The organism is Hahella sp. CCB-MM4, from assembly GCF_002260525.1.
GTDB lineage: Bacteria > Pseudomonadota > Gammaproteobacteria > Pseudomonadales > Oleiphilaceae > Hahella.
In genome coordinates this window covers 1-115343 of sequence record NZ_MRYI01000017.1, presented here as the reverse complement: position 1 = coordinate 115343, position 115343 = coordinate 1, and the positions used below count along the sequence as shown (strand labels likewise).

At 49.4% G+C, this 115343-nt stretch carries 97 protein-coding genes (1 of these 97 running past the window's edge); 52 read left to right on the top strand and 45 right to left on the bottom strand.

The genetic code is table 11. The features are described 5' to 3' along the window. From BTA51_RS23235 to BTA51_RS23200, 8 genes are all read right to left on the bottom strand, one after another. On the bottom strand, positions 1-1599 hold the 5' portion of the coding sequence (locus BTA51_RS23235; RefSeq protein WP_094711483.1) for an AMP-binding protein. The gene continues 21 nt to the left of window position 1, outside the view; only the first 1599 of its 1620 coding nucleotides appear in the window; the start codon lies at positions 1597-1599; its stop codon lies off the left edge, out of view. A gap of 50 nt (positions 1600-1649) precedes the next feature. Next, positions 1650-2300: a thermostable hemolysin gene (locus tag BTA51_RS23230; protein WP_094711482.1), complete on the bottom strand. Its 651-nt coding sequence runs from the start codon at positions 2298-2300 to the stop codon at positions 1650-1652. A 195-nt stretch (positions 2301-2495) separates the two neighbouring features. Next, a complete protein-coding gene (locus BTA51_RS23225) occupies positions 2496-3263 on the bottom strand; it encodes a transglutaminase-like cysteine peptidase (protein ID WP_094711481.1) in 768 nt (255 codons plus the stop codon). Positions 3264-3391: 128 nt separating this feature from the next. Further along, complete coding sequence (locus BTA51_RS23220) at positions 3392-5044, bottom strand: acyl CoA:acetate/3-ketoacid CoA transferase (RefSeq protein ID WP_094711480.1); 1653 nt, start codon at positions 5042-5044, stop codon at positions 3392-3394. Positions 5045-5054: 10 nt separating this feature from the next. Further along, positions 5055-6410: a TRAP transporter large permease subunit gene (locus tag BTA51_RS23215; protein ID WP_094711479.1), complete on the bottom strand. Its 1356-nt coding sequence runs from the start codon at positions 6408-6410 to the stop codon at positions 5055-5057. Then, complete coding sequence (locus BTA51_RS23210; RefSeq protein ID WP_094711478.1) at positions 6397-7041, bottom strand: TRAP transporter small permease subunit; 645 nt, start codon at positions 7039-7041, stop codon at positions 6397-6399. The genes BTA51_RS23215 and BTA51_RS23210 overlap by 14 nt, the downstream gene beginning before the upstream one ends. Positions 7042-7185: 144 nt before the next feature. Beyond that, positions 7186-8259 carry a TRAP transporter substrate-binding protein gene (locus tag BTA51_RS23205; RefSeq protein WP_094711477.1) on the bottom strand — a complete coding sequence of 358 codons (1074 nt, stop codon included), beginning with the start codon at positions 8257-8259 and terminating at the stop codon, positions 7186-7188. A 318-nt stretch (positions 8260-8577) separates the two neighbouring features. After that, the gene (locus tag BTA51_RS23200) at positions 8578-9963 is read right to left on the bottom strand and encodes a sigma-54-dependent Fis family transcriptional regulator (protein WP_094711476.1); all 1386 of its coding nucleotides are present in this window, start codon (positions 9961-9963) and stop codon (positions 8578-8580) included. A 149-nt stretch (positions 9964-10112) separates the two neighbouring features. On the opposite strand from BTA51_RS23200, the gene BTA51_RS23195 reads away from it, so the two are divergent. After that, entirely contained in the window at positions 10113-11009 is an 897-nt protein-coding gene (locus BTA51_RS23195; protein WP_246841144.1) for a DMT family transporter, read from the top strand. Positions 11010-11055: 46 nt separating this feature from the next. On the opposite strand, the gene BTA51_RS23190 is transcribed toward BTA51_RS23195, so the two are convergent. Next, positions 11056-11364 (bottom strand): Dabb family protein, encoded by a 309-nt coding sequence (locus BTA51_RS23190; protein WP_094711474.1) that lies wholly within the window; start codon positions 11362-11364, stop codon positions 11056-11058. Positions 11365-11518: 154 nt separating this feature from the next. Here BTA51_RS23190 and BTA51_RS23185 point away from each other — a divergent pair, with 154 nt between their 5' ends. Beyond that, entirely contained in the window at positions 11519-12826 is a 1308-nt protein-coding gene (locus BTA51_RS23185; RefSeq protein WP_094711473.1) for a cell wall metabolism sensor histidine kinase WalK, read from the top strand. 130 nt (positions 12827-12956) lie between these two features. Further along, complete coding sequence (locus BTA51_RS23180) at positions 12957-13619, top strand: O-methyltransferase (protein ID WP_094711472.1); 663 nt, start codon at positions 12957-12959, stop codon at positions 13617-13619. A gap of 138 nt (positions 13620-13757) precedes the next feature. Here the strand turns inward: BTA51_RS23180 and BTA51_RS23175 are convergent, their stop codons facing one another. The 4 genes from BTA51_RS23175 to BTA51_RS23160 all read right to left on the bottom strand — a co-directional run bounded on the left by BTA51_RS23175 (position 13758) and on the right by BTA51_RS23160 (position 17532). Then, the gene (locus tag BTA51_RS23175) at positions 13758-14171 is read right to left on the bottom strand and encodes a PilZ domain-containing protein (protein ID WP_094711471.1); all 414 of its coding nucleotides are present in this window, start codon (positions 14169-14171) and stop codon (positions 13758-13760) included. A 138-nt stretch (positions 14172-14309) separates the two neighbouring features. Then, complete coding sequence (locus BTA51_RS23170; protein WP_094711470.1) at positions 14310-15200, bottom strand: carbohydrate kinase family protein; 891 nt, start codon at positions 15198-15200, stop codon at positions 14310-14312. Between the two features lie 276 nt (positions 15201-15476). Further along, a complete protein-coding gene (dinB, locus tag BTA51_RS23165) occupies positions 15477-16571 on the bottom strand; it encodes a DNA polymerase IV (RefSeq protein ID WP_094711469.1) in 1095 nt (364 codons plus the stop codon). Further along, complete coding sequence (locus tag BTA51_RS23160) at positions 16543-17532, bottom strand: LysR family transcriptional regulator (RefSeq protein ID WP_094711468.1); 990 nt, start codon at positions 17530-17532, stop codon at positions 16543-16545. Before BTA51_RS23160 ends, dinB begins: the two co-directional genes overlap by 29 nt. Positions 17533-17678: 146 nt before the next feature. Between BTA51_RS23160 and BTA51_RS23155 the strand changes: the two genes are divergently transcribed. From BTA51_RS23155 to BTA51_RS23140, 4 genes are all read left to right on the top strand, one after another. Then, the gene (locus tag BTA51_RS23155; RefSeq protein ID WP_094711467.1) at positions 17679-19061 is read left to right on the top strand and encodes an MATE family efflux transporter; all 1383 of its coding nucleotides are present in this window, start codon (positions 17679-17681) and stop codon (positions 19059-19061) included. A gap of 219 nt (positions 19062-19280) precedes the next feature. Continuing rightward, entirely contained in the window at positions 19281-19793 is a 513-nt protein-coding gene (locus BTA51_RS23150) for a transposase (protein ID WP_094711466.1), read from the top strand. Positions 19794-19838: 45 nt separating this feature from the next. After that, positions 19839-20519 carry a response regulator transcription factor gene (locus BTA51_RS23145; RefSeq protein WP_094711465.1) on the top strand — a complete coding sequence of 227 codons (681 nt, stop codon included), beginning with the start codon at positions 19839-19841 and terminating at the stop codon, positions 20517-20519. Further along, positions 20519-22027: an ATP-binding protein gene (locus BTA51_RS23140; RefSeq protein WP_094711464.1), complete on the top strand. Its 1509-nt coding sequence runs from the start codon at positions 20519-20521 to the stop codon at positions 22025-22027. The genes BTA51_RS23145 and BTA51_RS23140 overlap by 1 nt, the downstream gene beginning before the upstream one ends. Here the strand turns inward: BTA51_RS23140 and BTA51_RS23135 are convergent. Both BTA51_RS23135 and BTA51_RS23130 read right to left on the bottom strand, forming a co-directional pair. After that, positions 21996-22568 (bottom strand): hypothetical protein, encoded by a 573-nt coding sequence (locus BTA51_RS23135; protein WP_094711463.1) that lies wholly within the window; start codon positions 22566-22568, stop codon positions 21996-21998. The genes BTA51_RS23140 and BTA51_RS23135 overlap by 32 nt on opposite strands. A 32-nt stretch (positions 22569-22600) precedes the next feature. After that, the gene (locus tag BTA51_RS23130; RefSeq protein WP_141215660.1) at positions 22601-23953 is read right to left on the bottom strand and encodes a YHYH protein; all 1353 of its coding nucleotides are present in this window, start codon (positions 23951-23953) and stop codon (positions 22601-22603) included. Between the two features lie 238 nt (positions 23954-24191). On the opposite strand from BTA51_RS23130, the gene BTA51_RS23125 reads away from it, so the two are divergent. From BTA51_RS23125 to BTA51_RS23095, 7 genes are all read left to right on the top strand, one after another. Further along, positions 24192-24710 carry a GNAT family N-acetyltransferase gene (locus BTA51_RS23125; protein WP_094711461.1) on the top strand — a complete coding sequence of 173 codons (519 nt, stop codon included), beginning with the start codon at positions 24192-24194 and terminating at the stop codon, positions 24708-24710. A gap of 322 nt (positions 24711-25032) precedes the next feature. Then, positions 25033-25485, top strand: coding sequence for a hypothetical protein (locus BTA51_RS23120; RefSeq protein ID WP_094711460.1), 453 nt, complete (start codon positions 25033-25035; stop codon positions 25483-25485). Further along, a complete protein-coding gene (locus tag BTA51_RS23115; protein ID WP_094711459.1) occupies positions 25482-25697 on the top strand; it encodes a hypothetical protein in 216 nt (71 codons plus the stop codon). The genes BTA51_RS23120 and BTA51_RS23115 overlap by 4 nt, the downstream gene beginning before the upstream one ends. A 370-nt stretch (positions 25698-26067) precedes the next feature. Beyond that, positions 26068-27735 (top strand): DUF6119 family protein, encoded by a 1668-nt coding sequence (locus tag BTA51_RS23110; RefSeq protein WP_141215659.1) that lies wholly within the window; start codon positions 26068-26070, stop codon positions 27733-27735. Between the two features lie 113 nt (positions 27736-27848). Continuing rightward, positions 27849-28199, top strand: coding sequence for a hypothetical protein (locus BTA51_RS23105; RefSeq protein ID WP_168188272.1), 351 nt, complete (start codon positions 27849-27851; stop codon positions 28197-28199). Between the two features lie 145 nt (positions 28200-28344). Then, the gene (locus BTA51_RS23100) at positions 28345-28824 is read left to right on the top strand and encodes a GreA/GreB family elongation factor (protein ID WP_094711456.1); all 480 of its coding nucleotides are present in this window, start codon (positions 28345-28347) and stop codon (positions 28822-28824) included. Between the two features lie 87 nt (positions 28825-28911). Beyond that, complete coding sequence (locus BTA51_RS23095) at positions 28912-29238, top strand: hypothetical protein (RefSeq protein ID WP_094711455.1); 327 nt, start codon at positions 28912-28914, stop codon at positions 29236-29238. Between the two features lie 49 nt (positions 29239-29287). On the opposite strand, the gene BTA51_RS23090 is transcribed toward BTA51_RS23095, so the two are convergent. The 3 genes from BTA51_RS23090 to BTA51_RS23080 all read right to left on the bottom strand — a co-directional run bounded on the left by BTA51_RS23090 (position 29288) and on the right by BTA51_RS23080 (position 31368). Continuing rightward, entirely contained in the window at positions 29288-29572 is a 285-nt protein-coding gene (locus BTA51_RS23090; protein ID WP_094711454.1) for a hypothetical protein, read from the bottom strand. Positions 29573-29687: 115 nt separating this feature from the next. Continuing rightward, on the bottom strand, positions 29688-30788 hold the full coding sequence (locus BTA51_RS23085) for a rhomboid family intramembrane serine protease (protein ID WP_094711522.1): 1101 nt from the start codon (positions 30786-30788) through the stop codon (positions 29688-29690). After that, positions 30772-31368, bottom strand: coding sequence for a hypothetical protein (locus tag BTA51_RS23080; protein WP_094711453.1), 597 nt, complete (start codon positions 31366-31368; stop codon positions 30772-30774). The genes BTA51_RS23085 and BTA51_RS23080 overlap by 17 nt, the downstream gene beginning before the upstream one ends. 410 nt (positions 31369-31778) lie before the next feature. Here BTA51_RS23080 and BTA51_RS23075 point away from each other — a divergent pair, with 410 nt between their 5' ends. Further along, positions 31779-31997, top strand: a complete 219-nt coding sequence (locus tag BTA51_RS23075; RefSeq protein WP_094711452.1) for a hypothetical protein — start codon at positions 31779-31781, stop codon at positions 31995-31997. A gap of 125 nt (positions 31998-32122) precedes the next feature. Here BTA51_RS23075 and BTA51_RS23070 read toward each other — a convergent pair whose 3' ends face one another. Then, on the bottom strand, positions 32123-32380 hold the full coding sequence (locus tag BTA51_RS23070; RefSeq protein WP_094711451.1) for a GrxA family glutaredoxin: 258 nt from the start codon (positions 32378-32380) through the stop codon (positions 32123-32125). A 148-nt stretch (positions 32381-32528) separates the two neighbouring features. Beyond that, positions 32529-33611, bottom strand: coding sequence for a cyclic nucleotide-binding domain-containing protein (locus tag BTA51_RS23065; protein WP_094711450.1), 1083 nt, complete (start codon positions 33609-33611; stop codon positions 32529-32531). A 253-nt stretch (positions 33612-33864) separates the two neighbouring features. Between BTA51_RS23065 and BTA51_RS23060 the strand changes: the two genes are divergently transcribed. The 4 genes from BTA51_RS23060 (at position 33865) to BTA51_RS23045 (ending at position 38951) form a co-directional block, all read left to right on the top strand. After that, positions 33865-34590 carry an ABC transporter substrate-binding protein gene (locus BTA51_RS23060; RefSeq protein WP_168188271.1) on the top strand — a complete coding sequence of 242 codons (726 nt, stop codon included), beginning with the start codon at positions 33865-33867 and terminating at the stop codon, positions 34588-34590. A gap of 127 nt (positions 34591-34717) precedes the next feature. Further along, a complete protein-coding gene (locus tag BTA51_RS23055; protein WP_094711448.1) occupies positions 34718-35872 on the top strand; it encodes an FIST signal transduction protein in 1155 nt (384 codons plus the stop codon). Further along, positions 35869-38373 (top strand): ATP-binding protein, encoded by a 2505-nt coding sequence (locus BTA51_RS23050; protein ID WP_094711447.1) that lies wholly within the window; start codon positions 35869-35871, stop codon positions 38371-38373. The genes BTA51_RS23055 and BTA51_RS23050 overlap by 4 nt, the downstream gene beginning before the upstream one ends. Before the next feature lie 74 nt (positions 38374-38447). Further along, positions 38448-38951: a hypothetical protein gene (locus BTA51_RS23045; RefSeq protein ID WP_094711446.1), complete on the top strand. Its 504-nt coding sequence runs from the start codon at positions 38448-38450 to the stop codon at positions 38949-38951. Between the two features lie 149 nt (positions 38952-39100). Here BTA51_RS23045 and BTA51_RS23040 read toward each other — a convergent pair whose 3' ends face one another. Continuing rightward, on the bottom strand, positions 39101-39982 hold the full coding sequence (locus tag BTA51_RS23040) for a hypothetical protein (protein ID WP_094711445.1): 882 nt from the start codon (positions 39980-39982) through the stop codon (positions 39101-39103). A gap of 290 nt (positions 39983-40272) precedes the next feature. On the opposite strand from BTA51_RS23040, the gene BTA51_RS23035 reads away from it, so the two are divergent. Continuing rightward, the gene (locus tag BTA51_RS23035) at positions 40273-41049 is read left to right on the top strand and encodes a transporter substrate-binding domain-containing protein (protein WP_168188270.1); all 777 of its coding nucleotides are present in this window, start codon (positions 40273-40275) and stop codon (positions 41047-41049) included. On the opposite strand, the gene malT is transcribed toward BTA51_RS23035, so the two are convergent. Beyond that, positions 41038-43800, bottom strand: coding sequence for an HTH-type transcriptional regulator MalT (gene malT / locus BTA51_RS23030; RefSeq protein ID WP_094711443.1), 2763 nt, complete (start codon positions 43798-43800; stop codon positions 41038-41040). The two genes, BTA51_RS23035 and malT, sit on opposite strands and share 12 nt — an antisense overlap. 228 nt (positions 43801-44028) lie before the next feature. Then, positions 44029-45282, bottom strand: coding sequence for an ABC transporter substrate-binding protein (locus tag BTA51_RS23025; protein ID WP_094711442.1), 1254 nt, complete (start codon positions 45280-45282; stop codon positions 44029-44031). A 459-nt stretch (positions 45283-45741) separates the two neighbouring features. On the opposite strand from BTA51_RS23025, the gene BTA51_RS23020 reads away from it, so the two are divergent. After that, positions 45742-46518: a YecA family protein gene (locus BTA51_RS23020; RefSeq protein WP_094711521.1), complete on the top strand. Its 777-nt coding sequence runs from the start codon at positions 45742-45744 to the stop codon at positions 46516-46518. 90 nt (positions 46519-46608) lie between these two features. After that, on the top strand, positions 46609-47256 hold the full coding sequence (locus BTA51_RS23015) for a glutathione S-transferase family protein (protein WP_094711441.1): 648 nt from the start codon (positions 46609-46611) through the stop codon (positions 47254-47256). A gap of 138 nt (positions 47257-47394) precedes the next feature. Here the strand turns inward: BTA51_RS23015 and BTA51_RS23010 are convergent, their stop codons facing one another. After that, on the bottom strand, positions 47395-48087 hold the full coding sequence (locus BTA51_RS23010) for a sensor histidine kinase KdpD (protein WP_094711440.1): 693 nt from the start codon (positions 48085-48087) through the stop codon (positions 47395-47397). Between the two features lie 102 nt (positions 48088-48189). Continuing rightward, positions 48190-49821, bottom strand: coding sequence for a tetratricopeptide repeat-containing response regulator (locus tag BTA51_RS23005; RefSeq protein ID WP_094711439.1), 1632 nt, complete (start codon positions 49819-49821; stop codon positions 48190-48192). Between the two features lie 539 nt (positions 49822-50360). Between BTA51_RS23005 and tagH the strand changes: the two genes are divergently transcribed. The 8 genes from tagH to BTA51_RS30275 all read left to right on the top strand — a co-directional run bounded on the left by tagH (position 50361) and on the right by BTA51_RS30275 (position 60575). Further along, complete coding sequence (gene tagH / locus BTA51_RS22995) at positions 50361-52295, top strand: type VI secretion system-associated FHA domain protein TagH (protein ID WP_094711437.1); 1935 nt, start codon at positions 50361-50363, stop codon at positions 52293-52295. Positions 52296-52545: 250 nt separating this feature from the next. Then, positions 52546-53022, top strand: coding sequence for a type VI secretion system lipoprotein TssJ (gene tssJ, locus BTA51_RS22990; protein WP_094711436.1), 477 nt, complete (start codon positions 52546-52548; stop codon positions 53020-53022). A gap of 14 nt (positions 53023-53036) precedes the next feature. Then, positions 53037-54371, top strand: coding sequence for a type VI secretion system baseplate subunit TssK (gene tssK / locus BTA51_RS22985; RefSeq protein WP_094711435.1), 1335 nt, complete (start codon positions 53037-53039; stop codon positions 54369-54371). 4 nt (positions 54372-54375) lie between these two features. Further along, positions 54376-55251: a type IVB secretion system protein IcmH/DotU gene (icmH, locus tag BTA51_RS22980; RefSeq protein WP_094711434.1), complete on the top strand. Its 876-nt coding sequence runs from the start codon at positions 54376-54378 to the stop codon at positions 55249-55251. Positions 55252-55353: 102 nt separating this feature from the next. Beyond that, a complete protein-coding gene (gene tssM, locus BTA51_RS22975; RefSeq protein WP_094711433.1) occupies positions 55354-58809 on the top strand; it encodes a type VI secretion system membrane subunit TssM in 3456 nt (1151 codons plus the stop codon). A gap of 69 nt (positions 58810-58878) precedes the next feature. Then, a complete protein-coding gene (gene tagF / locus BTA51_RS22970) occupies positions 58879-59574 on the top strand; it encodes a type VI secretion system-associated protein TagF (RefSeq protein WP_094711432.1) in 696 nt (231 codons plus the stop codon). A 76-nt stretch (positions 59575-59650) separates the two neighbouring features. After that, entirely contained in the window at positions 59651-60325 is a 675-nt protein-coding gene (locus BTA51_RS22965; protein ID WP_246841143.1) for a PP2C family serine/threonine-protein phosphatase, read from the top strand. 1 nt (position 60326) lies between these two features. Beyond that, complete coding sequence (locus tag BTA51_RS30275; protein ID WP_168188269.1) at positions 60327-60575, top strand: hypothetical protein; 249 nt, start codon at positions 60327-60329, stop codon at positions 60573-60575. A gap of 356 nt (positions 60576-60931) precedes the next feature. Here the strand turns inward: BTA51_RS30275 and BTA51_RS22955 are convergent, their stop codons facing one another. Continuing rightward, complete coding sequence (locus tag BTA51_RS22955; protein ID WP_020408560.1) at positions 60932-61420, bottom strand: type VI secretion system tube protein Hcp; 489 nt, start codon at positions 61418-61420, stop codon at positions 60932-60934. 1000 nt (positions 61421-62420) lie between these two features. Between BTA51_RS22955 and BTA51_RS22950 the strand changes: the two genes are divergently transcribed. From BTA51_RS22950 to BTA51_RS22905, 10 genes are all read left to right on the top strand, one after another. Then, positions 62421-63704, top strand: coding sequence for a lipopolysaccharide assembly protein LapB (locus BTA51_RS22950; protein ID WP_141215657.1), 1284 nt, complete (start codon positions 62421-62423; stop codon positions 63702-63704). Between the two features lie 137 nt (positions 63705-63841). Then, complete coding sequence (locus BTA51_RS22945) at positions 63842-65671, top strand: protein kinase (RefSeq protein WP_094711428.1); 1830 nt, start codon at positions 63842-63844, stop codon at positions 65669-65671. Positions 65672-65913: 242 nt separating this feature from the next. Beyond that, positions 65914-66690, top strand: a complete 777-nt coding sequence (locus tag BTA51_RS22940; RefSeq protein WP_168188268.1) for a polysaccharide deacetylase family protein — start codon at positions 65914-65916, stop codon at positions 66688-66690. Positions 66691-66813: 123 nt separating this feature from the next. Continuing rightward, positions 66814-67764, top strand: a complete 951-nt coding sequence (locus BTA51_RS22935; RefSeq protein WP_094711426.1) for a hypothetical protein — start codon at positions 66814-66816, stop codon at positions 67762-67764. Positions 67765-67874: 110 nt separating this feature from the next. Next, positions 67875-68447, top strand: coding sequence for a YqgE/AlgH family protein (locus BTA51_RS22930; protein ID WP_094711425.1), 573 nt, complete (start codon positions 67875-67877; stop codon positions 68445-68447). Positions 68448-68793: 346 nt separating this feature from the next. Continuing rightward, complete coding sequence (locus tag BTA51_RS22925; RefSeq protein WP_094711424.1) at positions 68794-70842, top strand: type VI secretion system Vgr family protein; 2049 nt, start codon at positions 68794-68796, stop codon at positions 70840-70842. A 45-nt stretch (positions 70843-70887) separates the two neighbouring features. After that, entirely contained in the window at positions 70888-71763 is an 876-nt protein-coding gene (locus BTA51_RS22920; RefSeq protein ID WP_094711423.1) for an AHH domain-containing protein, read from the top strand. A 17-nt stretch (positions 71764-71780) separates the two neighbouring features. Then, positions 71781-72371 (top strand): Imm43 family immunity protein, encoded by a 591-nt coding sequence (locus BTA51_RS22915; protein ID WP_094711422.1) that lies wholly within the window; start codon positions 71781-71783, stop codon positions 72369-72371. Positions 72372-72557: 186 nt separating this feature from the next. Further along, on the top strand, positions 72558-73340 hold the full coding sequence (locus BTA51_RS22910; RefSeq protein ID WP_094711421.1) for an Imm49 family immunity protein: 783 nt from the start codon (positions 72558-72560) through the stop codon (positions 73338-73340). An 11-nt stretch (positions 73341-73351) separates the two neighbouring features. Continuing rightward, complete coding sequence (locus BTA51_RS22905; RefSeq protein WP_141215655.1) at positions 73352-74488, top strand: hypothetical protein; 1137 nt, start codon at positions 73352-73354, stop codon at positions 74486-74488. Positions 74489-74580: 92 nt separating this feature from the next. Here the strand turns inward: BTA51_RS22905 and BTA51_RS22900 are convergent, their stop codons facing one another. Further along, entirely contained in the window at positions 74581-76218 is a 1638-nt protein-coding gene (locus BTA51_RS22900; protein WP_094711419.1) for an autotransporter domain-containing protein, read from the bottom strand. A gap of 394 nt (positions 76219-76612) precedes the next feature. On the opposite strand from BTA51_RS22900, the gene BTA51_RS22895 reads away from it, so the two are divergent. The 3 genes from BTA51_RS22895 (at position 76613) to BTA51_RS22885 (ending at position 79106) form a co-directional block, all read left to right on the top strand. After that, positions 76613-77602, top strand: coding sequence for a glycosyltransferase (locus BTA51_RS22895; RefSeq protein ID WP_210404904.1), 990 nt, complete (start codon positions 76613-76615; stop codon positions 77600-77602). 101 nt (positions 77603-77703) lie between these two features. Beyond that, positions 77704-78255 carry a DUF4136 domain-containing protein gene (locus BTA51_RS22890; protein WP_094711417.1) on the top strand — a complete coding sequence of 184 codons (552 nt, stop codon included), beginning with the start codon at positions 77704-77706 and terminating at the stop codon, positions 78253-78255. A gap of 110 nt (positions 78256-78365) precedes the next feature. Beyond that, a complete protein-coding gene (locus BTA51_RS22885) occupies positions 78366-79106 on the top strand; it encodes an ABC transporter substrate-binding protein (protein ID WP_094711416.1) in 741 nt (246 codons plus the stop codon). 83 nt (positions 79107-79189) lie between these two features. On the opposite strand, the gene BTA51_RS22880 is transcribed toward BTA51_RS22885, so the two are convergent. After that, complete coding sequence (locus tag BTA51_RS22880; RefSeq protein ID WP_094711415.1) at positions 79190-80545, bottom strand: DASS family sodium-coupled anion symporter; 1356 nt, start codon at positions 80543-80545, stop codon at positions 79190-79192. A 263-nt stretch (positions 80546-80808) separates the two neighbouring features. Here BTA51_RS22880 and BTA51_RS22875 point away from each other — a divergent pair, with 263 nt between their 5' ends. Then, on the top strand, positions 80809-81393 hold the full coding sequence (locus BTA51_RS22875) for a phosphonate degradation HD-domain oxygenase (RefSeq protein WP_094711414.1): 585 nt from the start codon (positions 80809-80811) through the stop codon (positions 81391-81393). A 19-nt stretch (positions 81394-81412) separates the two neighbouring features. After that, entirely contained in the window at positions 81413-81751 is a 339-nt protein-coding gene (locus BTA51_RS22870) for a multidrug efflux SMR transporter (RefSeq protein ID WP_094711413.1), read from the top strand. A gap of 120 nt (positions 81752-81871) precedes the next feature. Here the strand turns inward: BTA51_RS22870 and BTA51_RS22865 are convergent, their stop codons facing one another. The 12 genes from BTA51_RS22865 to BTA51_RS22810 form a co-directional block, all read right to left on the bottom strand. Next, on the bottom strand, positions 81872-82525 hold the full coding sequence (locus tag BTA51_RS22865) for an HAD family phosphatase (protein WP_094711412.1): 654 nt from the start codon (positions 82523-82525) through the stop codon (positions 81872-81874). A 106-nt stretch (positions 82526-82631) separates the two neighbouring features. After that, positions 82632-83555 carry a DMT family transporter gene (locus BTA51_RS22860; RefSeq protein ID WP_094711411.1) on the bottom strand — a complete coding sequence of 308 codons (924 nt, stop codon included), beginning with the start codon at positions 83553-83555 and terminating at the stop codon, positions 82632-82634. Continuing rightward, a complete protein-coding gene (phnX, locus tag BTA51_RS22855; protein ID WP_094711410.1) occupies positions 83552-84436 on the bottom strand; it encodes a phosphonoacetaldehyde hydrolase in 885 nt (294 codons plus the stop codon). Before phnX ends, BTA51_RS22860 begins: the two co-directional genes overlap by 4 nt. Further along, entirely contained in the window at positions 84433-85563 is a 1131-nt protein-coding gene (locus BTA51_RS22850) for a 2-aminoethylphosphonate--pyruvate transaminase (protein ID WP_094711409.1), read from the bottom strand. Before BTA51_RS22850 ends, phnX begins: the two co-directional genes overlap by 4 nt. Beyond that, positions 85560-87302: a putative 2-aminoethylphosphonate ABC transporter permease subunit gene (locus BTA51_RS22845; RefSeq protein ID WP_094711408.1), complete on the bottom strand. Its 1743-nt coding sequence runs from the start codon at positions 87300-87302 to the stop codon at positions 85560-85562. Before BTA51_RS22845 ends, BTA51_RS22850 begins: the two co-directional genes overlap by 4 nt. Further along, on the bottom strand, positions 87299-88378 hold the full coding sequence (locus BTA51_RS22840) for a putative 2-aminoethylphosphonate ABC transporter ATP-binding protein (protein WP_094711407.1): 1080 nt from the start codon (positions 88376-88378) through the stop codon (positions 87299-87301). The genes BTA51_RS22845 and BTA51_RS22840 overlap by 4 nt, the downstream gene beginning before the upstream one ends. A 127-nt stretch (positions 88379-88505) precedes the next feature. Further along, positions 88506-89534, bottom strand: a complete 1029-nt coding sequence (locus BTA51_RS22835) for a putative 2-aminoethylphosphonate ABC transporter substrate-binding protein (RefSeq protein WP_094711406.1) — start codon at positions 89532-89534, stop codon at positions 88506-88508. A gap of 170 nt (positions 89535-89704) precedes the next feature. After that, a complete protein-coding gene (phnR, locus tag BTA51_RS22830; protein ID WP_094711405.1) occupies positions 89705-90439 on the bottom strand; it encodes a phosphonate utilization transcriptional regulator PhnR in 735 nt (244 codons plus the stop codon). Between the two features lie 210 nt (positions 90440-90649). Continuing rightward, positions 90650-91987 (bottom strand): HEAT repeat domain-containing protein, encoded by a 1338-nt coding sequence (locus tag BTA51_RS22825; protein ID WP_094711404.1) that lies wholly within the window; start codon positions 91985-91987, stop codon positions 90650-90652. A gap of 3 nt (positions 91988-91990) precedes the next feature. After that, the gene (locus BTA51_RS22820; RefSeq protein ID WP_094711403.1) at positions 91991-93043 is read right to left on the bottom strand and encodes a DUF2169 domain-containing protein; all 1053 of its coding nucleotides are present in this window, start codon (positions 93041-93043) and stop codon (positions 91991-91993) included. A gap of 23 nt (positions 93044-93066) precedes the next feature. Continuing rightward, positions 93067-93528, bottom strand: a complete 462-nt coding sequence (locus tag BTA51_RS22815; RefSeq protein ID WP_094711402.1) for a DUF4150 domain-containing protein — start codon at positions 93526-93528, stop codon at positions 93067-93069. Between the two features lie 14 nt (positions 93529-93542). Next, positions 93543-94025 carry a DUF6484 domain-containing protein gene (locus tag BTA51_RS22810; RefSeq protein WP_094711401.1) on the bottom strand — a complete coding sequence of 161 codons (483 nt, stop codon included), beginning with the start codon at positions 94023-94025 and terminating at the stop codon, positions 93543-93545. 293 nt (positions 94026-94318) lie between these two features. Here BTA51_RS22810 and BTA51_RS22805 point away from each other — a divergent pair, with 293 nt between their 5' ends. Together BTA51_RS22805 and BTA51_RS22800 are read left to right on the top strand one after the other, a co-directional pair. Next, positions 94319-95266 carry a sterol desaturase family protein gene (locus tag BTA51_RS22805; protein ID WP_210404903.1) on the top strand — a complete coding sequence of 316 codons (948 nt, stop codon included), beginning with the start codon at positions 94319-94321 and terminating at the stop codon, positions 95264-95266. Between the two features lie 24 nt (positions 95267-95290). Beyond that, positions 95291-95776, top strand: coding sequence for a GFA family protein (locus BTA51_RS22800; RefSeq protein WP_094711400.1), 486 nt, complete (start codon positions 95291-95293; stop codon positions 95774-95776). Between the two features lie 72 nt (positions 95777-95848). Here the strand turns inward: BTA51_RS22800 and BTA51_RS22795 are convergent, their stop codons facing one another. From BTA51_RS22795 to BTA51_RS22780, 4 genes are all read right to left on the bottom strand, one after another. After that, positions 95849-96499 carry a YitT family protein gene (locus BTA51_RS22795; RefSeq protein WP_094711399.1) on the bottom strand — a complete coding sequence of 217 codons (651 nt, stop codon included), beginning with the start codon at positions 96497-96499 and terminating at the stop codon, positions 95849-95851. Between the two features lie 151 nt (positions 96500-96650). Continuing rightward, on the bottom strand, positions 96651-98129 hold the full coding sequence (locus tag BTA51_RS22790) for a 3-oxoacyl-ACP reductase (protein ID WP_094711398.1): 1479 nt from the start codon (positions 98127-98129) through the stop codon (positions 96651-96653). Positions 98130-98268: 139 nt separating this feature from the next. Continuing rightward, positions 98269-99018, bottom strand: a complete 750-nt coding sequence (locus BTA51_RS22785) for a M48 family metallopeptidase (protein WP_094711397.1) — start codon at positions 99016-99018, stop codon at positions 98269-98271. A gap of 139 nt (positions 99019-99157) precedes the next feature. Continuing rightward, positions 99158-99766 carry a YigZ family protein gene (locus BTA51_RS22780; RefSeq protein WP_094711396.1) on the bottom strand — a complete coding sequence of 203 codons (609 nt, stop codon included), beginning with the start codon at positions 99764-99766 and terminating at the stop codon, positions 99158-99160. A gap of 307 nt (positions 99767-100073) precedes the next feature. Here BTA51_RS22780 and BTA51_RS22775 point away from each other — a divergent pair, with 307 nt between their 5' ends. From BTA51_RS22775 to BTA51_RS22755, 5 genes are all read left to right on the top strand, one after another. Next, positions 100074-100400, top strand: a complete 327-nt coding sequence (locus tag BTA51_RS22775; RefSeq protein ID WP_094711395.1) for a YkgJ family cysteine cluster protein — start codon at positions 100074-100076, stop codon at positions 100398-100400. A 132-nt stretch (positions 100401-100532) separates the two neighbouring features. Next, on the top strand, positions 100533-101189 hold the full coding sequence (locus tag BTA51_RS22770; protein WP_094711394.1) for a hypothetical protein: 657 nt from the start codon (positions 100533-100535) through the stop codon (positions 101187-101189). Between the two features lie 248 nt (positions 101190-101437). Further along, entirely contained in the window at positions 101438-104308 is a 2871-nt protein-coding gene (gene rapA, locus BTA51_RS22765) for an RNA polymerase-associated protein RapA (protein ID WP_094711393.1), read from the top strand. Positions 104309-104543: 235 nt separating this feature from the next. Continuing rightward, on the top strand, positions 104544-114077 hold the full coding sequence (locus tag BTA51_RS22760) for a tandem-95 repeat protein (RefSeq protein ID WP_094711392.1): 9534 nt from the start codon (positions 104544-104546) through the stop codon (positions 114075-114077). A gap of 9 nt (positions 114078-114086) precedes the next feature. Next, positions 114087-114461 carry a hypothetical protein gene (locus BTA51_RS22755; RefSeq protein ID WP_094711391.1) on the top strand — a complete coding sequence of 125 codons (375 nt, stop codon included), beginning with the start codon at positions 114087-114089 and terminating at the stop codon, positions 114459-114461. Between the two features lie 410 nt (positions 114462-114871). Here BTA51_RS22755 and BTA51_RS22750 read toward each other — a convergent pair whose 3' ends face one another. After that, positions 114872-115081: a hypothetical protein gene (locus tag BTA51_RS22750; RefSeq protein ID WP_094711390.1), complete on the bottom strand. Its 210-nt coding sequence runs from the start codon at positions 115079-115081 to the stop codon at positions 114872-114874. Positions 115082-115343: the final 262 nt, after the last annotated feature.

Here is a 115343-nt window from a genome sequence, read left to right as displayed (position 1 = left end):
GTATTTATCTGATTGAATCGCTTTAAACAGTTGATCAAGGGTGTCCTGATAGGCATTGGCGATCACCGTCCGCTTCAGTCGGCCGTTTTCTGTCAGCTGACCGTTGTGCGGAGTAAAAGGAATCTGGTTGATGGACCATTGAACTATCCGGGCATAGTCCGGTAAATCCTGGTTTATCCGTTCCATCAGCTCATTGATCTGAGTGAAACTGACCTCAGGGGCTGGCGTGATCAGCGCAGCCAGTCCCGGTTCTCCCTCTCCAAACACAGCTGCCTGAAGAATCTGGGGGACGCCGGTCAACTCGCTTTCTATCCATTCAGGATTAATGTTGCGTCCGTAGGCGTTGATAATGAGGTTCTTTTTACGCCCCAGCACATAGAGATACCCGTCTTCATCGAAACGACCAAAGTCACCGGTGTGAACAATCTGAGTTACGGTATTCGGCTCTGATGAGGAGCTTTCAATCACCTCTTTTGCAGAGCATTCAATTACCTCTTTTGTAGAACATTTAATAGCCTGATGAGGCAAAACCGTATCATTCAGGTAGCCGCTGTAGGCATTACCGGATACCAGGATTTCACCGTCGTCAGCCAATGTTACGGAAACATGGGGCAGGGGTTTACCGACACTTCCGGGGCGGTGGTGCCGGGAAGTATTGACTGCCACCACGGAGGCGCATTCCGACAATCCATAGCCTTCGAAAACCGGTAAACCGATACTTTGCGCTTGCTCCAGCATTTCCCGAGATACTTTGCCGCCACCGACGGCAATGAATTGAAAATGATCCGGTCGCCAGTTAAGGCGCATACAGGACAATACCAACAGCTTTAACAGCTCGGGAGTCAGAATTAATGTTGCGGGTTGCCAGTGTTGCAACTGACCGACCCAGGTGGCCGCGTCCAGTCTGCTGGAGCCTTGAAAACCAAGTTCATGCAATGAAGGTATGACACAACGTTGTCCCTTCATCAGTGTGCAGTAAACGCCAGCGACGTTCTCCAGTAAGGTGGCCAATGGCAGGGTGCACAGATGGGTGAAAGCATCGGAGATCTGAATCGCGCCAGTGAGTGCCTTGCTGACCGCATCGAGCGTCTGTGAAGACAGGCAAACTCCCTTGGGCTGACCGGTCGAGCCGGAGGTGTAGGTGATTTTGGCAACGTCAGCCATTCTGGAGCCAGGTTGTGGTGGGGTATTGGCGAGCGCTCTCAGGAAGACGTCTCCGCCCAGAAATACCGTGCTTTGCTGATCATTTGAAACGAATTCTGCAGGCGCCCGATCCGTTATCGGCGACGCCATAAATGCCAGATGGTCTACCGCTGCATCCCGGAGTATGTGTTCTACCTGTTGCTGACTGAAGAAGGTTGGGATCGGAATCAGGGTGACGCCTGCATGAAGCGCGGCCAGATCCACGCAGATCCATTCAGGATGGTTATCGCCTGCCAGAGCCAGGATGGAAACGTTTTGGTCTCTGAACTGCCGGGACAGATACTCAATCCGGGACCACAAATCCCGGTAAGTGATGGAGATTTCATGATTCTCCAGGGCGATAGCCTGTGGCTGCTGCTCTGCCCAGGTGGCGATGCTGGTAAGTATCTCTGTCATGTCCTTTATCTACTGCTGCCTGAGTGACTGGTATAGTCTTATCGTTGTCGTTACTGGCCTAGAAATAGCGGTGTAGGTTGAGCATCAACCAGCTTGGCCAGCATGGCGTTGCTTCTGAGTTTGGCCATGCCCGTGCCCAGATGGGCGGCCACCACTTTGGGAGATTTTTTGTAATAGCTGCCCCAGTTGCCGGCTTCTTCACCCAAGGCATCCGGGCGTGCTTCGCCCAGTTCATACAAGGGAATCTGAAATTTCTCGAAGGTATGGAGCAAACTGGGAATGGCGGTAAATACCACCCATTGAAGATGCTGTTGGATGAAATACTGCCCCAGAATCAGGATAAAGCGACGTAAAGCCCCGTGAGACTGTGAAGCAAGGTTACCCACTTCAACAATCTGGCCGCGAGTGGTTGGCAGATTGCATTTATGTGCGATGACCTGTTCCACGGGCTGGGAGAAATACTGCTCCAGGAATAACTGGCGATGCTGTGCCAGTTCAAACCCGATGGCAGACTGTATTTCCCCTTCAAATACGCTGACCATTAACCGGGAACAGAAATGAGAAATTCTGGCGCCGTAATCTTCATCATAGCGCTGACGGATAAATGCTTCGGTGTAGTGCCTTAACGGGTGGCGGCAAAGGGTATAGATTTGCTCGCCTTTCTCCTGTGGAAGCAGGTTTATTAAGCTGGTTGCAGGCATCTTTCATGATCTCCGTATTCGCTCATAAGGGGGTTATTCGGTTTATCTTCAAACGTTTATGAGCAGTGATGGAGCCAAGTTAACCTGTCAACCTTAAGGAACCCTTAAGAGAAACATTTCTTAACCTTAAGGATGAAATAATGTGAAGTGCTTCACGAAATCTGGGGGATTGAGGGAGGAAGGTGATCAGGAGGGTCAGAATAACAACTGATCGCTCAGCTTTTCCTGAAGCAGCAGCCAGTGCCTGATTTCTGAAGGAGAGCCTACATTTGAAGAACGGTTATGACTGGACCAGACATGTTCTTCATTGAAGCTGTAAATGGCGTTAAGGTCCGGGCGTTCGCGGATGGTGTCATCCAGGTTATCCAGGGTTACCGGCCGGGATTCTCTGGAATCGTAGTAGTCCAAAACCATGTGTGCGGTGGGCAGGCGATAACTTTTTACGTAGCTGATGCCCAATTGCTGGCTGGAGACTCCCATGGCCCGAAGCGTAAAGTATTTGGCAATGGCGAGGTCTTCACAGTCCCCTTTACCGTTGGAGATCACTTCCAGGGGAGTTGCCCAGTAGTCTTCCACTTGCCACATTTCTTCATCGGAAATATAAGCCAGGGCATTAAAGTAATCATTCACTGCCTTGAGTTTGGTCACCATCGGACGTAACCGGTTCTGTTCCACCAGCTTCAGCCACTCCCGAACCCGCAGGGCGGATTCCTGTGGCAGTCTTTTCAGAAGACGGGCAATGCTATGGGAGTTGCGCTCATTGAAGGGAATATCGCTGGAAAACTTAACGGTCGTTTGATGTAGGCTTAGTGGGTGTCCAGGAACTTTTTCAAGGCTGTGTGCGTGCATGGAGCACCAGAGTGGAAAGCTGGCGACCAATGCTTTAAGCGGCGATCGGGAGGCGTTCACAAATCCCTTGAATGCACCACCCAGGCCGTTTATACGGTGACAGGAGCGTAACATAATTCGGACACTGAACCTGAGCAGAACCCTGGCTGATTAAAATCTGACAGATTAGTTTTTATCTTCATTAAGGCTGCCCGTCAAGTACAGCCGGTGAGGAAGTTGCAGGCTAACCGGCAACAAAGTCTTCAGTTGACGGCTTCTCTCACCTCGGAGGCCAATAAAGACGGGTCCTTTCCCCAGACAGGCGAGGATGAAACAGGGGACTTAAGAGACAACCCCATTAAGCCGGGTTTGAGGCATTGAATCGGCGTCACACTGAGTTGCGGGGATATCTGGGGCTTGAACCCCATGAAAGGAAGAATGTCCCGATCAATTCTGACCCCTGGGGCAACTTCGATCAGCTCAACACCGGAAGTGGTCAGCTGGAATACACAACGCTCAGTAATGTATTTCACTTTCTGTCCTCTTTGCAGCGCATACTGACCGCTAAAGGTCAGGTGCTCCACGCGGTTCACCAGTTTGGAATTTCGATTATCCCCACTAACCCGCACCTCGCCCTCCATTATTTCCGGCTGGGGATTTCCCGCACAAAAGGTTCCCAGGAAGTACACCTCCTTGGCATTCTGACTGATATTGATAAAGCCACCTGCACCGGCCATGCGATTACCGAAACGACTGACGTTGACGTTACCCTGGGCGTCCATCTGTGCCATGCCGAGAAAAGCCTGATCCAATCCACCGCCGTCATAGAAATCGAACTGGGCTGGCTGATCGATGATGGCCTCAGCGTTGCTGACGGCTCCGAAACTTAAACCGCCGGCGGGCCTGCCGCCGATTCCCCCTGGCTCAATGGTGAGGGTGACCTGACTAAGAACCGACTCCTGGCAGGCCACATTGGCCACTTCCTCGGGCATGCCGATTCCGAGGTTGACGATGGCATCTTGCCGCAACTCCATGGCAGCCCGGCGGCCGATCAATGTTCTCAGGTTCAACTCCTCTCCCGTCTTTGTTTCTCCGGAAATGACCGGAGAGGCAAGGACCTCACCGCTGTAAGCCGGGTTATAGCTCTCCGCAAACGTCTGCTGGTGATGTTCCGGCGGTGCCAGCACCACATGATCCACCAGGATACCGGGGATGGTGACTTGGCCGGGATGCAGCCGGTGACGGTCAGTCAGTCGTTCCACCTGGACAATTACCTTGCCGCCGCAGTTGTGTACCGCCTGGGCGATGGCCAGGCTTTCCAGAGGCAATGCCTCCCGCTCGCCGGTAATATTGCCTCTGGTATCGGCGGTGGTTCCCCGTAGCAGGGCGATGTGAATGGGGAAGGTTTTGTAAAACAGGTATTCCTGTCCCTGGATATGCATGAGTTCTACCAGGTCATCCCGGGTGACCTGATTGATCTTTCCGCCTTCATAACGGGGATCGACAAAAGTATGCAGGCCCACCTGGGTCAAGAGTCCCGGCTTGCCGGCGGCAATGTCTCTGAACAGATGGCTGATGACCCCCTGGGGGAGGTTGTAAGCTTCAATTTTATTGTCACAGGCGAGCGCGCCGAGCTTGGGAACCAGTCCCCAATGGCCGCCGATGACCCGCCTGACCATACCGTCATGGCCGAAGTGATTAAGTCCACGGTGCTTACCGTCACCCTGACCGGCAGCATAGACCAGGGTCAAATGCCCCGGGGCTTGCTCATGCAGGTAGCGCTGCTCTATTGCAACAGCAAGCTCTTCGGCAAATCCGATGCCGACAAATCCCGCTGTGGCAATGGTGGCTCCATTCGGAATCAGTGCTGCTGCCTGGGCGGCACTGATCACTTTATGAAAGTGTTTGGCTGACATGCTTCTCTCCTTAGTTGCCGTAGGCCTGTGCAGGCAGCCAGGTCACTATGGCGGGCCAGACAAACACGATCATGATGGCCACAAGCTGCAGCAGGATAAACGGAGCCACTCCGCGATACAGGGTGCCGACTTTGATTTGTGGTGGAGCCACCCCTTTGCAATAGAACAGGGCAAAGCCGACGGGTGGTGTCAGGAAGGAGGTTTGCAGGCACACCGCAAACAACACGGTGAACCACACCAGATTAAACCCGAGGGATTCCACCACGGGAGCCACCAACGGCAGAATAATCAGCGTGATTTCAATCCAGTCCAGGAAGAATCCCAACAGGAATGTGCAGAACAGAATGCTGATAATGATGCCGGTAGGTCCGAAAGGCAGGCCGGTAAGAGCGGATTCGATCAGTTCGTCCCCGCCAAGTCCCCGCAGAACCAGGGAAAATGCCGTTGCTCCGATCAAGATGGCAAATATAAAGCCGGTGGTCTGGCTGGTCTGGATACAGACGGTTTTGAACACGGCCAGACTCAGCTTTTTGTTATACCAGGCCAGCATGGTGGCTCCGAAAGCGCCTACGCCGGAAGCTTCGGTCGGTGTGGCCAGGCCAAGAAAAATGGAGCCCAGAACTGCCAGGATCAACAGTGCTGGAGGAATGATGGCTTTCAGTGCGTCTATCACCACTCCCCAATCCAGGGACTCAGTAGAATCGCCCACGGGGGCCAGATCCGGATTGAATTTGGCCCGGATCACGATATAAAGGATAAACGCGCTGCCCAGCAATACACCGGGGAACACTGCTCCCAGGAAAAGATCGCCCACTGACAGGGCCAGTTGGTCCGCCATCATCACCAGCATGATACTGGGAGGAATCAGGATCCCTAGTGTACCCACGGCACAGACAGTGCCGACCGCAAGTTCGGACTGGTACTGTTTTTTCAGCATGACAGGCAGGGCAAGCAAGGTAAGCAGAGCCACGGAAGCGCCGATAATGCCGGTGGAGGCGGCCAGCAACAGCCCGATCAGAACAACGGCGATTGCAGTGCCGCCGTTAAGACGACCGAACAGCCGGGAGACGTTGTGCATCAGATTTTCGGCCATACCTGAGCGATCCAGCATTTGTCCCATAAAGACAAACATGGGCAGGGCCACCAGCACCCAGTTACTCATGATTGCCCAGATCCGGTCGACGGTCAGGGCAGTGTAGTTCCAGTCAATGCCGATAAATGTGTCCAGATAATTGTCGGCAAACAGGCTGATGCCGGTGAATATCACCGCGATGCCGCCTAACAGCCATGCAACAGGAAAGCCACTGAATATCAGCAGGATAAAGCTGGCAAACATGGCGATGGCGAGCCATTCATTTGCTTCCATGTTGACCTCCTGTGACTACGCTGGTTTCGTTGTTGATGTCGGCTCTGTAATGCTTTCGGTTGCCCTGCAGGAACAAGTAGCTGATGACTCTGCTCATGCGTGAGATCAGGGCGACGCCTACCAGTACCATGGCCAACGGCAACACCGATTTAATGATCCAGCGATAGGGCAGGCCACCCGGTGAGCCGGACTTTTCCCCGGTCTGCCATGCATCAATCACGAAGGGCAGGCCATACCAGATGAGCAACAGGGTAAAGGGAGTCAGCAGGCAGCCGATGCCGATAAATTCAATCCAGGCTTTCGCCTTCAGCGGGAATCGTTCGTGGAGAACGTCCACTCGCACGTGGCTGTCGTCCTTGATACAAAAAGACAGGGCTCCGAGGAAGCCGATGGAATAGAAATGCCATTGCAGTTCTTCAAACTCGACGCGTCCCTCGCCGAACAGATAACGCATGACGACATTGATCATGATAATGGCCATCAGGACAGGCCAAACCCAACTGATCCATTCTCCTGCTTTGCCAACGAAGGCATCCACTTTCATGGAAAACCAGGTATGCGGGAGCTGCGCGTCCTGGTGAGGGAGTACCTCAGACAGGGCGGAATCCACAAGAACCTTTTCAGCTTGCATGTTTGTGCAACCTTAAGAAATAAGTGAGTGAAAAAGGGGAGGGGCGGCGCCGCCAGTGGCACGTTCCCTCCCAGACAGAGCTCCGGGTAGAGTGGTCAACTACGCTTTAGACGTCCTTATGCAGACAGCTGACCAGCTTACGCATTAGAAGTCCCTTGGCAGGTAGCCGAACTGCTTCCAGCGTTTGTAGTCTTTGGAGAATGCAAGCTGATGTTCATAGACAGATTTAAAGTCACTGTCTTTGCTGGCTTCCGCTTCCAGTACTTTGATGCTGACTTTTTGCAGCTCGCGCAGTAAAGGTTCGGGCAGGCGCTTGGAGACGGCTCCTTCACTTTCCAGTTCGGCCATGGCGGCACCCTGGATGCCCTCGCTGCGGGCCAGATCGCGGGTGACACTGGCTTCGCAAGCCAGATTGATGACGGCTTTATCCATGGCGGAGGTTTTATCCCACTCGTCTTTGTTGACCACCAAGTGAAAAGCAGCGTGAGGCTGGTGCCAGCCGGGGAAATAGTTGTACTTGGCGACCTTGTTGAAGCCCAGCTTCTGGTCTACCGCCGGTAATGAAAATTCCGTGGCGTCGATGGCGCCTTTTTCCAGGGCCTGGAATATTTCACCGCCGGGTAATACGGTGACGGAGGCTCCCAGGTCCTGCATGACCTGCCCACCGATGCCGGCAAAGCGCATTTTCAGGCCTTTGACATCTTCCAGGCCGTTGATTTCTTTCTTGAACCAACCTGCGGTTTCGGGGCCGGTCATGCCGCAGAGTACCGGGTGAATGTTGATCTTGTGGTAGATATCTTCTGCGAGTTTCTGGCCGCCCGCTTCATACCACCAGCCGATATATTCCCAGGGCTCCATTCCGAATGGTACTGATGCAAACAGTACAGAAGAGGGAAACTTGCCCTGGTCATATCCGAGCCAGGTATAACCGGCTTCGATTTTTCCGCTTTTAACCGCATCGGTGATATTGAGGGTAGGGACCAGCTTGCTGGGCTCATAGTGCTTGATCACCACACGGCCGTCGGTGGCTTCTTTCAATGAGTCCATGATTCCGGGGATCGTATCGCCCAGTGCCGGGAGATTGCTGCCGAAGGCCGCCTGCATCTTCCAGCGGATTTTATCTTCTGCGCTCGCATTGAGAGTGGAACAAAGCAGGGTGCCTGCCAAAGTGAGGGAAAGAACCGCGTTGATTTTGTTGTATTTGCTATTAAGCGTCATGGGAACTCCGATTGTTTTTATTGCTGAGTTTTTGACGATTAGATAAATAGCAAGGGATGGGCCAGGATTTATTCTATTTAAAAATCAATAAGATAGGTTTTATGGGGGATTTTGGTGGATTGCGACTGTCCGGAAATCGAGACAGCGTGGTTTCGGCTATTTTCAACTGATATTCGAGGAGATTTATCGGAAGACGTTGTCTATCTCTTTGTTTTATCAGTAGAAAATAATCGTGTACGAAAAATAAGACAGTGTATGGATTTCCTGACAGCTCAATATCGGTCGAATCAGAAGGTGTTCTGGGGTGATAAGGCCCGGTCAGACCAGGCCGTGTCGCTGCAATTTTTCATAGAACGTTGCCCGCGATATTCCCAGTAACCTGGCCGCGTGGCTGCGGTTATTGCCGGACGATTTCAAAGCATTCATAAGAGCCTCCCGCTCAGCTTTTTCAAGCGTTTTGTGCAGAGGTTCGACAGGATGACTGGTGCGGGATAACTGACGATCGCTGACAGACTTGCGTAATTGCGGGAAGTCGGCCAAGGCCAGTTCGTTCTCATCAGCAAAAATAAAGGCCCTCTCCAAAGTGTTCTGTAATTCCCTGACGTTACCCGGCCAGGAGTAGCTGCGCAGCAGATTGATCACGGACTGGTCCAGGTGCCTGTGAGGCAATCCGGTTGCCTGGCTGAACTCTTCAAGCATATTTTCGGCAAGCAGGCTGATATCTTCCAACCGATCCCGCAGGGGAGGAACTTCGATAGGCAGGACATTGAGGCGATAGTAAAGATCCGCGCGAAAGTTGCCTTCATCCACCATGGATTTTAAGTCACGACTGGTGGCCGCAATGACCCTGACGTTGACCCGGGTGATATTGTTGGATCCCAGGGGTTCGAATTCCTGCTCCTGCAGCACCCGGAGCAACTTGCTCTGCAAGCCGATGGGGAGATCACCGACTTCGTCCAGGAACAGGGTTCCCTCGTTGGCCAGCTCAATTTTTCCGACCCTGCCTTTGCGGTCGGCCCCGGTATAAGCGCCGGGGGCAACGCCAAAAAACTCTGCCTCCAGCAAATTCTCCGGTATGGCGGCCATATTGACGCAGACAAAGGGGCGTTCTGATCTCACCGAAGCCTGATGAATGGCGTGTGCCAGCACCTCTTTACCGGTGCCGGTCTCGCCCAGCAATAACACTGTTGTGTCCAGTTCAGCCGCCTGGCGAGCTCGCTTCAGCAATTGTCTGGTGGCTTCACTGCGACCTTTGAAATCTGAAAAGCTGTACTTCGCCTGACGCATTTCGGCCAGCTGTCTTTCCGCGGTCGTCGGTTGGCCGCGCAGACGGGCAAACTTCTCTACGAAAGGTTTGAGGTAATCCAGTTCCTTGTAAAAGACAAAACCGATACCGCCCATCACCTGATCTTCATCGTCTCTGATCGGGATACGGGTGACCACCATCCAGGTTCCCCGAATCCGTAGCATGTCCAGTAGAATCGGCTGACCACTCTCCACCACCTGACGCATCATGCTGTTGGGGATGACTTCTTCCACTGACTTTCCTTCGACCAGAGTGTCATCCGGTAGTTCAAGCAGCTTGCGGTACTTCTGACTGATCCAGAGAATATTGGCATGACGGTCAACGATGATGCTGCCCTCGCAGAACCTGTCCACCACGTGCACCAGAGGGTCTTCCTTGAGGAACTGTGTTGTGATCATCTCGTGAAGATAGCCTTTTGTATTGAATTTCAAATTATTATTTGAGGCTCACCATATGATAATCCCGGTGTTCTGTATAGGTGTAAATCGCCCTTGAGATCACCCGTTATCCGTAACACAATACCGTATTTTGAATTGGGTGGACCGCTTTGACTCCTTCTCATCTCAACCTGGCATCACACCGTTTGCAGGGAACCTGGGCGGCCATCATAGGAGTGACTGTCCTGAGCTTTGACGCGCTGCTGGTAAGGTTGGCAGCGGCCAACGAGTGGGACGTCATGTTCTGGCGCGGATTCTTTATTTTCCTCACCATGGCCAGCCTGTCTGTCAGGTCCGGGCAGTGGCGTGCCATGCTGGTCAAGGAGACCGCGGGAGCAGCCTGGAGTGTTGCTCTTTTGTACGGGGTGTCTACCGGACTCTTTGTACTCTCGGTTTCCAATACCATGGTGGCCAACACGGTGGTGATCCTGTCCAGTTCGCCGTTTTTTGCCGCATTGTTTTCATGGCTGCTGATCGGTGAAGTTATCCGGCTGCGTACCTCGATGGCAATATTGGCCTGTATGTTCGGTGTGGCGGTGGTGTTTTCCAGCTCCATGGAAAGTGGTGGCTGGTTGGGGGATGGCCTGGCGCTGGTACTGGCGATATTGATGGGGCTGTCCCTGACGATTCTGCGCTCCAACCCGGGAATTCCCCGCATCCCTATCATCGCTGTCAGTGGGATGGTAGCAGCGTTACTGGCATTACCTTTCGCGCATCCATTGACGCTTGAGGCCGATAGTTATGGTTGGCTTGCTTTGATGGGGCTGCTGCAAATGCCGATGGCGTCATTGCTGATCATGGTTGCCACTCGTTATCTGCCGTCGCCCGAAGTGAGTTTGTTCCTGCTGATAGAGACTGTTCTGGCTCCGGTCTGGGTGTGGTGGGTTGTGGGCGAAATACCGCCTTCGCTGGCCCTTGTTGGGGGAGTGATCGTGATCGGGACAATTGCCGTCCATAGCATTCTCGCCTTGAAACAGGAACGGAGCAGAGTGGTGTCCCCGATCTGAATGTCGCCGCTACCGTAGAACTTTGTTTTGGGGCTGTCTGTGGGCCTTAGATTTCGTAGTCATAGACGAGCACATTGTCTTCTGCGTCCAGCAGCAGTTCACCAATAATCTCCTTGACCCTTTCGTGCTCCGGGTGGGGGAGATAGTTGTCACGGGCTTTCACGTCGGTAAATGCCATGACAAACCCAAAGTTGTAACCCCTCTCCAGATTCTCCGGGCTGTTGTTAGGCCCTCCGCTGTAAAAGAGCAACCCCTCAACGCTGTGACACAGAGCCGCAAGACTCTGATCCATCACAGTGATCTGTTCCCGGGTGGCATCAGGTTTCAATTTGAAAAGTACAACATGCTGGATCATAAATTCTCCTGAATTGTCTGTAGCAGGAGATTAACCGGCTCCGAGCCAAAATGTCGAATTTATGTCTATGCTTAGTTAACCGCATGGTCAATTTCTGTGTTGTAAATCAGCAACTCAGGGATCACCCGAAACCTGCAGGCGATCGGTAACCGTTTTGATACAACGATTCCTTAAACTTCAGGCCACATTTATCGATAAGCTGACACCGGTTGAGACGCTTGATACGGAGGAGAGGGCGCGGGCAAGGGTCGTGGTCGGTATCATCCTGTACGGCGCCGTCAGTGCTCTGATCATGGGCATCGTTAGAATCAGTTCCCTGGGGCTGGTTGCAAGCACGGTTCTGACATTTTCCCTGGTACCCATTCTGCTGGGGTTTCTCTTTATTCTCTGGACTTATCGGAATCTGGCCCTGACCAGTGATCTTTTAGTGGGCCTGTTGGCTCTCATTCTGCTTTGTATTGCCATTACTGACGGTGGTGTCTCTTCAAGAGTGCTGGTCTGGATGCCGGCAGTGCCCTTGTTGGCAAGCTTTGTCGGGTCGAAATTAAAAGCACTGCGTTCGACGTTGATACTGGCATCAGGTTTATTTGCGCTGGTGGCTTTACATTATCGCGAGGTGCTTGAGTATCGCTGGGATGATGGAGCCGTCGTCGGGCGGGTCATGGCGACCGTATTTTCCATGCTGTTTGTTTCTGCCATCTGTCATCAATACGAAAATGCCAGGCGCAGGGCCGTGTCTGAATACAACGCTATGGAGATCGAGCGCAGGAACTGGACCAGTATGGTGGCTCACGAGCTGAGAACGCCGTTGACGGCATTATTCGGCGCGCTGTCATTGTTGCAGAAGCAGATTGAACAGATCGCGGAAGGTGAGGTTCAGGGACGTTCCGGAGTGGAAGCCACCAGAGAGCTGATCCTTATGGGAAAGCGAAATTCAGAACGTCTGATACGGCTGGTGAATGATATTCTTGATCTGGAACGTCTGCAGTCGGGAAACATGCCGCTGCATAAGTCCTGTTTTCCCCTGAATACCTTACTGAGTGAGACCTCCGCATTCTGCATGAAAATGGCAGAGGAAAAGGGACTGCGCATACGTACTGATATGGAAACCGACCTGAAGGTCACAGCGGATGAAGACCGGATTTTTCAGGTCGTACTGAATCTGGTATCCAATGCCATCAAGTTTGGCGTTGATGGTGAAGTCATTGAGATTTCCCTGAAGCAGCATGGAGAGTTTGCCCGGATTGCTGTCAGAGACTTTGGTCCCGGCGTTCCGCAGGACTTTCATAAAGACATCTTCCGGCCTTTTGCGCAGGCAGCGAAAGGCGAAACCAGGCTCTCAGGTGGATCCGGTCTAGGATTATTCATCAGCCGCAGAATCATTGAAGCCCATGGGGGATCATTGAACTATCAAAATGAGCCTGTGGGATGCAGTTTCTATTTCGATCTTCCGATTTGCTGAGACATCTATCCCCATATTTTCAATTGTCGAATTTGGCGGAAAAAAGAGTTATGTTGGACCGAGGTTTGCCGGGCCCTCTTCCCATTGATTGAGCCGCCGGCAGACCCGGGAAATAAGAAGGAGAAAATACGTGTCCAATAAAACACTTAATATGTCAGCAGATTTGTTGAATTATCTTGTGGATACCACTAGCAGGGAAAGCAAACTTCTTCACGCGTTACGGGTGGAAACGGCAGAAGACGAATATGCCAAAATGCAGATCGCGCCCGAGCAGGGGCAGTTCTTGAGCTTGTTGGTCAAACTGTGCGGTGCACGTAAAGCGATTGAAGTGGGAACATTTACCGGATACAGCTCGATCTGTATCGCTGATGCATTACCAAAAGACGGGCAGTTGGTGTGCTGTGACGTCAGTGAAGAATGGACGTCCATCGCCCGTCGTTACTGGTGTCTGGCCGGTTTGAGCGAGCGCATAGATCTGCGTCTCGCCCCCGCCTTGGAAACCTTGCAGACCCTGCTCGATCAGGGGCACGCCAGAACCTTTGATTTCGCCTTTATCGATGCGGACAAGGAAAACTATGACAGCTATTACGAAGCCTGTTTGCGGTTACTGCGCCCTGGTGGCCTCATCGCCATAGACAATGTTCTTTGGGGAGGCAGAGTGGCAGACCATACAGTACAGGATGTAGATACCCGAGCGATTCGTGCCTTGAATAAAAAACTGCAGGGCGATAAGCGGGTGGAGTATGCGATGGTGCCGATTGCTGACGGCGTCTCTCTGGCGGTGAAACGCTAGCTCTCAGACAGTTAGGAGTGCTAAGACAGTTAAGAGTGCTAAGACAGTTCATTAAAATGTAAGGGTGTTGAGAAAAGCAAGGAAAGAAAACGAACGGCCAAATACCACCCACCACCGATGGTCGTTCGTGTGGGTCATTCAGCCTCGTGACTGCTTCTCGATTCGCTGAGCGAGGTTCTGGCTTCGAGTCAGCAGGCTTTCAATTCTGACCAACTGTGGCATCAGGCCGGAATCACCGCTTTTCTCAAACTCCACCGCATAGCGATGCAACCCCCCGAGGTTTTTGGTATGGCAGATTTTTGCATTGATTCGGTCTACCTTGATATCACCCACTTCCATTTTCAGCTCAATCGACAAGGTGAGGTTTTTCTTATCCAGAAGTTCTGAATCGGCAGTGAAAGCCATTCCTAGATGGCTGTAGTCAATCACCTGGACCTCATCCCACAGGCTGATCAACATGGCTTTGCGGCGCAGGATATATGCGCATAACTCAACTGCCGGGTATCTTCTGGTACGCCTTTTTTCCGTAAAGGACATCTCACTGGCTTGCATCGTTAACCTCTCTTGTTTCCCTGGTTTCTTAATTTTTGTTGTTGAAGCTAAGACCACATTAAGGTTTGTCCATACTTGGTCTGGCCGCTATAAGTAATTGTTAGTATCTCAAGAGGGCTATATCGATGGGGTGATATGTCAATCGGGTAAATTGGCCATTTTTATCAGATGCTCTGAATTGAGATCTTCGCCGGCCAACTGTTTGGAGGTGACGCAAAGTGCACCACAGGCGGCCGCCAGTTGCATGCAATCAGACAACGTATAACCTTTGAGGTAACCAAACAGAAAGCCGCTGAAGAAGGCGTCACCGGCACCATTGGTATCCCTGACCTGATCCACTTTGAACACGGGTTGCTCAATCCATTCACCCTTGTCATTGAGTAGTGTGGCTCCCTGTCCACCGTGGGTGCAGACAACAAATTGTTTTCCCCGTGTGATCATCTGCTGCATAAATTCCCGGTATCCGGGGAAATTATCGCTGGACAGAAAAATGATATCAGCGGCGTCAATAAAGGGCTGATGATGGTCGTTAAGGCCGTCGTAGTCATGAAGGTCTGTCCAGATTATCTTGCCGGTTGTCATCGCCAAAGCCAGTGCGGGCTTGGCATATTCCAGGATATTGACCACGATCAGATCGGAACTTTCCATAGCCTCTTTCACCGGTTGCCAGTCGATGTGTTCAGGGACCACTGATGGATGTGTAAAAATGGAAATCCTCTCGCCGGCCGCTCCCATGAGGTTAACGTGCTGCTCTGTCGGTTCATTGGAGCGATCAATCAACAGTCGGATTTTTCGGTCAGCCATTTGCTGCTGGATAATATCGGCCTCAGGATCAGATCCCAGAATCGTATGCAGGCAGACGTCCATGCCGAGGGCTTTCATGTTGTATGCCTTGCCTGATCCGGTGCTGCCGACAGCTCGATAGCATTCCCGCGGCCAGATCGTCTGTGGGCTCCCATCGGGGAGTTGGTCAAGGTGAACGATCGTGTCTACTGAAGTTCCACCGATAATGCAGATGCGGTCTGTCATAAATACCTCTCCGGAAATATTGTTGTTCTTTGCCGTTTTTTACTGGCTTTATTTATCTGCTCATTTTCTTTGTAGTTCATTTTCTTCAGAAACAGGAAATGAGCGTATCGCCAACATTACATCAGAAGTATTAGCGGAAAATCCTACGTCGTTAAGACGTTCTCATACTCCCGGGGTACGCCGGGACAGATATACGAAGGGAGGAGGGCAGAGGCTAACGAATGAGAGCGAACAGGCCCTGATTAAATTGAGAGAGAAAATGAGAGAGAACATGCTCTAGTCAAACAGGGATAGCTGTTCTCCCACCAAAGACTCTTTTACATCTTTCAGTCTGACGCCCATGCCCAGCAATCTCACAGGTTTGGACTGGCGCTCCCAGGCGGCTTTCAAAAGACGGAGGAAATCCGGCAGGCTTTGCCAGGGTTCGCTTGGAGAAGGAATCAATTCTTCCAGAGTTGTCTGGGTAAAGTCCGCAAACTTCACTTTGACGAATCGCTTGGTAACCCGATACTGGTCGCTGACGCGGCCATAGCGGTGGGTCAGCTCCTCGTATATCGCTGGAGCCCGTTCTTCAACCGCAGCATAATCCATAAGGTCTTTGTCATAGGTATGCTCGGTGGACAGGGATTTTCGAATACGGTCAGTATTAACCGGCCGGTCGTCAATTCCTCTGGCCAGTCTATACAGGCGTTCACCGGAATTACCGAAATGTCTGGTCAGGTCCGCGATCGTCCAGAGCTGGAGATCTCCGCAGGTGATGATACCCAGCCCCTCCATTTTAGCGGCAGTGACTTTGCCTACACCGTTGATTTTCTTGACCGGAAGTTGAAAGACAAAACGGCTGACATCTTTTGGCTTCACCACAAAGATACCATCCGGCTTGTTCCAATCGCTGGCGACCTTTGCCAGAAATTTATTAGGTGCGACACCGGCTGAAACTGTCACATTGACTCTTTCCCGAACCTTCTGCCGGATTTCCTCTGCGATAAGGGTCGCGCTGCCTTTGCATTGGTGGCAGTTGGTGACATCCAGGTAGGCCTCGTCGAGAGACAGAGGTTCAATCAAGTCGGTATATTCCCTGAAAATCTCCTGAATTTGTCGGGAGACAGTGCGATACAGCTCAAAGCGCGGGCGGACAAAAACCAATTGCGGGCAAAGCTGTATGGCCCGTGCCGACGACATGGCCGAGTGCACACCATATTTACGTGCCACATAATTGCAGGTGGAGATGACCCCGCGCCTACTCGGACTGCCTCCCACGGCGACGGGCAAATCTGCCAGAGAGGGATTTTCCCTGATCTCCACTGAAGCGTAGAAGGAATCCGCGTCGATATGGATAATTTTACGCTGAGGCTGATTGTTGTCGCTCATAGCCGGATTCTTCAATGCCCAGAGGATAAAGGTTGGTGGACGTCACCATGGCTTGTACCCGCCGCATATCTTTCTTGATCTCCTCATGCATCCAGTCGTATACGATATCAATCATTTCCCGACGTCTCGGGTTGGCCGGGGTCACCATATAATAACCCCAACCGCTGTCCGGCAAATGATTGCGAGGGATGGTCAACAGTCCGTTTTCCAATTCATTCATGATGAAAAAGGGATCCGCCAGTGCCACACCATGGCCCTGGACAGCCAGTGTGATCGGCATGTCCAGCGTGTCGAAGGTCAGGCCGGATTCCGGATCAGCTCCGTCAACCGGGTACTGTTTCAGCCAGCGTTGCCAGTCTTCAAAGTCTTCGGTCGGGTGCAGTAGTGTACTGTTACGGATCACTTGTCGCCAATCGTGATTGTATTGTGCCAGCAGGGCTGGGGTGCAGGCCGGGATCAATTGTTCTTCGCGCAGAAGGTTGGGGTCATCTTCCTGGCGTCTCGCGCACTGCATCACAATGTCAAAGTTTTCCATCTCCAGGTCTGAACGTTTCTCTGCGGGTGTCCATTTGGTGGTGATCCTTAATTGGGTAACCGGCATCAGTTTCTGTAATGCCCCCAGCCTGGGGAACAGCCAGCGTACCGCCAGGGTAGGGTTGACCAGAAGGCGCAATAAGTTTTGATGCCGCTCCAAAATATTCATACTGATAAAGGAAAGTTCGTCCAGCATCGGAGTGAGATGTTCACTTAGGGTTCTGCCTTCCTCGGTCAACTTGAGCTGTTTGGTCGTACGTTGCAGGAGCGGGGCTCCGTACCAGTCTTCAAGTACCTTTATCTGCTTGCTGATAGCGCCTTGGGTAACATTCAGTTCTTCGGCGGCCAGGGAAAAACTCTGTCTTCTGGCCGTTGCCTCAAAAGCCTTTAAGGCGTGTAGTGGTGGAAGTTTTCTGTTTCGATTCATATTGGTCTATTGAAAGTTGGTTATATGAGAAAATCTCATAAATAACGGCAAAAGATTCGCTTGAGCTATAGCCATACTAAGCCTAACTTATACAGCCTTGGCGGGGAAGGATGTGCCCGCTGTTGTTACGGAATAGTGTGAGATTTATGAATAGGTTTGTAGAAGTACTCAGGTTGGCGGGGCCGCTGACGGCAGCACAATTGGCACAGACGGCCATGATTTTTTGTGATTCCATCCTGTTTGGTCTGTTGGGCGTCGAAGAACTGGCCGGTGCCGGTCTTGGTTCGGGTATTTATAACTTCTTTTTGATCGTGGTGACCGGCCTGCTGGCTGCGGTTGCCAGCGAAGTGGCGATCTATGTCGGGCGCGGTGCCATGCAGGATATCGCCCGCGTGGTCAAAGCCGGTCTGGTGCTGTCTGTTATTGTGGCGCTTGCCCTGGTGGGCATCATCATGCTGATGCCGGGTATGTTGAGACTGATGGGACAGACAGAAGCGTCTATCTTTTATGCGGATCAGTATTTGACCATGGCCTCTCTGATCGGTTTCCCCGCATTTGCGTTCCTGGTTTTGCGTGGACTGGCGACAGGAATGGGTCGTACTACCAGTATTATGAGAATCAGTATTCTGGCGGTTGTGCTGAATGTGCCTCTGAGCTACGTGTTGATGACCGGCTGGGGGCCGGCCCCGGCCATGGGAGTACCCGGTGCTGCGTTGGGTACAGCGCTGGTCTCGCTGTTGATGTGTGGAATGTTAGCAGCGGATTTATGGCGTTATCCTGAAGTCAGGGACGTTCTCCAATCATTGCGCAATGTGGTTTTGCACAAAGATGACTACAAGCCGTTCTTTACGCTGGGTGTTTCCATTGCGTTGGCCTGGACCATGGAAGCGGGTCTGTTTACCGCTGCAACCATTCTGGCCGGTACTATCAGTGTGGCGGCCCTGGCAGCTCACCAGATTGCACTGCAAACTGCCTCCATGTCATTTGCGGTATATATAGGATTTGCCCAGGGAGCTGCCATTAAAACCGGACAAAGCTTTGGGCGAAATGACTTTGCCAATGTTCGTCACTACACCTGGGCAGGTTTGGGCGTGGGGATGGGATTCTGTCTGGTGGCGGCCTTCATCTTCCTGGTGTTCCCGGAGTGGATCGTTTCCCTGTTTACCCTGGGGGCAGAAGGTACTCTGGATAGCGACGTGCAAAGCCTGGGTGTGCAGATCCTGTTTGTTGCGGCCTTTTTCCAATTGGTGGATGGCGGACAGGTAATCATGATGACCGCATTGCGTGCCCTTCGGGTGGGGATGCCACCTACCGTTGTGACAATATTCTGTTATTGGGGAGTAGGATTCCCCGTCGCTTGGATGTTGATGGGCCAATACGGCATCGTCGGTGTCTGGGTAGGTCTCGGAGCCGGACTTGGTTTTGCCGCATTGAGCCTGACGATCATGTTTATCCGTAAGGTTCACGAATTGGAGCAAAGCACCCTCTCCGGAACCGACCTGCACATCCGCCCCGAACCCTGCGTATAAACCCGGGCGAACACACAGGTTCGCCCCTACAGGGAAGATGCATCCTCGTCATACCACGCCATCATTCCCCCCTATGTAGGGGCAGACCTGCGTGTCTGCCCTGAATCCCACGCTGAAGAGCCGGGCGAACACCTAGGTTCGCCCCTACATTGATCATGGTAATTTGGGTCTGCCACAATGCGGACCAATGGATTAACCAATTGCAATGGATTATGCATCATGCCATACGACCCATGTCTTCACCGTCGTCGTTCAATTCGTTTGAAGACGTACGACAATTCCCTTTCCGGGGCCTACTTCGTCACTATCTGCACGCAATACCGAAAATGTCTGTTTGGGGAGATCATCAATCATGTCAATTACCTTGATGACGCAGGGAAGATGATTGAACGATGGTATTTTGAACTGGAGAAAAAATTTCCCGGCATATATTGCGATGAATTTATCTGTATGCCAGACCACGTTCACTTTATTTTGTTGATGGATACAACGGATCTGCATATCCAGCCTGGTATACAATCCAAAAGACCGTCATTACGTGACATCATCCAATGGTTTAAAACCATGACAACTAATGCCTATATCCAAGGCGTAAAATGTCATTCATGGCCTCGATTCGAGGGAAGAATGTGGCAACGAAACTACTGGGAGAGAATTGTCCGGAATGAAACTGAGTTGCAGGAATGTCGGCAATATATTTCCACCAACCCCATTCGCTGGCAAAGTGTCTAAACTTGAAGTACCGAGCTTACAACGTCAATCACTAGTTAGAATCTTATGAATGTCCTATTCGTCGAAGACGACGAACGTATTGCAGAGTTTGTCGGTGCCGGTTTGCGTCAGCAAGGCTTCAAAGTGGAGCGGGTTGCCAATGGGGATGAAGGTTTCGAGTTGGCGCTTAGCCGGCCGTTCGACGTCATTCTGCTTGATATCATGGTGCCGGGTCGTGATGGGCTGTCCGTGCTGAAAGGGTTACGCAAGAAGGATGTTGAGACTCCCATTATTCTGCTGACCGCCCGTAACGAGCTGGATGACCGTATCGAAGGATTGAACCTTGGAGCCGATGATTACCTGGCCAAGCCCTTCTTTGTGGAAGAACTGGTGGCTCGGATTCATGCGCTGCTTCGCCGGGTGTCGGGAGAGCGACAGAACCTGTTGACCTGGGGCGATCTGAACCTGGACCGGTTAACACGGGAGGTAAAGGTTAAGGGCGAAACCGTCGAACTCACCCGAAAAGAATTCAAACTGCTTGAGTTTCTGATGCGTTCCCCGCAGCAGGTGTTTACCAGGGTACAAATTCTGGAATACGTATGGGGGTATAACTTCAATCCCAATACCAATGTGGTGGACGTCTGTGTTCAACGGATACGCCGCAAGCTGGAGTCGGTGGGGGTATACCCCATCGAGGCGGTGCGAGGGGTGGGGTATCGTTTGCAGGACCCGGAAGATCTGCACTGATGAGCGTTCCCTCTGATTTTCGTTCAGATGCAGACGTTGTCGCCAGTTCCCGGCGTCTGTCATTCCGGCGTCGCCTTGCCGTGATGACCGCGGCTTTTGTCATGTTGGTCCTGCTGGTGTTTGCGGTATCAGCCTGGTTGATCCTCAGGTCTTCTTATCATCAGCAAATAGAAGCCGATCTCAAGGCTGAGTTTGCCGGTCAGTTGTCCCGGAGAATTCCAGTCAGTGGCTGGGCCTCCATACAGACTCAGCTGGATTCCAGATTTGGGGCCAATGCAGGGGAGGTCGGGGTGTCGTCTGAAGGGCGAGTGTTGTTGCTGGCTTATGGCCCACGACGTCAGGAAGTCTACCGCACCGCCGGCTGGCCGGTCTCTCTCAGCGAAGACCAATTACCGGAGGCGAACCAGCTTCAGGCAAACTTCCCACGCCTTGGAACCGATATAGATGCACCCGGCCTTGAGCCATTTCCAAATTTCCTCAAAGCCCAGGATTTTCGCCTGTCGACGGTAAAAGTGGGCGGTGATGAGTGGCGCTTCGGTGGTGTGGAGCACCCGGCCTTAAAAGTCTTCGTGGGAGTGAATCTGAGCCAGTTGGACAGGGATGTGGCGATGAGATTCCAGGGACTTCTGGTCCTGATTCCTGTTGCGCTGTTACTGTCCATGATTGTGGCATGGATTATTTCCAACCGAGCGGTGCGGCCCATTCGGCATTTGAGCAGAACCATCGCCGGTATCAGGATTAACGAGCTGCATCAGCGGGTCAGCGCTGTGGATGAAGACCGTGAATTTATCGAAATGATTGCCGTGTTCAATGCCATGCTTGAGCGCCTGGAACGGAGTTTTGCCCAGGCTTCGCGGTTTTCAGCGGATGCCGCCCACGAATTGCGGACGCCGTTGATGTCACTTCAGGCTGGGCTGGAGACATGCCTGCAGCATGCCGGAAATGGCTCGGATCTTCAGATCTCAATCGCCGGGATGCTGGATGAGGTACGTCGCCTGGATACGATAGTCGGAAAACTCCTGATGCTGGCGAAAGCGGATTCAGGCAAGTTGCCACTCAGCCTGGAGTCGTTCGACATGCGTCCGTTGCTGGAGGACCTGCTGGAAGATGTTGAACTGATGGCCGCTGATCGGCAGGTGTCGCTTCATGGTCCCTCGGTCATAGAGGTTGTTGCTGACAAGGATCTGTTGATTCAGGTTCTCCAGAACCTGCTGAGTAATGCCTGCAAATACGGCCAGGAAGGTGGCTGGATCAGAATCTGCGTCAATCAGGCCGAAGCCGAATGGCACATTGATATCAGTAACAGCCTTAACGCCAATGGATTGATTCAGCTGGATAAACTCTTTGAGCGCTTTTACAGGGCGGATATTTCCCGAAATCGACAGCAGGAAGGCGTGGGGCTGGGCTTGGGACTGGCCAGAGAGATCGCCCGGGCGCACCAGGGCGATCTGATATTGCTCAATGCGGAAGATAGCTCTATAAGTTTCCGGCTGATTCTCCCGCAATAAGTGTTGGAGGTGTTAACGGGGATGATGAATACGCATTGATAACCGACTGGTCGAGGACCGTATTGATGGTCAGCGTGGCCTGGATTTCCTGGCCATTGAGCGTCCAGGTGTCGTGATGATGGTTGTTGAGTGACACGGTAATCACATTGAGTCCTTTTACGAGCAGATTGGATGGCAGGTGTACGTAGTGACCATAAATCCGCATGATCTTCTTCCCGTTAATGTAAAGATGTGCGTGGCCTGTCAGATGACCCGTTACGGTGGTCGCAATTATTTCTTCAACGGGTGGTACCAGAGAATAATTTCTTAGATTGAGCTTCAGGTTATATCCCGACCGCGTGTCTTTGTTATTCAAATCATCCAGATTATCCAGCGACCTGTCGTCAAACAGGGCCAGTTCAATCTGTGGTGTTGGTACCCCCTCTGGAATCGGCGATTGGCCGTGCTCCATCTCCTGCCCATGGCTGGTTGGGTGGTTAGCATGAGTAGTAGCGGCCAGGCCCAACAGCAGGATGCTCAACAGTTTGATGGTTCTAATCATATTCGTTCTCCACCTTATCTTGGCGATCCGTTTCATCCTGGGCCACCGGGTAAGAGCCCACCGCAACTGGTGATAGCGATGGATGATAGGCTTCCTTTGAAGGTGGGGCCAAAAGTGAAAGGGAAGGCCGGCGTCATGTCTGTGGCGCTGGTAACCGTCAGGTGATAGTGATAACCATAATCCCCGTGATCATGGCCGTTATGTTCATCGAGGTAGGCTTCCCCATCGTCGCTGCAGTCAGGATCGTAATAATAGTCTTCACGGAAAAAGCCTTCCCCGGTATCAAAGGAATTCTGGGATAAGCTGATATAAGTGCCGCTGGTGGTGGGCCCATCACGGGATACGGTTGTAACTCCCTTGCTGATATCGTACTCATCCACCAACTGGCAGCTTCGTTCACCATCAGTGCCGCAGCCTGTTTCAGATGAGGCAGAATAGTCCCGCTTCTTCCAACAGGATTGTGCGACCACGCCGGTATCATGCCAGGGACCATAAATGGGGTAGCCGTCTGCTGCATAGCCGTAGATTGGTGAGTGTCCATTTCCTTCATCCCCGGCAACCTCTGCCCAGCAGGAGGAATAGAAGTGATGGTGGTACTCTCCGTTAGCTGCATGACCACCACAAATATCGACGTCATAAGCTTCAGCAACGGGAGCGAGGGTATGCCATACGTCTTCTCTGTTATAACTCTGACCGTCGTCCCAGTTAAATATGGAGACTCCATTGATGGCATAGCCCACCACACCCAACCCGGTTTCGCAGTCGCTACCGGACTCGCTGGGCGCTTCAGGGAAGTAGCCGATCTTATCGGTATTTTCAGGGCAGGTAGGGCCGGGAGGCCAGTATCCGTATCCCGCATTCAGCGGGCAGGTTGTATCTCTGGAAAAGGAACGGTAACCAATATCTTCACCGAACTCGATGAGGTCTCCTGCACTGACGGTGACATCGCCGGTCACCAGATCCTGCTGACTGTCGTCCGCCAGATCGGCACGGGGACGGGCTTCTATCCAATCGATTAAATCTTGGGATATCGTCACCTGATAATTGGGGATGCCGGAAGCCTCAACCTGCGCGTAGTTCTCACCACTGTAGTACATCGGTGTCACGGACTGGACATTCACCAGAATTCCGGCCCCTCCATCCAACATCACGGCGGAAGTCTCGTTGCTTTCGTTGATCATCCAGGCGGAGTAGACATCCTTCGTCTCATCAGCCGTACTGGACAAGGTCACACTGCTGGCGTCCTCAGTACTGCTGTCGCCGGTGCTCGTGCCAGAGGAAGCCCCCCCGCCGCCACAAGCGGTTAATCCGGAAACAGCCAGAAAAAGAACCAGAAATACTGCCAAGTACTTTCGAGTATTGGTCTCGACTTTTTTGTTATTCATCCCGAAATTCTCCCAACCATTTTTGGCCAAAGAATATCCAGTGAAGGCACGGTTGAGAGAAAAATGACATTTCTGTCATTGGAATGTTATTAAGTGCCCTGGACCACCATTTGCGGCCTGAGAAGCCCCGAAGGCGGTTCAAGGGCTGGGAAATGTCATCTGATATAGAAATGCTGTAATTTACGCAATTCAGATTTCGGATTTCAGATATCAGTAGCTTTTAAATTATGGAGGATGCATGCGAACACGCCCTGCAGAGCCAAGGGACGCAACCATTCTTGCACAAATTCATGTGAATGCGTGGCGTGAAGGATACAAAGGGATCATGCCCGCTGACTACCTGGCTGCTCTTTCAATACAGGAGCGGGAGGCTCAGTGGCGAAGCGCTCTGTCCGAGAATGGCTTGGGGAGCTACCAATTGGCCGAATTCCGTAACGAGGTCACCGGATTCTGCATCTATGGCCCACCCAGAGATGAAACCCTGAGCACCAGGAATTGCGGAGAACTCCTGGCGCTGAACATCTCTCCCGACCACTGGGGAAAAGGCTTCGGCACGCTACTGGTCCAGCATGTCATCGAGCATGCCACTTCATCGGGTTGGGACACCCTTTATCTTTGGGTACTCAAGAAAAACACCCGCGCCAGATCACTGTACGAAAAGCTGGGATTTGAATTCGATGGAACTGAGAAAACAGAACAGCTAGCACCAGGGTTTGAGCTAAGTGAAGTGAGGTATTGCTTGCCTGTTGGCGGTTAAACTCCTATCTGTGCCTCCTGTCATCCGCTACCCTGCAGAATACATCTATATGTAGGGGCGGACCTATGTGTCCGCCCTCGGAGTTTGCAGGCAATCGCAAGGCTGACATATATATTTGTATACAAGTCAGCTAATAAAAGGTCGCTTTGTGTTAGGTGGACGGAAGTATAAAGCAGATTTGTCACCTTTTAGCCTCGATTTATTGAACTAAACTCTGTGGCCAAATGGTCGATGATGTTAAAAAACAAAATATGCCAGAATCCGTATTCTGGACCCTAATGAGGGAACGAATTTAAGGGATATTGAATATTTTGGAGAAGAAATGGAAAGGACTATCTTAAAGGATGTATTTGTTTCACTAGGGGAGCTGGAGAGGTATTACGACAAAGTCATACCTGTAAATTTGTGGCGCGGTTTGAACGTTAAGAAGAATTGTGGCTTATTCGACTTGATTGAAAAGCCGTTTAAGATGTCGAATGGGCGAACTAGAAAACCTGATATATCCGTTGAGAACGGATGGGTAAAAGTGAAGCATTGGCCTCGGGGTATTTCGACATTTGATCGTCCGGGTGTGCCGAAAGGTAAGGATTGGGTACACTACAAAATACCTTCCGGGACAGAACTTCCTATGGGACTGGCCATAGTTCAAGACTCATATAACGAAACCTTTGAGGCTACTCATTATACAATTGCACCCGCATACGATATGCCTCTAGCAACCTTCAAGATGCTTTTAAATCAATTGGCTAGAAATGCCATTAAGGAGGCCAAATGATAGAAATTTCAAATGCTGCAGCACCTCTTCTTATTCAGGCTCTTCAGGACGCGGTTAGATACAACGAGCAACTCCTGAACAGCGAAACTTTACGAGATAGAGCAGATTACGAAGAACACCTACTTGAGGTGAGCCAGTTCTATGCCGAAATCAAGGCTCAATACAAACGTATCGAAGACGAAGTTGGTATTCCTCTCGAAGAACTTTTATAGGCAACACAGCCTGATACCTTGGTTTCGCGATACGGTGTTTCAGGATTTTATACCGCCAAAAGTGCTGACTTTCGGCGGTATAAAATGTTTTCTTGAAGGACCTGATTTATAAGAACGAAAAGTAGATGGAAGCACGTCCAGTTGAACCCAAGGATCGTGTCATCTAGGCCCACTCATTTGGACGCAATGTCCTAACCAAATACCAAAGTTGCCAATTTCTTCCACTACATTCGGATTCCCTGTAATTCTTTGTCGATCGAAATAGACTATAAGAGATGTGCTATCTTTTTAACTATGATCGAGTAATGGAAGACCGCTTTTGACCCAAAGCGGACATAGCTTTGATGCCAATCAAAGATGGGAGAATTATATGTCCAGCAAAACAAACAAAATCAATTTCTATCTCATCAAGGATCATCTTGGGGTCGATGACATTTTTAAAGACCCAATCGCTGATCTGAGCGTCATTGAGGTAAGGGAAGGCTATTCACTTTACTACAACAGCAAGATAGTCATTCCAGCCCCTTGGGTCACGGATTTCTTTAATACTGAATTTAAGGAAGATATTGGCGACAGGGAGCATCATGTCTTCAATTCAGCTTCATCACAAGCGGTGCTAATTAGAGAAGTGACGATAAATGGTGACTCACATCTATTTGCGATTTGTTTTGGCACAGGCCATCACATGTTGAAGAAGGATGCTTACGAACAGCGATTTGGATTGCTTTCAGTCCTGAATGTTGTTGATGAAAATAGCCTTCGCCGAATAGATAAACATGACATATCCGGTACACCGAAATTCACAGCTGAACAACTCTCCAAGAAAGGCGGGCAAATGGATTTTGGTCTGGATTTCGAGCTGGATATTTTACTTGGAGTAACTGGCACACTAGACAAGCGACTCAGAAGAGAAAAATACAAGCATAAACTTTTCGGAACGACGCTTTCAGGGAAGTCCAACCTCAGCATCAATGCAAAATTCAATATTGAAAATGTTGATCGTCTTTTAAAGGCAGCTTATGTGGCGTCGCAAATGAAGCGATATGAAAATAAAGGCTTTGACTGGATAGATAAAATAGAGCTTATAAAGAAAAAAACCACCCAATTTGATGAATTACAGGCGGAGCTGGATCGCCGTCTGACTAATGATCAGGATCAATCTAAGGTTTGGTTGGCGGTTCCTGAACTTGTGGATTGGCAGAACATTCAATCCTTCTACTTTAACAATGATCAAGACAATCAATTTGGGGATGTTTCATTGACTGAGTTGCAGGAAGTTATTGGTCAGCCTCTTTCTGTTGATTTGCTCAAGTCGACTCAAGTTCATGCACTTCATTCAGTTGGAGAACGAGATGCTTACGTTTGGTCGGCATATCAGTGTCTATATGCTGAAATTGAATTAAACGGGAGCAGCTATATTCTGATCAATAGTGAATGGTATAAGCTGAAGAATGATTTTGTTGGCGATACTAATGCCAAGTATCAAAACATTCTTGATAATTACCCGTCAGACATCACCTTTAAACCATACGTAGAAGCCCATAAAGATGAGAATGGCTATAATTCAAGCATGACCGCTGATATTCCTGATGCTCTCTGTATGGATGCCAAAAATATCTCGCATGGTGGGAAATACAGTAAAATCGAATTCTGCGACATCTTCGATGTTACGAACAAGAAGCTTATTCACATAAAGAAGTATTCTGGCTCAAGCGTGCTTAGTCATTTGTTTGCTCAAGGTCTTGTTTCTGCACAATTGCTGTTGGATGACAGTGAATTCAGAACTAAAGTAGAAGAGAAGATTAAATCGCCAGATGTCGGTGGCGACTACGAATTTGATGACGAGATTCGTGGATTTGAGATCGTGTACGGTATCATCAAGAAGCCTGAAACGCCTGAGATTGAGTTGCCATTTTTCAGTAAGGTCAACTTGAATAATATTTTTTCTCGTGTTCACAACATGCGCGGATACAAAGTCTCCATTGCTTTTATTGACAATGAATCCCCTAAGAAAAAGGATATGAGAGAAGACGACTAGGTGTTAACTGCAATTGTCTATTTCTGATGTTTGACAGAGCGTAGATAATGTCCGCTCCTGGCCTAAACCTGTCACCTGCAAGCCGAGGTCAGACTCGCAGAGTCAGACCCTACATGCCACAGCTTTATCAGATTCAGAAAAGAAACAAGACCAGCAGCATGATCGAATTCAAATACAACCAAGAACATCAATTCGCAATGTATTTCGCAAATGCCTTAAACGACGAAATAGCATTGAAAATCCTGAGCACAGGCAACGTTGATAGCCCAGTTGATGCCAGACAGCTAAGTCTGTTTTTCTGGAAAATGGTAGATAAGTCCATTGAAATGGAAACGTCTGGGGTTGGTTTTCCATGGACAGAAAGAGCTGAGTACTGGACCGAAAAGCTATACAACACTCTCGGTGGTTTTCTTGAAAATATCGGTTATGGCGAAATCTGGGACGAAGAAGTCGATAACGCTTAGCTCCTGAAGTCCCTTCACATCAGGGCATTTGTGAGAAAAGTACGATTCCACGAAATCGTTTTACCAATGCTATGATACGCCCTTTGGCGATAGGTCTCTCACGCCATATCCAATACTTTACCCCCTTTAAACGGATCATGACTTAATGATTAAAGCCGATGTTATCCAGCAGATAATCTCGCAATTAGAAGACTCTCTGAATATTGCCGTTGCCAGTGCCAAAGCGGCCCATGAAACGGCCACCCATGAAGAAAGCGTGGCAGAGAACAAGTACGATACCTTCGGTCTTGAGGCGGCTTATCTGGCTGAGGGGTTGTCCCGGCAGGTGGATGAATTGACCCAGGCACTTCAGATGTATCGAAATGGAAAATTCGTTGATTTTGAGGATGACATGGTTCGGCTGGGAGCTTTGGTCACCTTGGAGTCGGAAGACGGCGAATGCCGTAATTACTTTTTGGGACCGGCCGGTGGCGGCATAGAAGTGCGGATAGGTGAAGAGAGTTGTAAAGTGGTGACGCCGACCTCGCCACTTGGTCAGGCGATGATGGGAAAGAGTGTTGATGATGAAGTATCGATGCTGATCAACGGAGAGCATCATCTGTATAATGTTTTGCAGGCAAAGTAGCCGATGGTGAGAAACAACCGTCGTGTTCCGGGACAGTTTTCGAAAGCAGGCAACGTAGAATTTTATTAAGGACAAGGACTGAAAGGTATGTCAGGCGGTGATCATGATAGTGATTTGGTGGCGTTCAGAGCCCAGATGAGGTCGACGGAAAGTGATAGAGGGAGTCACCAGCCCAGTTGGTCTGTGAGGTATTTGAACGACAAGATTTTTGGTCTGATTAACGTCATTCTCTTATTTACGGTTGCCACCATGTGGCTTACCACCTCCACTCGTACAGCCATTATGCTGACAGTTGCCCTGGTTCTTTGGAATATTTTGTATCTGGTCACTGCGCTGCGTAAAAAACGCTCTATAGCGGAAACGCAGCAGAAGCAACTTAACGAATTAAGAAAAGGCAAACCTGGTACAAAATAAACGAGGGACCCAATAAACGAGGACGAGAATAAATAGCGGAAATAGACCGCTATTTATTCTCAATGGTGTCCATCTCTGCCCCGCATTTGGGGCACCGATACCGCAGGCGGGATTTGACATAGGTGCGGGTGTCGAAACCAGCGCCACCTGCGTCAACGGACTGTGACCCTTCTTCATGAACCATCTCCAAGGCATCTTTTTTAATGGTAATAAGTTTTCCCTTTCTGCAACGGGGGCAGCGGTTCAGATTGAAAAAGCGTTGCGCAGCAAGAGCAATAAAAACTACCAACAGGATCGCAAGCAGCGTGAAAGGACTATTAAAAAGTTCAGCCATGAAATTTGATTCCATATTAAGTCAGACAAAAGCCATCAAGATAAACGGATGAAGTATTTTACCTGAAAAGTGCCTGTTCCGTAGAGATTGTCAGGTTTAGCTAGAAAAGGGGGGCTTACCTACGCACTCTCAACATCGGCTGACTCAGCATATGGATCATGGGATGTTGCTCCAATACTGAAGAACGAACCAATAGGCCTATCACGATGCCAAAGGCGAACCCCGATAGATGGGCCATGTAGGCAACTCCAGCGTCACCCAGCAATAACCCCAGAATATTCAGCCCACTCCATATCAGGAAATACCAGACAGGGGACAGTTTCTTCTGGAACACGAAGAACATGAAGCTGAGGCTGGCGTAACGAAATAACACCAGATAAATTCCAAAAAGTGCAGCGACGGAGCCACTGGCGCCGATCAGCAGCAGGGGTGACGAATGGACTGAGGTATAGAAAGCCCATTCCGCAAGAGCCGCCACCATGCCCGAAACCAGGTAAATGGCGAGGAATTTAAACCTTCCAAGTGCTTCTTCCAGGTTGTCTCCAATAATCCATAAAAAGTACATGTTCCCCGCCAGATGCAGCCAACTGGCATGGAGAAACTGATAGCCGATTAATTGGGTCAGGAGAACACCGGGATTAGAGGTGGAGGAAGAAAACCCGAACATAGCCACAAGTAAATCATATTGGTCGGGATAGGCGGTTCCCACAATAAACAGCAGGCAGCACAGGCCGATCAGGCTCCAGGTTATGACAGGAGTTCGCTTAACCGGTAGATTGTATTCAACCGGCATCTGGGTAAGGGCCTGAAATACCCAGGAACGCCAGGAGGTTTTCTTGTTCAGTGATTCTATCGCCTGCTGAATTTTAGGCGAGTGAAGCACCTGGTCTATTTCATGTTTATCCAGCCAGATGCCGTTGCAGGAGGGACAACAGTCAATGACCACCTCATATTCCTTCAACAGGTGATAGTGTTGCAGTGGTTTGAGGCAGTAACCACAGTGACGTTCACTAACGCCTAAATGTTGCCCCAGTTGCGTCTCGTGCTGATGTTCGTCAACGTCATCGTGATGGTGGGCTATTGCCCGGTTGAGCTCACCATCATCGAACCACAATCCCTCGCAAATCTTGCACTTCAGGACTTCCTCGCCCATGAAGAGGATATGTACCAGCGATCTGGCGTCACAGCTGGGGCAGTGTTTAGTTGATCTGGTCATCAACATCGACCTCCACGCCCTGGGTTTTAAGCTGCTGTTGCAATACGGCAGTATTCTGGCGGATTTTGGGGACCAGGTGTTCCTTGATATCTATCGCCGCCTCGATCAACAACTTGGCACCGTGACTATGGCCGAACGTTTTGTCGGCCAGTTTCTTGTAGGTGTCTTTCACATAACGGTAAAAACTTTGACCGCCCTGCAGAAAGTGGCTGGGCGTTTCCAGTGTGGCTTCGGACTCCTTCATTGCGGTCCAGACAAACTGGTCCAGTACAAGCGGATTCAAATCGTAGAACTTATAACCGGGTGGTGAGTCCTTAATTTGTGCGGCATAGCTGAGAACGATATCAGCGTTGGCTTCCAGCTCATTCGCGTAGGATGTCCGTAAGTAGTAATTACGTTCTATGCGGGTGATCTCGTTGAATTTTACGGCGGCTTTTAGCCCTTCGGATGACGCTAGGTAAACCCCCAGAATGGTGGCTAGGACCATGATGAACTGGCTGACCCAAAAACTTAAGGCGTTGATTTCCCCTCCACTAAAAGGAAGCCGGAGGCGTCGTGAGATATTGGCGAATACAGACATGGGGATGCTTTTGCTCAATTGATCAGATGGATTTTGAAGACCGAAGGTAACTAAAAGTGGGGCAGTTTAGCCGATGAATGACGGCCTTGCCCACCGGTTAGGGATATCCCGTGAGGATGACCTTTCATAAGAATGAGGTCCCGATTGGCCCCACGCTGCCATAATTTGCCATTACCTGTACATGGCAATACCAGAATTGCTTGTCATATTTTCTTCTCGAAAGCGACTGACAGACATCAATGATTTCAGTCGGTTATATGCAGTGAGGCATAGGAAATATGGCCGTATTGACATCAGTACCTTCTTTGTTGAAGGGTTATCCTGTGAGACGTCGCTTTCTAGATCAAACACCATTAACTCTCAAATAACTGAGAGAAGTTGAAAGAACGACAACCCAGGAGAACGCTGCGATGAAATCGGAAATCCTAGAACTGTTGGCACGCGGTGCAAAGAACGAAATTGAACTGGCTGCATTTTTTGGCTCTGAAACAATGCCTTTGGTCATGCACTCAATTGAAGAAATGATGGATTGGGGACTGGTTTCCAGCCACGGACGTCAGATTCACGAGGGCAATAATGTATTTCACTGGGAACGTGAATACTGCCTGCGAAGCGCAGCAGCTGCATAAAAAAGAATCGGGCCTGGGCCCGATTTTTTTGTCTCTGACTTTTCTACAACCTGAGTCTTCTTCTAAAACTTGAGACAACTTCTAAAACCTGAGACTTTTTCTAAAAAGTGAAATGTCCCGTCAGCCTATAGCCATTGCTGCTGGCGGGCATGTGCCTCAAATTCATTGCATCCGCCAATGTGCTGCCGGTCGATAAATATTTGAGGAACCGTATGTACCGGTTTTCCGACAGTCTTTTCAAGATCACCTTTGCTGATCCCTTCCTCATGAATATCAACGTAACGAAAATCAAAGCCATCCATGCTGTCTTTTAGATTTTCTGCGATTTGCTTGGCTCTAACGCAATAGGGGCAGCCCTGACGGCCAAAAATAACAGTGTACATAGATGACCTCCCGGTGATCATGATTTTAAAACTCGGGAAAGGTTAAATCATGACCATGAATTGGTGAAATCAATTGTTTTTACTGTTGTGATTGGCGATATCTATTTAAGACGGATGTGTTTCACCCCTTTCACCCCTTTCACCCCTTTCAATCCTTGATCACATACACCTCAATACTGTTCTGACACAGAACATGGGCGGCAATGTCACTTCGCTGTCCTCCCTCGGAGGTCAGGTAGTAAGTGGTTGATTTATCTAATGTGGGGATTTTCTGACGAAGTTCGGACAATGGAATATGCAGACACTGAGGCATCGGCGCAAACTCAAACTCATCAAGGGAACGGATGTCCAGCAGGGCGGTTTTCTTCATTCCACTAGTCGATTGCTCTTTAAATTCTGCCGTAGACACACACTGCACGAGGGGATCATGCAGCAGACTCTGGAAAGAGGTTTTGTCCAGGCGGGCCAGGACACCGTCTTCATTCATAATGACGGTGGCTGATCTCAGGGTATCGGATACCAGGGCTTCCTCTCCAAAGTAGGAGCCTTTGGACAAATGAAATTGCTTACCGCCATCGCCACCAATCAGGACTTTGGCAGAACCTTCCACCAGCAGGTAGAAAAAGTCACCTTCGTCACCGTCTTTGATAACCACTTCACCTTCTTTGACTTTCACCCGCTCAAATTTGTTGAAGATTGTCTCCATGTTAGAGGGAGGAAGATTGAAAAACAGAGGGAATGACAGCAGGCTGGCCATCCAATCGAAATGCTCCGGATCAAACTCAGCCGGTTCCTCTTCGACGCTGATTTCCTCACTCTCAGCTTGAACAGTCTCTTTCTCCTTGTCTTTTTCCGTCACTGCCTCTGCTTCGGTCCACCCCAGAGCACGATCAAGGAAAACCGTGTCGACCATGAGAATGTGACCGGACTGAGTGGCTTTGACTGACGTTTCGGAAGGGATTTTCTTGTTGATAGGGTGGAGGCATTCCTTGCTGTCTGCATTAAGTGTTTCTGAAGAAAGCAGTCCCTTTTTGATCTTGAGCTCACCTTTTAGCAGATAGTAGGTAAAGGGTAGCTCATGGTTCTTCTCAAAAATGGTTTCACCTGCGTTGAAGGTCATAACCTGGCTTCTTTTAATCACCTGATTCAGATACTTGCTGGATAGCTGGCGAAGTGGGGTGTACTTCTCCATGGTGGATTCGGTGATATTCAGTTCTTTGTGCAGGGACATAGTCTCTTCCGTAGATTGTGACGGTTATATCAAATTTATATTTTAGTTCATCACAAAAATAAGGTCGGGAGATATTGAGTGTCCAGGTTCATAATTTAATGAAATTAATACGATATCCTGTCGTTTATCCTATTCTTAATTAGACGGTGGCGGTGAACAAGGCTGCGATAACAGGTACTGATTAATTCATCTGGACTGAGCGACAGAAGTAATGGGACAGACACTGAGAAGTCATATTGGCAGAGTTTTCTGCATGATAGTCATGCTGTTGTCGCTAGGAGAGGAAGCCCAGGCCAGGAAACTGGTGATCGCCGGAGTGGAAGAAGCACCGTTGAAGATGTACTTCAACCGGGATTACTACGGCATTGATATTGATGTAATCAGGGAAGCCCTGAAGAGAATGGGGGTCGACTTTCGTTTTACGCTGATCGATGTGGGCGCCAGAATGCTGCGTATGGCAGAGCTGGGGCAAGTGGATATGGTCATAGCTGTGTCGCGTAAGCCTTCCAGGGAAGCTTATTTGTACTATCCGGAAGCCAGTTATCTGGAACTCACCTGGCACTTTTTCATCCGAAAAGAAGATGCCGATAAAATTCACTTTGATCGATTATCTGACCTGAAAGGACACCGCATAGGGGCGACCAAAGGCTATGCATACACGAAAGATTTCTGGAGCAGCAGACTCAGGTTGATGGAAGTTAACAGCAATGAACAGCAAATACCGCTGTTAATGGCCGGCCGGATTGATGCCGTGCCGCTGAATACTCTGGTGAGCCGATATGAACTTAAGCTGGCCGGTTTGCAGGATAAAGTGATTTTCCTCCCCAACCCGCTTTCCAGTGCCAGTTACTACAATGCCTTTTCCAGACATTCCACTTATCCTGATATTGAAGGGCTGGTTCAGCGATATAGCGATACCATTCAGGAAATGAAGGCTGACGGCACCATTGGTGAGATTTTCAATAAATACCTGAACTGATTCCAATTTCGGCGTCATCGGCTCGAAAAGGCGGTATTATGCGTCTCAGAGCATGTCCTGAGCTGAAAAGTTCCCGCTTTCAACTACACTTTTAGAAAGCAATGATAAACAGTTTCGAGCGAATTCTATGAAAGCTGTCTCGGCATCAACGAATGCTCTGGATGCATACCGTGCAGGAGTGGAATTGGCGGATGCAATGGCTGAGCTCAATCCGGAAATCATTTTTCTTTTTTCCACGGTTCACTACGAGCAACCCGAAGAACTGGTGGAAGCGATCTATGACACTCTCAATAACAACCAACTGATTATCATCGGTAATTCAGGGGATGGGTACTATGAAACTCATGGTATTGAGGAAGTTGGTGCGGCAGCTATTGGATTGAATTCTGATAATCGAGTTCAGTGGCACATTGATCTAGAGAAGGGGTTGGAAGATTCTCCGACTGAAGTTACGGACCGTATACTTGCACGTATCGTAGCTGCAGGTAAAGATGAGCTGCCAAAACTGGTATTTATGGCCGTGGATTTTCGGACTGACGCAAGCCTGGTTGGTGAGGTGATAGAAAGAGAGAGCCGCTTTCCCATCATAGGAGGTATGGCGGCGGACGATAACAAGATGGCCAGCTGTTTTCTTTACTGCAATCGCGAGGCGGTTCGCGATGCGATTGTGGCTGTCGCGGCTTATGGTTCTATCAACTTCGATATTGCGATCAGCAACACTCTGACACCTATTGGTAAACCCGGAACAGTGGATGAGGCCAAAGGGGCAAATATCATCAGGGTGGATGGCATTCACGCGACAGAGTTTATTGAGCGAGAGACCGGAAAACCTGTGCTTCAGACTGATCGGGGGATTACCTCTCTGACGATTATCGACCCTGACCAACCGGGTATTCGGCGGCTGCGTTCCATCGTCCCGGATTTTTCCAGCTCCGATACCTCTCTAGGCCTGTTTGGCGGAATAGAAAAGGGCAAGTCTGTCCAGGTGTGCCTGGCCGAACCGGAACTGATTGTCCGGGAGGTGTATGAACGGTGCCGGGAACAAAAAGAGAAGGGATTTGAGCCGGTTGGGGGGATCGTTGTCAGTTGCGTGGGGCGTAAGTGGCTGCTTGGCAGTGAGATCAAGCATGAATTATTGGCGTTGACCCAAGAATTTGGTGGGTCACTGCCCATCGCAGGGTTTCCGTCATTTGGCGAGATAGGGCCATTGCAACTGGATGGACAATATACAAGAAACCTGTTTCATAATATGACCTGTATTACATTGCTTATTGGCGAATGAACTCTCGTTTTATCAGCACGATCCAGCCTGCACCCGAAGGATTTGAATCAGGGGTACCAAATAAAAAAGATTTGGTTGCCGGGCCTGTGGTTGTTTATACCGATCAGCCCGAAAAACTATTCAAAATTGTCGGTAACAGGAAGAGTCGTATTCATGGAGTGATACTGGTCCCTGGTAAGGAGCTGGTTACCCAGCGTATTGGTCCGTTAGCCTGGTACATTAGTGTTCCGGAATCCTGGCGCAACAATATCAGACTGCTCCTGACCCCTCTGGTGGAACTGCTGATAGGTAATGTCCAGCTTTACGATGAAAATTCAGCCCTGAATAAACAACTGGAGCGCGCTTCCCGTGAACTGGGAATCCGGGAGCAGGATTACAAAAGAGTGGCGGAAAAACTGCAGGGTAAAGTTTCCGCGCTAACTGAAGCTCAAGAACAGATATTGGACTTGAACCAGGCCTTGGAAGCCCGGGTGGAAGAAAGAACGGCGGAACTGGCAGCTGCTAACCAGAGCCTGGTCAGTGCAAAGGAGGCCGCTGAGCGGGCCAACGCCTCCAAAAGTATGTTTCTGGCGATGATGAGCCATGAAATCCGAACGCCGATGAATGGGGTTATCGGGCTGTTGGAGTTGGTCAGCCATACGGAGTTGGATTCCGAACAGCAGAGAATGATTGAAACGGTGCGGGATTCCGCGTTCTCTCTGCTAAATATCCTCAATGATATCCTCGATTTTTCCAAAATCGAGGCGGAACACCTGGAGATCGAGAGCAATCCGCTGTCATTGGTCGAGTTGGTCGAAGGAGTCGCTCAGACATTAGCTCCCGGGGCCTACCAGAAAAACCTCAAGTTGCACTGCTTTATCGACCCCAGCATTCCGGATATCGTGATTGGCGATGAAGTTCGTATTCGACAGATCCTCTTTAATCTTTGCTCCAATGCCATCAAGTTTACGCAAACCTTAAACGCCGGCGACGGATATGTATTGATGTCGGCCAAGCTGCAGAGCGTGGAAAAGCATCATTGCCGGGTGCAGTTTCAGGTGAGCGATAATGGCATCGGAATGGAGCAGGAGGTTCTTGACCGCCTGTTTACACCATTTATGCAGGGAGAAAGCTCTACCACCCGGCGCTTTGGAGGTACCGGTCTTGGGCTGTCCATCTGCAAGCGGTTGACCGAGTTGCTTGGTGGGGTCATCAGCGTTACCAGCCAGAAAGATCAGGGCACCACTTTTAATCTTGAACTTGATTTTCCGTTGGGGGAGGCCGAGCCCCGTCAGAAACTGCTGTGCGGGCTGGAAGTGCTCATGTATCTGCGTGATCTTCATGCCGGAGACACTGTGGAGGAGTATCTAAGAGGGGGCGGGGCCAAAGTGACCCGTTACCGCCAACGTAACGGATTGTTCGGCGAAGTATCAGTCAGGGCAAGACATGAGAAGAAGCTTCCTATTGTTGTTCTGGATCTCGAAGACCGGGAGGATCTGGATTTTATTGAGAGCCTCCAGCCTTTGCTTCGAGGCCGGGAAGTCTCAGTCGTGGCCATGGCTCCCTACCAGTTGCACATGAAAGTTGTACCCTCCTGTACTCTGAAGGCCGCCAATCAGCCCATTCGCCGGGAAGAGTTTATCCAGACGGTAGGCGCTGCCGCGGGGTTGTGCAGTCCTCCGGTTCCTGTTGCTGTAACCAGTTCCCGACAAAACCTTGAGCTGATTACCCTTCCGGAAGGCGTGGAAGACTACTGTATTCTGGTGGCAGAGGATAATGCCACAAACCAGGACGTTATCCGCAAGCAATTACAGCGATTGGGGTTGAACTGTGTCATGGTGGATAATGGAAGCCAGGCTCTCGCGGTATGGCAGGAGCGACACGTGGATCTCATCCTGACCGATTGCCATATGCCGCAGATGGACGGGTGGCAACTGACCAAGGCAATCCGGCAGCGTGAGCAGCAGCTTAAACAGCATGTGCCTATTGTCGCGATTACAGCCAATGCGCTGCGGGGTGAGGCCGAGAGATGTCTGAAGGCAGGAATGGATGACTACCTGCCGAAGCCTGTTGAAATTGCACATTTGAAAGAAAAGATTGTGACATGGTTAAAGCCTATGAACCGTGGGCAAGTGAAAATTCATGAGATTGAAAAGAACGCTATGAAAGAAGCGACGCTGAATTTAGATATTCTTACTGAGCAGATCGGCGATGATCTGGATATCCATTACGATATCCTGGACCAATATCTCAGCGATATCCGACTAGGTATGGAGGCATTGTCCCTGGCCGCCCAGGACAAAGATATCGAAACCATTATGTTTCTGTCGCATAAGATGAAATCGTCGTCCAAAGCAGTGGGGGCTGAGGATTTCAGTGCAGTATGTGAAAAGATAGAAGGCCTGGGGCGAGGTGCGGATTGGGAAATCCTGATTCAAGAGTTGGAAGTTCAGAAAACCAGCTATCGGGAAGTGGAGGCAATCATCGACGATTGGCTCAGGAGTCAGCGATCCGGTAAGTGAGTTTATGATTAGGAGATGAGGATATTTCCTGCTAGCAGGATGGGTATGATGCTTTGGAGGGATTGGGTGGTCTTATGACACCTTCAGAGGAAGAGAAGATCAATCTTGAGCATGAAGCCGCAAGGCTCTTCATGCGCTGGTATGAAAAGAACTACCGCATTCCTGTTCGTCATATCTGGCATAACCGGCCGAGAAAGCCGGATGTATCCTGTTTCATTGACGGAGAGAGGCTGGACCTTGAAATAGCCCATCTGTATGGATCTGAGGAAGAAGCCATGCAGATCCTGGGACGTTCGCTGGATCCTCATACTCGACGCGAACTGCAACTCCTGAAAGCGACAGATCCCCATGAAAGGCTGATTGAGGCCCTCAACAGAATTCTGGCCAACAAAGCCACCAAGAGCTATAAATCCAAGCGGGTGTGGCTGGTTATCCGAAATGCCCACCCGGCCTGGACGGCTGAAGAAATCATGACCTTGCAACACCATATTCAGGTGCCTCCCAATCATCCTTTTGAACAGATCTGGATGGTTGGCGATATGGCAGGTAAGACGGGTATCGTGCAGCTTTATCCGTAGTTATCGTTTAAAAACCACTAACCTATAATCAATATCCAGCCAGAGCTCAAACGCTTGTCAAAGTCCATCGAACGATCAATGTCTGCAGCTCTGTCTGTCTGAGCCTGCCGATCAATCAAGATTGGTTGATTGATCGCTGTACGGCCTTGTCAGTTGTCAGAAGTGGAGTCTTTGGGAGACGCTTCAAACCACAATTCAGGGCGATCCAATGGGGTAGCTGCCGGAAGGATGGTGTTATCGAGGAAGTAAACCTGCCTGTCTTTCAGGGTTGCCTTGGCAATCAGCGCCGCATGAAATTGATAGAATAACTCGTCAAATGAACCCTTTGATAATGCGCTTTCCAGTCCGCGTTGAATGATATCGGCCAGCTTTTGATTTCCTGGCGTGACAAAGTAGTAAAAGGCTGTGGGATATCTCAATAGCTTGGTTTTCTCCACCATCAGGCCGCTACTGTGGTGGGCTTTTTCTTCTGCCCAGATTTCCACAATAGACCGTGGGAACAGGTCAACACGTTTATAGGCCAGCATATCGAAGGTGGCGTTGTAATTGGGAGTTCCGAAAACCTGGAATCCGTTGTCACGAAGTATTGTGCTGTCGGGCCAATCATGGCCCTGGACAACCGGGTGTCGCTGTAGTTCGGTCAGTGTCATGGGGTGACTGAACAGGTTCTGGTTATCTTTATGGATGAGAAAAATGCGCCAGCCTATCAGGCCTTTATAAATTGGAATGCGGATGGGGAGCAGCTCACTTTCCCGCTGCTCGGAAGTCATGCTCCAGACGACATCCACATGGGTTCCCTTATGCAGCTGCTGCAAAGCCCGCCCTTGAGTCATGACTTGTGTTGTTGGTTCCAGGCGATAATCCACGCCGCTGGTATCGAGTGCGAGCTGGAGCAATGTCAAAGGGTAGTCGGTGCGTTTGTCGGTATCGGTTTCAGGTTTTGGATAGCGCACAATCAGAGAGGCAGGCCAGCAGGACGCAGCCACAAAGAAAATCAAGACACCTACAGTAAAGCGAATCTGCCAGACCATACCACTTTCCGACTGATATGTTGTCGCTGAATGGTTTTTAGGGGTAAACCTGTTTATAAATAGATTAGGACAGAATTGATAACCCGTCATAGTTTAGCCACTGGGGAGAGAGTCAACCTGCTGTTATGATGATTAGTGGTATTTCTGCTGCGGGGGGTGATTGTGCACGAGGTTTTGATGGCTGGCTACAAAGATCACTTCAAATGACTAAGCTGTACTCAAATATTCTGTGCGCTATAAATAATCTGCACGCTATAGGCTCAGACCTTTTTGGAGCTGTGTCGCTTATCTTGATGCTTAGCCTCATGCTCCCGGGTGTTGCTCACGGCAAGACAACTCTGCGGTTTTCTTTCGGTTCTCATAACGGCCCGCCCTATATTCTGACGGTAATGGATGGGGGAGTGAAAAAGGTGACTGGAGGTCTCCTTTATGAGCTGGGAATGGAATTATCCTCACGGCTGGAAGTCAACGCTGTATTTGTGGAAGTCCCGAGAAAGCGAATGTCCCGGTGGCTGCTTTCCGGACAAGTGCATGCCTACTGCGAATGGAATCCGCAATGGGTGGAAGAGTCGGACGAGTTATTGTGGTCGGAGCCCGTTTATCAGTCGGCTGATATTTATCTGGTCAGGCAGGATTTTCCGGGAAGTTTATCTGACTTTAATGACCTTCGGGGACTGACCGTGGGAACCCAGATCGGTTACCGCTACTCCGATGCTTTCTCCGGTCTGGTGGCCTCAGGTTTAACCAGCAGGCTTGATGTTAATACGCCGATTCAACTGATGGATATGCTGGCCCGCGACCGGGTGAATGCCATCATTCTGAATGATTTGATGGTGAAGTATTACCTCAAATTTGAACCCTACGCATCGGGCATCAAGATGATGCCGCTGGCGGACGCCAGGGTTGATAAATTCTGCGCTTACTCGCCTAAAGCCCCTGTTTCCTTTGAAAGATTTAACCGTGTGCTTTCAGGCATGGTCGAAGACAGCACGGTGGCCCGAATTCTGGAACATAGTCTCTCTACGGAAATTCGTACTGCTGAATCACCAGGCACTTCAGGGCAATAGTCCCGGAAGTTTGCCCCGACTGAGATCCCTGGATACACGTCTGGCTTCCTGACGATTGGCAATGCCCAGCTTTTGGTAGATATGCTTGATATGGCTTCTGACCGTGCTTGGGGCAACAAACATGTTTTCAGCAATATTTTCATTACTTCTTCCTTCACCAATGAGCCTCAATACCTCCCATTCTTTTGGAGTCAGCGCCAGCGCTTTGGCCTGCTCGGGAATTTTGTCCAATTTGTGGAGCGGGCGCTGTCGACGCCGGGACAACTCCAATATGCGTTGCAGATGGCGGTTCTGTTGTGCATTTAACTGACCCTGTACCTGGTGATATAGATCGATTACCAGATCCGGCATTTGCAGGAAACCGGCAATGGCCCGCATGGGCTCAGCCAGTTCGAGCGCTCTGAGGACCGCCATCGATGCGTTTTGATTCTGCCCAATGGCTTCGTAGCCCCAGGCCAGCAATAACTGGTTACGCATTTCTGACAGCTTTAATCCGTGGTCCTGAGATTGTTTGATCAAGGGCACTAGAAGGTTGATAGCCGCTTCAAAATAGGAACAGGCCAACATGGCGTTGGCCGAATTGCGTACTTGCGCCTGACGAAAATGGTTGGGGGCCTCAGTAACCGGCGACTGCTGGCTGAGCCAGTTACGAACGGCATGATGGTTTCCAGTCATGGTCCAGAACCTGATCTGGGTTGAAGTTGCCAGCGCTTTCCAATCCGAGTGGCATGGATGCTGGGACATCAAATCTGAATTGCGGGCGACCAGACTGGCAGCGGTTTCCAGGTCTTCCTGATGTAGTGCTATTTGTGCCTGAAGGGCGTTAATCGGTACCTGACAATGATCGTCAAGATGCTCGATAATCCTCAAGCCGGTGTCGCAATGCTGCTTTGCCTCATGAAACTGGAGCCATTCAAGCAGAAGCTCCGCGCGCCGCCGATGGACGAATTCCATGACAGGAATCTGGGCCAGATGATGGGAGCGTGCCACCTGAAACGTCTCAGCCTGTTTTTGATAAGCGTCTGGCAGAGCGCCCTGATGAAACAGGATGTCTGCCTGCTGGCCCAGGGTCCACAGTAAAGACTGAATGGATTGAACCTCCCTTGCTTCCGACTCGGCTCGACTGAAGTGTGCCAGAGCCAGATCAAGATTCCCGTTGCAGACATTCACTTCACCCATGACGGCGAGGGCGGCCGCCTGAACATTATGCGCGGACTCCGGGGCAGTCTTCAGGGCCTGACGGGCATGACATTCTGCTGAAGCTGTATCTTCAACAATGGCGCATAGCTGTGCCTTGAGCGCATGAATCTCTGCACTCACCTTGCGCCAATGCAGGTTTTCCACTTGCTCCGGAAGCTGTTGTTCGGCTTGGCTGAGGACATTTTGCAGGGACTTTGCGTCAGCTTGCGTGAGACATACCCAGGCCCTCAAGAGGGTTAACTGATGATTGTGACTGATATCCATCGGTGGCAGAGCTTGCAGGCAGCGCTCAATCAACGTGATATGACCTTGCTCGAACAGACTCCAGCCCTGCTGGGTTAGTGTTTCCCTGATCAGCTCCGTGTTGGCGATGGCCAATGCATGGCCTAGAGCTTCCGCCACTTGGTGTTGGTCCCGCCACCAGTCGTGAGCCTTTTGATGTAGTGCCATGATCTGGTCTGCCGGGTAGGAAAGCTCCAGTTGATGCCGAAGGAACTCAGCGAAGAACGGGTGATAGCGATACCAGCGCCGGTACTCATCAAGGGGAACCAGAAACAGCCCTCGCTTTTCAAGTTCCTGTATCTGATAAAAGCTGTCAGTAACGCCGGTAACAGCTGTTGCCAGTTCAGGATTGAATTTGTCCAGAATCCCGGTCTTGAGTAAGAACTCCTGTTGAAGTTTCGGTTGCTTGAAGAGAATTTCCTCGGCCAGGAAGTCCAGTACATGGGCATGGGTGCCGTTAAAGTGACGGAGAAAATGGTTGATGGAATCCTGAGTTGGTGCAGAGAGGGCGATGATCTGCAGTCCGGCGGCCCAGCCATTGAGCCGTTCGAGTACCTGCTCCAGCGACTGGCGATCAATGATTTGTGCCTGACTTGGATTAAGAGGTTTAATCGGCGTTCCTTCCGATACCGGGCGTGCAGAACTTTCCTGAAGGAACTGTTGTGCCTCCTCCAGGGTAAAACCCAGGTCGTCTGCACCGATTTCCTGAAGGACGCCGCGCACCCGCCAGTTTGCGAGCCCTAATGGAGGCTCTCCCCGAGTGAGTATATAGAGATGAAGCTGCGTGGGCTGATGCTGGATGAAAAACCTCAGGGCCTCATGAATCCGCTCGTTTCGAATGTTGTGATAGTCATCAAGTACCAGAATGATACGCTGATCCAGGGTGCTGAGTTCGTTGCACAGTTTCCCAACCAGCCAGATGAGATCGTACAGATGAAACACCTCGTGCATCCGCTCCAAGGCCTGTTCGAGCTCAGGTAGCTGTTGCTGAAGAGAAACCAGAAGGTAGCGACCGAAACAAGCGGCATCATTATCCAGATCATCAATTTGAAACCAGGCAGTCCGACCGGGTTGATGTGAACTCCAATGGGCAACGAGTGTGGTTTTGCCGAATCCGGCCGGAGCCCGGATGATACAGAGGGGTTTATTTGTGGCTTCGTTTAGCAGGGCATCCAGTCTTGGTCGATTCATCGTGGTCGAATCGACGTGAGGCAAAATGATTTTGCTGGGAATGAGGGGTCTGGCGTCTGGCAATTCATCAGTATTCATGTCAGGTCCAAAGGAGCTGTTTAGGCTCTCTGCCGATTTTTATTTTTATCTTTGATCAGGAGGATAGATAACGGCGGGTGATGCTGAAAACCTCCGCCATGGGGGAGTAGTCCCCTGGCGTAGAGTACATTTTCGGGGAGTAGGGCGGGTGGCAGGAAGTAGACGCAGCGCCTGTGTAACAGGCGCTGTTAAGGATAGCAGCTATTTATGCGTATCAGAGGATGTGGTTTACAATAGTTTGTCCGGTTTTCCTGCTGCCCGTCTGTCCGCCAGCCACTCTTCCTGGGTATGGGCGGCTTCACTGCCCGTCATACTATCGATAATTTCAAAGTAATCATCGTTGTAAGGATCGGCCAATACGGCAGCGCGGTTTTTGCAGCGCACGGCGTACACCGTCTGGATATTCTGATGATCGAATGGTCGCCAGAACTGTTCGTCCTTTAGTAAGGTGTAGTGATGGTTTTCCAGTGCTTTGATGACATCGGAAGTCTTGAAGGACTTGGCCCTTTCCACGGCATCCCGATACTGCATCAGGATACTGTATGCCGAAGCCGCTGAAGATGAGGGTCGTAACCCGTATAGTTCGGAGAACTTTTCCACGAACTCTTTGCCCTTGGCAAAGTTATAAATATAGGGGACCTCCCAGGTCCATGGAGCTGCGCCCACCACGCCTTCCATAATCGCCGGTCCGGCTGCTTTGGCCATGCCAAGTGTCAGGTTGGGAACCACAACGGCCATTTTTTCCTTGATTCCCATATTGGTGGCCATTTCCAGTGCCCGAACCATGTCATCGCCAAACAATACGAGAACCAGTATTTCAGCTCCGCTTTTGTCCGCCTGTTCCAGTGCGCCGGCAAAATCCTTTTGTAGTGCGGTGGGGAAGGGGGTCATGACGCCCGGATGTTGCCCCTTGTCCATGGTATCGCTGAATATTCTGATGGATTTCTCCGTACTCCAACCCCAGGTGTAGTCAGCTGTAATAAAAAAATACTTCTTGCCGGCATAATTGGCTTTGAGGTACTTGGACAGGACCTTGGCACCCATCCAGGCATTGTAGCTCTCCCTGAACATGTGGCTATGGCCTTCAGTACCCGTGGTGGCGTTGGAGTAAGTCAGAGTGCCGAAATAGATGCGATCCCGGGCTTTGGCAGCCTTACCTCCTGCAATAGCGACAGCGCTGGAGGAGCCACCAAAAACTGCGACGACGTCTTCGCGGTCAATCATTTCGGAAACATTACGTTCTGAGCGGTCCGGTTTTGAGCCGGTATTTTTGATGATCAACTCAACCGGGTGCCCCAAGATTCCCCCGCTGGCGTTGATTTCATCCACCGCCATGAAAGCTGCGCGTCTCTGGGCCAGCCCCTGTTCCTGGTAGCGACCTGTTTGTGGGTAATTAAGACCTATCTTGACGGGTGTGGCGGCGATGACTTCGCCACAGAATATCAGGCAAAAGACTGCCAGGCTTGAATGAAACCAGCGCATTGGTGCGACCCTCTTTCTTGTTTTTAGTTAAGGGAATCTCAAAAACAGTTCTTCACAACAGCCGGATATTTCACCAATGCGGAAGAACTCTTCAGAGGTTCCTGAATTTCGGGTATTTGAGGAGTTACCGCCAAATCTCGCCTGATCCTTCTTGCTCGATCCGTGAGACTTGCGCGACTTTTATTTTTTAGAAACTTTAATTTTCTTAGAAACCTTCCGTTAGATGAGAGGCCTCCAGCTCCTTCTACTCACAACATCACAGACTAGTGGAGTCCCGGAGAATAACTAATAGGCAATTAGTCTAAATATTAAGCAGCTCTATGACCCCTAAAGCGGATTCAGTCGCAACTTGACCTATTTGCATCATTAAATGCTGTTAAATAGTGGGGTTTGCTATCGATTCCGAGGGTTGCGGAGACTACTATATAGGTAATATCAATTTATCGCGGGATATGTTGTATGGAAGTGAAATCTACAACAGAGGCACCGCAAACACAGAGTTCTGGAGATATTGAGGGGCAGGTATATCAGGCTGTTGATCGAAAGGCATTGAAAACATACCTGGGGCATCCGGATAGAGCCCATAACACTCTTAATCTTTCTCAAACAGAGGGCTTTCTGTTTGCTGTGGCCTGCTGTCCACAGGACGTCCAGACTTCTGACTGGTTGCAGGTGGTGCTGGGTGAGGAATTTATTGACGAGGATCTGGCGCAACAAGGGCTGGATCAGCAACTTGAAGACTTGTATGTTTCGATCAGGGAGCTGGTAGCAGAAGGTGCTTATCGACTGCCTGAGGACTATGAATTCAGCTGGGATGCAGAAGAGCGCCGGAGTTTTGAACAATGGTGTGAAGGAGCGCTTCTGGCGGATGAGTGGCTGGAATCACAGTGGATGGACGCCTTGTCTCAGGCGTATCACCGGGATCCGGTATCCTACGAGAAACTCTCTCACGATCTTGATGATGTCATCGGCCTGTTCAAAATCATGGTGGATGTTGATGCGGCACTTGAGGTGCTTGAAAAAGATTCAGCCGCAGAAGTGGATGATTTTCGCCAACAGCTCAGAGACAGCTACGAAGTATTTAACGAATACCTGACGGCCTACATGAAGGCCGGAAACGGATTGGCCGTTTATTATCACAGTGACCCTCAAGTACGCCAGGAACCCAAAATCGGACGTAACGATGCGTGCCCTTGTGGGAGCGGCAAAAAATACAAGAAGTGTTGCCTGAATTAGATTTGGTGGTATTCGGGCATTTCAGCGCATAGAGGAGCTCTTTAACTAACGCAGGAGGTCATAACCTAACGCAAATTGGAGGAGGTCTGAATGAAGCTCTATCGTTTTGATTACAGTTGCTATGCCAGAAAGGTTCAGATGGTTCTGGACCTGTTGAATCTGCGGTACGACATTGAAGAAGTGCCTTTTCTCGATCGCAGTAAGCTGATTAACCTGACTGGCGGTTACATCCAGGTGCCGGTGCTGTTAATGGATGACGGAACGGTACTCAAGGACTCCAGAGTGATCTGCAAATCCCTGTTGTCGGGTGACAACGCCGAAAGACTGACGCCTTCTCCCTGGCAGGGGCCGATCTGGGCATACGCTGACTGGTGTGACTCGGCGTTGGAAGATGTGCTGTTCCGGCTGGCCTCCCCAGGAATTCGAAATCGATTCAAAACTGCCTCTGAAAAAGCGTTTTTCTCCTTCATCAAAGAACGTAAATTTGGCGAGGGATGTGTGGACCAATGGGCCAGGCAAAGCGGTGAGCTGGTCAGCAAGGCCCGCAGCCTTCTGCGTCCCACGCTGGAAACGCTGAGTAAACAGGCATTTATTTTTGGAGATCAGCCCACTTATGCTGACGCAACTCTCTATGGTCACGTGAAAATGGTGGAAATCTCCGATCCTGATCTGCTAACGGATATTGCGCCCGATCTGAGGCTCTGGCTGAATCGATTGACGGAGTTCTCGCACAGATAGCGAGGAAAGGTTGCGGTGAGAAGTAGCGCGTAGAAATGTGCGGAGGGGAGGAGGAGCCTCCCCTGAAAAATTCTGCTGAAGAAGCACCTCTCTAAATGAGCCTGTGTCGGACTTGCCTCTTGGTCGATACAGGCAGCTCTATGGCAGATAGAGTTTAAAGGTGCCGCCTCCAAGTTTACTGTCATTACTGAGTTTGATGGTTCCTGTCTTACCATTCTGTGTATGCAGGGTGGCAATGCGATGGGCAAAATAAAGACCCAAGTGAGTACTGCCGGATTCGAAATTAACCCCTTCTGTCAATTTTCCGGGCTGCTCCAGCATGACGGTTGGAAAACCGGCGCCGTCATCTTCGATCATGATGCTGAGTCCGTCTTCTTCCTTGAATGCTGAAACGCGAATGGCGTCATGGCTGTAGCGAATGGCATTGGCCAAAGTGTTATTGATGACCCCACTGATGAGATCCCGGTCAAAATAGCCGCTAAGTGTCTCATCACATACCAGCTCACAGCGCATATCCTTCACTTTGAATAAAGGATGATATCGAGCAATGTGCTCTTCCAGAAAATCTCTCAGAAAATGCTCGTCTATATGAGGGCGTAGAGCTTCATTCTCCAGCTTATAAAGGCTGAGCAATTGGACCAGGTCATTGTTAACACGGGCAGCTTCATATTGAAGTGTGGCCATCCTGTCGGCGACGGGCAATTGGAGTTCGTTGACCTCCTGGCTGACCTCATCAAGCGAATGCAGCAGCATGCTTAATGAGTTTTTCATGTCATGGACGCTGGAAGCCATGATGAAATTGAAATCGAGGGGATTTGAGTTGTCTGACATATTTTGACCACTTGTTTACAGGGTTGACTACAGGTCCAAGTTTACAGGTGTTGTTGATGTTTCATTTCTAGCTCAAACTCACTATTCGCATTAAATGAAACATCAGCCGGCCTTGGCTTTGTACCGCTCAAGTAGATGCTGGTATCGCTTATACTGGCGATGATCCGGCGTCAGGGCGGACAGGCGTTCAAAACACATTTTCAGTAATCTGCCGATCTCAGGATCCTGGCTCATATTTTTACTATTGAGTTTAATAATGGTCTGTAACAGGTTCAGGTTCAAACCGACATGCAACGGAGTGATTTCCATGGCATCGCGAAATGCATCCAGAGCGGCCGCAAAGTCACCTTTCTCATACTGCTGGATACCTTCCCGGTTGAGTTCCCGTGCCTTGATACGCTGCTTGAGACTGACGGGTTCATCCCGGAGTTCTTCTATCTTGTGCAGTAGCTGATTATTGTCCGGATTTTCTTCAGCCAGCTTTTCAAGGAGTTTTCCCGCTTGCTCGGAATCGTCCAATGCATATAGTGTCTCAGCAAGTTCCAGTGTCAGATCAGGGGCTGAGCTCTCCATGTTTTCATAGAGTTTTTGAGCCGCCTGCAGCACTTTCTTGCTATCGTTATCTTTGTTCTGACCGGCCAGCACCCTGGCTTCTACCAGTCGGGACTGTAGTTGTACTTGATCTTCGTCCTTATATTTCTCCCTGATTTTGCTCAGTGCACGGCTGGCCTCATCTGCCAGCTTCTGTCCTTCTGGTGATAAATCGCCCTGGGCATAGTCAGAAAGGCATCTTGCATATTCCAAGTGCAGGTTTGCCGTTTCGTAGCAGGAGTTCTCGCTGAGTTTGCTGGAATGTCGATAAGCCTTGGTGGCAGTGGCAAGGTCATGATTGGCATGGCTGATTTGTGCCAGTTCCTTCTGTCTTAGCAGAGCTCTTGGGGAAATGGATACCGCTGTTTCCAGTGTTGTCTGCGCCTGCTGGGTTTTCCCAAGTTGCTTCTGGGCTTTGGCCAGCCAGTCATAGGCTTCTGTCATCTCAGGCTGTTCCTGAATCAGAAACTCAAACATTTCGCAGGCTTCACGCGGATTCCCTTCTTCCAGGAGTACTTTTCCCAGACCTAGCCGGGCCCAGTCCAGAGGGCGCTTATTGATGATGTCTTCATATAATTTTTTGGCGTGGACATAATCTCCGCTGATGAAGTAGAGGTTGGCCTGAATTTTCAATATCAGAGCGCGATATTTGCTGTTGCTTTGCAGATGCTGGTTACACAGGCTGATGGCTTTGGTGTAATCCTCCTGGTCGATAGCCCGATAGACATCCTGCAGTGCTTCTTTCTGTTCAACCAATCTGTCCAAACGATTTTGCAGCAAGGACTGGGTGATGGGTTTGGTAATGTAACCGTCTGGTTGATATTCCAGAGCCCCCATCACCATTTCCTTGGCGGTTTCTGCACTGACCAGGAAGAAAATATCCGTGTTCTTCAGCAGCTTCCGGTACCTGAGTTCTTCCAGTACCTGCTGCCCATTCTTGTTGTCGCCCATATTGTAGTCACAGAACACCACGTCGAAGTGGGTACTGATACACTTCTGGATAGCTTCTTTCCCGTTTCTTGCACTATCAATATGTTCCGCCCCCATACGTCTGAGCATTTGCTTCATGGAGAAAATGAAATTATCGAAGTCATCAGCGATCAGGAACTTCTTTTTTTGGTAGGTTTTAAAAAGATTGCTCATTGGATATCCCTGCCAAGCCAAAGTGCTCCTACTGCCGGCAGTAGGGGGCTCTCCTGGTCCTGGCTCTGTTTCCTCCAGTTAACCGAAAAAAGCAGAGGTTAATTTTGCCAAAAAATCGCATTACCAAATGTATGGGGTCTTATCGGGTAGGTTATTGCCAACTACGAGCAACATTTCGTTTATCAAGTGGCTCTTTCTGGTGACAAAATGTCACTTGCTGGGTTTTATACCTGCCAATCAGACCGTTATAACAAGTGTAATGTTTTTTTTGGAACTTGCCTGATAATCGAAGTATTCGTTTTATTTGGCGACTGGAATTGTGCTGATGAAGAAAATATGAGTATGAATGGCAAATTTGAAAGGCATAAATCGCATAAAAGAACTAAGCTTATCAGACTTAAATGAAATGGGTTCCCAAGTCAGGCTGTCTGTTGTCCAGGTGGCCCGAGAGTGTTAACTAAACTTTAACTGGTTCAGATAATTCGTTAATCTAACTGAAGTTTCTTTTCCTACAGCTGCATCGTCGTGCAAGAAATATCATGCAAATCAAATTGAAAGTGGTTCAATGTCCCCCGGAGAGCGGAATGACCGGCAAAATGCTGACGGTCGATGAGTCAGGGGCGACAATAGGTCGGGCGGCAACCAATACGTTTGCCTTGCCTGATGTTAATCGTTACGTATCTTCTCTACACGCAAAAATCCAATTCACCGGTCAGAAGTTTGAGATCGTTGATCAGAGTACCAACGGTACTTTCCTGAACAATCTTAGTCAGGCGCTGGTGAAAGGGCAGGCGACGCCTTTGTCCAATGGTGACCAGATCCTGATGGGGCCGTTTGTTCTGGAGGTGGTCACTGATGCGGGTGCTGCGTCTGCTTCCGGTGATGCCGATACCACTTCAGTCAGTGCCACGCTGAGCGGATATGATTCCCTGAGTGTACCTGCAGACTCTGCGGGTGGCCTGGACGACCTGGATAAGTGGCTGGAGCCGGATGAGCCAAAAGCTGCGCCTGAACCTAAGCCGGTGATACCTGACAGTGCCGGAGCGGACGACAGTCTGATTAGCGGAGACAAAGAGCTTGACCCGTTGGCTGCGCTCGGCAAAGGGGCATCAGATCCGATGGCGGATCTTGGGCTGGGAATTGATTCGGGTATTGGTGCTCAGGATGCTCCGGAAGGCGAACTCCCGGAAGGAAGCCTGTTGAGTGGCGGCAGAATGGATGTTCCCGGCATTATTCCTGATGATTGGGATAAGTCATTGATCCAGCCGGCAGCACCAAAACGACCTTCCCGTCCTCAGCCACCTACAGGGAAAGTCCCTCAACCGAAAGTTCAGCTCAAGCAGAGTGAGCCGCCTCAAAAGCAAAAGCCCTCGGTCAAAGAAACCGGCTCCTTGCTGGATCTGGTGAATACGCCTGAGCATGAGTTGTCTTCAAGCCCCGAGCCAAAGCCGACGTCTGATAGCTTTTTTGATACGCCGGCACAGTCATTTGATCAATCACTTGATAATCCGGCACAGCCTGGCGAAGACAAACTGTTGGTAGATGAAGATAAGCCGGCGCCTATTCCTCCCCGTGATCCTTTGAGCGATAGCCTTCTTGAGTCCAAGTTTGGTGCGGAAATACCCTCGGACGAGACGCCGGTGCCCGGGAAAAGTCCCTGGCTTCAGGAACAGAAAGATGCCTCGATGTCTGGAGTTCAACCTAAGGAAGAAGTTGTTGCGCAGCCGCCCAAAGAGGGGTTGCCTAAAAAAGAGGCTCCGGCAAAAACAGAAGCCGGCCTGGATGATCTGATTGGTAAGCCTCAAAAGTCCCAGAAAGAGGCTCCAGCGGAAAAGTCTGCCCCTCAAGAGTCCCCCAAGGCTACGGCATCAGCCAAACAAGCCGCAATGACCCCGGAGCAGGCCTTGAACCTGGCGCAGGCCCTTGGCTTGGCCGGGTTGAGCAAGGAGCAGTTAAGCCAGCTCACACCGATTGTGGCAGAGGTGGTTCGGGTGAGTGTTGAAGGATTGATGCAGGCGCTAAGAGCCCGGCAAACAATCAAGAATGAATTTCGTATGAATCTGACGATGATTCAGGCTGCGGAAAACAACCCTCTGAAGTTCTCTCTGTCGCCGGATGATGCGATTGAGAATCTGTTTGCCAAACAGGGTAAAGCATACCTGTCAGCAATTGATGCAACCACGGAAGCCTTTGCAGATATATCCGATCACCAGCTTGCGCTGTTCAATGGAATACGTGGTGCATATGATCAGTTGATGAATAATTTCAATCCCGAGCGCCTGGAAAAACGCTTTTCCAGGCAGCGCGGTAAGTCATTGTTCGGCGGCTCAGGCAAGAACTGGGAAGCCTATCAGGACTACTATGAAGAGCTGAGCGAAGATCCGGAAAAGACCTTCAGGAACCTGTTCGGGGAAACCTTCGCAGAACATTATGAAAGGAGTTTCAATGAATTGAAGGGAAAACGCCGCAAATAACGCCTTATCAATAATGATATTCATAAGGCTTTTCGGCAAACCTGTTTCTATACTCTACGCATAGATCTGATGCCCACTCCTCGCCGGCGGTGGAGGGCGTTTAAGCAGAGTATTTGTAAGTTTCGGCAGAAAATTGGTTAACGAAAACGAATAGGATCGAAAGGCTATAGATGGTTATTCAATGTCACCTGGTGGCATATGACATTATCGGGTCGGAGGTCCTGGAAATTCTTGTGGAGGTAAATTCGGCATGAAATGCCTTAAACAAACGATCTTTCCCATCATCTCAGGCATATTGATGGTGTTGATAGCGGGCTGTTCTACTGTAGGAGGTGTGGTTGGTCGTGACACCACGGTCACTCTGAATATCACCACTGCGACCGATATCAATCCTGATGAGGACGGACGTGCATCCCCCGTTATCCTGAATTTTTATGCCCTGGAGAATGAAAGGCAGTTTGAGCAGGAAGACTTCATTGCCTTGTACCAGGACCCGGATGCGGTATTGGGACGTGATCTGATTTTTACGACCAAGTTTAAGGAATTTACACCCGGTGAAGAGCGCACCGAATCGCTTGTAGTGGATGATCGTACCCGCTACATCGGGATTATGGCGGAATATATTCGTTATGAAGACGCTGCGACCAAAATTGTCATGCCAATAGATGCCAATACAGGAAACAAGTTTCGCATGTTTATCGACCGCCTCAGCATGCGCTATGAATAGTCCGGGGAAATTGCATGTCTTTTGAAAACAGAGTGGTCTGGACGGAGGGAATGTTCCTTCGTCCGCAGCATTTTCAACAGCAAGACCGGTACCATGAAAGTCTTCTGGAGGCACGGGTTCGTCCTCTCAGTATGTTCTTTTGGGGCTTTGATGAACTCGAGATCGATACGGCGCTGCTGAAACTCGGTAAATTTGCCGTTAATCGCTGCCGTTGTATTTTTCCGGACGGGACGCCGGTCAACATCCCGGATTACGAAGTAAATCTGGATATTCTTGAGCCGGGTAAAGGGATTCAAAATCAAACTCTTTACCTGGCCTTACCTGTTAAAAGGCAGGGGGCAACAGATACCCGGCTTGAAGCTAACGCCCAATCGTTGGTGCGTTATGATGCACTTGAGATCGAGACCTTCGACTCCACATCAGAGCATAGTGACAGCGCGAAAGTTCAGGTAGGAAAACACAATCTCCGTCTATTGCTGGAAAGTGAAGACCGTAGTGGGTTTACAGCTCTTCCGGTTGCCAGGATTGTTGAGACCCGTGATGACGGTGAGATCATTCTGGATTCGGCCTTTATGCCACCGTTACTGGATGTTCGCAGTCACCCCAAGCTCAGCGGTGTGTTAAATGAAGTGGCAGGAAGCCTGAACCTTCGGGCGGAGGCTCTTGCCGGACGGATTCGTGATAGCGGTCGTCAGGGTACCTCGGAAATTGCAGATTTCATGATGCTGCAAATGGCCAATAGGATGGAACCCTGGTTGTTGCATCTGGCACAGATTCGTCCAATGCACCCTGTGACGATGTTTGGTGAACTCCTGCAATTGGCGGGCGAATTGGCGACATTCACCAGCCAACAAAGGCGTCCGCCTGAACTGCCGCAATATAATCACGATAGTCCTGAGGTCTGCTTTAACCCTCTTTTACAGCTGCTGAATCAGTATATGAGCACGGTTAGCGAGACATCAGCCGTTTCGCTTGAGCTTGTGGAGCGCAAGTACGGCATCTATGTATCGCCTATAAAAGACCACTCACTGACAGACAAAGCCATGTTTGTTCTGGCGGTAAAAGCACATCTCAAACCGGATCAGATTCGTTCACGCTTTCCCAGTCAGGTGAAAATCGCTCCGGTCGAAAAAATCAGGGATCTGGTCAATGCACAGCTGCCGGGGATTGGTTTGCAGATTTTGCCGGTTGCTCCCAGACAGATTCCTTATCATGCCGGTTTTACCTATTTTCAATTGGATCGAGGTAGCGACTTTTGGCGCGAGCTGGCAAAGTCCAGCGGATTTGCGTTGCATATAGGGGCGGACTTCCCGGGGCTGGAAATGGAATTCTGGGCAATCAGAGATTAATGTCATGAGTAATGATTCCGATAAAACGTTTTTTGGCGGGCGTCCTGGAGGCGGAGATGATCGTACGGTGATCGTGCCGACCCCTGGCGGTCGTCCGCAACCGCAATCGTCAAGGCCTGCGCCTTCCTATGCGCAGCCAGCGTCGCCTCCTCCGGTAATGCCGCAAAATGCTCAGGGAATGGCCATTGATCAGGGGTTGAATCCTCTGATCGCCAGTGCCACCGAGCTGGTTGCTTTGCTTGGGGAGATTCGTCAGACAGTACAGGTACAGAATGCGGGGCAGCTTCGAGCCCAAGTGGTCAGTGCTATCAAAAGCTTTGAGAAGAAAGCTCAGGCCAAAGGTGTGGCGTCTGATATCGCATTGTCTGCCCGCTATATTCTCTGTGCTGCATTGGATGAAGCGGTTCTCAATACTCCCTGGGGAGCTGAAGTGGGCTGGGCCAGGGCCTCGTTATTGAGTACGTTCCACAACGAGACCTTTGGCGGTGAGAAAGTCTTTCTAATTCTTGACCGTGTGCAGGCTGCACCAGCCAAGTATATCGACCTGATTGAGCTGATTTATGTATGTCTCAGTCTCGGATTTGAAGGGAAGTACAAACTTGATCCACGCGGCAGGGACCATCTGGAGACTATTCGAGACAATCTTTCCAGAATGATCCAGATGCAGCGGGGAGAGTTTGAACGGGAACTGTCTCCTCGCTGGATGGGGTCTTCCCAACAGAAAAAACGCATTCTTGAATACATCCCCATGTGGGTGATCGCCTCTGTGGTCGCAGCGCTGCTGTTAGTGAGCTATAGCGGATTCCGTTATTGGTTGGAAAACGTGACTGATCCGCAGGAGCAACAATTACTGGAACTTGCGGATAAATATAAAGAATAGATCACAAGACTTGCATTGATCGCTACTGCTCGCGCTTGTGCTGCCGTTTTACAAGATCAGGTTGTATCTCGGTAGAGAGGTTTAGAATACATAGAGGACAATATGTCGCGCTTTTTTCGATGGCTCATACACCCGTTATTTCTTGCACTGGTTGGCTTGATCGCCCTTTCTTTGGTGATATGGTTCGGAGCGGATTACGTCAAATTCGGTGATCCGGCAGAAGCCTTGTCGTCTATGGGGCGTCTGGTCGTCATTCTGGGGGTGTGGATATTCGGGCTGATCATTTTCATGATCAAGCTGTTGTCCCAGCGCAAGCAAAATGACGCTATGGTGGAAGCCATCCAGGAAGATACCGGTCCCTCTGCTTCTGATGAAGAAGCTAAGGTGATTACTGAGCGCTTCAAGGATGCGATGGGCATATTGAAAACCGCCCGCTTTGAAGGACGGCAGGGTAGGCGTTCTGTTTATCAGTTACCCTGGTACATCATTATCGGTCCTCCCGGAGCAGGTAAAACGACAGCTCTGGTGAATTCGGGACTTCATTTTCCCTTAAAAGAAAAGCTTGGCATCCAGCAGATTGGTGGGATAGGCGGTACTCGTAACTGTGACTGGTGGTTCACGGATGAGGCTGTGATCATCGATACGGCAGGGCGATACACCACCCAGGATAGCGACAGTGCCCAGGATAAATCTGCCTGGAATAACTTTCTTGGATTATTGCGTAAGCACCGGACTCGCCGCCCAATCAACGGGGTAATACTGGCGGTCAGTATCCAGGACCTTTTGTCTTCAAGTGAAGCTGAACGGCAGCAACATGCCGAGCGTATTCGTTCCCGTCTGCAGGAGTTGGCGGAACAGTTCAGCGTCAAGTTTCCTATCTATTTCCTGTTTACCAAAGCGGACCTGATCGCCGGTTTCAATGAGTTCTATGAAGACCTGACCTCCTCTGAGCGCGAGCAGGTATGGGGGATGACTTTCCCGTTTTCCGAAAACCAGAATGCATCCCAGACGGCAGATTATTTTAGTCCTGAATTCGAAGCGCTGGTGCGGAGACTGAATGACCGGGTGATCTGGCGTGCTCATCGCGAGCGTGATACGGCAAGACGCGGAAAAATTCTTGGATTCCCGGGGCAGGTAGAGAACCTGAAGGGGATTCTGGATAACTTTATCAAGTCAGTGTTCACAACCAGCCGGTTTGAGAAGCAGTCTATTCTGCGAGGAGTGTACTTCACCAGCGGAACGCAGGAAGGGAGACCTATTGACAGAATTCTTGCAAATCTGTCCTCAAATTATGGGATCAACTATAACGTTGCTGCGACTCCTCCGGGCTCGGGTAAGAGTTTCTTTCTCCACCACCTGATGAAGTCGGTCATATTCCCGGAATCTGAATTGGCCACTTTGAATGTCGGTTATGAGAAGAAGGTGAAATGGATTCGCCGCGTTTCTTTCGCGTTAATGACTCTGGTATTTGCCGGGGCTGTTGGCGCCTGGACTACCAGTGTCCTGAGTTCCCAGTCTTTAATGGGGGATGTTCAGGTTGCTCTTGACGAGCATGACAAGCTGGCCAGTGAAACCCCTGAACCCAAGGACTTTGAACAGCTGATCAGCATATTGCAGCCGCTTCAGAATATTCGGGTGCTGTATGAAGAGAACAGCCATCCCTGGCTGAGCAGTCTGGGGTTATATGACTCGGGTGTAGTCAGTAAGACCAATCTGACATATGACCGGGCTCTGCGGCATTTCTTCAGGCCGATGATTCGACAGCACCTGGAAGGTGTTCTGGTGACTGAAACCAATAATGACGCCCTGTACGACGCATTGCGTGTCTACCTCATGCTCGGGGATGAAAGTGTTCGGGATATGACTGAAATCAAAGGCTGGTTTTCAGATTATTGGGCGGAAAAACTACCGGGACAAGCTGGACAGCAAAACCAGCTAAAAGGGTATTTGAATCAGCTTCTGGATGACAGTTATACAAATCTGTCACTTAGAGATACGTTGGTTGAGAGAACCCGGAGCAAGCTTCGCACTATTCCAATTGAAAAGCGTATTTATAAGCAGATTCAGCGTCAGCCTGAATATGCTGGCACTTTAAATCTTCGGGATGATCTCGGTGTAGATATGCGGGCATTGTTTAATGTATCCGGAAGTGCACTGCAGGTACCATTGCTGTTCACCAAAGCCGGATACAATAGCCTCGATTTGTCGCCTAATTCTGATCTGGTGCAGAAATATTCCAGTGAACAATGGATATTGGGAACTGAGAAGCAGCAGGATTTTTCTGAGAAAGACGTCGAAAACATCGTCAATAAGATCAAGGCACTCTACTTTGCTGATTATATCCAGGCCTGGTCTCAGGCGCTGGCTGCCCCCAAAGTTGGTGACTTCAGTTCTTTGCAAAAAGCGCGCGACTCGGTTGCTTTGAGTCTGGATCGAACAGAATCGCCAATGAATGCATTGTTGATCCGAGCCAGCAAAGAAACCTTGTTGACTCCTAAACTACCCGAGGTAGATGCTTCTGGAAGAGCAGGTAAGGCATTGGATGCTGTAGGCTCCGCATTGGCAAGTCAGCGTCAGCCAACGCCTGTAGATGAGCACTTTAAACCTCTTCACAAGTTGATAGAGGAAAAAGATCTGGAGCGTTACACAGAGAAACTGCAAGGACTGTTTGACAAGCTGGAAGAAATTTCTTTGGCACCGAGTTCCAGTGAGGCAGCATTCAAATATGCCAAAGGGCGTTTTGCAGGCTCCAGTGATGATCCGATTAAGGCAATACGAATTACTGCGTCAAGAGCTCCTGATTACCTCAAAGGCTGGCTTGAAGCCATGGGAGACCAAAGCTGGAAAGTGTTGTTGGGAGCAGCCAAAGGGCATCTTGATAACAGTTGGAATCGCGATGTTTATTCTGCTTTCCAGAAGTCCCTGGCCAATAGCTTCCCATTTGCTTCGAAGTCCAGCAGCGATGCGGCAATGAGTGATTTCAGCAGTTTCTTCAAGCCCGGCGGGATCGAAGACAGCTTTGTAAAAGCAAATATCAGCCCGTTTGTCGATAGTAAGTTGCGGGCCAAAGCCGTAGATGGGCGTTCTATCGGGATCAGTGGGTCGTCGCTCAACCAAATCAAGCAAGCGGCTGCCATGCGTCAGGTGTTCTTCGGTGACAGCGGAGAAGATCCGTCCATTAGTTTCCAGGTGAAACCGCATCTTTTGGATAATACGGTCCGGAGATTTGATCTGGAAGTGGGTACTCAAAGACTGCGCTACACGCATGGGCCTCAGCTAAGCAAGAAGATGCAATGGCCAACGTTTGATAAGCCTGGGGCCAGAATCGTTTTTGAAGACCTGAACGAGACTCTTCACCAAACCGCGTACGATGGTGATTGGGGGCTGTTCAGGTTGTTGGAAGACGCTTCTGTCGAGCGGGCCGGGTCGGCACGTCGATATCAGGTCAGTGTTGAGGTGGAGCGCCGGAAAGCGCAGCTTGAACTGCTTGCCTCAAGCACCTTGAATCCTTTCTCTGCAGGATGGATTAAGCAATACCGGTGTCCGGAATCCTTGTAATGTCTTCTGAACTATATAGAGAGCTGCATTTATGCTCTGTCGGCCAAGGGCGCCAGGGGAGAATAGGGTATGACTGAAACCAAGTTAGGGTATTTTGGAAAACTGCCCTGCACCGGCGATTTTGTGCAGTTCAACCTCCCCGGGTCGATGAGTTCAACTTGGGATAAATGGCTGCAAAACAGCCTGTTGGCGAGCCAGCAGGCATTGGGAGAGCATTGGCTGGATTACTATCTGGTCGCGCCGTGGTGGCGATTCGTATTGCTGCCATCCATCGTGAATGAGCAAGCATGGGTCGGCCTATGGTGCCCGAGTGTAGATAAGGTCGGCCGCTATTTCCCTTTCACTATGATGTATCCTCTGGAGGCCGAGGTCGCCCCCCTGGATGTGATGCTGAAGAATGCCGTCTGGTATGAATCTTTGGAGGAACTGGTTGGGCTGGTATTGGACCAGTCAATTGGTTTTGACGAGTTCAGGCAGGCATTTCTTGAGCTGCCTCAGCCTGATATTGATAGTCCTCAAATGGGCGATTTAAGTGCCCTTAGTCTTGATGTGCCCATGACCGCAGCAGGGCCATTTCAGGTCACCAGTGCTTTGACGTCCGCACTGCTACACAAGCAGGGGGCGAAGCAAAGCTTCTGGTGGACAGAAGGCTCAACATGGGTAAGGCCTAAGTTGATCAGTAGTAACCTATTGCCAAAATATCAAAGTTTCACTGCTTTCATTGACGGAAAGTGGCAGCAGTGGGGCTGGCAGGGTTTGTATTAGACAAAAAATAAAAAGGCGCTTTATTCCGGTGAATGCTTTTACATGCAAGTCCGAACTTCGAACTCATCAGGGAAATGTGAGAACTCACAATGAAGATTCATTGGCAGCACGCGATGACGATGGCCTGTGGGTGGTTGCAGATGGTATGGGAGGGCATCATGCGGGTGATTACGCCAGCCAGAAAATCGCCAATACACTAAAAAATGCAAATTTAAGGGCTTACCTGGTTGATGTCGTTGAGCAGGTTGAGGATTGCCTTATCCGGCTTAACAGTGAGCTGATCGGCTATGGGCATGAGCAGTTTAACGGCAATAAAGTTGGTTCAACGGTTGCCTGCCTAGTGATTCGATATGGAGTAGCTGTTGCGATTTGGGCAGGGGATTCACGGGTCTACCTTCTTCGTAACAATAAACTTTTCCGTATTAGTCATGATCACAGTAAAGTCCAGGAAATGATGGATGTTGGACACCTGACCAAAGAGCAGGCGGAACAAAGTCGTTTTAAGAACATGTTGACCAGGGCTGTCGGCGTTCATGATGAACTGTTTGTCGATATCAATGCATTCACCGTCAAGCCAAAAGACAGGTTCCTGATCTGTACTGACGGTTTGTACAATGAAATTAGCGAAGCGAAAATTCTTCAGATCATTCAGCAGTCAAAAATACAGAAATCTTCTGATCGTCTCATGAGTGAGGCGTTGGCGGGCGAGGCTCGCGATAATGTGAGTTTCATCCTGGTAGAGGTGCAATAAGATGACAGCAACAAAATATAATGATCAACTTATGGCACTGAACCAGAAGCAGCTGGATGAAGATGTAACCCGTAGTGAAATTCGCCGCCAGCGTCGACAACTTCTGGAGGCTGTGTTAGAAGATCGGGAGAACTATAGTTATAAAGGTGGCGCGAGCAAATCAAGAACGATGGTCATAGGGTTAATCCTATTTTCTATGGTTGGGGTTGTTGCCGCCAGTTATCTGCTTTACCGCCTTTCCATTCAATAGTCATCATATTTCCTGACTCCTGACTCCTGACTCCTGACTCCTGACTCCTGACTCCTGACTCCTGACTCCTGACTCCTGACTCCTGACTCCTGACTCCTGACTCCTGACTCCTGACTCCTGACTCCTGACTCCTGACTCCTGCTTGGTTCCTCAAGTTTTGAGACTGCAGCGTTGCAAAATTCAAGTTACTAACCGGGAATAAATTACGGACCAGGATGGTAAGACTGCTATGTATGCTGGTATGGGCTGTGTAGATGTTTTGGAAAGGGAAGGTTACAAAAAGGGGGAGGTGTTAATAGGAGCAATAAAAAAGGGAGAATTTCTTCTCCCTTTTTTTAGGTTTTGGTATCAGCCGATTAGAGCTTTTTACCAGCTTCCAGGTCGTAACCAACACGCTCTGGAGTAGCACCTTTGTTAGCGCGGTCCGCAGCAGTGTAAGCCATTACCACTTTAGCGAAGCTCAAAGAGATTGCTTCACTAGGAGCGGAGTCAGCGCCGGCAGATACTGAGTAGCTGCTGATCATTACGTCTTCCAGCTCGTAAGAAACGTATTTTTCGATTTTGTCTGCTGCAGTGCGGACAACGTCGATTTGTACTTTAACGCCTGCATCGCCAGTCAGAGACTCTTTGAACAGACCTGAAGAGGCGGTGTCCATCAGTTTGGAAACTGCTACTTCGCTGATGCTTGGGCGGGTAGCTTCCCGGTTAGACATGTGACCGGCTTCCATCGTGATGTGGCGTCCAACGCCGAACTGAAAGCTGTCCAGACGAATCCAGTCCTTGTAACCCTCAGCAGTTACGTTACCTTTGACTTTCAGCCCGTTGTAGTTCATGTAAATTGCCATGGTGTTATTTCCTTCTGTTGTGTCAGTTTGACAGTTTAACTTGGTGTCACTTACTAAAGCGGTATTGCTTTCAGAATCCCGTCAAAAAAAATATTTTTTTTCGACATTTTTTTTCTTCCTTGTAGTCGATTGATTTGAAAAGGAAAAAAATCCTGATTTCGGTTGGCTGGTTTCAGATCGTTAACGGCTCACTCTATATATAAGTGGGCGAAATGGCTCAACCAGAACCGTCGGCGTCAGTAAGTATGGTAAGAGACTTTCGATCCATCAAGTCTAGTCATATGACTATTATGGAATGGCAGTTTCTCTATCCCTAGCAAACTATCAGTTTGATCATAGTTGCAGCAGAGGGAGACTGTCTGTAACGGAATATACTAGTTTATCTTTTAGACAAGGTTTGTGAAAAATCAGCTAAAACCAATTGGCTAATCCGAACGGTATAGGCTGTCCTTCGAATTGAATCATTTATGTTACAAGTTATAATTTTTTGACCATTTAACTAGCGTATTAATTTTTGGCTACTGGCTCTTCCAGCAGGAAATAGTGGCTGGCCGAAAGCTGATATACTATGCCGGTTCCGCCACAATCAGGAATGTTGTATGATGAGGCGCTCAAAAAATGTACTTGTGTCATCGGTACTACATCAAGCATTGGACGACATTGTTGTTGTCAACCTGCCATTGTCGGGATCCGTTGTGCTTTCCTGCTACTGAATGCTGAGAGGCGCGGGGCTGAATAGAAAGAGGGAGTTTGACCGTCTTATTTTCTGTGGCGGATATGTCGAAATAGTGAATATGTCGATAATGAGGAATACTTTTTAGCAACACCGGATATGATTGCCTATTGCACCTACAGAAGCTTTCTGTGGTGGTCGGTAGTTTGGAAAATAAAAGTGGATTTTAGATAACACGGGCGTCTGTCTTTTTGGTCTGATTCTGGAAAGCCGACCCGAAGTTAGAGAAAGTTGTATTAAAGGAAGGAGTAGAAGAGGATGGTACTCATGACCAACAGGCAAGGGAGAAAGTATTTCCGGGCAGTTTCCTCCGGATTGATCTCTTTGGGTTTAATCGCTGTGCTTGCAGGATGTCAGCAACATCCGACTCAGCCGCAAGAAGAACTGAATATACCTGAACAGGATTCACAGGCTGACGTTGTTGTCGCACCCGCATATGTGGCCAAGCCCGGACTGACCCCGAAACAGCGATTCAGATATGCCCTCAAGAAGTTAAACGCTGATAAGACTGACGAAGCTCTGGTGGAGCTTGAGACTTATCATGAATCTAATCCCGATGATTCTCGGGCCTCTCGCATCATCAAGCAAATAAACTCCCCAATAGAGGAGTTGTATCCTGTTGAGTCATTCCCTGTTGAGCTACAGTGGGGACAAACTCTTTCTACACTGTCGCGTGATTACCTGGGCGATGTTTATGGATTTTATGGTCTGGCCAAATATAACGGTATCCCTGTGTCCAGTAAGCTGGTTGTCGGTCAATCCATCAACATTCCTGCAACTGATAGAGCCTTGAGGGCAAAAAAGGAAATAGAGGAAAGGGCTGAAAAGGAAGCAAGTGTAGAAGTAAACACTGAGCCAATGCCGGAAGAAATTGTCGAAATGGAAGAGGACCTAGCCGATGTCGAAGCTCCAGCTGCCGGAGCTTCGGAAGAAACGGCCGATGAAGTGCAAAGTGCTGAAGTAGCTGCAGAGGAAAGTGTTAATCCGGCTGAAGCTGTTGTCGTCTCCGAAGCGACAGCCGCTGAGGCTCAGCGAGAGGAGAACGTTGTTAAGGAGGGGACTCCTGTTGAGATCGTTCATAGCGCTCTGGCCGAAGAAGACTATATTAAAGCAGCAGAAGTTCTTCAGAAAATGAGTGATGAAAACTCGGTACCGGATAGCCTGACTAATGAGATTCCGGATATATATCTGCGTGCATCTAATCAACTGGAGAAAGAGAATCCTGTCCTCGCTTCCAAATATCAGTTTGAAATTGGAAGATTCCTTGCCCAACGTGGGGATCTTGATGCTGCCTTGCCGGCATATCTGCGTAGTGCTGAATTGGATGACACCAATACAGATGCGCAAAAAGCCGCGAAGGAGTTAAAAGCTAAACTCGCCGCCAAATATCACAGAATGGCAACCAATGCCTATAGAAAGCAGGAGCTTGATGAGGCGATATCTTTATGGGAGTACGTACTGGACATCGATCCTGATCATAGTGCCGCCAAGGCGTATTTGGTTCAGGCTAACGAACTGAAAGGTAAATTGTCCAAGATTAAGGATCAATGATTTCGGTCATTGAAGATTGAACCGGGGTGCCTGGCACTTGCCACATCTTTCGTACATCTATCGTAGTTAAAATCAGCAACTCAGAGATTTTAGATAAAATTCGAAAGTAGCCAATCGCTATCAAGAAAGGGAATGTTATGGACTTAGTGGGCAAAAAGATAGGACGTTATCGTGTGGAATCCACCATCGGCAGCGGTGCCATGGCTGATGTGTATCTGGCTTTTGATGTCGAAATCAACCGTCATGTAGCGATTAAAGTATTAAAGCGTGATATCTGGTTGACAGAAAAATTCACTACCCGTTTTCTTAGTGAGGCCAAAGCGGCAGGTATTCTGTCTCATTCCAATATTGTCACTATTTATGATGTGGGAAGAGTTGAAGAGGTTCCCTACATCGTTATGGAATTGGTTGACGGTGAGACGCTTGGTAAAAAGTTAAACAAGGGCGAGCGTTTCACGACAAAGCAGGTCATACGAATAATGCTACAGTTGGCCAATGCGCTGGACTATGCCCATGGAAAAGGAATTGTGCATAGGGATGTAAAGCCCGACAACATCCTGTTTATGCCCGACGGTGAGACCGTTAAGTTGGCTGATTTTGGTATCGCACATCGGGATGATAGTAGTGAGACACAAGTAGGGACGATTCTCGGTACACCGCGTTATATGTCACCCGAACAGGCATGTGGTGAGTCTTTGGATGGGCGCTCGGATCTTTTTTCCCTAGGTGTTGTGATGTACGAACTGCTGACCGGAGAGAAAGCATTCAAAGCTGACTCTATGGGAACCGTTGTTGCAGAGATCATCAATAAACAGCCTGAGGGGGTTAAGAAAATTCCTGACGGAATGCCTCGGGGTCTACATAACATTTTGCGCCGCCTTCTCGAGAAGAGACCTGGCAAGCGTTTCAATAGCGGCCGTGAACTGGTTGATGCACTCCATTGGGAGCTTGATGCTCTCATTGATCAAGAGGAAAAGGCAAAGCAACGCTACGTCCCTTTACACATCAAGTGGACTGCCATTATGGGCGGCATAGTGGCTCTGGTGCTGACCATAAGCATCTTTATTGTCAATCGAATACAGAATCAGATGCTGATAGAGCAATCTATTGATGGTGGAGTTTCGCTAGCAAAGTTTATTGCTTCAGAGAGTGCAATCCCTGTGCTCGGAGAAGACTGGATTACCGTTGAGGCACTGGTTAAAGACGCCGGCGAGCGTAATACCTTCGAGTATCTGGTTCTGCTGGACCACAACAAGGAGGTCAAGGCTACCACCAACCGGGAAATGTTGGGCAAAGGATTACCTGCTTCAAACGGAGAAGTTATCTATCAACAGGATAACGTGACTGTAACCAAATTATCTGAAGAAGACGGTGGTACTGTATTCGACTTTGATACCCCCATATTTTTTGGCGATACCCCTGTCGGATATATTCACCTGGGCTTACAGCAGGACAGATTGGAAGAGGTTATTCAATTTACCTCATTGCTAATTATTGTTGTGGGTCTTATCGCATTGTTGTCTGTTGTATTTATATTTTATGGTTTTGGCCGGCGGATGGGGACGCGAATTCGTCTGCTTAAGAATGCCATGACCGGTTTGGCGCAAGGGCATCTGAACAGGAGGATTCATCAGGAGCAGAATGATGAGATTGGTGATCTCTGTCATAGCTTCAATGATATGGCTTCAAAATTCCAGGAGATGCTCCAGCCTGCGACTGAGCATGATTCAGATGAAGAAGACCACGAGGAAGGCCTCGCTGAGAGTTCATCTGATGGTCATGAAGAAAAGGCTAAAACGGAAAAAGATCAGCAGTCTACTCCTCTTGATATTGGAGATATGACCGTCCTGGCTCCAATGGACGATGTTTATTACCCGGACAGATCGGGTATTGATATCGACTTGGCAAAGGTTGGCTCCAAGTCGAAGAAAAATGAAGGAATCAAAGAAGCAAACGATCAAGAGTAGAAAGCGTTTTGTGTAAAGGGATGTTTAAAATTCTGGCCCTGGTTATGGCTGCTGTAGTGTGTGTAGGCTGCCAAACCAGGATTCCGGGGATATCTGTACCTGTAAATTCACTTGAGATTTATGACTACAATCAAGAATTTCTGATTGTAAGATCTCGGGAAAAAGACAGTTTTGAGAAAATTTCCAGACGTTATTATGGGGATGCTGCGGAATCTTTCCGTATTCAGGAGTTAAACCCTCCCTTGAGCCCGTCCGCGGGTCAACTGGTTGTTTTGCCACTTAAAAACCGTAACCCAACGGGGGTGTACCCGGGTTATTACAAAACAATTCCTGTTCTTTGTTACCACCAGTTTACCGATTCAGTCACGTCGTCCCATCCTTTGGTACTTCGCCAGAAAAAGTTTCGGCGCCAGATGCAATATCTTAAAGATCATGACTATCAGGTCTTAAGATTGGAAGATTTGAGCCAATACCTGGAGGGTGACAAGCCTATACCGGATAAGTCTGTCATTTTAACCATTGATGATGGATACAGAAGTATTTATGACGTGGCCTATCCGATACTTCGTGAGTTCAATTATCCGGCAACGGTATTTGTATACACCGACTTCGTAGGGGCGGGCGCTGCTCTAACCTGGGGTCAGATTAGAGAGCTTGAAGATGGTGGTCTCATCAGCTTTCAATCACATTCGAAGTCCCACGCTTCATTGGCTACCGGGCAAGAACCTGATCAAGCCAAAATTGATTTTATCCAAATCGAAATAGCACAGCCCAAAACCGTTCTGCAGCATAAGCTGGGAGTAACGTCACGGCACTTTGCCTATCCATATGGAGATAGTAGTGAAACCGCGGTGAAGTTTCTTGAGAGTGAAGGGTATGAACGTGCATATACTGTGCAGGCTGGTGGCAATCCGACGTTTGTGGATCCGATGCGAATGCGACGTGCCATGATATACGACACCGATACGCTTGCCAGCTTTAAGCTTAAACTCACCACCAGGGAAAAATTCAGGCAGTGATTTATGCAGTTCAACCCATGCCTAGTTATATGGAACTCGGGGCGTTGTCCCTATAGAAAATCTGTCCATACCTATCGATTGCAAAGTGGAATATGCCAAGGACCTGATAAGGTCGTTAGGGGAGTGTTACTGTTCTTTGTCATGTTGTTTGTTGGTTGTGCTCAGGTGCCTGTATCGCCTGAAGACGCTGCAAATGTGGAGGAGTTTTCCAGGTTCCATAGGCAGCAAGCACAGCAATTGATTGATTCGGGAAGCTATTATCAAGCGCTGATTCATGTTGAGATCCTGGCGATGGTCGATCAGGGGAATGGGCGTTACAGGAAGAATATTAGAGAACTTTGGGAACGTATCAGGAGCAGAAAGCAAAAGTTGCTTGAACAAAGTCAAGTAGCTGGAAAAAAAGGGGACGTCCAGAAAGCCTATCAACTGCTGTTGACTGCGTTGAGCCTGGATCCGGAAGATACGTCATTGCTTCCCTTGTTGAGAAAACACTACTCTGCTGAATTGCGTGGGGAGCAACGAAAAAAACAGGCTATTTACGCCGGTACCCGCAATGATTCCAAAACCCAGGACAAACAGGACAAAAAAACAAGTCAGGTTATTCCTGTGACCATGCCGTCCGTAGCTGTTCAAGCGGAAAGTTCAGTAGGAAATCTTCGGGAATTGTTTCTTCAGGGGAAGTACCAGAGTTTAATTTCTGAAGCCGAGAGCTCTGGTTTGGCTCAGGGGAATTCGGAAGTAACGGAATTGCTTGTTAAGTCCCATCTTGCACTTGCGAAGCTGCAGCGTAGTGCCGGTGAACTGGAGAAGGCTGCGTATTATGCAGTCAGAGCGTCAGCCTACCAGACACCTTCAACAGATCTCGAAAATGAGCAAATTCAGATTCGCAAGGATGTGGCGCTGGCATTATTGGAAGAAGGTAAGAGTCTCTTGAGAATCGATCTTGAGCGTGCTGTACATATATTGGAAAAAGCCAAAGAGCTAGATAATCAGGATGGCGGTATTCAATTGGCGTTAGAGCGGGCTTATCGGTTAAAAGATAATTTGAGCCGGATTAAAGGTGGTGCCCCTTAGGTTTTATACAAGTGGCTAGGTTTTATCAAAGAGATCAGTCTTAATCAGAGAAATCACTTTTGATCAAGCACTTGGTTTCAAACAAGAGACTTGGTTTCAAACAGAGAGTAATGGAGAGCAGTTTGAGTAGGCTAACAGATGGTATTCTGATCTTGAATCCAGCGGCGGAGGATAATTCAAAGTTTGAGGATTTTCATCAGTCCTTAATTTATTTGGTTAACCACGGGGAAACTGGCGCAGTAGGTGTAAATCTTAATAAGTTTTACAGTCAAACGGTTGATAAACTCTCTGAGACTCGGGGCTTACCCAGGCCTCTAGATAATAAATCAACGCTGGTACCCAATATCATCGCGGGAGGTCCATTAAATGAGGGTGGGCCATGGGTGCTCCAGCCGTCCGAAAACAACTACGAGGTTGCCATTGGCAATCAATATTTGTGCCTGGCTTTTTCAGATGATGCCTTTGAAGCATTGTCAGTAAATTCAGGGCAACCCGCAGTGGTAGGGGTTGGTACTGTGGGATGGGGTGAGGGACAGCTGGAAAGAGAGCTGGCTCATGGCCTATGGCAATATCTCCCATCTGATTACGACTTGCTGGCATCCATCCCATTTAATGATCCACCGTTATTTGCAGTACATCTACTTTTGCAGCTCAAGTATGGTAAGAGTCCTGTAAGGCAATAGAAGAGAGAAGAGAAGGTCGTATTCTGATCGTCAGAATAGCCTGTAGGGGCTTTCAACCATGGTTGTCATTTCCCTAAGCCTGGCTATTGGATGGCGGGTGCCTCTAAGAAAAACAGGCCTTCTATAAGGGTAAGTCAGGATAAAAAATTATGACTGGTTTAAGGCAAAAAAAGCGCTTAAGCAGATAACAGGAAAGTTTGCACATCGTGCAGGGTTAAAATTCATGGCTTACCCTCAGGCTGACGCTATACTGGAATAGCTGAGAGTTAAGGGTATCAATTGATGCCAAGTGGCTGATTGTTTAAACAATTGGCCCCGATGATACAGGACTATAAGGTTTCAGGTTATGCCGATTAAACAAGAGAACCAGATAATTACAGTATCCTCACCGTTAGGGGCGGACGTTCTTCTCATGAATAGCTTTCAGGCTACTGAGAAGCTCTCGACGCCGTTTAAGATTACCTTAAACGTTTATACCTCAGAGGAGAGTATTGATCCGGCCAAAATCGTCGGCAAACCCGTCACAATCAAGGTGATATCGGACTCCAAAAATCCGAAGTATTTCAACGGCATTGTATCCAGTCTTGTGGCTGGGGGATCTAAAGATCGCCGGGTCCGGGACTATACCCTGACACTCGTACCCTGGCTGGCATTACTGAAACACCGCAAAAATTGCCGGATATTCCAGGAGAAGAAAGTTGATCAAATTATCAGCAGCATTTTTTCTGAAATGGGGTTCAGTGATTTTGAGTGGAAGCTGCAAAAAAGTTACCAGCCAAGGGGATACTGTGTTCAGTATCGGGAATCCGATCTGGATTTTGTTACCCGTCTGCTAAGTGAAGAAGGGATCTTCTACTACTTTAAACATGAAGATGGTAAGCATACTCTCGTATTAAGTGATTATGCCAAAGGCTATGAGTCTGTTCCTATTGCCTCTCTGGATGTGGTTGACGGGGCGCATACCAACTTTACGGTAAAAAACTGGAGGCACAGCTACAACTTCCTCAGCGGTAAGGTCTCCATCACTGATTACAATTTTGAAACTCCGGCCACCAACCTGGCAGCTTTTCAGAAGAGCCTGGTCAAATTGCCGAATATAGATAAGTTCGAGGTATATGACTATCCGGGCGAGTATGCTCAAAAAACTGAAGGTGATAACTACGCCACTACCCGCATGGAGGCAATTGAAAGCGGATATTCGATTGTTGAAGCCGGCAGTGATTATCCACATATGGCACCGGGTTATGTATTCACTGTTGGTGAGCATCATGACAAGTCTGAGAAAAAGGCCAAGTATGTCATCACATCGGTTGTGCACCGTGGAGAGGAAGGTGGTTACCGCTCAGGTAGTGGTGGATCTGGCACCTATTCAAATACTTTCGTTTGTGCCCCGGCCGATACGGTAATGAGGCCTAACGCGAATATCGCCAAACCAGTGGTTGGTGGCACCCAAACCGCACTGGTTGTAGGTCCCTCTTCAGAAGAAATTTTCACCGACGAATACGGTCGTATCAAGGTTCAGTTTTACTGGGATCGTGAAGGCAAAAAGGATGATAAGAGTTCCTGTTGGATTCGTGTGGCACAAATCTGGAGCGGGAAGAAGTGGGGGGCTCAATATATTCCCCGCATCGGCCAGGAAGTCGTAATCTCATTTCTTGAGGGAGACCCTGATCGTCCGCTGATTATCGGAAGTGTGTATAACGCCGAGGTGATGCCTCCTTATGAGCTGCCTGCCAATAAGGCACACAGTGGTGTGAAGAGCCGATCCACCAAGGAAGGCGGTAAAGAAAACTACAACGAAATTATGTTCATTGACGAAAAGGGCAGTGAGCTGGTTCGGGTACATGCTGAGAAGGATCGGGATATTTCGGTCGAGAATGATGACGACGAAAGTGTTGGTCATGACCAGAAAATCTATGTCGGCAATGACCAGACCGAAAAGGTTGAGAAAAACCGTACGACGACCATTGGTGAAAACGATAAAGAAGATGTCGGTAAAAACCAGGAAATCAGCGTTGGAGAAAACCAGAGCGAAAGCATAGGTAAGGATAAAACGCTTGCGGTTGGTAAAAACCAGACTATCACTATCGACAAGAGCCATACTGAAACCATCAAAGAAAACTCCACTCTATCTATCGGTAAGGAGTCCAAAATTGATGTAGGTAAGGACCTAACGGAGAGTGTCGGTGGTAAATACACGGAATCGGTTACCAAGGAATATGTGCTCGGTGCTAAAAAGATTCAGTTAACGGCCAATGATGAGATTACCATCAAGGTGGGTAAAGCCAGTATTTCCATGAAAAAGAACGGCGATATCACTATTAGCGGTAACAAGATCAACATCAAGGGATCTGGGAATGTCACCGTTAAAGGCAGCCAGATCAAGGAAAACTAGTTGCCTGGTGGTAATGGACCAAGATTATTTTGAGGAATAGACTTCATGGCCAAGAAAAAAGTCATAAAGAAAGGCGACGACAATTATGATAAAAAGCTGATTGCCTTTGAGGATTTCAAGGTCAAGTTTGAAAAGGCGAAGAAAAAGAAGCCTGTCAAACACGATAAAAACGCACCACACTTGGCCAGCCAGACGCTGTTTTCGGGCAATATAGTGAAAGGACAGCACTACTACGAGAACAAGACAGGCCAGGAATGTGCGGTTGCCAATACCTATTATGCCTACAACGGCTGGGTGTATCTGGGGGACAATCCTCCATCAGACCGTAAGATATATGACAGCCCCAGCAAGGACTTTGGGGCGTTTTATTCAGAGGAATACAAGCCTAACTTCTATCAGAAGTTCCCTATCAAAAGTATCGAAACAACGAAGACTTCAGCTTTTCTGAAGCTTGCCCAGGCGACTATTACCCCAGGCAAGCAACTTGATGTTCGATATCTACGCAATGTGTGTGATCTGCTGGATAAACGTAAAGGCTATATCGGCCAATCTTTGCCCTATCACTGGGAAGCACACCACGTATTACCTATGAGTTGTTTCCTGGATTACTTCAGTGCAGAAGAATTGCAGATCATTCTGTTATCTGACTACGACATCAATGATGGAAGGAATATCATCTTTTTGCCAGTTGCTTCAGAGGATACGGCAGTGCATGACCTGCCTTATCATCCCTCCAATCATTTGAAGTACAATAAAGAAGTAAAAAGTGAGTTCAAAAAGATCAAAGATAAGATCAAAGAATTGAAAGATGAGCAAAAGCCTCACGAAGCGATTGCCGCAAGCGTGGAGGATCAATTGCATTTGATCGAAACTGACATGTTTGAATATGTTAAGGACTTTGGAACAGAAAGACTTGACTAGGTGAATGGAGATAAGAAGTGAAATATTATGTGTTGTTAACCGGAGATGTTGATGATGCGGCCATTATAGAAGGTCATCCTGACGAGGTTACTGATGTCATTGCTGGATATAAGTTCCGGAAGGCCGTATCCCTGGTTAAAGAATTCCCCGCGTTACCTGGATATTCCATGGATCCTGAATTTCCTGATAATCGATTGTTAACCGATTCGTTAGACAATACGGATGAGTTACTCATTTTTTCTGAAGCCCTGACGGATATTGTCAAATCTCTAGAGCAGGAAAATATAGAGCTGTTGCCGGTTAAAATATTGGACCACAGGGGAAAAGTTGCTTCTGAAAAGTATAATATTATCAATGTCGTAGGAACGGTTGACTGCATTGATTGGGATAACTCCAAATATGTTGTCAGCCCGATGGATTCTGACGAACTACATCGGATAAAAAAACTGGTTCTTATTGAAAGTAACATACCTCAAGGTACTCATATTTTGAGACTTCATAAGAAACCTGGACAAATTCTGGTCAGCGAGAAGTTCAAGCAGTCAGTAGAAACTCTGGGGCTGACAGGAATGCGATTTGTCGCGACAGAAGATTTTAAAGGTCGATAACTACTTCGATTCTCTTCTTGAGTTCTCGTGGAATTTATATGGTCTGCAGGCTCTAGTTACGGTTTATTGATACGTGCCTCGATAGATCAGCTCATATTCATCCTAATGACCTCAATATTGCTTTGCCATTTAGTATCGATATAGTTAGCTGACATTTCCAAAATATAAGACCAAGGTTGGATTCCTATGCCTACAATGCAGGATGTTGCCGGCAACGCCAGTGCGCACCTTAATACCGTTAAGGGTGAATTTGATTGGTCTTTGCCGTTTCCAAAGCAACTGACCTTATTCAAAGAAGCCGTTACCGCCTTTAAGGTTGTGGGGTACGCTGCGCTGCTGGATGAAGGGAACATACAGAAATTCTTCGTGAATATGCTGAGTATTTCTCGTAATTGGCTAAAGTTGATGCAGGCCGGTAATGCGGATCCTGCCGCACCAAAAGTTCCAGCATCTGAAATGAGTGCTCTGTACTGTGCCCTGATATGTGGTGATGATGATCTGCTACGGAATATCTGTGAACAATCTTCCCGGAAAAAGATTTCCCCTGAGTATGATGATGAATTCCTGGTCGCATTATTTGTTCAGGAACTTATTCTCAAAGAAGTTTTCGGGCAGAACATCAGTACTGACCTGGAAAAGGTGCTTCAGGATATTGAAGACTATCTTGAAGAGGAGCCAGCCATTGCGGTCTTTTTAAGATGCCTGCTGGAAAAGAATAAGGATGAGATCGAAGATGCCTTTCTCGCATGGCATGAAGAGAATGTGGATGCCATTAATCAGAAGGCCGATGCCTCTTCAGCGCGCTATACAATGCAGGTCACACGGTATATTGCCCTCGACGGCCTTGGATTGGCAAAGCTGGCTGAAAAGCTGGGGTATAAGTTACCCTCCGATATGGCGCTGATTCCATCAATCGCCAGAGTACCTTTACCTTTGAACTATGCTAATCAGATTGAAATGATCGGTTGAGGAGAGTGGGATTGATCCTAAGAATTTCTGGTATGGGAATGGCGACTTGTTGTCTGGATGCAGATACTTCCTGTGCTGCCGCCCGTGCCGGTATTACCAAAGTATCAGCATTGCCGAAGCTGTTTGCAGCTCCTGGAGAGATTGAGCCGGTACCACTCAACGGCTATCAATACCCTTTTCTAGAGGGATATTCAGGCGCTTCCAGACTGGCCCAGCTAGCATACAAAGCTCTGAAGGATCTCATGAAAGGTTTGCCAAAGGCTGAGCGACAGCCATTGAAACTTTTCATTCAAATACCTTCTTCCACAGTTCGGCCAGAGCTTTTGGATCAGGAAATCAAACAGGACAAGGACAGTGCTTCATTGTTCAGAATTGCCTTGTTGAATATTATTCAGCGCGATCCATATACTCGCATGCTGGCAGATATGGATATTGAAGTCCTGGTGGCAGAGCCGGCAGAGTTTGTCTTTGCAATGAAAGACGCTCACGAATACCTGAATCAGCATGGTGGCGCAAGATGCATCGTCGGTGCAGTTGACTCTCTGTTGGGCGAGAAAACGGTTGAACTGTTGTTGGCCCGGGAGCAAATTCTTACACCTGATTCCTCTACCGGATTTCTGCCCGGGGAGGCTGCGGCCATGTTACTGCTCACGAATCAAGATGAACAGGGGACAGTAGCTGGTGTTTCGGCAGTTCAGTACGGCAATGAAGAGTACGATTTTTATCCGTCAGATATAGAAGTTTCTGAAGAAGGCGAGGAGATTGAAGATGACGAGGAGAATGAAACCTCGACATTTTATCATGGCCGGGAAATGGCTGCTGTGATTAAAGGTGCCTTGGAACATGGTGGCATTCAGAATGACAAGTTCGATGTTTTTACAGGCTTTGGTGAGTTTCCTTCAAGTCGTGACCGTGCGCTTGAATGGGGGAATATTCTCGTTAATTTGAAACAGCATTTCTCTAATATCGACCTGATTCAGTGGCATTTATGTGAAGACAGTTTTGGGGGGATTGGAGTGGCATTTATGCCGGTTTCGATTTGTTTAGGACTTCACGCGGTCAGGCGAAAGTATCTGAAAGGCCGTCATTTTATCGTATCAGCCACTTCTGATACCGGCGGAAGAGCTGCGTTGATGTGTTCGGCTTGATCTAGCGTAGTGCGCAAGTCCGTAGATTCGAAGTCGGTAAGAGGCCTGCTTCCATAAAAAAGGGCTGCTAAAGCAGCCCTGATAAGAAGTAGTTACAGCTCGTATCTCAGGCCCACATTGACTTGATAAGCTGTGGTATCTTCATAGCCCAGGATCTGGCTATAGTCTCCAAATACCGACCAGCCTTTCGTCAGCACTGCGGAAGTACCAAGCCGCAGTTGATAGAAAAGACTTTCCTCACCTTCTGAACCCAACTCAAATGACTGCTTGCTTGGATCATTGATAAAGACAAAGGACACGCTACCGTAGTTGCCTGTTGTTTCGTTAACGACACTTACACCAGCGTATGGCACTAGCACACCCCAGTCCTGGCTGATGGCATAGGACGCATCCAATCCAGCTTTGAAGGTGTATTGATTCAGCTTTTGCTTATCAATGGCCAGTTCATAACCCTGGCCGCCGCTTTCTTCAAAAGCATCAATTTCGACAGAGACGTAATCGGCGCGGAGATATGGGGTTAATTCCAGCGCGTTCATATGAACCGGGTAATTTACTTGGACACTAGTGAAATATTGGGTGGCGTCTGTGTCACCAAGGATGTTGGCTTCAAAGTCTCCGCCGGGCTCCTGGTAGGAAATGTGGCGACGGGTATCGAAGCTGCCTCTTTCCGTTCCAAGTTGAAGGTTGAAGTTCACGCCTTTCCAATCTGCCGTAGAGAACAGTATGACCGAATACAGATCGGAGTCGGTCGAGCCGGCGTTGTCCGCATAATCCAGTTCATGATTGTTCCAGCCAACAGCAAGGCCTGCGAGGATTGCAGAGGTGAAGCGGCGATCGATCCCCACGGTAAGCCCGGTTGCTGAATAGTCATATCCGGCTTCCAGTGTCGTGGCATCACGTTCCACATCAGAATAGTTGGCGCTGGCAAACAAACCGAACTCTGGAGAGCCGGTGTCTCCAGCCGTACCGCCGGTTACAGGAAGATCATAACCGTTAAACGAAACTGCGACAGGTCCGGAACCGGATCTACGCTGTTGCATGTGTTGATTTATGATATCCATCTGTGTTCTGGCTGAATCCGTCGTCACGCGCTTCAGAGCCAAAAATTCTTCCGGCGCAATCTGGGTCATAATGTCGTCAAGCCGCTCGGGATTGCTAGCGGCGATTTCGGACAACGCATCACAGCGATCAACCAATTCGTTGGAGGCATCTGACAGCCCAAGTTCACCGCAGGCAGTATCGAGACTGGCGGCAACTCTCTTATTTGTTGAGCCCTTTACTCCTGATTCAAGAGATTTGGTTTCTCTGTCAATTGGTCCGTCAGCTGCTTCTACGGTAACTGTGACTGTTCCGATAGCATATTCGCCTTCGGTTGGGATATCGCCTTCGCCCACAATATCGCCTTCAGCTAACATTAGCAGTGGACCGCCGTATTCAGGAACCGATTCTATCTTGTAGGCAAAGGTATCGGGGCCAGTGTAATCTGCAACGGGTTCATAAGTGATGCTTCCGTCGGGATTAATAGTCAGTGAACCATGTTCTGCACCGCCGGCCTCGACAATCCTAAGTGTATCGCCCTCTTCTGCAGCCATATCATTATCCAAGACAAAGATATCGACTGCTTCACCTTCCTTAGTGGATGCATTATCGTTATTGGCTGTGGGGGGGAGAGCTAGAGCGTTGCCTGTAAGAGCGGTGGTAAAAATAACATAAGGGATACGTTTATCCATTAACGAGACTCTCTATTCCGTATTCAAAATTCAAAACGCGACAATTCTAAAGGTTTATTGTGGAAATTCCAGCGCCTGAAGAGATTTCCTGCCGATTTTTTTGTAACCGGGCGATTTATCGGAAAATGAGTCAGGTTAAAGGTTTGGTCGCTAGTAAAATGCAAGGAATTTAATCTTGAGAAACATATTTTGTGCCTGGGAACTCGGTGGGGAGCAAGGGCATCTGTCAGTAATTTCAAATCTGAATCGGGCGTTAACGGAGCTGGGCCATAATCCCGCTCTTGCTCTGAAAGATTTGAGCCAGGCTCATATGTTTTTTAATCCTACTCAAACAAGCATCTTTCAGGCTCCCGTGTGGCAACAAAGGTTTAAGACGAGCCGACCTGTGAACTCGATGGCGAGTGCTCTTTTATTAAAGGGGTATCGGGAGCCGGCGACTTTGCGTTCGATGGTTATGGCGTGGCGTAACCTGATGCTGACGGCAGGGGCTGAAGTGGTGTTTGCCAACTATGCCCCAACGGCACAGATGGCAGCTCTTTCTCTTGGTCTACCGATTATTATTCTGGGGAGTGGATTTGCTGTGGAACCTCCCGGCAGATCCGGTGTTAATTGGCAGACATTCCAGCCTATGGTGCGAAAAGGACTATCATCTGAAGAAGCAGTATGCCTTAAAGCCGCAAACCAGGTGTTGTCAGAACTGGGTTTATCAAGACTTACTCATTTATCTGATATCAATCAGGCCGACGTCTATATTTTCCACCATTTAAAGGAGCTGGATATATATAGACATCTCAGGTTGGAGGACGAGATATATCACCCTTTTTCTCTACCTGATGTTGTTGGGCAGATGACTTCTGAAGACTGGTCGGAGTCTGATACGGTTGTAGCCTATTTGAAGAGTTATTATCCAAAGCTGGATATTGTGTTGGGAGCGTTGAGCCGGTTTCCCATCAAAGTATTGATTAGTTGCCCGGGATTGCCCGAAGACAAATTGCAGGAATGGCGCAACAATGGGCTGGAAATATACAGTCAGTTATTGGATCTGCGCAGAGCTTTTAAGAATTGCCGTCTCTTTATAAGTCACGGTGGAATCGGAACACTGTCAGATGCACTTTTACATGGTATTCCATTTTTGGGGTTGCCATTCCATATGGAAAATCTTTCCAACTGCGTGGCTGCTAAGAACGCGGGGCTTGGCGATTATCTGGTAAAAATTGATAACCCGAAGTCTGTAGCGGACCAGATAAATCATTTCATGGAAAATGATGGTATACGGACAAGGTGCCGAGCGCTTGGGAAGAAATACTATGATCAGGTTGACAAGCCTTTGTCCGAAACAATAGACCAAGCCATTAATCAGGTGTTATCGCGTGGCGGAAAATAACTGCTTTTGTTAAGGAATGCCCAGAGATTGCGAAAATTGCGAGGTAACATTAGGTGCCGGAAGTTCTCGGCTATCAACGGCAAAAATAAGGGAAAACAATAATGACTACGTTAATAAATGATCATCCAAGCTCCAGGTACTCTCGTGGGCTTCGTTATGGCCTTCTGGTGCTGATAATATTTCAAGCCGTAGTTTCCGGATGCGCCACAAGAGAGCTGCTTCCTGCAGTTGTTATCTCTCCAAACATATCGGCCTCGGAGTATTCCGGATTTACCGTTGAAAACGCCAGCCAGCGGGACGGAGAAATCTATGCCATGTTAAATGTCGGAATTAACAAAGTATTTACAGAGAAAGGTTATCGGCCGGGAGTCAATTCCAAGCGCGATTTGCGGGTTCGATATTTATTGTTGGTGGACAGAGGACAGCGTTTGGTTGAGCAAGTCATTCCGACAGGGAAGGGGGACGTGACCAGACACTATATGGAAGCGGTAAACGAGGCTCGCTTCCTGGTAAATGTGGTTGATACGGCCACGAATGAAGTGGTTTGGAAAGCTTCGACCATCAAAGACATCTCGGGGAAATCGCTTCCCTCTCAGGAAGAATTGGAAGAAAGGCTGGCTGAATTTTTTGATTCGTTTCCAACCCGGAACTGATATCTTTTCAACTGCTTAAGGGAGATCTTTTTTTGAACGTTTGAGCGGAAAATAACCAGGACTCTGCTAGGTTTATTAATACACACCATCAGGGTCTTTGGAGTATTTTTATGCGTCACGTAAAACTATTAACCGCTCTTGTATTTACATGTTTTTCGATATTCACCCAGGCTGAAACCGTAAAACTGACGTCTCTTGACTGGCCACCATATACCGGTAAAGGACTCAAAGATAACGGGGCCAGTGTTGCCGTTGCCAAAGCAGCATTCGAGGCAGTTGGACATACGTTGGTCGTGGAATTCTATCCCTGGAAGAGAGCCGTCAATCTGGCTAAGGATGATCCAGGATACGACGGTTATTTCCCGGAATATTATGCTGAAGAGCTCAAGCAGGATTTTATTCTTTCAGCGCCAATGGGAAGTGGACCTCTCGGTTTTGCGGAGTTAAAAGACAAGCCGGTTAGCTGGAACTCAATTGATGAGCTTGTAAAATTCCGTATTGGGGTGGTTAGCGGTTACGTGAATACCGCCAGCTTTGATGACATGGTTGCCCAGGGAAAAATCAAAGCCAGTGAGGCATCTGATGATTCAAAAAATCTATTGAAACTCGCCGCCGGCCGAGTTGATATGGCGGTAGTGGATAAGAATGTCCTGACCTATCTATTATCTTCCGATCCCCAGCTGAAGCCGGTCGCTTCAAAGATTCAGTTCAACTCTCATTTGCTCGAGGATAAAAGCCTTTATATTTGTTTCAAAAAAGGTCCAAAGGGCGAAAAGCTGGCTAAAGAATTCAATGAAGGGTTAGGGAAGATCGATATCGAAGGCATTATGTCCAGCTATCTCGGGCAATAATCGTTTTGTATAGGAGTCCCGGTTTCAGCTCCAGACAATATGTGTCGGGTGGAGTCGGGCGCTTCGATTGTCTTCGCGGTAAATTATCGGAGCGATAGGTAGAGAGAGAGTACGCAGATACACAGAAGGTTTACCAGGACTCCACATTTGACCATTTGTTTCTGCTGGATCAATCCAGTGCCGAATACCAGCGCATTGGGGGGAGTGGCCACCGGCAGCATGAAGGCACAGGAGGCAGCAATGGCCACACCTATAGCCAAAAGCTCTGGAGCAACGCCGGTGTCTTCATAGGGCAGAGAAAAGAAAATAGGGACCAGCAGTGCGGCACTTGCCGTATTGCTGGCGAGCTCGGTCAGGAACACCATCAGAGCAATCGCCAGTGTCAGGAAAACCCAGGGCGGTACGCTTTTGAACCAACTGACAAGGCTGTCTGCCAGAAATAGGCTGGCGTGGGTTTCGGACAGCACCAGACTCAGGGTAATTCCACCACCAAACAGCAATAACACCCCCCAATCAGTGGTGTGATTGAAATCGTTCCAGGACAGCAAGCCGCTTCCCAAAAGTAAGACCACGGCGCCGATGGCCACAAAGGAATCGAAGTCTTTTGTAATGCCCAATAAGCCGGATATCTGACTGCTGAAAAGCCACAGTGATACGACAATGGAAAATATCACCAGAACCCAGATGGATTGTGGAGTCCAGCTCATCTTGAAAGCCGGGAAGTCTTTACCTTCCGTATCCTGATCAGGGAAGGTGGGTTGTAGCATCAGCCATAAAAGACCGATGGTCAGGGGTAACAGAATGACGACAACGGGAATGCCGACCTTCATCCAAGATGCAAAATCCATATTGAGAATAGATGCGGCAATAGCATTGGGTGGGCTGCCCACCAGCGTGCCGATGCCGCCGATATTGGCGCTATAAGCTACGCCCAGCAGCATAAATACCAGTGTTTTTCCGTGCTTTTCTCTGTCCAGTTTGCCTGTCAGTCCCATCATTACCGGCAACATCATCGCTGTGGTGGCTGTATTGCTGATCCACATACTTATGAAGGCGGTGGCTCCAAACAAATAGAGGGAAGCAAGCTTCAGATGGCCGGCAGCCATAGTGACCACCCTCCTTGCCAGCCACTGGTCGATATAATGTGTCTTTAAAGCGGCAGCGAGGGCGAAGCCTCCCATAAACAGATAAATGATGGGATTGGCAAAGTTACTCAAGGCTTCCTTGACCGTAAGTATGCCGGTGGCTACTGCCAGCAAGGGAACCAGCAGAGCTGTTGCGCTGATATGAATCGCTTCGGTCAGCCAGAGTATGGCCACAAACGTCAGGATACCTAATCCTTTTGCAGCTTCCTGATCGGTCTCTACCATTGAATAAACCAATATCCCAAGGCAGGAAGCCAGAAAAATGATAAGTGGGCGGCGTAAGCGAGGAGGCATGGTCTTTCCTGGTTTGGACGTTAATCAACAATAGCCTTGGATCATGACGAATCTTCATTCACTTAAAAAGCATCGTTCCGATCTTCACTGCCAACGAGTGTCACTAGGGTAGTGGAGATTTTCGGAGTTGCCTACCCAGGTTGCTTTTATTGTTGCATTCATTGACGTATTAATTGAGCTAAATCAAAGGTTTGGTGATGGTTCTGACGGGGGTTCTCGTTTAAAATATCGGGCTTTCCCCCGCTGTTTCCGGAGCTCCCGATATGACCCAGCATGATCCTCAACTCTCCCAGCTAAAAAGCGATTTTCGTCAGGAACTTGAACGCCTGTTTCGCTTATATGGCGATCATGGATATGGAGAAAACTGCACCCAATATGAACATATGGCCCAATGTGGTTGGTGGGCCGAGCAAAAGGGATATGACTCCGCTATGGCCGTTGCTGCATTTTTACATGATGTGGGACATTTGATCGCAGAGGATCAGGATCTGGCGGGGAGGGACCAGTGGGGATATGTGCATCATGATACGCTGGCGGAAGAGTGGCTTCGGAGGTGGGGATTCCCGGAAGAAGTCTGTCAGTCGGTAGGCATGCATGTCCAGGCCAAAAAGTATTTGGTAACCGCCCAGCCGGGATATGCGGAAGGTCTGTCGAAGGCTAGTCGGACCACACTGGAGCAACAGGGTGGTCCCTTTAGTGATGAGGAATGCCGGGAGTTTGAAAAACTGCCGGGATTCCAAAATGCCATCCGCTTGAGAGAGCTGGATGAGCTTGGCAAGGCAGAGGAGTTTGAATTACCGGATTTGCAATATTGGCTGGATGCGTCCTGTAAACTGTTAGCGATGTAGTCGGAGGCGTGAGTTGTGTATGTTGAAGTTAAGCTATCTGTATCTCTTGGTTGCGATCATTTTTGAAGTGGTTGGAACGACGGCTCTGAAATATTCTCAGCAATTCACCCGTCTTTGGCCCAGTCTTTTGGTGGTTCTTTGCTATGGTGCGGCGTTTTATCTGCTGGCTTTATCACTTCGTCAGCTAAACGTGGGCATTGCCTATGCGATCTGGTCAGGAGTGGGGATTGTCTGTATCGCTCTGATTCAGGTGCTGTGGTTTCGTCAGTGGCTCGATGCTCCGGCGATGGCCGGTATCGCACTGATCATTATCGGCGTGATGATCATAAATGTGTTTTCCAATACGGTGACTCACTAGTCTGTTATTCAATGATGCCTGGATAGTGAAAGCCCGGTATTGGAGTCGGGCTTCTATTCGGGCAAGTCTGTACTATCATCTCGATGGGCCCATTCGTTTAATTGAAAGAGCCCAAGCTGCCTAGCGCAGGGAAATGGTTTCCCAGCCGCGATCACTCGCAATATTCTGCAATATCGGGTCAGGGTCTACGGCGACTGGCCGACGGACTGCCTCAAGCAGAGGAAGATCGTTGTGGGAGTCGCTATAGAAAGCCGCGTCTGCAAATGAGACTCTGCGTTGTTTCGCCCATTGCGCTATTCGTTCCACCTTGCCTTTTCTGAAGGTGGGAATACCGACAATTTCGCCTGTGATATAACCGTTAACGAATTCAATATCCACCGCAAGCGCGTGTTCAATCCCAAGGCGACGTGCGATCGGATGAACCAGGTGGGAACCGGTAGCGGAAATGATGACCAGTTCGTCTCCGGCTTTGCGATGTTGCTCCAAGAGCTGGCGAGCTTTTGGCAGGATCATGGCTTCCACCACGTTTTTGACAAACAGGTCAATGACGTTGTTGGTTTCTATTGGTGACAATGTTGCCAATGGGCTGAGGGTGTATTTCATGTAGGCGCTCAAGTCCAACCGACCTGCTTCATAATCTTCCATGTAAGCATGGTTGGCGGTGAGGAAGTTGTCTGGAGTGACGACTTCGCTGGCTGCCAGATATTCTGAAAATGCCTGGGCGCTGTCGCCCTTGATCAATGTGTTGTCTAAATCAAATAACGCAAGTGACATTTTGACTTTCTATTCTCCAAATTCACCCTACCGATTCAGTGTTGGTGGGTGGGTTATAAAAAAGCGGATTTAACGGTTCGGGGAGCTGGGCCGATCAATTCCCTGGTCAGCCCAGCGCCACGGCAATCAAACCGCAAAAGGTAATGAATACGCCGGTAATTTTGGGGATATATAGGCGTTCCCCCAGTCCGACAATGCCCAACATGACGCCGAGGGGAATACTCACCTGGCGAAATGCGACGACGTAGCTGACATTGCTGACAAACGCCATACTCATGACCACCAGTGCGTAGGTTCCAAACATCAGGACGGCGGTGGTCATGTAGCTACTGAACGCAGATCTCAGTAGCGGTTTCACATTGGCGCGGGTAGAAGGATTAACGAATGTCATGAGCGCCATCCACAGAGTTGAGGTATAGCCCTGCAATACCACGTAGCTCATGGCAATCTCTGCCGGTGTCGCAAGAGGCGCTCCTGTCTCCGGATGATTCAGTGCTCTCATTTGGGCCGTAGCCGAATCGTCGACTAGTGAATAGCCTGACGTGGCACAGGCGGCCGCCAGTGCAAAGGCCGTGGTGACATTGAGATAATTGGATAGCCTCAAATCTGAAAAACTCCTCATGGGAATGAGGAGACAACCGGCAACAATCAGAATGATGCCGGCTATGGCCTGTCCGGAAATACTTTCTCGTTCCCCCAGGATAAAGGCGGATACACAAACGATGATCAAGGGTGATGAGCGGGCAATCGGATAGGCGATGGACATTTCTCCTGAACGATAGGCGGATGCCAGAGCCCAAAGGTAAATTGCCTGAAACAGCCCGGTTAATAGCAGCAGCCCCCAGATTCTGCTATCAAAAGCTTTTATCAGCTCCACCTGAAAGAACAGAACAGGAGTAAACAGCAATGACCCGGCAATGGTAACGAGGAAGAAGAAAGCCAAAGTCGGATTGGCCTTCTTTCCGGTATAGTTCCAGCCCGCATGGGCCACTGCTGATATCAGTACCAGGATGATCGCCGTCAGGGTCACTGAGGAAGGGCCTCTCCCGGCAGAATGGTGACGCCCGCGAGTCCCGGTGTTTCAGGGCCATACCCCTGAGCCAGCCACTGTTCTACCTGCACGACCGCATGAGGCAGATCAGCAATGCTGTCGATAATGATGTGGGCTCCGCCATGGCGAAAGCGGCGATTCGCCCGGGACCTAACCTGGCTCTGTTCCTCCTCATTCAGGGCGGACCACTCTTGGAGTGACAGTCCTGCTTCATTACCGGAGATCGCCACGCCCACAGTCCACATTCCGGCTGCCAGACCTTCTTCTATTCCAGGAATCGTATCGTCGACTTTGATACAGGCGCGAACATCGCTGATGCCAATCTCAAGAGCATTCTTCAGGCTCATATGAGGATAGGGGCGTCCTCTTTTGACATCGGTGGCGCTCACATTGCTGACAGGCCGGAAACCGTGCTCCGCCGCTATTTCTGCCAGTGTATCCAGCATCTCCCGGTTATAGCCGGAGTTAGCGCCGATCTGGATATCGTGCTGCGCGAGCCAGGAAACCGTATCCATCAATCCCGGTACAGGTTGTGCGTTGGCTTTGATTGCCGCAATCTGCATGGGAAGAAAGGCTGCATATAGACGATCAATATCCTGATCATCTGCTGGTTTGCCGTGCTTTTCCTGCCAGGCCTGGGCGACCCTGGGCATATTCAGAACACGGGTAATATGCTCACGTTTTTCCGTTCCCATGGGCTCACGGGCCTCTGGCAGAGTGATCGGGACGCCTTCACCAGCAAATAGCTCCTGGAATGCTCTGATAGGAGCCATGGATCCGAAATCATAGGTGGTGCCTGCCCAATCGCAGATAACTGCCTCCACCATACCGCGATAGTAGCGTTGATAGGCATAAGTCATGATAGAGTCTCCTCCATGATGGATAAGTTAACTTGCATAACACTGAGGACTTCCTGAATCGCCGAGAGAAGCCGGGAAACCTCAGGCGTGTCGATTTGCCCAATACAACCAATCCGGAAGCTGTCCATCTGAGTCAGCTTGCCCGGATAAATGACAAATCCTCTTTTCTTCAATTCTGCGTAGAAGCGTTTGAATTCAAATGCCGGATCGTCTGGACTGATGAAGGTCACAATGATGGGAGATAGCCAGATATCTTCCAGGAGCGTCTTAAACCCGAGTTTCCTCATGCCCGCCACCAGCTGGTCTCGATTTCGGGTATACCGGGCCAAGCGTCCCTGAGTGCCGCCTTCGGCTGCATGTTCACGCATTGCCTGGGCGAATGCCGCAACGGTATGGGTAGGTGGCGTATAGCGCCATTGACCGGTTTTTTCCATGTAGGCCCATTGATCGTAGAGATCCATGCTCAAAGAGTGGGCATTACCTTTGCAGTTTTCTAAAAGGTCCCGGCGAATCAGGCTGAAACCGAACCCGGGGACACCCTCAAAACACTTGTTGGCTGAGGAGATCAATGCGTCGAAAGGTAACTCTTCCGCATTTACAGGCAAAGCTCCAAAGGCGCTCATGGAGTCGATGATGAGCTTCCTTCCCATTTCTTTGACTACGCCGGCAACTGCTTCCACCGGATTCAGAATGCCCGAGCTGGTTTCACAATGAACAAGCGCAACCGTGGTGATAGCGGGATCGTCCTGCAGGGCTTTTCTGACCGCTTCAGGATCCGGAGGGAGATAATCTCCGGTGTCGATGATGCTATATGGCCGCTTGAGATAATCACAGATTTTGGCGATACGCTGACCGTAAGCACCGTTCATCAGTACTAACAGCTTGTCATTTGGCCCCAGCAGTGTTCCGAGCGTAGCTTCTACTGCGAAGGTTCCACTGCCCTGTAAAGGCACACAGACATGGCTGGTTTCTGCATTGGCAACTTTCAGCAAGCCGGACCGGATGCTTTGGGTCACCTGATTGAAGTCGTCATCCCAGGAGCCCCAGTCGGTTAGCATCGCTTCTTTAACCGTGTAGGTCGTGGTAATTGGGCCAGGGGTCAGTAAATAGTATTTTGGTTGGTTCATGAGGTTGTCCCTTCAGTTTCCCTGATTCTCCAGCGTTGGGTCCGTTGCAGCAGAACTCTGCTGATGGCCCAATGCACCAGTTTTGCTGTCACGCAGGTCAACATGATCATGACGGCCATGGCAGCTGCCGGTGCGATGTCGCCGGCATCATCCATATTCAGGACTGCCACGGAAGCCAGCATGGTGTTGTAGGAGTACAGGAAGATGACCGCAGATACGGTGGTCATGGCATTAACGAACAGGTAGATTCCTATGTCGAGAACAGCGGGCAGACAGACCGGTAGGGTAACCCGCCAAAAGGTAATAAACTGGGGGACTTTCAGGGATGACGAGACAGCTTCAAACTCGGGATCAATCTGCTTCAGTGCGGTGACGGCTGTCAGATGGCAGACCGTATAAAAATGGCTGATGGTGCAGACCACCAGTATCGCCATCGTACCGTAAATGCCATTCAGTGGATTCGCCGGTGAATTGAAATAGAAAATGTATGCTAGCCCCAATACCAACCCCGGTACGGCGAGCGGAAGAATGGCCATCATATGAAACAGGAATTTTGCAATGACAAAGCCTTTGAGCTTTTCCACCAGATAGGCATTGAAGAAGATAAAGAAGGTGCCGATCAGTGCGGTGTAGGTCGCCATACGGATGGAGTTCCAATAGGCTTCCCAGCCGCCACCATCCATCAGGTCAAACCGGTAGTTGTTGAATGAAAGTTCGAGGTTGTATGGCCAGAACTTCACCAGAGATGCGTAAATGGCCATGCCAATGATCCCCAGAATGGTCGTCGATAGTGCGACCAGAATGACGGTGAAAACCTTGTCGACCACCGCTCTTTTTTCGGGAACCCAGGGGACCGCTTTGGAGGTTAGTGCGGCAGATTGCCTGCGCTGCACCCAACGGTCTGCGATAAACGTCAGTAACGCCGGTAGTAGCAGGATAACACTCACCGCTGCCCCCATCTCAAAGTTCTGTTGGCCGATAACCTGTTTGTAAATGTCGGTCGCCAGAACATTGAATTGTCCTCCAATGACCTTGGGTACACCGAAATCGGTAATGACCAGAGTAAAGACCACAAACGCGGTACTGATCAGGCCGTATTTTACGCCGGGCAGAGTCACCGTCAGGAAAGTCCGGAAAGGTGAAGCACCGAGTACCTTGGCTGACTCATAAAGCCTTGCATCGGAGTTAGCCAGAGCGGTCAGTAGAATCATCAATGCGTGAGGGAAGGTCCAGAAGCAGGAGCCTATGACAACTCCGATGGGGCCATAGATGGATTCTCCCATCAGCAGCTCCTTCAGTACTCCCTGGTTACCGAACAGGTATACAAGACTGATGGCAGGGAGCAGGGAAGGGGCCAGAATCGGGAGGACCAGAATGGTTCGGAAGAGCCCTTTCAGCGGTAAGCGGGTACGGTTGATCGCATAAGCCGCACAGAAGGCTAAAGTGGTGACGATCAAAGTACTGAGCAGAGCAACCGTCAGAGAATTGGCTATAGAGCCGACCAGGCTTGGTGTGGAAACGTAGGTGGCAAAGTTCTGCAGACCAACGAACTCACCCTCGTGGTTCTGTACACTCTTTGACAGCAAGGTGTACAGAGGAGCCACTACCGCGATCACGAGTCCGACCATACCGATGGCCAGGACGCCGCCAAGCAACCACTCATCCGTGCTCCGGCGGGACAGCGCCCCCGGTTTTCTGAAGCTCATTGACTGATCTTTTGTGGCGATCGAAATGCTCATGATGAGGCCTTTTCAAACAACTGCAGTCGATGTCGCGGAAGTTGAATGTCTACGCTTTGGCCACTGCTAAGTCCGAGTTCAGTCAGCTCATTCATGGAAATGTCTGCGATCAGTATCTGACTGTGACCGTTCACCGCGACTCTCGAACGTGCTTTGGAACCAAGAAACTCAATGTCGAGAACAGTACCGTTCAGGACATTGTGACGATCTCCATTCAGGCGCAGACGAATATCTTCAGGGCGCACAGCCACTCGAAGCTGGGAATTCAGGTTGAATTCACCCCGCTGGTTGATATCAAGTCGAAGTGACTGGGTCTGTATCTGCTGGTGCTCGCAAAGGTGCCCGTCGAGGAAATTCATTTCGCCGACGAAGTCAGCCACGAAGGCCGACTGGGGAGAGCAATAGATTTCCTCTGGAGTCCCGATCTGTTCGATATGGCCATGGTTCATGACCACAATGCGATCTGCCATGGTCAAGGCTTCTTCCTGATCGTGAGTCACCATAATCGTGGTGACTCCAAGCTTTTCCTGAAGCTGTTTAATTTCGTGACGTAAATGAGCCCGTACCCGCGCATCCAGTGCTGAAAGTGGTTCATCCAATAACAGCAGTCCGGGAGAGGTGGCCAGAGCTCGGGCCAGAGCCACCCGTTGCTGTTGTCCGCCCGAAAGCTGGGAGGGATATTTCTGTTCGCTCCCTTCCAACCCGACAACCGACAGTAGTTCCCGAATCCGTGTCATTCGATCCTGGCGGGACATACCACGGGATTTGAGGCCATAACCGATGTTGTCGGCGACAGATAAATTGGGGAATAACGCGTAAGACTGGAATACGATACCGAAATCCCGGTTTTTTACCGGTGCATTGGTGATGTCGCGGCCTGCCTGCAGGATTTGTCCGGAACTTAATTCGTCCAGGCCTGCAATAACCCGAAGCAGAGTGGTTTTTCCGCAGCCGGAAGGGCCCAGGAAGCAGACAAACTCGCCTTCATTTATTGTCAGCGATACTTTTTTCAAAGCCTGGAAATGGCCGAAATACTGATCAATATCGATCAGCTGCAGGTAGGGATGGGATGTCATAAGTCGTGTCTCATTGCGATTGAGTGTCGATGTTTTCGCAGGAACTGAACCTCGAATGCTCTTCACCGATAACCCCGCCATCAGGCGGGGTATCTTCGTTCAGGCGTTATGGATTCAGCCTGATTTCTTATTTTGCTTCACTCTTGCCGTCGAAACGTTTTTGCCACTCTGCCAGGATGTTTTCGCGGTTGGATGCGGCCCAGGCAAAGTTGTTGTCGATCATCAGGCCTTCGGCATTCTCAGGGAAATATTCGACTGGTTTGGCAACACCGGGCATGGCGACAACGGCATAGCCTTCGTTATAGGTTTCGTTGGCCTTACGCGATACAGTCCAGTTCACTAAGGTTTGGGCGGCTGCCAGCTTTTTGGTGCCTTTGACAATGGCAGTGGCTTCCATGTCCCAGCCGAGACCTTCAGAAGGGAAAATGATGTCTAGAGGGGCGCCAGCTTTCTTGGACTTTGCGGCGCGGAACGCGAAGGAAATACCGATGGGGGTTTCACCTGCGGCGGCCAGTTTGCATGGCTTGGAGCCCGAGTGAGTATAGCGGCTGATATTCTGGTGAAGGCCTTCCATATATTCCCAGCCTTTCTCTTCACCAAACAATTGGAGCCAACTGCTGACATCCAGGAATCCGGTGCCGGAGGAGTTCGGGTTCGGCATGATGATGTGATCTTTATAAACCGGTTTAGTCAGATCTTCCCAGGAAGTGGGCTTGGGCAGGCCGTATTTTTCGGCTTCTACGGTGTTGAAACAGACGGCTGCCATCCAGGCATCCATACCGGTCCATACGGGATCAGCATTGTTGTCTCTGAACTTTTTAGACAGATTTTCGTATCCATTGGGTTTGTAGGATTGCAGCATACCTTCGCCGTCCAGCAGCATCAGGCTTGTCGCAGCCAGACCCCAAACGACGTCAGCCTGTGGATTTTCTTTCTCTGCCAAAAGTTTGGCAGTGATGATTCCGGTGGAATCCCTGACCCAATTGATTTTGATGTCCGGATGCTCTTCATTGAAGCGGGCAGCGTATTTTTTTAGGTCCTCCGCTTCGATAGCAGTGTAAACAGTCAGCTCAGTTTGTGACGCGTAGGCAGAAAATGAACAGATGGCAGCTCCAGCAAGCATGGCAAGTCGCTTAACAACAGCTTTAAGTTTCATTCTGGGGTCTCCTCGGATGATGTTTTGCGGTTGTATATCTGGTCTATACCAGATTTGAACTAGAGACTAAAACCTAAATATTGCAAAACTGTGACGTTTTTATGAATTGGAGAGGAAATATCAGGAAATGCAGATTTAACGTGATTTTTCTAAGGTGATGTGGTGTGACGTTATTGGCCGTGGATGCCGACCTGAATAATGACGGCATCGTGGCGCCAGTACTCATAGTCAATTTCGATGATTTCACCGCTTTCATTATAGTTGATGCGTTCAATCTGAAGTCCGGGAAGACCGGCGGCAATACCCAGGTCAGTGGCTGCCGAGGTGGGCAGGGCAGTGGATTTAAATGTGAGATCCATCGCATGGTATGTCTGGCCGAATCTTGGCAGCATACGGGTAAGGGATTGGGACAAATCTTCCTTTTCTATTCCCGACAGCAGATTGACGTTGAGAATCATGTGCTCAATCAGGACCGGGCGCCCCTCAATGGAACGTCGCCTGTGCAGCTTCAACAGAGGGGTTCCCTTGGACGTCTGCATTTGTTTTGAAAGTTGCTGGTCGGCGGCAATCAGTTCTTGGCTGATAAGCTCGGTCTGAGGATGCAGTCCCTGTTTGGAGACATATTCAACAAAACTTTTGCGCTGGGCAGGTTTATAGATCACCGCTGGAGGTGAGACGAACCAACCCCGTCGATTCTGGCGATAGATGAGGCCCTGTGCTTCCAGGGTTTGCAAAGCTTGCCTGACGGTAATCCGGGTTAATCGGAATTGCTCACCTATTTCCCGCTCAGAAGGAAGTTTGTCGCCCGGTAGCAAAGCCTCCTGATTTATCAGGTAGCGAAAATGCTGTTCCAGGTGACGATAATGGTTGGCATTGCCGTCTGTTGGTAAAGAATTTGTGGTCAAATGAGAAGGGACCGTTCTGCTTGTATGGTCTAGTCCAGATGTTTGCGTATTTTGCTAATATTAGGTGACAAAATAATGACAGTACAGTGACAGATCCCGCATTCTTTCTGATTATTCTGTTCTAACACTGTTTATTCTGTCCTAACCCTTTCTATTCTGTCCTAGCAGGGTAAAGGGTAAATAGGCAAACTATCAGGTTGCGATGGAGTGTCAGGCTGTGATGGAGTTCCACCATTTCACTTGATATCTGACCGGATCACGAACAGAAAAGGATTTTACAGGGATTTTGAATTGGATGGCCAGTTTGTCGGCCAGTCTTCGGCGAAGTTCTGATGGCAGCCGAGGAAACACGATGGCATGTAGAAGAGCCTGTTTTGATAAGACCTGTCCAAGAACATAACTATGCTGCAGATCAAATCCCCCTCTGTTTTCACGCAGCCAGGCCCGCCAGACTTCAGGATCGGGATTGATTACTTCCATATTCTCTCCATAGTCCTGTCCGGCCGGGTGCTTGGGGGATTCTCCTTTTTTGAAGGATTCCAGCTCCTCTGGAAACAAGTCTTCTTCTGAGAAAGTTTCCTTTACGAAAACTTCCCCATAAAGGTTGGCTCCTAAAATCAGTTGGCAGGCAGTGGCGGCAACAGGAGCTAGCTCCTCATTGTACATAGCCAGTACCAGGGGTTTAACGGCACTGAGTTCGCCTGATAAGCCAAGCACATAGAGTTGTTCGACGCTGGCTTGTTCGGGGGAAAGATTATCAATCAGGCTCTGGATGCTAGCGTGATCACCTGCCAGCGCCAGTGGCAAAGCGAAAGTCTCAAGCTCATTCTGCATCAGAGGTATGACTTCCGCGCTGCCCAGCTTTAACAACGCGATTGCCGCTTCCTGTCTCACCGTTGGGTTGTTGTGCTGCAGCAAAGGGGAAATGAGGTCATTCAGCCCAGGCAGTCCATTGTTACCCAATAGGCGAACGGCTTCAGGCAAGTACCAGGATGGTGAGTTTGCGAGCAGGTTTTCAGCCCCTTTGGTGTCGACATAATCTGTACGGCAGGCAGCTTCTGCGACCATGGGTAACAGATTGCTATGCCGGCTGTTGAGTAATTTGGCGAGTCTGGAGTGCAGCTTTCGAGGGTATTCCTGAACCAGTGCCAGGCTGACTGCCTGGAGCTTGGCAATGAGCTCTTCGTCAGGCTCTTCTTCCGGTTCTCCCCCGTCATTTGCTGGTTTATCTTCCGGATTTCCCGCAAGAACTTCCCAGACTTGACCTATCGCTGCTGTCCGTCGACGCCGGCATAATACGCAGGTAATGGTAAATATTGTGCCAGCATCCGCATCATCCAGCATTTCGATGAAGATATCTTCTGCTGTCTGGTCACCAATGACCAATGCATCAATATGGGCTTCGAGCCTGGCTTCAAGATCACTACAATCCTGCCAGGAGCCTTCCGGGTCATCTCTCCAGGGCGCCAGGCAGTCATACAGGTAGGCTGCTTCCTCCAGGTGTTCTACATAGAGCTCTTGATAGAACTGGGATAAGGAAACCGCCATTGCTTAACTAGCCTTCTTCTTGGGTTGCAATACCTGTGCGCCAGGTATCTTGATGTTGAGTTCTGCCAGATCAAGATGTCCTCTGGGAGTGGGGACCAAAGCCCGCCAGAACATGATGAGCTGATGATCGTCGGTATTGACGATAACGGTATCCAGGTTCGTGCCGGCCACCACATCGTCTCTGAAGTGGAACTTCATTTGAAACACCGGAGCCGGGAGTCCCGGTAGCTGAAAGGCCAGCCGTCCTCTCTCCGAAGCATTCACAATAATGACTTCTTCGTCTCCCTGGAGATAACCCGGGACCTGGAGGCCAGAGTCTGCGGCATTGAAAAACGCCCGGTTGAAGTCCTTCGGGAGCAGAGGCTTTCGCTTGGTATCCCAGTGCTCATCATAGGTGCCGGCATATTCGCTGCGCGGTGACCAGTGAGGAGAAACAAAGCCGAAACCACACGGGGGAGGTCTATCCTGCCAGTGTTGAATCAAATGGTCCGGGTTTTCGATATTCGGAAGTGGAAGTCCTTCAGGGAATGGCTGCTTTTTGTCCGCATACCCTTTTCCTATCGGGTTGCGGGCTTCAAAGCTCGGGCGATCAGGGTTTTCCACCCGCAAGTCCTGCCCTCCAAATGCGTTCTCCCAGATCAAGGGGATTTTTTCAAAAGGCTGGGGGAAACTGGCTGTTGGGTTTATACCGTTTTCCCAGACCCTGTCGCCAAATACCATGGCGGTTTTTTGAATGGGGCCGATGCGGATTCCCACCTTGGTTTGCCGGTGCTGGGGAGATTCAGGATATGCGTGGCCTATCAGGACGACATCCGTTGCCTGTTTGGTTAACGTACATTCAGGCTCATATTTCAGACTTGTCGTCTCGGGGTCACCGTAATACTCGCCAGCCAGCAACAAAGGGGGCTGTTCTTCAGCGAGACGCAACTGACCAGTGTCTACGATATCGTAGGTGGCTTTCAGCAGGACGGTGTACACCGGCCGAAAATTTTCGTCGTTGTGGGGTAGAGCTTCCGCAGCAAAGGGAGTTCGGTTATCTATCTCAGGATGCGACATGTATTTGCTTGTTTATTCCCGGCTTAAAGAGTTTTATCACAGATAAGACACTTTATCGTTTCCATTGAGGGGATGGAAATAATCGGCGCCTGCAGGACCGGGAAAGGCGGCGTATTCTTATCGTTATGGAGCATGATATCGAATGCCCGGCAAACGTTTTTACCTTCGAATTTGACGTCAAAGGAATACAGCACGAATTCAGCCTTACCTTTGGTTTTTGAGCTGGCGACGCCGCCACCGGCAGTTCCGGCTTCATCTCCGGTACTCATTTTGAAATTGGAATCCTTGACGCATGTAGGATTGCCGTCACATTTGACCTTTTTGGTGCCTTTGTCCGTATCGGAGGACATGGCGATATTAGGGTAGGGAATGGGGACAGGACCTCCGGGCGTTGGCGTCTTACAAACGTCCGGAAACGCGATTGTCGTGCCGCCACTGTCTTTGTGGACAACAGACATCTGGTTTACACCTACAGTAACTCCCATTTAATCACCCCTGATCAATTAATACCGATTCTCGCGCCTTTGATTTTGTTACTCTCCTGGGCGCGGTTGAGAATGTTCTTCCCTTTGATTACCACTTTGCCGTCGGCTCGGAGAAGGATGCTGCTTTTGCCGCACACCAGTTGAATCTCCTGTTTGGCGTCAAACAATACCTTCTTTCCGTCAATCACGGCCGCATCAGGTACCCCGTTGGGTAGCGTCACCGTTTGATCCGCGTTGGCAACAAGGCGATCACTAACAATACCGATAATTACCGGCTGATCATAGCGATTGTCTTCGAATACCAGCAATAGCCTTTGTCCGGCGATTGCCTGGCTGGGAGGAATTGTAATCGTGGTCCTGGCTACGAGAGGCCCTGACGTATTGCCTTTAAAATCGACAATGGCTCTTCCCTCGTCATCCACCTCCACAAGCTTTCCGACCATCGGGCTTGGTGAGGTTTCCGGTTCCATTTTGAATAGTTCGTTGATTTCACCCATGCTACTGTCTCGTTGGCTTTCGGTGTCCAGGTAAGCAAGTTGCGTCAACCCTAAATACAGGATTTATCGACTCACTTAATCATAGTCTCGTTAGATTATAGCGACAAAAGTCACAATAAACCGTCATTCACATAATCAAAGATTTAGCTGTTTTGAACAGGGATTGTGAAGCTGCGACATATTGCATGAAAACTGCGCCATTTTCATTCCTGAGACCTGGAATTTTGATTAACTGTGTTAATCTGACCTGACAATGAATCAATAAAATAATAAGAAGCACGGATACTCGATTAATGAAAATTGACAGCCAGTTAATTCTGCTTGCCCTTGGACCGGTATTTGTCGGCCTGATTATCCTTGAGGCATGGTATTTGCGCGACAAACAGGCGCAGTATCCTCTGGCGAGATACTCCTGGAGCGATGTTATTTCCAATGCGACTCTGGCCCTGATGCACCAGGGGACTGATGCGCTGACCGCGCTCGGAGTCATCCTCATCTATCAGGCGATCTTTGATTTTCGTCTTTTTGAAATTCCCGATACCTGGTGGAGTTTCGTTCTGTTGTTTGTGCTTCAGGATTTTCTCTATTATTGGTTCCATCGCGCCCACCATCGGATTCGCTGGTGCTGGGCGGCTCATGTTGTGCACCATTCCTCGGAACGTCTGAATCTGTCGACTGCGTTCCGTCAAAGTTTGATGTATCCGGTTTCCGGGATGTGGGTTTTCTGGTTGCCGCTCCTCTTGTTGGGGTTTTCACCCGAACAGACCATTGCCATGGTGATGCTCAGTCTGGCCTATCAGTTTTTTATTCATACTCAGGTTGTGGACAGGCTTGGTTGGCTGGAGACTATTCTGAATACACCTTCTCACCACCGGGTACATCATGCTCGTAACGATCGGTATATCGATAAAAACTTCGGCGGGACTTTGATTATCTGGGACAGAATATTTGGTACCTTTGTGGAGGAGTTACCGGAACTCCCGTGCGAATATGGCATCGTCAGGCAGATTCATACTCACAACCCATTGCGGTTAAGCTTCCATGAATGGCAGGATATGTTCCGTGATGCCTTTGCCAGAGGAATATGCTGGCGACACCGGTTGATGCATTTGTTTGGGCCTCCGGAATGGAAAGAGTCTTTGGCTGATCAGGACTCTGGTTCAAATATTGGCGAAGGCTTGGAATCAAGCGATTGCGCGGCCCTGAACCGGATCACTGAAATTAAACGCTCACAATCCTGAAAAGAATTGCGACCCGGAGGACAAATGCTACTGGAAGGCTCTTGCCACTGCCGTAAAATCAAATTTTCCCTGCACTCCAAGCATCCTTACCCGTTTAATTATTGCTATTGCTCCATTTGTCGTAAAACGGCAGGTGGCGGCGGATACGCTATCAACCTGAGTGGTGATTTCGATTCACTCCAGGTCGAGGGAAGGGAGTACTTGAGTGTCTATCAGGTAGAAATTGAGGACGATAACGGGAGCGTCACACAGAGTCCCGCCCAACGACATTTTTGCCGTCATTGTGGGAGTGCCTTATGGGTATGGGATCCCAGATGGCCTGAGTTGGTCCATCCGTTTGCATCAGCCATTGATTCGGATTTACCCATTCCCCCTGAACGAACGCATTTGATGCTCAAATACAAGGCTCCCTGGGTTGAACCGCATATTGAGAGCCGTGACCGGAAGTTTGAAGAGTATCCGGATGAGTCTATTGCTGATTGGCATCAACGGCTGAATCTTGAGAAGTGAGCCACAATCGGGAGAAGGCGGCGCGCATACTTTGATATACAGGGAGCGTTCTATCATGTGGGGAGCACTCTATTATGTGGGGAGCGTTCTTTTATGTGAGGGGCGTAAATTATGAGATTTAGATGGCCCTGATCCCTGCTGCCGTTGCGGAGGGGATTTTTCATGGTAACGACCCACAGTCCAGCTCAGAACAATGAATCCGAGTAACGACCAGATCAATTCCCATGAGGTAAATACCCAGGCACCGAAAATGACCACAACACAATCCGCAGCAAATAGCGTCTGTCCCGCGTGAAGGTCGTAGCGATGTTCGGCCCAGACAGCAACGACATTGACGCCACCCAGCGATGCACCCTGCCTCATGACCCAAGTCAGCCCTGCACCGATCAGTCCACCGGCCATGATCCCGGCCAGCCATTGTGGAATGGTCTCTACCGACATTACGCTTAACAGGCCGTCCGTCAGCAGGCTGACAAATGCAATAGCGAACAGGGAAGTAAAAGTGAACTGCTTGCCGAGGGCAAACCAGGATAATAAGAAGAAAGGACAATTCAGTAGAAAGAACCACGAACCGAAACTAAGTGGCACCCAGTGCGTTAGAATGATTGCCCAACCTGCCACACCACTGACCAGTAGATGGGCGCTGTTCAGAAAAAACAGACCCAGTGCAACCAAGCCACACCCTTCAATAATGGCGAGGCTTTTTCTCCAATTAGACAGCATAGAATACTCCGGTTTTTGAGGATCGCTCTTAACCAGCTAGTCGGCATTTTGGGATCACCAAAAAAGCCGACCAACAGCTTTGAACCGGATAAGCAACTTTGCTGCCAAGTTGGATGATCGATTTTTTGAATTAATCTGCCAGGTTAAACAATCAGGCTCCCATGATGCCCAGGCCGCATACCCGCAGCGTTTGACCGGTTATGCCATAAGCGCCTGGGCTGGCCAGAAACGTAATTGCTTCTGCAACATCATGGGGCAACCCGCCCTGTGAGAGGGCGTTGAGTCGCCTGCCAGCCTCACGGGTGAGAACCGGCATGGCGGCGGTCATATTGGTTTCAATAAACCCCGGTGCGATGGCGTTGAAGGTGATGCCTCGGGAGGCCTGAACCGGTGCCTGAGCCTTCACATAGCCTATCAGGGCTGCTTTGGTGGCGGCATAGTTACTTTGGCCAAAGTTGCCTGCAATGCCGCTGATAGAGGATAGACAGATCACTCTACCTTCGGAATTCAGTAGATTTCTTTGCTTCAGGCATTCATCAATATTGAAAATGGCTCCCAGATTGACTGCTATGACAGAGTCCCAGTAGTGCTCAGGCATTTTTGCCAGTGACTTGTCCCGTGTAATTCCCGCGTTATGCACCAGGATATCGATGCCACCACTATGGTGTTCGATGAAGTCGGCGAGTTTGTCGGCGGCATCTTGCTGAGTGATATCCAAGGTGATGGCAACGCCGTTAATTTCTTCCGCCAGCTGACTGAGTGATTCCTCTGCGGCAGGAATATCCAGGCAGATAACTTTGGCACCTTCCTGGGCTAGTCGTTTTGCGGTTTCAGCTCCGATACCGCCGGCACTTCCCGTGACCAGGGCGAATTTATCGGCAAGTGTTTCTGAGAAAGTGATCCTCTCAGGTGGATTGACCTGATTACTCAGGTGCAGCGCCTGTCCGCTAACAAAAGTTGAATGGTGACTGCATAAGAAGCGAATCGGCATTTCCAGCCGCGTCTCTGCGCCTTGACTTAAATAGATGAGATTTGCCGTAGAACCCTTCTTGCCGATTTCCTTCGCCAGGGAGCGGGTAAAGCCTTCAAGTCCTCTGGCCAGTGCTGCCTGCTGAGGTGATTGTTCTTCCTCCGGTTCCCTGGCTAGTACCAGTATTCTGGCATTGCGTGTGAGCTTTGATATGAGTGGTTGGAAGCTATCAAACAATAATCGGTATTGGGTCATGTCTTGAATGGCGGTCCCATCGAAGATCACGATCTGAAAATTCTCGTTGCCCTCTAGATTCCCTTTCTCCCCAGTTTTCCGGATATCATCAGAGGCAGTGCCATCAGAGTTAATGTCATTAGAGGTAATGTCTTTAGAGGTAATGTCTTTAGAGGTAATGTCTTTAGAGGTAATAGAAGGCCACTGGATTTTGGGGGCAGCGCCGGCATCAGTCAGCGCTTTTTTCAGAAAGCGCAGGCATCCGCCTTTTGAGGGCGACAGAAGCAAGGTGTTGCGATCTTTCAATGGATGAGCTGTAAATCCAGTGGTTTCCCTAGCCAGTATGGTCGGGGTAGGTAATCCTATGGTTTTGATGATTTTTGAGGTTCCTGGCGAATTTGCCAGAGTAAGCAATAGATCTGACATGGTATTTACTCAGCTGAAAGTGCGTCCGGTAAAGCGGACCCTGAAGTGTTGTTATGGTTGTTTTTAATTTGTCGTTCTAGTTTGTCATTTTTATGATCATTAGCACGCCGGCGGTCGATATACCGCCGGCTGAAGAGCGTTACAGGCGATCAATGGTTTTTTGAATGTTGGCCAGTCGATCAGCATTGGAGGGGTGAGAACTCAGGAAGCCACCATCACCGCCGCCAGCCTTGGTCTGCAGCGTTTGAATGGCTCGTTTCATGGCATAGGGATCGCGTCCGAGACCTTTCAGGGACCGGACCGCATAGGCATCCGCTTCGTTTTCGTCGCTTTGTGAGAAACGTGCATTCACTGCAGCGTAGGCGAGTTGGCCCAGTTGAGACTGGGTTAGTTCACCAACGGTTCCACCGACAGATCCTACCGCCTGAAAAGCGGTATCCGTCAACAGGCGCTCCCGCATCTGGTTGTAGCTGTGGCGCAGCGCCACGTGACCGATTTCATGTTGCATGACTGCAAGCACCTGGTCGTCAGGCATCACATCCATCAAACCGGAGTACACCCGGACGGTCCCGTCAGCCATCGCAAAAGCATTGATCTGGTCGGAAATATAAACTTTATAGTTCAGCGAAACACCATTGATGGAGGTTTGCCCCTTGGTCATATTGGCAAGCCTCTTGGCGTAAGTGCTGCTGGCTGGTGCGATTTTGCTTTTCTTATCCATTTCAGCCGCTGCGGCTGCGGAAGCTTCAACCACCTGGCTTTCACTTAGGGTTGTGGCCTGGAGAACGCCCTGTCCAATGACAAGTGCTGATTGTGTGTACTGTCCATTCTGGCAACCGCCCAGAATAAAGGTAGAGGCAATGACGGGAATCATGAGCCGACGCAGCATATTAGTATCCTTCGCTGAAGATTAGAAACGATGGTTCCGGGACATAAATGTACCAGGAAAAGAAAAATAGAAGACTATGCCAAAAGCGATGGTTATTAAAGTCGCAGGTAGGGGAAAGGCAGGGAAAACAACCTTTGGATCAGGAATTCTCAGTGTCTGCTGTGAGAGATGCCCCAAGGCTGGCGGCAAATTCAGCGAGAGGAGTAATGTGTTGCTCCGGCAGCAGTACTTCCATGGTGACATCCTGCGAATACTGTACGTCACCTATGAATCCCTGATGTTCATCCACCCAATGACGGATCAATTGTTCGTATTTGAAATCGCATTGAATGGAGACCTGCGTCAACGAGGGCTGTTCAATGGTGGGGAGTTGCTCCATGGTTTGTTGTGCGGAAGAGGAATAGGCCCGTACCAACCCTCCTGCGCCCAATTTGATACCACCAAAGTAACGGGTGACCACCATCATGATGTCTCCAACCCCTTTATGTTGGAGAACGTTCAATATGGGTTTGCCTGCAGTACCTCCGGGCTCACCGTCATCCGACATGGCAACACTGGCCGGTGACCAGGGATTGCCGAGAATATAAGCCCAACAATGATGGCGGGCATCCGGGTACTCCTGTTTAACCTGCTCAAGAAAATCCATGGCTTCTTCACGGGTGTGGGCAAATCCTGCACGAGCGAAGAACTTACTCTTTTTGACTTCGTAAAGGGTTTCAAGCGATTTTTCGGGAACCGGATAACTCATGAGAAAACTTTGGGCTTGCTCTGGTGTATGCGCGGCGGATTATAAAGGAAATTGTCGAAACTGGCTCTAGTGAATATTCCCAAAACCCTCAACTGGTGGGATAATGCGCACCAACATTGTCGGGGGCGTCCTGCCTCATTCATGACAATGGATTCTTTTATTCGTGTTTTGTACCGCACAGCCCTGAAAACAGGAGTATCCGCCTGTTCGTTCGGGGCGTCCGCAGTACCGTATTGACCGCCAACCCAGATGCGCTGGTTGTTGTGCACTTAGTGTTTGCTTTTCAGAGTGTAGAGCAAGGAGTGTTATGAACCCCTGTATTACCTGTGGTGCCTGCTGCGCCACATTTAGAGTGTCTTTTTATTGGGCTGAAGCCGATCCGTTTGCCGGTGGTACAGTACCACCGGAGCTGACTGAGCAGATTTCTCCCGCCCTGGTGGCAATGAGGGGAACCAATCAGACTGATTGCCGCTGTGTCGCGCTGGAAGGAGAGATTGGAGGAGATATTCGCTGTCGTATATACGAACAACGTTCCAGTACGTGCCGGGAATTTGAAGCTGGGGAGGAGAGCTGTTTGCGTGCCCGGCGTAAACATGGATTAAGCGATCTTCTGATTCCAACGGTGGCCGCCTGAAACCCCGCAATATTGCTGACATGAGAGAGTATTTTTATCAGAAAATATTTTGAACTGCGTCACAAAAAGGGCTAATTTATAGGTATCGAGTTCCTCTTTAAATAATAAGAAAGACTAATTCAGGAGTGACTTATGGATACGACTCTTTCCGCGGTGATGATGATCGCCAGTGTGGCTTTGGTGTTGAGTGGGATCGGTTTGTTCTTTGGCGGTATGCTGGCAAACAATTCCGGTGAAGCCCGGGCCACAGGTGTACACGTCAACTTCAGTCCCCAGACGGTGGTGCTTCTATTGGCTGGTGTGGGTATGTATTTCCTTCCCCAAAAAGCTGTTGATCCGATTGCCGGCCTTGAACAACTTCCTGCGCCTGCGGCAGGTATTGCTGCCGGCTCCCAATATTCAGGTACAACCCTGCCTCCTCTGGGAGAGTTGGAGTCCTGGTTATTGAATACCTCCGGTGCTTTTCGTCTGGAGGTCTTCTCACTGGGCGAGCAGCATTATGATCTGGTCGGCAGCATGGATCTTTTCCCTCTTGATGAACATCAATACCAGATGTTCCTGGACATTCATCCGGAAGGGTCGGCAGCGTTAGATGAGTCTATGATCGGTAGTGGCCACCTTTATCTGGAGCAGGGACAATGGTACTTGATGTTTGAAGAGGGTAGCCCGGCGGTTGGTCGCACTGGACAGGCTATTCCAGTGCAGCTGGAACGTCAGGAAAGCTTTCTGGTCATGCAATTTCAAAACTATTCCGGCCAGACGTACCGTCAAACCTGGCGGCAGCTATAAGGCAAAAGCCGGCTTAAGTTCAGAAACTTTAGAGTGGCTGCCATGAGCCTAAGGGGCGATGGCAGTCACTCTCAAATAGGACAATTTGTTTGTTCTCCTCCCGATTCAGCAGAAAATTGCACGATTTTCTGCTGAATATTTGTCATTTGAAGATGACCTTTTTATCCTACGCACCGTGATGGTTTATCCGGCATCAAATGCCGGCTTCAAAACCCTAAACATGTTATTTGCATAAGAGCGAGCGCAATTTGAGTCTTCCAGAATTTATTCCCGGACAACGTTGGATAAGCAACACAGAACCCGAACTTGGCCTTGGCATTATCGTCAAATATGAAAGTCGGCGGGTCACCATCAGCTTTCCCGCGGCGGCGGAGGAAAGGGTGTATTCTGCCAATAATGCTCCTTTGAGCAGGGTTCGTTACCATGTAGGTGATAAGGTTTTTGATCATGATGATCTGCCTTATCGTGTGACCGGAGTGGAAGAGCTGAAAGGCTTTATCATTTATATCTGTGAAGACTTGTTGGGTGAAACGGTCAATCTCCCTGAGTTGGAGCTGAACAGTGCCGTTCATTTTTCCAGCCCCAAAGACCGTCTGCTGGCCGGTCAGGTGGATAAACACTCCCGCTATAAATTGCGCTACCAGACACTGAAAAACTGGGGGGGCTGGCAACAGTCGCAAGCCCGTGGCTTATTGGGTCCCCGGGTACAACTATTACCTCACCAGTTGTATATCGCAAATGAAGTTGGGCAGAGACATGCCCCTCGAGTTCTGCTGGCCGACGAAGTCGGTCTGGGTAAAACGATCGAGGCAGGATTGGTCATTCACCAGCAATTGTTGACCGGGCGTGCAAACCGGGTGCTGATCGTCGTGCCCGAGAGTCTGGTCCACCAGTGGCTGGTCGAAATGCTACGTCGCTTCAACCTGAGTTTTACCATTCTGGATGAGGATCGCTGCGAGGCGCTGGAAGAATCGAATGACGGCCAGAACCCCTTCGAGTCCGCTCAGTGCATAATCTGCAGTCTGGACTTGCTGGAATATAGTGAAACCCGCTTCGCGCAGGCCGAAGAAGCTGCCTGGGATATGCTGGTGGTGGATGAGGCGCATCACCTGGAGTGGACACCGGAAGCCTCCAGTCCCGCCTATGACCGAATTGAAGCAATTGCCCGAAAGAGCGCTGGTTTGTTACTCCTGACAGCCACGCCGGAACAACTGGGTGTGGAAAGCCACTTCGCCCGTCTTCGTTTGTTGGATCCGGACCGCTATCCGGACCTGGAAAAATTCCAGGAAGAAGAGGAGGGTTATGCACCGATCAACCACCTGATCCAGCAACTGATGTCAGAGTCCGGTGCATCCACACTTCAACAGTCTGCGGAATTGCAGGAACAATTAAGAGAGACCATTGGAGAAGAGGCTTTGAGCGCCTTGCTTCAAGAGCTCAAGGACGCAGAAGGTGAGGATACCCGGGAGATTATCTTCAAGGCCGTCAAATCGCTGCTGGATCGTCACGGAACCGGGCGGGTGTTATTCCGTAATACGCGCCATGCCGTCCGAGGGTTTCCAGATCGTCAATTAACCTCTTGGCCTTTGGAAGCTCCCGAGGCATACGCCTCATTTACCTCAGACGATGTCATGACGTTTTTGCAGCCTGAAAGAGCTCTGGGAGCCGACTGGATTGCCCAGGATTCGCGCATTCCCTGGCTGCTGGACTGGCTGAAATCACGCCGAACAGAAAAAACGCTGATCATCTGTGCGCAGGCGGAGACTGCAATGGATCTTGAAGTGCATCTGAATTTGCGTGGAGGCGTGCGTTCAGCAGTGTTCCATGAAGGTTTGTCGTTGCTGGAACGAGACCGGGCGGGCGCCTATTTTGCGGATCAGATCGAAGGCGCCCAGGTGTTGGTGTGTTCCGAGATCGGTAGCGAAGGACGTAACTTCCAGTTTGCCAAGAACCTGGTGTTCTTTGACTTACCTCTGAACCCTGACTTGCTGGAGCAGCGGATTGGTCGTTTGGACCGGATTGGGCAGCAGCACGATGTGGAAATCCATGTGCCTTATTATGAGAACAGCGCCCAGGAAGTTCTGCTGCGTTGGTACCATGAAGGTATGCACGCGTTTGAGCGTCCGTTTGCTGCAGGACAAAAGGTATACCAGCAATTTGCAGATGAGCTGCACGATTGCCTGATGACTCATAAGCAGGATGAGTTGAATGCTCTGTTAGGCAAAACTCGCGAGTTTAGTGATGCTATGGTGAAAGCATTGCAGGAGGGACGGGACCCATTACTGGAACTGAACTCCTGTCATCCGGATACCGCCAATAAGGTCATCGAAGCGATCGAGGGGCATGAGTTCGATTATGACCTGGAGTCCTACCTGGAGAAGATCTTCGATATCTACGGGGTAGAGCATGAAGCGCAAAGCGATGACGCGATCATTCTCCGCCCTGGAGATCACATGCATAGTGCCCACTTCCCGGCATTACCTGAAGATGGCATGACTGCCACTTTTGAAAGGCAGACAGCACTGGCCCGCGATGATATCCATTACCTGACCTGGGAACATCCGATGACGACCGGTGTCATGGAAATGATCCTGGAAAGTGAATTCGGCAATACCAGCGTCTGCACCCTGAAACTACCTCCGATCCAACCGGGAACCCTGTTGCTTGAAGCCATCTACCGTCTACGTTGTCCTGCTCCCAAAGCTTTGCAGGTAGAGCGTTTTGTCGGTCAGGTGGTTGAGCGCGCCGTGGTAGACAGCCTTGGCAATGATTTGGGGCATGTTTTGCAAGTAGAGCACCTGGATCAACTTGGTGAAAAAGTCCCCCGCCGTAATGCCCAGGATCTGGTACGTCATACCAGAGACCAACTGGAAGTCATGCTGGATAAGGCCCAGGAGAAAGTCCTGCCGAGACAGGATGCGCTGATCGAAGGTGCCATCAAGGAAATGCAGTCCAGGGCCAACGCGGAGATTGCCCGCATGGAAGCACTGGCAAAAGTAAATCCAAATATACGTCAGGAAGAGGTTGAGCACATACGTGCTCAGGCAGAAAAACTGGAAACCGCTCTGCGCAAATCCCAGCTGCAGTTGGAAGCCGTGCGGGTGGCTGTGGCGACCTGATCTCTCATCAAATTGTTCAGTTTTCTAAGCCGGTTACTGAGATAAAAAATACAGGTGATCGGCAGGAAACTGTAACGTGACATGGCGTTTTGTAACAGCGCTGTAAGCCCTTTGCAAAACACTGCAAAAGGGCTTTTATTCCAATTTATTAATAAAAAGTCATTTTTTATACTGCGCCCTCTAAAATTCACCAGGCTGCCATTGATTCGGCGGTCAATCTACAGGGCCGTTAGATATGCTGCAAAGAGTTCTGACCCTTTTGGGTGTCGTCGGACTTCAACTTCTCTCTTTCTCTGTAAGCGCGCAATCCTTTAATGAAACCCCGGATATTGTTATCGAGCCTGACTTTTGCTCGTTGTATCCGATCACGGTTTCCTCGCAATTATTACAAGGCGCGCAACCAGGGCAGAACTTCAGCTATATACCTCTTGGAACCGGTCCTGGAAACTATAACTGGTTAAGCTGGAACGGGCGTAAAGATGCCAACACTGTTGCCTATAGCCTGACTCCTCCAGGAAACAGCCAGAATTATGTGAACCCTGGTAACCAGTATGACCGGAAACTCAATGCATCTGATTGGGTGCAGGGTACTCCCGGGGTTAAGAACAGTGCATCGATTCGGAGAAATCTTGATGCTCTGTTGCAGCGCAATATCATCATTCCGGTGTGGGATAATTATTCCGGTAAGGGAGCTCATCTCAATTACCAGATAGGCCGCTTTGCTGTTGTGGCGCTTCAGGACTATCGCCTGAATGGCAAAGGCTATCTTTCTTTTACCTTTAAGCGATTTACCCGTTGTTATAATTCACGGCCAGTGGCGTTGGACCAGTCTATTTCTTTGGACGAAGATGCCAGCGTCAACTTTGCTTTGTTGACGGAAGATGCCGACGGTAACTCTCTTAGCTATGACATCATCGAGCCACCCCTGCATGGAAGTATTGAGCTGAATGGCGCTCAGGCAACCTACATTCCAGCGGCGGATTTTTATGGATCTGACAACCTGTCTTTCCAGGTTAATGACGGTGAGCAGCTTTCAGAGGTTGCCTCAGTAAGCTTCGAAATCCGGGCCGTAAATGACCGGCCAGTGGTGGTTTCCCAAACGGCTGAAGGTCCTGAGGATGCCCCGATTGACCTGAGCTTTTCCGGATCAGATATCGAGAATGACCCGTTGACGTTCAGACCTGTATCCCAGCCTCAGCACGGTACTTTAATCGAGACAGCGGATGGATATCAGTATATCCCTCAACAGGACTACTTCGGATCTGACCAGTTTACTTATGTGGCAAATGATGGCGAGCTGGATTCGGAAACTGCTGTCTATTCTCTCAATATTCTGCCGATAAACGACCCTCCTGTTGCCGATGCTCACACTTCAGAAGCGGCTGAAGATACCGCGATCGTTCTGAATTTGTCTGGCTCTGATGTTGAAGGTTCTCCGCTGAGCTTTCGTGTTGTGACTCAACCGTTACATGGCTCGATACAGCAGGTTGAAGGAGGCTTTCAGTATATTCCAGCCCCCGATTATTTTGGATCGGACAGTTTTGAATACCTGGTGAACGACGGTGAACTGGATTCCCAGTCGGCAACTTACAGTCTGAATATTCTCCCGGTCAATGATCCTCCAGTGGCCATACCCGGGATAGCCGAGGGAATGGAAGACAGCACAATTAATCTGTCGCTGGCCGGATCCGATGTTGAAAATGATTCATTGAGTTTCAAAATTGTTTCAGCGCCACAACATGGCTCTATTGTGCAGTCGGAGGGACAGTATCAATACATCCCGGTGCAGGACTTTTTTGGCTCCGACAGTTTCGAATATGTCGCCCAGGACGGTGAGTTGGATTCAGAGGCGGTGGTATATGAACTTAATGTACTACCGGTGAATGATCGTCCGACGGCGGAGAATCTCTCAGTGGAAGCTGAAAGCGGGGTTCCGGTTTCGGTGACCTTAAAGGGATCTGACGTTGAATCCTCCGAACTGACGTTCAAGCTCGTTGGTGAACCTCTGCACGGTGAAGTTATCCTGGAAGGCCATCAGTTGACGTACATTCCTGACTTTACGTTTGATGGCCTGGAAACCCTTGAGTTCGTTGCTTTTGACGGTGAAACAGAATCTGAAGTAACGACTCTGGAAATCCTGGTTAAAAGGCCTCTGGAGGCTGCAGGACAACAAACTCATGAAGGCAAAAACTTCTGGCTCCCTGCCACTATCAACTACATAACGGATGGCAACCTCCACATCTATATGGTGTCACCGGAACATGATGCTAACGTCACGATCAACATGCAGGTGCTGGGTATTTCCGAATCTCTTGAGTTGGTGGCTGGTGAAATCTCTACCTATACCATCCCGCTTAGCAGTATTAAGTCTGTGGGGGGATACGATGTTGATAAGCTTTTGGAAAAGCATGCGATCCATATCGAGTCGGACAAAAATATCGTCGTTTATGCCCTTAATCAGGCGACTCAATCGACAGATAGTTTCCTGGCATTGCCGGTGGAAGCTCTCGGTAGGCGGTATGTGGTGGGACATTATTTTAATGGCCCCGGGAAACCGGTCATTGGCTTAGTGGCGACGCAGGATAACACGGCGATACAGGTCCGACCGACGATGGACATGTTTGTTGGAGGTCAACAAGTCAAGTTGGGTGAAATCCTGACACTTAATCTGAATGCGGGGGATGTTTACAACCTCGATGCGACCGGTTCCGCAAAGGCCGACTTAACCGGCACATTGATAGATGCGGACAAACCAGTCGTGGTCATGGGGGAGCATACTTGTGCTTATGTACCGTCCGGCGTGCGGGCCTGTGATCATCTGGTCGAACAAATGCCGCCTTTGGATAGTCTGGGAACAGCATTTGTTACCGTGCCTTTCTATGGTCGTGGTGGTAATGCTGAAACGGGGCAATATGGCGACACATTTCGTATAGTGGCGCCCTATGAAAACACAGAAGTCTACATTGATGGCGTATTGAGCTATCGACTGAGCAGTCAGCAATATGCAGAGTTTGTAGCGCCAGAGTCCCAGCACATTAAGACCAGTAAGCCGTCGCTGTTGCTGCAATTTTCTAACTCCGATCATTTTGACAACACGGATCCTGAACGAGTTATCCCGGCGAACTATGTTGATCCTTTTATGGTGGTGGTACCTCCGGTCGAGCAGTTCTTGTCCAGCTACAATATCAGTACTTCTGCACGGGAACTGAGATATCAATTTATCAACGTATTGGCTCCCGTCGAAACACTCGACACCTTGACTCTCGACAATCAGCCGGTCGATGCGCAGAGTTTTGTGGTAACTACAGGGGGCGAATATGCTTATGCACAAATCAGAGTGTCTACTGGTTCCCACAAGATAGAAGCTGATGCTCCATTTGGTATCTACATATACGGCTACGACGATTATGAATCATATGGCCATCTTGGTGGCATGGCTTTTAGTCTTCCTGGAAACGTTCAGCGGATGGTCGTTGATGGCCCTCAGGAAAGCTCAGCCGGTGAGCAGATATGTGTTGTTGCCACTTTATACGATGCAGACTTTAGACCGGTAAATGGTGCTCGAGTAACATTCACTGCCGAAGAGATACGCCCAAGGCGCGGCGATGTCTTTACGGACGAGACAGGGAGAGGCAAATTCTGCTACACAAGCTTTCTGCCGGGAACAGAAACGCTATTTGTCGAAGCAGGGGCAGAACACACTACTCATAGTGTTCAATGGTTATCAACTGAACAGAATCTGCCTCCTGAAATTCTCTCATTGCCCAGCCTGACCTGGCTGGCAGGTGAAGTGTATTCCTATGCGGTTGAGGCTGTGGACGCTGAAGGCGGGGTTCTCAGTTATCACCTGACCCATGCTCCGGATGGGATGATCATCACTGATGATGGGCTGGTGGAATGGACAAATCCTCAAAATGTTCAGGATCAGTTGGTCGTTCTGGAAGTCAGCGATGAGCAGGGCGCTACTGCTGTTCAGTCGTACCGGTTATCCGAATATCAGGCATTTAACACACCTCCTGAGTTTCTTCATGCCGAACCTACTTCTACCGCAGTCGTTGGTGTTCCTTATCTGTATAACCAGTATTACCTCGATAAAAGTGGTCTCCGGACTGTCGTCGGTTTACAGGATATCGATGGTGATTCCTATGAGCTGACCATGATCCAGGGGGCAGATGAAGCTTATACTTTAAAAGCAGGTTCGAAAGACACGTTCATCTGGACACCAAAGAAAGCTGGTCAGCAGGATTTTGAATTGAATGTCAGGGATTACCGTGGCGGTGTTTCCACTCAGACATTCAGTGTGGACGTTGCTCCTAATGTATCGCCCAAGATTCTTTCGAATAATCCCCCGACAGGGGTTGTGGTTGGCCAAGCCTATGACTATGTCATCGATGTGGAGAACGACGTCCCGTTCAGCTCGACCTATAACGATGACCGAGTTACTGCCCGGGTATCTAAGGGACCCAAGCGGTTTAAGAACAACGCGAAATTGATAACCGGTACTAATAAATTCACTTTGCACTGGAAGCCCGGTGAAGCGGATATCGGAACTCATCAAGTGGGAGTGATGGTTTATGACTCGCAACTTATCACGGATGAAAGGCTGGAATTTTCCATTGAAGTCAGGGGAAGCAATCAACTGCCTGAATTCAATAATCCGCCGGTGTATACCGCGGTAGTAGATAATCCATATCAATATCAGATCGACGCCTCGGATGCGGATGGCGATAACATTACTCTCGGCATTGTTGATGGGCCGGAAGGAATGACGTTGTCCAGCGATGGATTGGTGAGTTGGACGCCTGATGCGAGCCAATTGGGTATTCAGGATGTAACTCTATATGCCGATGATGGTTTTGGTAAGACGTTGTTGAGCTACAGCATCAATGTGACCAGCGAACCTGTACCTTTGTCCGTTAACGTTACAGTTGATCCTGCAATCGTAAATGCAGACGAAATCGTTTCCATCGATATTCTGGCCAGCGGCGGGCAGGGTGCGAGAACCATGCTGCTATTGGTCGACAATCAGGAAGTGGCGGTGGATAGTTTTGGTCATGCAGAGATAACCTCTCCAGACAGCGGTGTTCATATTGTTGAAGCAGCAGTCACGGATGGTGTTGAAACTGTGATGGACTCAACGCGCTTCAGTGTGCGTGATCCTGCTGATACCAGTGCACCTTTCGCTGACATTACATCGCCTGAATACGGTATGCAGGTTACAGCACCAATCGAGATTATTGGATCTGTACAGGATGAAAACCTGGCTCTTTACCGGGTATTAGTGTCTCCAAGAGGACAGCAATCCTGGCAGGTCATTGCCGAAGGCTACCAGGCAGTCACTGATGCTGTTCTTGCCACTCTCGATCCCAGTCTGATGATGAACGGGCAATATGATGTTGCTTTGTATGCTGAGGACGTGAATGGCTTGATATCAACCGATAGCACAGTGATCTCTGTTGAGGGCGATCTCAAAGTCGGCAATTTCAGCATCACGTTGGAAGATCTCAATATCCCGATGGCCGGTATTCCTATCCGGGTGACCCGTACCTACGACAGCCGTCGTCGTTCGGAAGACCTGGACTTTGGCTATGGTTGGAGTCTCAGCTATCAGGATGTGAAGGTTGAAGAATCTCGTACTCTAGGAACCTATTGGGCTTTGAATCAGTATAAGCGCGGGCCGTCCGGTCTGATTCTGGACTTCTGTGTGGAACCTCTGGGTGCCCCAGTGGTGACTGTCACCTTGCCGGATGGAGATGTAGAACGATTTGAAGTAGCCGCCACACCGCAATGTAGTACTTATTCAGCCATCCTGGATGTGGATCTCAAATTCAATCCGGTGGGGGATACGCAATCCACATTGGAGGCTTTGGATAACCAACACGCTCACTATGAAAATGGTCAGTTGCTTGAAACTGGCGAGTTTTCAGGACCCGTTAATCCTGAGCGTTATTTGCTAACCACCCAGGCTGGTTATAAATACTACCTCAAGCAAGGGGTAGGTATTGAGAAGGTGGTTGATCCTAACGGCTATACGCTGACCTATACCTATGACGGTATTTTCCACTCCAGTGGCAAGGCAGTAACCTTTAACCGCAACAGTGAAGGAAAGATCACCAGCATTACCGATCCTAAAGGAAGTGTGCTGACCTACACCCAAGACGAGAATGGTAACCTAACAGCCAGTGCAGACACTCTGGGAGAGGAGACAACCTACACCTACAACCGGAACCATGGTCTGCAGGATATTATCGATCCGCTGGGAAGAACCATAGTCCGCAATATTTATGATGACGATGGCCGCCTGATTGCTCAGGAAGACAGCGATGGCAACCGGACGGAGTTTGATCACAATATCGAAGGGCGACAGTCCGTTGTTACGGATCGCAACGGCAACACCACGTTCTACTATTACAACGACCGTGGAGACGTTACCAGCAAAGTGGATGCAGAGGGTCAAACCTGGAGCTACACCTACGATGATCGTGGCAATCAGCTGAGCCAGACTGATCCGTTGGGGCATGTGACTTCATCTACTTACGATGATCGTGGCAATCAACTGAGCCAGACCGATGAATTGGGTAACACGGTGAGTTTCACCTATAACACCCGCGGTCAAGAGCTGACCATTAGTGACGCTCGCGGGAATGTCTACACTAACACCTATGATGGGGTGGGCAATCTCATGACCGTGACTGACCCACATGGAAATCAGGCTGAGAACATTCTTAACTTCGAAGGGTTGGTGGGTAAAACCAAGGATGTTGCCGGTTACACCACGCTTTACACCTACGATGAGGATGGCAACAAACTTACCGAAACCAATCCTCTGAGGGCAGTGACTTCCTACACCTATGATGACAACGGCAATGTGCTGACGGAAACCCAGAGCAGAACCGTCGATGGAGTCCAGCAGTCTGAGACAACGACCTACGTGTACGATGCGCGTAATCGTGTTGTCGAGATGCGCTATGCTGATGGCAGTACGACCACCACGGAATATGACGCTGCCGGTAACCAGATAGCGACAGAGGATGCTTGGGGTCGTCGTACAGAAATGGACTATGACGTCTATGGCCGAGTGAATGAAACACGTTATCCGGATGGTTCTTTCGAAAGTAAAACCTATGACGCTGAAGGCAATGTACTGACCGAAACAGATCGTTTGGGACGGGTCACAAGCTACACCTACGACAAGCTCAATCGGGTAACCCGAACCGATTTTGCCGATGGCTCGTTCACCAGTATGACCTATGACGAGGCAGGCCGTGTTGCGACCGAGACCGATGCCAACGGCCATACTACTGGTTATGAGTATGATGCAGCTGGCCGCAGGACTGCAGTAGTCGATGCCCTGAACCAGCGCCACAGCTTCGCTTATGACGAAGATGGTAACCTGATCAGCGAAACTGATGCCAACGGTCATACCACAACCTATGAGTACAACTCATTGGATCAACGGGTGAAGACGATCTATGACGATGGCTCCTTCACTCAAGAGGCTTTTGATGCGCTGGGTCGCCGGATCAGCAGCACGGATCAGGCGGGTAAAACCACTCAGTACAGCTACGATGCTGTCGGACGTCTGACCAAGGTCACTGATGTGCTGGGGCAGGCAACCACCTACAGCTACGATGAAGTGGGCAATAAGCTGACCCAGACCGATGCTGAAGGCAGAACCACCCGCTGGACCTATGACAGTATGGGCCGGGTACTGACCCGGACCCTGCCGATGGGGCAGGTGGAGTCCTTCTCATACGATGTCAGCGGTAATGTGTTGACTCACACTGACTTTAACGGTCAGGTGACGACATACAGCTATGACATCAATAATCGGGTGATCCGTATCGATTATGCAGATGGCGAAGTGGATAACTTTAAATATGATGGTCTGGGTAACCGGATAGAAGCGTCCAACAGTCAGGGAACCACCACCTACGCCTATGACCGCATGAACCGCCTGGTTCAGGAAGTGCAGCCAAGCGGTGTGGAATTGGGTTACGACTATGACAAGGCTGGGAATAAGACCGAAACCACCGTCACCGCGAACGGTGCCACTGAGACCACTACTTATCTGTATGACGAGCTGAATCGTCTGACCACAGTCATCGATCCGACTGGTGGCAGAACCTTGTATATCTATGACGCCGTAGGTAACCGGGAAACCGTCAGTCTTGCGAACAATCAGGCCACCTCTTACGAGTACGACAACCTGAATCGCTTAACCCGGCTGACGACTATAGATAGTCTGGACAACATCATTACAGACTACCGGTATACCTTACACATTACTGGAAGAAGGACACAGATCGAGGAGCTGCACACCGGCAGAACTTCGACCTATACCTATGACGATCTCTATCGCTTGACCAAAGATCAGATCACTGATCCGATCAACGGTAACTATTTGGCGGAATACCAGTACGACAAGGTCGGGAACCGTACCTACAGCATTATCGACGGGGTGCACACCGCCTATAGCTATGACGATAATGACCGTCTGACCCAACAGGGAGGTGTCAGCTATCGCTACGATGCTAACGGCAACACCTTGACCGAAACCGAAGATGGCGTTTCCAAAACTTACACCTACAACGCGAAGAACCAACTGACTGCCGCAACACAGGGTGGAAACAGGACCACCTACGGATACAACGTAGATGGTATCCGTACTCAGAAAACAGATGGTGCTTTAAGCACAAATTATGTGGTGGACAGTAACCGGGATTACGCCCAGGTTCTGCAGGAAATCACTAATGGCACCAAGCAGGTCAGCTACGTCTACGGCGATGACCTGCTAAGCCAGGCAAGAAACGGCAACCAGAGCTACTATGTCTATGATGGACTTGGCTCCGTTCGTTCTTTGACAGATACCACAGGTGCTGAGACTGACACCTACCAATACGATGCATTCGGAATCCTCCTGGCCTCCACAGGCACCACCGAAAATGACTATCGGTATACTGGAGAGCAGTATGATGCCGGGTTGGATCAGTATTACCTAAGGGCGAGGTATTACGACCAGGGAGTTGGGCGGTTTACGCAGATGGATACTTGGATGGGAGTTAACTCTGATCCGGTGACGTTGCACAAATATATGTACGCGAACTCTGATCCGGTTATGTATACCGACCCGACCGGTAATTTTTCGATAGGGTCTTTAATGTCTGGAATCGGAAATATGGCTAGGCTAGCAGGTTCCGCCATCGCTCGTACGCCTTCGCTTTTATCAAGGGCTGCTACAAGTACCGGCAATTTTGGTAGGGGGGCACTAAGATTACTTAGTAAATCTAAGAGTTACCTAAAAAGGCTTGCCAAAAAGTGCAAAATAAAGAATAACAAGCCTACGGCATGCGGTTATGCAAAGGGGCTTCTAGAAGCTGAATTAAAAATTCAAATACTTGTATCTACAACGCCAAACAGCAAGAAAAACGGCCCTAATCCTCGGGTAGTCGTAGTTGGTGCATTTGACAGTGCTAGAGGTAGAGGCACAGCAGCTTTTAATGGGTTTGCCAAAGGTACTCCTGCTATGAAAAAGAGACTACAGTTAGTTGGACTAAGAATAGGGCAAGAAAATGCGTGTGGTACAACAAATACTGTAGGGCGATGTGCTGAATATCGAGCTGCACATAAATTATTGAGATCAGGCTCTAAACTTAAACATATATATTGGACTCCTGCATACAGGGTAACTAAGGGGCCGGGTGGTCATCTTAAAGTTCAAAGGGAAATTGATTACTGTAATATTTGTAAAACAGGGTTGGAGTTATAAGGGGGGATAATGGAGTTAGGATACTACGTAAATTTCTGTCTTAGGGGGGAGTCATACTTTGAAGACTCTCACCCATCTTATGACAAGATTAAAAATGAGCTTTACCTTAATGTTTCTGAGATTATTGAATTAATAGATCTATGTGAAAGTGAACTCGACAGTGTTGGTATAAGTTTTCCTGGCGAAGAGCCTGGTAAGTGGGACGCGTTAGAAGTTCACGGTATAGACGGTAAAAGTTATAAGCTAGAATATCAGATTGGGCGTTCAGGGGGGTCTTATATTAAGGGTGGAGTATTAAAAGAAGAGATTTGTCCGTTGTTAAACGAGATTAAAAAGCCTATGAAGTTCTTCAAGGAATGCGGTTATACATATACTCCCTGGTGAGAAATATGAGGCCTGGAGCATATCAATGGGGTCAGAGATCTTTGATCTGATCCCCGTTTACTGTAGCCTGACAAATCTCAACATTGAGAAAGGATTTTCTCTATAGAAATTAAAGGGACATACATGGATGCCTCCCCGATTTAAAGGACAATGACGATTGCCGGTCGCGTACATATATCCGGTCTTTGTATGACGCAATTTAGCGCCTGACCATGATGAGATCCGCCCTCTACGTCTTTTCACCCACTCGGTGTTTGACCTTTGTCCCTTCACAAAAGTAAAGGGACAGCCATAAGTTAATGGCCTTAAAGAGTGATTGGCTATTGCGCAGATTTGCCCGGCAGCCTGCGCAAATGATTCCGGCACAGGTGGCTAAGCTAAGCTAAGTTGAAGGTAGGGGGTTTCTTCTTTTACCTTGATTTCAAATACTTAACCGTACGGCCGTCTTCGTGTAACACCCAAAGGGCTTCGTCATTCTGTGTTGGTGCAGGGCGCCCCTTTCTGATGGCTGAGAGAAGCCTGTCTAGTTTATCAAGGGTCTCTTGTCGATATTCTGCTCTGACGCGAATGCATTCATTCAGCATTTCTTCCATGGTAAGTTCAGTTAATTCTTTCGACATCGTTTTTCTCCTTCGTCACCAGAGCGCCGTTTTTTAGAGAATTTCGTTGATTATCACCCGTTGGATCATCCTGGTACAGCTCTATAGTAGCTCTACTTTTGAAATGGGCGACATTGACCTGAGTTCCCATGGAAGGGGTTCTACCCCGTGACTGCGGACACTTCTAAAAAGAGGCACAATGTGCCAAAGGAGTGTTTATGAGCAAACGCAAAAAATATAGTCCAGAGTTCAAGCGTGAAGCAATTGCTTTGACCAGACAACC

Bases quoted from the DNA above. Each gene is read 5' to 3' on its own strand.
- BTA51_RS23050 (WP_094711447.1), top strand. From the start codon at position 35,869: ATGAACTCTCGTTTTATCAGCACGATCCAGCCTGCACCCGAAGGATTT.
- BTA51_RS22950 (WP_141215657.1), top strand. From the start codon at position 62,421: ATGACCAACAGGCAAGGGAGAAAGTATTTCCGGGCAGTTTCCTCCGGA.
- BTA51_RS23125 (WP_094711461.1), top strand. From the start codon at position 24,192: ATGCGAACACGCCCTGCAGAGCCAAGGGACGCAACCATTCTTGCACAA.
- BTA51_RS23190 (WP_094711474.1), bottom strand. From the start codon at position 11,364: ATGATCCAGCATGTTGTACTTTTCAAATTGAAACCTGATGCCACCCGG.
- BTA51_RS22840 (WP_094711407.1), bottom strand. From the start codon at position 88,378: ATGACATCCCATCCCTACCTGCAGCTGATCGATATTGATCAGTATTTC.
- BTA51_RS23040 (WP_094711445.1), bottom strand. From the start codon at position 39,982: ATGGTCTGGCAGATTCGCTTTACTGTAGGTGTCTTGATTTTCTTTGTG.
- BTA51_RS23105 (WP_168188272.1), top strand. From the start codon at position 27,849: ATGCCACAGCTTTATCAGATTCAGAAAAGAAACAAGACCAGCAGCATG.
- BTA51_RS23005 (WP_094711439.1), bottom strand. From the start codon at position 49,821: ATGAGCAATCTTTTTAAAACCTACCAAAAAAAGAAGTTCCTGATCGCT.
- BTA51_RS23150 (WP_094711466.1), top strand. From the start codon at position 19,281: ATGCCATACGACCCATGTCTTCACCGTCGTCGTTCAATTCGTTTGAAG.
- BTA51_RS23170 (WP_094711470.1), bottom strand. From the start codon at position 15,200: ATGACAGACCGCATCTGCATTATCGGTGGAACTTCAGTAGACACGATC.
- BTA51_RS22815 (WP_094711402.1), bottom strand. From the start codon at position 93,528: ATGGGAGTTACTGTAGGTGTAAACCAGATGTCTGTTGTCCACAAAGAC.
- BTA51_RS22825 (WP_094711404.1), bottom strand. From the start codon at position 91,987: ATGGCGGTTTCCTTATCCCAGTTCTATCAAGAGCTCTATGTAGAACAC.
- BTA51_RS23025 (WP_094711442.1), bottom strand. From the start codon at position 45,282: ATGCGCTGGTTTCATTCAAGCCTGGCAGTCTTTTGCCTGATATTCTGT.
- dinB (WP_094711469.1), bottom strand. From the start codon at position 16,571: ATGAGCGACAACAATCAGCCTCAGCGTAAAATTATCCATATCGACGCG.
- BTA51_RS22785 (WP_094711397.1), bottom strand. From the start codon at position 99,018: ATGCTGCGTCGGCTCATGATTCCCGTCATTGCCTCTACCTTTATTCTG.
- BTA51_RS23045 (WP_094711446.1), top strand. From the start codon at position 38,448: ATGACACCTTCAGAGGAAGAGAAGATCAATCTTGAGCATGAAGCCGCA.
- BTA51_RS22870 (WP_094711413.1), top strand. From the start codon at position 81,413: ATGTTGAAGTTAAGCTATCTGTATCTCTTGGTTGCGATCATTTTTGAA.
- BTA51_RS23205 (WP_094711477.1), bottom strand. From the start codon at position 8,259: ATGACGCTTAATAGCAAATACAACAAAATCAACGCGGTTCTTTCCCTC.
- BTA51_RS23110 (WP_141215659.1), top strand. From the start codon at position 26,068: ATGTCCAGCAAAACAAACAAAATCAATTTCTATCTCATCAAGGATCAT.
- BTA51_RS22865 (WP_094711412.1), bottom strand. From the start codon at position 82,525: ATGTCACTTGCGTTATTTGATTTAGACAACACATTGATCAAGGGCGAC.
- BTA51_RS22875 (WP_094711414.1), top strand. From the start codon at position 80,809: ATGACCCAGCATGATCCTCAACTCTCCCAGCTAAAAAGCGATTTTCGT.
- BTA51_RS23100 (WP_094711456.1), top strand. From the start codon at position 28,345: ATGATTAAAGCCGATGTTATCCAGCAGATAATCTCGCAATTAGAAGAC.
- BTA51_RS22890 (WP_094711417.1), top strand. From the start codon at position 77,704: ATGACTACGTTAATAAATGATCATCCAAGCTCCAGGTACTCTCGTGGG.
- BTA51_RS22780 (WP_094711396.1), bottom strand. From the start codon at position 99,766: ATGAGTTATCCGGTTCCCGAAAAATCGCTTGAAACCCTTTACGAAGTC.
- BTA51_RS22820 (WP_094711403.1), bottom strand. From the start codon at position 93,043: ATGTCGCATCCTGAGATAGATAACCGAACTCCCTTTGCTGCGGAAGCT.
- BTA51_RS23210 (WP_094711478.1), bottom strand. From the start codon at position 7,041: ATGCAAGCTGAAAAGGTTCTTGTGGATTCCGCCCTGTCTGAGGTACTC.
- BTA51_RS23130 (WP_141215660.1), bottom strand. From the start codon at position 23,953: ATGAATAACAAAAAAGTCGAGACCAATACTCGAAAGTACTTGGCAGTA.
- malT (WP_094711443.1), bottom strand. From the start codon at position 43,800: ATGAATACTGATGAATTGCCAGACGCCAGACCCCTCATTCCCAGCAAA.
- BTA51_RS23115 (WP_094711459.1), top strand. From the start codon at position 25,482: ATGATAGAAATTTCAAATGCTGCAGCACCTCTTCTTATTCAGGCTCTT.
- BTA51_RS23225 (WP_094711481.1), bottom strand. From the start codon at position 3,263: ATGTTACGCTCCTGTCACCGTATAAACGGCCTGGGTGGTGCATTCAAG.
- BTA51_RS22945 (WP_094711428.1), top strand. From the start codon at position 63,842: ATGGACTTAGTGGGCAAAAAGATAGGACGTTATCGTGTGGAATCCACC.
- BTA51_RS30275 (WP_168188269.1), top strand. From the start codon at position 60,327: ATGACAGCAACAAAATATAATGATCAACTTATGGCACTGAACCAGAAG.
- BTA51_RS22925 (WP_094711424.1), top strand. From the start codon at position 68,794: ATGCCGATTAAACAAGAGAACCAGATAATTACAGTATCCTCACCGTTA.
- BTA51_RS23055 (WP_094711448.1), top strand. From the start codon at position 34,718: ATGAAAGCTGTCTCGGCATCAACGAATGCTCTGGATGCATACCGTGCA.
- BTA51_RS23135 (WP_094711463.1), bottom strand. From the start codon at position 22,568: ATGATTAGAACCATCAAACTGTTGAGCATCCTGCTGTTGGGCCTGGCC.
- BTA51_RS22750 (WP_094711390.1), bottom strand. From the start codon at position 115,081: ATGTCGAAAGAATTAACTGAACTTACCATGGAAGAAATGCTGAATGAA.
- BTA51_RS23220 (WP_094711480.1), bottom strand. From the start codon at position 5,044: ATGTCAGCCAAACACTTTCATAAAGTGATCAGTGCCGCCCAGGCAGCA.
- BTA51_RS22790 (WP_094711398.1), bottom strand. From the start codon at position 98,129: ATGTCAGATCTATTGCTTACTCTGGCAAATTCGCCAGGAACCTCAAAA.
- BTA51_RS22770 (WP_094711394.1), top strand. From the start codon at position 100,533: ATGGATACGACTCTTTCCGCGGTGATGATGATCGCCAGTGTGGCTTTG.
- BTA51_RS22835 (WP_094711406.1), bottom strand. From the start codon at position 89,534: ATGAAACTTAAAGCTGTTGTTAAGCGACTTGCCATGCTTGCTGGAGCT.
- BTA51_RS22810 (WP_094711401.1), bottom strand. From the start codon at position 94,025: ATGGGTGAAATCAACGAACTATTCAAAATGGAACCGGAAACCTCACCA.
- BTA51_RS22895 (WP_210404904.1), top strand. From the start codon at position 76,613: ATGGCGAGTGCTCTTTTATTAAAGGGGTATCGGGAGCCGGCGACTTTG.
- phnX (WP_094711410.1), bottom strand. From the start codon at position 84,436: ATGACTTATGCCTATCAACGCTACTATCGCGGTATGGTGGAGGCAGTT.
- BTA51_RS23010 (WP_094711440.1), bottom strand. From the start codon at position 48,087: ATGTCAGACAACTCAAATCCCCTCGATTTCAATTTCATCATGGCTTCC.
- BTA51_RS22800 (WP_094711400.1), top strand. From the start codon at position 95,291: ATGCTACTGGAAGGCTCTTGCCACTGCCGTAAAATCAAATTTTCCCTG.
- BTA51_RS22805 (WP_210404903.1), top strand. From the start codon at position 94,319: ATGAAAATTGACAGCCAGTTAATTCTGCTTGCCCTTGGACCGGTATTT.
- BTA51_RS23160 (WP_094711468.1), bottom strand. From the start codon at position 17,532: ATGAATCGAAACAGAAAACTTCCACCACTACACGCCTTAAAGGCTTTT.
- BTA51_RS23095 (WP_094711455.1), top strand. From the start codon at position 28,912: ATGTCAGGCGGTGATCATGATAGTGATTTGGTGGCGTTCAGAGCCCAG.
- BTA51_RS23230 (WP_094711482.1), bottom strand. From the start codon at position 2,300: ATGCCTGCAACCAGCTTAATAAACCTGCTTCCACAGGAGAAAGGCGAG.
- BTA51_RS23215 (WP_094711479.1), bottom strand. From the start codon at position 6,410: ATGGAAGCAAATGAATGGCTCGCCATCGCCATGTTTGCCAGCTTTATC.
- BTA51_RS22955 (WP_020408560.1), bottom strand. From the start codon at position 61,420: ATGGCAATTTACATGAACTACAACGGGCTGAAAGTCAAAGGTAACGTA.
- tagH (WP_094711437.1), top strand. From the start codon at position 50,361: ATGCAAATCAAATTGAAAGTGGTTCAATGTCCCCCGGAGAGCGGAATG.
- tssM (WP_094711433.1), top strand. From the start codon at position 55,354: ATGTCGCGCTTTTTTCGATGGCTCATACACCCGTTATTTCTTGCACTG.
- BTA51_RS22755 (WP_094711391.1), top strand. From the start codon at position 114,087: ATGGAGTTAGGATACTACGTAAATTTCTGTCTTAGGGGGGAGTCATAC.
- BTA51_RS23075 (WP_094711452.1), top strand. From the start codon at position 31,779: ATGAAATCGGAAATCCTAGAACTGTTGGCACGCGGTGCAAAGAACGAA.
- BTA51_RS23060 (WP_168188271.1), top strand. From the start codon at position 33,865: ATGATAGTCATGCTGTTGTCGCTAGGAGAGGAAGCCCAGGCCAGGAAA.
- BTA51_RS22930 (WP_094711425.1), top strand. From the start codon at position 67,875: ATGGAGAGCAGTTTGAGTAGGCTAACAGATGGTATTCTGATCTTGAAT.
- BTA51_RS22850 (WP_094711409.1), bottom strand. From the start codon at position 85,563: ATGAACCAACCAAAATACTATTTACTGACCCCTGGCCCAATTACCACG.
- BTA51_RS22845 (WP_094711408.1), bottom strand. From the start codon at position 87,302: ATGAGCATTTCGATCGCCACAAAAGATCAGTCAATGAGCTTCAGAAAA.
- BTA51_RS23085 (WP_094711522.1), bottom strand. From the start codon at position 30,788: ATGACCAGATCAACTAAACACTGCCCCAGCTGTGACGCCAGATCGCTG.
- BTA51_RS22920 (WP_094711423.1), top strand. From the start codon at position 70,888: ATGGCCAAGAAAAAAGTCATAAAGAAAGGCGACGACAATTATGATAAA.
- BTA51_RS23065 (WP_094711450.1), bottom strand. From the start codon at position 33,611: ATGTCCCTGCACAAAGAACTGAATATCACCGAATCCACCATGGAGAAG.
- BTA51_RS23140 (WP_094711464.1), top strand. From the start codon at position 20,519: ATGAGCGTTCCCTCTGATTTTCGTTCAGATGCAGACGTTGTCGCCAGT.
- tagF (WP_094711432.1), top strand. From the start codon at position 58,879: ATGACTGAAACCAAGTTAGGGTATTTTGGAAAACTGCCCTGCACCGGC.
- BTA51_RS22910 (WP_094711421.1), top strand. From the start codon at position 72,558: ATGCCTACAATGCAGGATGTTGCCGGCAACGCCAGTGCGCACCTTAAT.
- BTA51_RS23200 (WP_094711476.1), bottom strand. From the start codon at position 9,963: ATGATCACAACACAGTTCCTCAAGGAAGACCCTCTGGTGCACGTGGTG.
- BTA51_RS23080 (WP_094711453.1), bottom strand. From the start codon at position 31,368: ATGTCTGTATTCGCCAATATCTCACGACGCCTCCGGCTTCCTTTTAGT.
- BTA51_RS23020 (WP_094711521.1), top strand. From the start codon at position 45,742: ATGGAAGTGAAATCTACAACAGAGGCACCGCAAACACAGAGTTCTGGA.
- BTA51_RS22900 (WP_094711419.1), bottom strand. From the start codon at position 76,218: ATGGATAAACGTATCCCTTATGTTATTTTTACCACCGCTCTTACAGGC.
- BTA51_RS23145 (WP_094711465.1), top strand. From the start codon at position 19,839: ATGAATGTCCTATTCGTCGAAGACGACGAACGTATTGCAGAGTTTGTC.
- BTA51_RS22885 (WP_094711416.1), top strand. From the start codon at position 78,366: ATGCGTCACGTAAAACTATTAACCGCTCTTGTATTTACATGTTTTTCG.
- tssJ (WP_094711436.1), top strand. From the start codon at position 52,546: ATGAAATGCCTTAAACAAACGATCTTTCCCATCATCTCAGGCATATTG.
- BTA51_RS23070 (WP_094711451.1), bottom strand. From the start codon at position 32,380: ATGTACACTGTTATTTTTGGCCGTCAGGGCTGCCCCTATTGCGTTAGA.
- BTA51_RS23015 (WP_094711441.1), top strand. From the start codon at position 46,609: ATGAAGCTCTATCGTTTTGATTACAGTTGCTATGCCAGAAAGGTTCAG.
- BTA51_RS22795 (WP_094711399.1), bottom strand. From the start codon at position 96,499: ATGCTGTCTAATTGGAGAAAAAGCCTCGCCATTATTGAAGGGTGTGGC.
- BTA51_RS23155 (WP_094711467.1), top strand. From the start codon at position 17,679: ATGAATAGGTTTGTAGAAGTACTCAGGTTGGCGGGGCCGCTGACGGCA.
- icmH (WP_094711434.1), top strand. From the start codon at position 54,376: ATGAGTAATGATTCCGATAAAACGTTTTTTGGCGGGCGTCCTGGAGGC.
- BTA51_RS23120 (WP_094711460.1), top strand. From the start codon at position 25,033: ATGGAAAGGACTATCTTAAAGGATGTATTTGTTTCACTAGGGGAGCTG.
- BTA51_RS23175 (WP_094711471.1), bottom strand. From the start codon at position 14,171: ATGCAAGCCAGTGAGATGTCCTTTACGGAAAAAAGGCGTACCAGAAGA.
- BTA51_RS23090 (WP_094711454.1), bottom strand. From the start codon at position 29,572: ATGGCTGAACTTTTTAATAGTCCTTTCACGCTGCTTGCGATCCTGTTG.
- BTA51_RS22760 (WP_094711392.1), top strand. From the start codon at position 104,544: ATGCTGCAAAGAGTTCTGACCCTTTTGGGTGTCGTCGGACTTCAACTT.
- tssK (WP_094711435.1), top strand. From the start codon at position 53,037: ATGTCTTTTGAAAACAGAGTGGTCTGGACGGAGGGAATGTTCCTTCGT.
- BTA51_RS22775 (WP_094711395.1), top strand. From the start codon at position 100,074: ATGAACCCCTGTATTACCTGTGGTGCCTGCTGCGCCACATTTAGAGTG.
- BTA51_RS22880 (WP_094711415.1), bottom strand. From the start codon at position 80,545: ATGCCTCCTCGCTTACGCCGCCCACTTATCATTTTTCTGGCTTCCTGC.